Annotated in this window: 80 protein-coding genes and 3 tRNA genes; 16 read left to right on the forward strand and 67 right to left on the reverse strand. The window is 48.6% G+C overall.

The features are described 5' to 3' along the window. Positions 1-482, reverse strand: a 482-nt coding sequence (locus ACXAH4_RS18790) for a Glu/Leu/Phe/Val dehydrogenase dimerization domain-containing protein (RefSeq protein WP_474882989.1), incomplete at its 3' end; no start/stop codon positions are given. Between the two features lie 196 nt (positions 483-678). On the opposite strand from ACXAH4_RS18790, the gene ACXAH4_RS18795 reads away from it, so the two are divergent. Beyond that, complete coding sequence (locus ACXAH4_RS18795) at positions 679-1,146, forward strand: Lrp/AsnC family transcriptional regulator (RefSeq protein WP_119500633.1); 468 nt, start codon at positions 679-681, stop codon at positions 1,144-1,146. A gap of 72 nt (positions 1,147-1,218) precedes the next feature. Here the strand turns inward: ACXAH4_RS18795 and maiA are convergent, their stop codons facing one another. The 9 genes from maiA to pspA all read right to left on the reverse strand — a co-directional run bounded on the left by maiA (position 1,219) and on the right by pspA (position 9,478). Beyond that, positions 1,219-1,875, reverse strand: a complete 657-nt coding sequence (gene maiA, locus ACXAH4_RS18800) for a maleylacetoacetate isomerase (RefSeq protein ID WP_474844702.1) — start codon at positions 1,873-1,875, stop codon at positions 1,219-1,221. A 30-nt stretch (positions 1,876-1,905) separates the two neighbouring features. Continuing rightward, a complete protein-coding gene (locus ACXAH4_RS18805; RefSeq protein ID WP_474882991.1) occupies positions 1,906-2,916 on the reverse strand; it encodes a fumarylacetoacetate hydrolase family protein in 1,011 nt (336 codons plus the stop codon). After that, the gene (locus tag ACXAH4_RS18810) at positions 2,913-4,061 is read right to left on the reverse strand and encodes a homogentisate 1,2-dioxygenase (RefSeq protein ID WP_474882993.1); all 1,149 of its coding nucleotides are present in this window, start codon (positions 4,059-4,061) and stop codon (positions 2,913-2,915) included. The genes ACXAH4_RS18805 and ACXAH4_RS18810 overlap by 4 nt, the downstream gene beginning before the upstream one ends. Beyond that, on the reverse strand, positions 4,054-5,160 hold the full coding sequence (gene hppD, locus ACXAH4_RS18815; protein WP_474882995.1) for a 4-hydroxyphenylpyruvate dioxygenase: 1,107 nt from the start codon (positions 5,158-5,160) through the stop codon (positions 4,054-4,056). Before hppD ends, ACXAH4_RS18810 begins: the two co-directional genes overlap by 8 nt. Before the next feature lie 204 nt (positions 5,161-5,364). Beyond that, on the reverse strand, positions 5,365-6,921 hold the full coding sequence (gene tyrR, locus ACXAH4_RS18820) for a transcriptional regulator TyrR (protein ID WP_474844698.1): 1,557 nt from the start codon (positions 6,919-6,921) through the stop codon (positions 5,365-5,367). A gap of 77 nt (positions 6,922-6,998) precedes the next feature. Then, on the reverse strand, positions 6,999-7,799 hold the full coding sequence (phhA, locus tag ACXAH4_RS18825; protein ID WP_474844697.1) for a phenylalanine 4-monooxygenase: 801 nt from the start codon (positions 7,797-7,799) through the stop codon (positions 6,999-7,001). A 221-nt stretch (positions 7,800-8,020) separates the two neighbouring features. After that, positions 8,021-8,482, reverse strand: coding sequence for an envelope stress response membrane protein PspC (gene pspC / locus ACXAH4_RS18830; protein WP_474844696.1), 462 nt, complete (start codon positions 8,480-8,482; stop codon positions 8,021-8,023). Further along, complete coding sequence (pspB, locus tag ACXAH4_RS18835) at positions 8,479-8,718, reverse strand: envelope stress response membrane protein PspB (protein ID WP_303575340.1); 240 nt, start codon at positions 8,716-8,718, stop codon at positions 8,479-8,481. Before pspB ends, pspC begins: the two co-directional genes overlap by 4 nt. Positions 8,719-8,806: 88 nt before the next feature. After that, entirely contained in the window at positions 8,807-9,478 is a 672-nt protein-coding gene (gene pspA / locus ACXAH4_RS18840; protein ID WP_119500624.1) for a phage shock protein PspA, read from the reverse strand. Positions 9,479-9,705: 227 nt separating this feature from the next. Between pspA and pspF the strand changes: the two genes are divergently transcribed. The 6 genes from pspF to ACXAH4_RS18870 are packed head-to-tail and all read left to right on the forward strand — an operon-like array spanning position 9,706 to position 16,161. After that, complete coding sequence (gene pspF, locus ACXAH4_RS18845; RefSeq protein WP_474844694.1) at positions 9,706-10,818, forward strand: phage shock protein operon transcriptional activator; 1,113 nt, start codon at positions 9,706-9,708, stop codon at positions 10,816-10,818. A gap of 2 nt (positions 10,819-10,820) precedes the next feature. Beyond that, positions 10,821-12,455, forward strand: coding sequence for an ABC transporter substrate-binding protein (locus ACXAH4_RS18850; protein ID WP_474844693.1), 1,635 nt, complete (start codon positions 10,821-10,823; stop codon positions 12,453-12,455). Continuing rightward, positions 12,452-13,483, forward strand: coding sequence for an ABC transporter permease (locus tag ACXAH4_RS18855; RefSeq protein ID WP_119500621.1), 1,032 nt, complete (start codon positions 12,452-12,454; stop codon positions 13,481-13,483). Before ACXAH4_RS18850 ends, ACXAH4_RS18855 begins: the two co-directional genes overlap by 4 nt. After that, positions 13,470-14,363, forward strand: a complete 894-nt coding sequence (locus ACXAH4_RS18860) for an ABC transporter permease subunit (protein WP_119500620.1) — start codon at positions 13,470-13,472, stop codon at positions 14,361-14,363. Before ACXAH4_RS18855 ends, ACXAH4_RS18860 begins: the two co-directional genes overlap by 14 nt. Beyond that, positions 14,363-15,358 (forward strand): peptide ABC transporter ATP-binding protein, encoded by a 996-nt coding sequence (locus ACXAH4_RS18865; protein ID WP_119500619.1) that lies wholly within the window; start codon positions 14,363-14,365, stop codon positions 15,356-15,358. The genes ACXAH4_RS18860 and ACXAH4_RS18865 overlap by 1 nt, the downstream gene beginning before the upstream one ends. After that, positions 15,355-16,161, forward strand: a complete 807-nt coding sequence (locus ACXAH4_RS18870) for an ATP-binding cassette domain-containing protein (protein WP_474844692.1) — start codon at positions 15,355-15,357, stop codon at positions 16,159-16,161. Before ACXAH4_RS18865 ends, ACXAH4_RS18870 begins: the two co-directional genes overlap by 4 nt. A gap of 26 nt (positions 16,162-16,187) precedes the next feature. Here ACXAH4_RS18870 and ACXAH4_RS18875 read toward each other — a convergent pair whose 3' ends face one another. The 9 genes from ACXAH4_RS18875 to ACXAH4_RS18915 form a co-directional block, all read right to left on the reverse strand. Further along, a complete protein-coding gene (locus ACXAH4_RS18875; protein WP_119500617.1) occupies positions 16,188-17,318 on the reverse strand; it encodes a sodium ion-translocating decarboxylase subunit beta in 1,131 nt (376 codons plus the stop codon). Continuing rightward, positions 17,318-19,105, reverse strand: coding sequence for a sodium-extruding oxaloacetate decarboxylase subunit alpha (gene oadA, locus ACXAH4_RS18880; RefSeq protein WP_474844691.1), 1,788 nt, complete (start codon positions 19,103-19,105; stop codon positions 17,318-17,320). The genes ACXAH4_RS18875 and oadA overlap by 1 nt, the downstream gene beginning before the upstream one ends. Positions 19,106-19,123: 18 nt before the next feature. Beyond that, the gene (locus ACXAH4_RS18885) at positions 19,124-19,384 is read right to left on the reverse strand and encodes an OadG family protein (RefSeq protein WP_474851062.1); all 261 of its coding nucleotides are present in this window, start codon (positions 19,382-19,384) and stop codon (positions 19,124-19,126) included. Positions 19,385-19,637: 253 nt separating this feature from the next. Then, positions 19,638-19,714: transfer RNA gene (locus tag ACXAH4_RS18890), tRNA-Arg, on the reverse strand. Positions 19,715-19,763: 49 nt separating this feature from the next. Beyond that, positions 19,764-19,840, reverse strand: a tRNA-Arg gene (locus ACXAH4_RS18895). Between the two features lie 43 nt (positions 19,841-19,883). Further along, positions 19,884-19,974: transfer RNA gene (locus ACXAH4_RS18900), tRNA-Ser, on the reverse strand. A gap of 162 nt (positions 19,975-20,136) precedes the next feature. Further along, positions 20,137-20,334: a carbon storage regulator CsrA gene (gene csrA, locus ACXAH4_RS18905; protein WP_119500605.1), complete on the reverse strand. Its 198-nt coding sequence runs from the start codon at positions 20,332-20,334 to the stop codon at positions 20,137-20,139. Positions 20,335-20,470: 136 nt separating this feature from the next. Continuing rightward, positions 20,471-23,068 carry an alanine--tRNA ligase gene (gene alaS / locus ACXAH4_RS18910; protein ID WP_474851061.1) on the reverse strand — a complete coding sequence of 866 codons (2,598 nt, stop codon included), beginning with the start codon at positions 23,066-23,068 and terminating at the stop codon, positions 20,471-20,473. A 179-nt stretch (positions 23,069-23,247) separates the two neighbouring features. After that, positions 23,248-23,697, reverse strand: a complete 450-nt coding sequence (locus tag ACXAH4_RS18915; RefSeq protein WP_474882997.1) for a regulatory protein RecX — start codon at positions 23,695-23,697, stop codon at positions 23,248-23,250. Positions 23,698-23,826: 129 nt separating this feature from the next. Here ACXAH4_RS18915 and ACXAH4_RS18920 point away from each other — a divergent pair, with 129 nt between their 5' ends. The 4 genes from ACXAH4_RS18920 to ACXAH4_RS18935 all read left to right on the forward strand — a co-directional run bounded on the left by ACXAH4_RS18920 (position 23,827) and on the right by ACXAH4_RS18935 (position 31,648). Further along, on the forward strand, positions 23,827-25,050 hold the full coding sequence (locus tag ACXAH4_RS18920) for a GNAT family N-acetyltransferase (RefSeq protein ID WP_474844688.1): 1,224 nt from the start codon (positions 23,827-23,829) through the stop codon (positions 25,048-25,050). Beyond that, positions 25,040-27,118 (forward strand): M13 family metallopeptidase, encoded by a 2,079-nt coding sequence (locus tag ACXAH4_RS18925; RefSeq protein WP_474882998.1) that lies wholly within the window; start codon positions 25,040-25,042, stop codon positions 27,116-27,118. Before ACXAH4_RS18920 ends, ACXAH4_RS18925 begins: the two co-directional genes overlap by 11 nt. Positions 27,119-27,341: 223 nt before the next feature. Beyond that, positions 27,342-28,706, forward strand: a complete 1,365-nt coding sequence (locus ACXAH4_RS18930; RefSeq protein WP_474882999.1) for a glycoside hydrolase family 28 protein — start codon at positions 27,342-27,344, stop codon at positions 28,704-28,706. A gap of 233 nt (positions 28,707-28,939) precedes the next feature. Further along, complete coding sequence (locus ACXAH4_RS18935) at positions 28,940-31,648, forward strand: TonB-dependent receptor (protein ID WP_474883001.1); 2,709 nt, start codon at positions 28,940-28,942, stop codon at positions 31,646-31,648. A 109-nt stretch (positions 31,649-31,757) separates the two neighbouring features. On the opposite strand, the gene ACXAH4_RS18940 is transcribed toward ACXAH4_RS18935, so the two are convergent. The 4 genes from ACXAH4_RS18940 to ACXAH4_RS18955 all read right to left on the reverse strand — a co-directional run bounded on the left by ACXAH4_RS18940 (position 31,758) and on the right by ACXAH4_RS18955 (position 36,503). Beyond that, positions 31,758-33,401: a SulP family inorganic anion transporter gene (locus ACXAH4_RS18940; RefSeq protein ID WP_474883003.1), complete on the reverse strand. Its 1,644-nt coding sequence runs from the start codon at positions 33,399-33,401 to the stop codon at positions 31,758-31,760. A 3-nt stretch (positions 33,402-33,404) separates the two neighbouring features. Continuing rightward, complete coding sequence (locus ACXAH4_RS18945) at positions 33,405-34,064, reverse strand: carbonic anhydrase (protein WP_474844683.1); 660 nt, start codon at positions 34,062-34,064, stop codon at positions 33,405-33,407. 240 nt (positions 34,065-34,304) lie between these two features. After that, positions 34,305-35,846 (reverse strand): SulP family inorganic anion transporter, encoded by a 1,542-nt coding sequence (locus ACXAH4_RS18950; RefSeq protein ID WP_474844682.1) that lies wholly within the window; start codon positions 35,844-35,846, stop codon positions 34,305-34,307. Positions 35,847-35,855: 9 nt separating this feature from the next. Next, complete coding sequence (locus tag ACXAH4_RS18955) at positions 35,856-36,503, reverse strand: carbonic anhydrase (RefSeq protein WP_303574352.1); 648 nt, start codon at positions 36,501-36,503, stop codon at positions 35,856-35,858. Positions 36,504-36,652: 149 nt separating this feature from the next. Between ACXAH4_RS18955 and ACXAH4_RS18960 the strand changes: the two genes are divergently transcribed. Continuing rightward, positions 36,653-37,606, forward strand: a complete 954-nt coding sequence (locus ACXAH4_RS18960) for a hydrogen peroxide-inducible genes activator (protein ID WP_119500596.1) — start codon at positions 36,653-36,655, stop codon at positions 37,604-37,606. A gap of 110 nt (positions 37,607-37,716) precedes the next feature. Beyond that, complete coding sequence (locus ACXAH4_RS18965) at positions 37,717-38,607, forward strand: LysR family transcriptional regulator (RefSeq protein ID WP_474844681.1); 891 nt, start codon at positions 37,717-37,719, stop codon at positions 38,605-38,607. Between the two features lie 43 nt (positions 38,608-38,650). Here the strand turns inward: ACXAH4_RS18965 and ACXAH4_RS18970 are convergent, their stop codons facing one another. Beyond that, positions 38,651-39,016 (reverse strand): hypothetical protein, encoded by a 366-nt coding sequence (locus tag ACXAH4_RS18970; RefSeq protein ID WP_474844680.1) that lies wholly within the window; start codon positions 39,014-39,016, stop codon positions 38,651-38,653. A 192-nt stretch (positions 39,017-39,208) separates the two neighbouring features. Here ACXAH4_RS18970 and ACXAH4_RS18975 point away from each other — a divergent pair, with 192 nt between their 5' ends. Beyond that, positions 39,209-39,664: a hypothetical protein gene (locus ACXAH4_RS18975; protein WP_474851056.1), complete on the forward strand. Its 456-nt coding sequence runs from the start codon at positions 39,209-39,211 to the stop codon at positions 39,662-39,664. Between the two features lie 50 nt (positions 39,665-39,714). Here ACXAH4_RS18975 and ACXAH4_RS18980 read toward each other — a convergent pair whose 3' ends face one another. The 16 genes from ACXAH4_RS18980 to flhA all read right to left on the reverse strand — a co-directional run bounded on the left by ACXAH4_RS18980 (position 39,715) and on the right by flhA (position 57,494). Beyond that, on the reverse strand, positions 39,715-40,305 hold the full coding sequence (locus ACXAH4_RS18980; protein ID WP_474883005.1) for a DUF938 domain-containing protein: 591 nt from the start codon (positions 40,303-40,305) through the stop codon (positions 39,715-39,717). 24 nt (positions 40,306-40,329) lie between these two features. After that, entirely contained in the window at positions 40,330-42,954 is a 2,625-nt protein-coding gene (gene metH, locus ACXAH4_RS18985; protein WP_474865985.1) for a methionine synthase, read from the reverse strand. A gap of 9 nt (positions 42,955-42,963) precedes the next feature. Continuing rightward, positions 42,964-44,019 (reverse strand): homocysteine S-methyltransferase family protein, encoded by a 1,056-nt coding sequence (locus tag ACXAH4_RS18990; RefSeq protein WP_474851053.1) that lies wholly within the window; start codon positions 44,017-44,019, stop codon positions 42,964-42,966. A 3-nt stretch (positions 44,020-44,022) separates the two neighbouring features. Further along, positions 44,023-44,961 (reverse strand): homoserine O-succinyltransferase MetA, encoded by a 939-nt coding sequence (gene metA / locus ACXAH4_RS18995; RefSeq protein ID WP_474844676.1) that lies wholly within the window; start codon positions 44,959-44,961, stop codon positions 44,023-44,025. A 130-nt stretch (positions 44,962-45,091) separates the two neighbouring features. Beyond that, positions 45,092-45,574, reverse strand: a complete 483-nt coding sequence (locus tag ACXAH4_RS19000; protein ID WP_474844675.1) for a DUF2802 domain-containing protein — start codon at positions 45,572-45,574, stop codon at positions 45,092-45,094. 38 nt (positions 45,575-45,612) lie between these two features. After that, positions 45,613-46,101 carry a chemotaxis protein CheW gene (locus ACXAH4_RS19005; protein ID WP_474883007.1) on the reverse strand — a complete coding sequence of 163 codons (489 nt, stop codon included), beginning with the start codon at positions 46,099-46,101 and terminating at the stop codon, positions 45,613-45,615. A 17-nt stretch (positions 46,102-46,118) separates the two neighbouring features. Further along, positions 46,119-46,850, reverse strand: a complete 732-nt coding sequence (locus ACXAH4_RS19010; protein ID WP_349585124.1) for a chemotaxis protein CheW — start codon at positions 46,848-46,850, stop codon at positions 46,119-46,121. A gap of 7 nt (positions 46,851-46,857) precedes the next feature. Continuing rightward, on the reverse strand, positions 46,858-47,622 hold the full coding sequence (locus tag ACXAH4_RS19015) for a ParA family protein (RefSeq protein WP_119500586.1): 765 nt from the start codon (positions 47,620-47,622) through the stop codon (positions 46,858-46,860). 22 nt (positions 47,623-47,644) lie between these two features. After that, the gene (locus tag ACXAH4_RS19020; RefSeq protein WP_474883009.1) at positions 47,645-48,793 is read right to left on the reverse strand and encodes a protein-glutamate methylesterase/protein-glutamine glutaminase; all 1,149 of its coding nucleotides are present in this window, start codon (positions 48,791-48,793) and stop codon (positions 47,645-47,647) included. Between the two features lie 25 nt (positions 48,794-48,818). After that, entirely contained in the window at positions 48,819-51,104 is a 2,286-nt protein-coding gene (locus ACXAH4_RS19025; protein WP_474883010.1) for a chemotaxis protein CheA, read from the reverse strand. 12 nt (positions 51,105-51,116) lie between these two features. Further along, positions 51,117-51,863, reverse strand: coding sequence for a protein phosphatase CheZ (locus tag ACXAH4_RS19030; protein ID WP_474851050.1), 747 nt, complete (start codon positions 51,861-51,863; stop codon positions 51,117-51,119). 34 nt (positions 51,864-51,897) lie between these two features. Continuing rightward, a complete protein-coding gene (cheY, locus tag ACXAH4_RS19035; protein WP_119500582.1) occupies positions 51,898-52,281 on the reverse strand; it encodes a chemotaxis response regulator CheY in 384 nt (127 codons plus the stop codon). 47 nt (positions 52,282-52,328) lie between these two features. Further along, positions 52,329-53,057 (reverse strand): RNA polymerase sigma factor FliA, encoded by a 729-nt coding sequence (locus ACXAH4_RS19040; protein WP_119500581.1) that lies wholly within the window; start codon positions 53,055-53,057, stop codon positions 52,329-52,331. Beyond that, entirely contained in the window at positions 53,054-53,920 is an 867-nt protein-coding gene (locus tag ACXAH4_RS19045; RefSeq protein ID WP_119500580.1) for a MinD/ParA family protein, read from the reverse strand. Before ACXAH4_RS19045 ends, ACXAH4_RS19040 begins: the two co-directional genes overlap by 4 nt. Continuing rightward, positions 53,917-55,362 (reverse strand): flagellar biosynthesis protein FlhF, encoded by a 1,446-nt coding sequence (flhF, locus tag ACXAH4_RS19050; protein ID WP_474883011.1) that lies wholly within the window; start codon positions 55,360-55,362, stop codon positions 53,917-53,919. Before flhF ends, ACXAH4_RS19045 begins: the two co-directional genes overlap by 4 nt. A 29-nt stretch (positions 55,363-55,391) precedes the next feature. Continuing rightward, positions 55,392-57,494: a flagellar biosynthesis protein FlhA gene (gene flhA / locus ACXAH4_RS19055; protein WP_119500578.1), complete on the reverse strand. Its 2,103-nt coding sequence runs from the start codon at positions 57,492-57,494 to the stop codon at positions 55,392-55,394. Positions 57,495-57,732: 238 nt separating this feature from the next. Here flhA and ACXAH4_RS19060 point away from each other — a divergent pair, with 238 nt between their 5' ends. Further along, complete coding sequence (locus ACXAH4_RS19060; RefSeq protein ID WP_474883013.1) at positions 57,733-59,550, forward strand: sensor domain-containing diguanylate cyclase; 1,818 nt, start codon at positions 57,733-57,735, stop codon at positions 59,548-59,550. 13 nt (positions 59,551-59,563) lie between these two features. Here ACXAH4_RS19060 and flhB read toward each other — a convergent pair whose 3' ends face one another. The 22 genes from flhB to ACXAH4_RS19170 all read right to left on the reverse strand — a co-directional run bounded on the left by flhB (position 59,564) and on the right by ACXAH4_RS19170 (position 81,326). After that, the gene (gene flhB / locus ACXAH4_RS19065; RefSeq protein WP_474851047.1) at positions 59,564-60,688 is read right to left on the reverse strand and encodes a flagellar biosynthesis protein FlhB; all 1,125 of its coding nucleotides are present in this window, start codon (positions 60,686-60,688) and stop codon (positions 59,564-59,566) included. 8 nt (positions 60,689-60,696) lie between these two features. Further along, positions 60,697-61,479 carry a flagellar biosynthetic protein FliR gene (gene fliR / locus ACXAH4_RS19070; RefSeq protein ID WP_119500575.1) on the reverse strand — a complete coding sequence of 261 codons (783 nt, stop codon included), beginning with the start codon at positions 61,477-61,479 and terminating at the stop codon, positions 60,697-60,699. Between the two features lie 12 nt (positions 61,480-61,491). Continuing rightward, on the reverse strand, positions 61,492-61,761 hold the full coding sequence (gene fliQ / locus ACXAH4_RS19075; RefSeq protein ID WP_119500574.1) for a flagellar biosynthesis protein FliQ: 270 nt from the start codon (positions 61,759-61,761) through the stop codon (positions 61,492-61,494). A 10-nt stretch (positions 61,762-61,771) separates the two neighbouring features. Next, a complete protein-coding gene (fliP, locus tag ACXAH4_RS19080) occupies positions 61,772-62,539 on the reverse strand; it encodes a flagellar type III secretion system pore protein FliP (protein ID WP_303574368.1) in 768 nt (255 codons plus the stop codon). Then, the gene (fliO, locus tag ACXAH4_RS19085) at positions 62,526-62,945 is read right to left on the reverse strand and encodes a flagellar biosynthetic protein FliO (protein ID WP_474844845.1); all 420 of its coding nucleotides are present in this window, start codon (positions 62,943-62,945) and stop codon (positions 62,526-62,528) included. The genes fliP and fliO overlap by 14 nt, the downstream gene beginning before the upstream one ends. Before the next feature lie 28 nt (positions 62,946-62,973). Then, positions 62,974-63,381: a flagellar motor switch protein FliN gene (fliN, locus tag ACXAH4_RS19090; RefSeq protein WP_119500572.1), complete on the reverse strand. Its 408-nt coding sequence runs from the start codon at positions 63,379-63,381 to the stop codon at positions 62,974-62,976. A 27-nt stretch (positions 63,382-63,408) separates the two neighbouring features. Continuing rightward, positions 63,409-64,467, reverse strand: coding sequence for a flagellar motor switch protein FliM (gene fliM, locus ACXAH4_RS19095; RefSeq protein WP_474844666.1), 1,059 nt, complete (start codon positions 64,465-64,467; stop codon positions 63,409-63,411). A gap of 12 nt (positions 64,468-64,479) precedes the next feature. Beyond that, complete coding sequence (fliL, locus tag ACXAH4_RS19100; protein ID WP_474844665.1) at positions 64,480-65,037, reverse strand: flagellar basal body-associated protein FliL; 558 nt, start codon at positions 65,035-65,037, stop codon at positions 64,480-64,482. Between the two features lie 85 nt (positions 65,038-65,122). Then, complete coding sequence (locus ACXAH4_RS19105; RefSeq protein ID WP_474883015.1) at positions 65,123-67,108, reverse strand: flagellar hook-length control protein FliK; 1,986 nt, start codon at positions 67,106-67,108, stop codon at positions 65,123-65,125. Between the two features lie 182 nt (positions 67,109-67,290). Continuing rightward, the gene (gene fliJ / locus ACXAH4_RS19110; protein WP_303574370.1) at positions 67,291-67,740 is read right to left on the reverse strand and encodes a flagellar export protein FliJ; all 450 of its coding nucleotides are present in this window, start codon (positions 67,738-67,740) and stop codon (positions 67,291-67,293) included. Between the two features lie 5 nt (positions 67,741-67,745). Beyond that, entirely contained in the window at positions 67,746-69,080 is a 1,335-nt protein-coding gene (gene fliI, locus ACXAH4_RS19115) for a flagellar protein export ATPase FliI (protein ID WP_474844663.1), read from the reverse strand. Beyond that, positions 69,073-69,855: a flagellar assembly protein FliH gene (gene fliH, locus ACXAH4_RS19120; protein WP_474883016.1), complete on the reverse strand. Its 783-nt coding sequence runs from the start codon at positions 69,853-69,855 to the stop codon at positions 69,073-69,075. The genes fliI and fliH overlap by 8 nt, the downstream gene beginning before the upstream one ends. Before the next feature lie 34 nt (positions 69,856-69,889). Continuing rightward, on the reverse strand, positions 69,890-70,927 hold the full coding sequence (gene fliG, locus ACXAH4_RS19125) for a flagellar motor switch protein FliG (RefSeq protein ID WP_119500565.1): 1,038 nt from the start codon (positions 70,925-70,927) through the stop codon (positions 69,890-69,892). Between the two features lie 11 nt (positions 70,928-70,938). Then, positions 70,939-72,642 (reverse strand): flagellar basal-body MS-ring/collar protein FliF, encoded by a 1,704-nt coding sequence (fliF, locus tag ACXAH4_RS19130; RefSeq protein ID WP_474883018.1) that lies wholly within the window; start codon positions 72,640-72,642, stop codon positions 70,939-70,941. A 14-nt stretch (positions 72,643-72,656) separates the two neighbouring features. Next, on the reverse strand, positions 72,657-72,992 hold the full coding sequence (gene fliE, locus ACXAH4_RS19135) for a flagellar hook-basal body complex protein FliE (RefSeq protein WP_119500563.1): 336 nt from the start codon (positions 72,990-72,992) through the stop codon (positions 72,657-72,659). A 236-nt stretch (positions 72,993-73,228) separates the two neighbouring features. Beyond that, positions 73,229-74,575: a sigma-54-dependent transcriptional regulator gene (locus tag ACXAH4_RS19140; protein ID WP_119500562.1), complete on the reverse strand. Its 1,347-nt coding sequence runs from the start codon at positions 74,573-74,575 to the stop codon at positions 73,229-73,231. Next, positions 74,572-75,708 carry a sensor histidine kinase gene (locus ACXAH4_RS19145; protein WP_474844660.1) on the reverse strand — a complete coding sequence of 379 codons (1,137 nt, stop codon included), beginning with the start codon at positions 75,706-75,708 and terminating at the stop codon, positions 74,572-74,574. Before ACXAH4_RS19145 ends, ACXAH4_RS19140 begins: the two co-directional genes overlap by 4 nt. A 117-nt stretch (positions 75,709-75,825) precedes the next feature. After that, positions 75,826-77,310 (reverse strand): sigma-54 dependent transcriptional regulator, encoded by a 1,485-nt coding sequence (locus ACXAH4_RS19150; RefSeq protein ID WP_474844659.1) that lies wholly within the window; start codon positions 77,308-77,310, stop codon positions 75,826-75,828. Between the two features lie 154 nt (positions 77,311-77,464). Further along, the gene (locus ACXAH4_RS19155) at positions 77,465-78,268 is read right to left on the reverse strand and encodes a flagellin N-terminal helical domain-containing protein (RefSeq protein WP_119500559.1); all 804 of its coding nucleotides are present in this window, start codon (positions 78,266-78,268) and stop codon (positions 77,465-77,467) included. A 106-nt stretch (positions 78,269-78,374) separates the two neighbouring features. Beyond that, on the reverse strand, positions 78,375-79,067 hold the full coding sequence (locus tag ACXAH4_RS19160; RefSeq protein WP_474844658.1) for a class I SAM-dependent methyltransferase: 693 nt from the start codon (positions 79,065-79,067) through the stop codon (positions 78,375-78,377). Positions 79,068-79,291: 224 nt separating this feature from the next. Continuing rightward, positions 79,292-80,374: a hypothetical protein gene (locus ACXAH4_RS19165; protein ID WP_474844657.1), complete on the reverse strand. Its 1,083-nt coding sequence runs from the start codon at positions 80,372-80,374 to the stop codon at positions 79,292-79,294. Between the two features lies 1 nt (position 80,375). Beyond that, a complete protein-coding gene (locus ACXAH4_RS19170; protein WP_474844656.1) occupies positions 80,376-81,326 on the reverse strand; it encodes a phytanoyl-CoA dioxygenase family protein in 951 nt (316 codons plus the stop codon). A 307-nt stretch (positions 81,327-81,633) separates the two neighbouring features. Here ACXAH4_RS19170 and ACXAH4_RS19175 point away from each other — a divergent pair, with 307 nt between their 5' ends. Then, the gene (locus ACXAH4_RS19175; RefSeq protein WP_474844655.1) at positions 81,634-82,320 is read left to right on the forward strand and encodes a TylF/MycF/NovP-related O-methyltransferase; all 687 of its coding nucleotides are present in this window, start codon (positions 81,634-81,636) and stop codon (positions 82,318-82,320) included. Between the two features lie 50 nt (positions 82,321-82,370). On the opposite strand, the gene ACXAH4_RS19180 is transcribed toward ACXAH4_RS19175, so the two are convergent. From ACXAH4_RS19180 to ACXAH4_RS19200, 5 genes are all read right to left on the reverse strand, one after another. Then, a complete protein-coding gene (locus ACXAH4_RS19180; RefSeq protein WP_474883020.1) occupies positions 82,371-84,626 on the reverse strand; it encodes an N-acetylneuraminate synthase family protein in 2,256 nt (751 codons plus the stop codon). After that, the gene (locus tag ACXAH4_RS19185) at positions 84,616-85,320 is read right to left on the reverse strand and encodes an acylneuraminate cytidylyltransferase family protein (protein ID WP_474883022.1); all 705 of its coding nucleotides are present in this window, start codon (positions 85,318-85,320) and stop codon (positions 84,616-84,618) included. Before ACXAH4_RS19185 ends, ACXAH4_RS19180 begins: the two co-directional genes overlap by 11 nt. A gap of 15 nt (positions 85,321-85,335) precedes the next feature. Further along, a complete protein-coding gene (locus ACXAH4_RS19190; protein WP_474883024.1) occupies positions 85,336-86,394 on the reverse strand; it encodes a hypothetical protein in 1,059 nt (352 codons plus the stop codon). Positions 86,395-86,463: 69 nt separating this feature from the next. After that, positions 86,464-89,982 (reverse strand): 6-hydroxymethylpterin diphosphokinase MptE-like protein, encoded by a 3,519-nt coding sequence (locus ACXAH4_RS19195; protein WP_474844651.1) that lies wholly within the window; start codon positions 89,980-89,982, stop codon positions 86,464-86,466. A gap of 48 nt (positions 89,983-90,030) precedes the next feature. Beyond that, complete coding sequence (locus tag ACXAH4_RS19200; RefSeq protein ID WP_474844650.1) at positions 90,031-91,035, reverse strand: glycosyltransferase family 2 protein; 1,005 nt, start codon at positions 91,033-91,035, stop codon at positions 90,031-90,033. Positions 91,036-91,189 lie beyond the last annotated feature (154 nt).

Below are 91,189 nucleotides of genomic sequence, written 5' to 3' on the forward strand. Positions count from 1 at the left end.
GGGGGGGGGGGGGGGGGGGGGGGGGGGGGGGGGGGGGGGGGGGGGGGGGGGGGGGGGGGGGGGGGGGGGGGGGGGGGGGGGGGGGGGTGGGAGGAGGGGGGGGCAGGGGTGGTAGAATCAGTCACTGCAATGTCGGAATCTTCAGCAGTGAAATACTTGCCGCCCAGAGAATCTACAAATCTTCCCATAGCCAGCATCATTTCTTCAGACTTGTGCTTACGGGGATCGCCGATAATCACCGACTTCCCGCCCCCCAGCTTCAGGTTGGCCATAGCAGACTTGTAGGTCATGCCTTTTGAAAGCCTGAGAACATCTGTCAGCGCTTCATGACTGTTGATATACGGCCACATTCTGCAACCGCCTAATGCCGGACCGAGATTCGTATTATGCACTGCAATAATCGCTTTTAAGCCCGAAGCTTCATCGTGGAAAAATGCCACATGTTCGTGACTGTCAAACTCTGGATGTTCAAAAACTGACATGGATTTTCTTCTTCTGATCGTGACTGATAACCCGGCTATCTTATCCGAACATCACGAGGACAGATTTTGCATTAATTTCAAGCTATGTTTACAAGAGGAAATATGGTTATTCACAAGAACTATAGACTAGGATATATATCCTAGTATTATGTGAGTGTTATAATAATTATCATACACCTGACGAGATGCCTGATTAATGAAATTAGATAAATTTGACCGCGAAATTCTTCGCGTGCTTCAACAGGATGCCACTGTCTCCATGGCCGACTTGAGTCAAAAGGTCGGATTGTCACATACGCCGTGCTGGCGCCGTGTTAAACGCATGGAATCAGAAGGAATTATTCTTCGAAAAGTGACGCTGCTGAACAGCAAAAAACTGAATCTCGGCGTATCGGTTTTCATATTCGTGACGTTGAAAAACCACGACGGAGATTCACTCACCGATTTCGAAGCGGCGGTACAGTCAATCGATGAAATCGTAGAATGTCATACCACCAGCGGAGAGAAGGATTATCTTCTTAAAGTGGTTGTTGAAAGCATTGAAGAGTATGAATATCTTTTGAAAACCAAGCTGACCCATCTGCCACTGGTCGATCACTTAAGCTCCACTTTTGCATTGAAGCAGGTGAAGAACACCACAGAGTTACCAATAAAAAGTCAGTAAGCGGTTATCAGAAACAAAAAAGCCCGTTGCTACATGGCAGTATCAACGGGCTTTTTGTTTCTTATGTCATGGTTATTCAGGACAGTCCGGCTGATTCTCTGGTCTCGCTTTTTCAAACGCATTCAGCGCCAGACAGTTATCAACAATTTTGGAAATGAGCGGAAACGGTGTCATGTCCAGTTTAAACCGCTTAGCAATGTATACCTGTGGCACCAGGCAAACATCAGCCATGGTGACATTAAAATCAAAGCAGTACTTTCCGGCTTGTGTTTGCAAACGACGTTCAATCGCCTGAAAGCCTTTTTCTGACCACTTGCGCACCCATGCGGCAATGTCTTCATCTTCCGCATTGAAATCATCCCGCAATGCATTTAGCACCCGTAAGTTTCCTAACGGCTGCATCTCCATGGCGATATCGTGGGCCAGTCCGCGAACCCGTGCTCTTTCAAGCGCGTGCTCGGGGATCAGACGGCAAGTATCAGGGTACTTTTCATCCAGATATTCGATGATGCTGAGAGACTGATTGAGTACGAAATCTTCATCGTCATCCACCAGTGCAGGTACCAGTTGCGCCGGATTCAGACGCTTAAACACCTCATGAGTTTGTTCACCGCCTTCTTTTACCAGGTGAACCGGTACATATTCGTAATCCAACCCCTTCAGGTTCATTGCAATGCGCACCCGGTAGGTTGCCGAAGAACGCCAGTAACCATAAAGTTTCAGACTCATGTTTCGCCCTTTTTTGCTTGCCACTTCTTGTTAGCTGAGTGGTTTAATCTGTTGTTCGATCGCGCCGAAGATACTGTGTCCCTGCTCATCCAGCATCTCTATGCGGATCCTGTCGCCAAACTGCATAAAGGGAGTGGATGGCTTGCCGTCACGGATGGTTTCAATCATCCTGATTTCGGCAATACAGGAATAACCCAAACCACCTTCTTTTACAGCGCTGCCATGGTCCGTACCCTGTTTATTCGATACGGTACCTGAGCCAATAATAGCTCCTGCTCCCAGATTACGCGATTTCGCGGCATGCGCAACCAGTTGCGCGAAGTTAAATGTCATGTCGGTGCCCGCATGGGGCATGCCGAATAACTCGCCGTTATAGGTTGAGCGTAATGGCAGGCAAACCTGTGCCTGGTTCCATGCACTACCCAGTTCGTCAGGTGTTACCGCCACCGGAGAAAAACTGCTGGCAGGCTTAGACTGAAAGAATCCGAATCCCTTAGCCAGTTCACCGGGAATGAGCCCCCTGAGTGACACATCATTCACCAGCATAATCAACCTGATGCGTTCAGCCGCGACAGTTTCACAACATGCCATTGGCACATCGTCGGTGACAACCGCCACCTCCCCTTCGAAATCAATACCCCAGTCATCACTGGGTAAAATAACGTCATCCCGGGGGCCGGTGAAGTCATCAGACCCGCCCTGATACATCAGCGGATCTGTCCAGAAGCTCTCTGGCATCTCTGCACCGCGGGCTTTACGCACCAGTTCCACATGATTCACATAGGCACTGCCGTCAGCCCACTGATAAGCACGTGGCAGAGGCGACTCACAGCGCTCTTCTTTGAACGCCTCACTTTCAATTAATCCATCATTTAATTGTTCATATCGTGACTGCAATGCGCCGGCAACCTGCGCCCAGTTGTCCAGAGCGTGTTGCAATGTCAGTGCAATATCCGGTACCGCAGCAGTACGGGTCAAATCCCGTGAAACCAGCATCAGTTGCCCGTCACGGCTGCCATTCTTATAGGTCGCAAATTTCATTGTTCATTCTCCTTCACCGGTGTCTTCCAACTATTCACATACTCCGGATTTTCTGTCGCCAGTGCGGCATCCCCCATCTCAAGTGCGTCACGGGTATCCAGCATCACAGCGACTTCATCAGTAAATGTCTTTTTATGGGCACGACCGGCGGCAAAGGCTTTTGGATGGGGGCCGTGAGTGAACCCCGCCGGATGAAAAGTCACCATGCCTTTTTCAATGTTGTCACGGCTGAAAAAGTCGCCTTCGTGATAGAACAGTACTTCATCATAATCGTCGTTATTGTGATAAAACGGCACCTTTAAAGCGCCGGGGTCACTTTCTATTGGCCGTGGAACAAAAGTGCAGACAACAAAACGCGGAGCTACAAACGTGGTATGGGCTGACGGTGGTAAGTGATAACGGTGACTCATTAAAGGTCTGATATCCCGCCAGTTCAGCTTGACCACACACACTTCACCGTGCCAGCCAATGGCATCGAGAGGATTAAAGGGATAAGTGATCACCGACACCTTGTTGCCCCGTTTCACCTCTACCTGCCAGTTATTCTCGTCTTGCTGGCCGATAAACCTGTCATTGATTTGCGGTATTTCCAGCACGGCGGGGTCGAAAATCGCCTGACCTCCCAGCATGCCTTTATCCGGCAACTGATACGCTTCGTTAGTCGCTTCAATCATTAACATGGTCATGGGCTTTGCCGGCTCCAGCCGCCATAGCGTGGAGCGGGGAATAAGCACATAATCACCGGCGGTTACCGGCAGATGTCCGTAATCACAAAACAGTTCTCCTTCACCTTCATGAATGAACAATAAGTCGTCACCGTCAGCATTGCGGGCCAGGCGCGGCATGGCAGTATGGCAATGCCATAAGCGGTATTTACAGTGAGCATTGCCGAGGATCAGAGTAGCGGAAAAAGGCCCGTGCTCTGCATCACGGGGCAACTTATTCAAGTCGAAGGCGCGGGGTCGTAAATCCCCCTCCCAGTCAATCCAACCGGTCGGCGCATGTTTATGATGTAAATGACTAGCAGGGCCAAAAAAGCCACTGCGACCAATTTCACGTTCATAAATGCCCTCTTCCGGAAAATCGGCGTGGGCCTGCTTCGAGTGCGTCCCCTGCGCAGCCGGAAACCGGATCCAGTTACGCATTTTCTTTCTCGTCCTGCGCCTGGCCATCTAAAACGCCACGGCGGATCTGGTCGAGTTCTATGGACTCGAATAACGCTTTGAAATTCCCCTCACCGAAACCTTCGTTACCTTTGCGCTGGATAATTTCAAAAAATACAGGGCCAATGACTGTATCGGTAAAGATTTGCAGCAGGATGCCATCTTTCATTGGTGCACCATCGATTAAAATGCGCAATGCTTTGAGCATATTCAAATCTTCACCATGCCCCTGCACACGGGCATCCACGCCTTCATAGTAGGTATCCGGCGTGTCCATAAAGCGCATACCTCTGGCTTTCAAATCTCTGACGGTCTGATAGATATCGTCAGTGGCTAATGCGATATGCTGAATACCTTCTCCGTTATATTCACGGATAAACTCTTCAATCTGAGATTTATCGTCGGACGATTCATTAATAGGAATACGAATTTTACCGCAGGGAGACGTCATCGCTTTGCTCACCAGGCCGGTGAGTTTGCCTTCTATATCAAAGTAACGGATCTCGCGGAAGTTGCCGATGTTCTCGTAGAAATTGGCCCACAACGCCATGTTACCCCGGCGGACATTGTGAGTGAGATGATCGACAAAACTCAGGCCGGCTCCGGCTTTTTCCATGCTTGCCTGCCAGTCGTCATAAAAGCTGAAATCTACGTCGTAAATGCTGTCATCACCGTAGCGGTCAACAAAGTAAAGCGTGCTCTCGCCGATACCATAAACGGCAGGAATATTCAGTTCCATGGGTCCCAGATTGCCCACAAATTGCTTCGCGCCGTTTGCCAGTGCGTGCTTCATTGCAATTCCTGCATCTTTAACACGGAACGCCATGCCGCAAACACTGGGGCCACGCAATTTGGCAAATTCTTCTGCCTGTGATGCCGGTTCAGCATTCACAATGAAATTGATATCCCCCTGACGATACAACCACACACGCTTGGAACGGTGGCTGGCTACCTCAGCAAAACCCAGAGATGAAAAAAGGTCTTTAAGGGCCGCAATACCTTTCTCATCAGCAGCGGTATATTCAACGAATTCGAAACCGTCTGAGCCCAGCGGGTTATAAGAGTAATCGACTTGTGACATGGTGTTTCCTCACACTTGTAAAAGTTATGTGATCAATAAACACCAAATTTAACAATCAGAAAAGACAGGGCCTGCGGATAGCATTGAAGGTCTGACGGAGGAAAGCCGTAAATAAAACTGAACAACAGGCGGACACCATTAAAATGCCCGCCTGTGAAGCCCCCTGCCCCGGGATTTTTGTAAAGCGGGCAGTACAGAGCGTATCTATAACTTTACAGTACCTTTATTAATGCCATATTCACGCAACTTGTTGGCAATGGCTGTATGGCTCAGGCCTAATTTTTTCGCCAGCTGACGGGTACTCGGGTAGGATGGATACAAACGTTTCAGCAGATCCCGCTCAAATTTCTTCACCTCTTCATCCAGCGTGCCGTCAAAGTTTTCATCGATGTACGTGACACTGGGTGCACAGGAAGGCAACTGAATATCTTCTTTTGAAATTTCATTGCCATCGAGCAACGACAGCGCACGGAATAAGGCGTTCTGTAACTGCCTGACATTTCCCGGCCAGGGGTACTGCTGCAGGAAATCCACACAGGATTTGCTCAGCTTGGCCGGCCGGCGTCCCAGTTTACTGCTGTGTTGCAAAATGAACGCCTCGGCCAGTGGCAATATGTCCGGTCTGCGTTCCTTTAATGACGGCATGACCAGGCTCAGTACATTCAGGCGATAGTATAAATCTTTGCGGAACACGCCCTCTTCCACCATCTGCCCGAGATCCCGGCCGGTAGTGCAAATGAAACGTACGTTTACCGCTACGGGTTTATCATCACCAACGCGTCTGAATTCGTTGTGCTCCAGTACGCGAAGCAATTTAGCCTGCAATTGCGGAGACATATCAGCGATTTCATCCAGCAAAATTGTACCGCCTTCTGCCAGCTCTAGTAAGCCTGCTTTACCCTCCGGTTGATTATATGCACCGGCTGCATAACCGAATAACTCAGATTCTGCGACACTGTCAGGTAACGAAGCGCAATTCAGTACAAGGAACTCACCTTTGTTTCTCCGGCTTGCCTGGTGACAGGCTTTAGCAATCATTTCCTTTCCCGTACCGGTTTCGCCGAAGATCAGTACCGGCGCATCGAGATCGGCAATTTGTTTGGCATCGTTAACAACCTTTGCCATAGCCGGTGACCGGATGATGAAGTGATCGAAAGAATCCGTTTCAGTTTGATGAAAAGCCGTAAATTGCTGACCCAGGCGCATTTCTGATTTCAGGATCACCACCGCACCGGCAAAGATGGCACTGTTCTGACCATCCGGCACTATCACCGGCAAAATATCCGCCAGATAATCCTGCTGGATAAACTTCACCTTCACTGAAGTGGCCGCATTGTCCTTGCTCTCCATCCAGCGGTTAAAGTTAAACCCTTTAACCAGCTCACTGATTTCTGTGGACTCAATATCGGAAAACGGTAATTCAAGACCACTGATCACCGCTTCATTGCACATAAGTACACGACAGCGGTTGTCGATGGAAAATACCGGGTCAGGTAAAGTACGCAAAATGGCCGAAAGCTGATTCCGCTCCCGCTCGCCGGGCATATACGGCGTGGTTTTTACGTCATCAATACCATTGATCCTCCGGATTTTTGGCATGAGATGCTGAAAATCTTCGAATTCGAGATTAGGGAAATTGAGGAAAATTTTGCCCGCTTCATCGATTTCAATGCCCCGTAAATCGATTTCATGAGCCACCAGGATATCCAGGATGTCCTGAGTGATCCCAAGACGGTCCTGACAACTGATTTCTAAGCGCATAGTATTCTGTCATTTTTGTTGTAAATATATATTTACAGGATATCACAATATACTAACATTGGAACGCTTAAATTTGTTTAACTCACCCGTCTGGGCGCAGGTTCAAACAGGGGGTCATAGAGGCCAAGCCGCATGGCCTGACGCACTAAATGCATGATATCGCTTTCTGCCAGCGTAAAAAGATCATCGAAATCGGACAACTCATAATACAGCGGCTGCATAATATCGATGCGGTAAGGTGTACGCAGGGCATCCAGCGCATTCATCGGCACTTTCACAGGGGCATCGCTTTCCAGCGCATAAAGGGTTTCACCCGGCGATGACAAAATACCGCCGCCATAAATACGCTGCCCAGCGGGGGTATTGACCAGACCAAATTCAACGGTAAACCAGTACAGGCGGGCCAGATAGATACGCTCTTCTTTCGACGCATCCAGACCCAGCTTGCCGTAGGTATGGGTAAAATGCGCAAAAGAAGGATTGGTTAACAGCGGGCAATGGCCGAAGACCTCGTGAAAAATGTCCGGTTCCTGCAGATAATCGAATTCTTCCCTACTTCTGATAAATGTTGCCACCGGAAATTGCTTATTTGCCAGTAGCGAGAAAAAGGATGAGAAGTTGATGAGTGCCGGTACCGGCGCGGTTTGCCAGCCTGTTGTTGCTTGCAGGATCCGGTCAATCTCACCTAATTGTGGTATGCGGTGCGCTGGCAGGTCCAGTAGTGCCAGCCCGTGCATATACTGTTTACAGGCTCTGCCCTGTAATAACGAATCCTGACGTTGATAAAGCTCAGACCAAATCTTGTTTTCTTCTCCGGACCAGGAGATCACACCGTTTTCGTCCGGTTGCCTGGACTGATAAGCAGATGACTTCGCCATAAAAAACCTTAATTGCTGTTACTCATTTTAGTCTAAGGAATTTATGACACTGTGGAAGTCTCAGGCTGATTCAGCCTGAGACCTCCGATGTAACATTAATTTTACAAATCAATATAAGCCACTGAATTATTGAAAGTAAATAAAAAGGCCGGTGACACTGATGTGTCACCGGCCCTCATTTGAGTTCTTTAACTACCGGTCGGCTTCTGCCGTCATTTTATTCAGAGCTGGCTGATTTCACGGTTTAACTGAAACTCTCTGGAGGTTACATATTTTTCCATTTTGCGCAGACGCAATTCTGATTCTTTGAACCTCGAGGCGATATCATGCACTGCCTGCTTCGGTGGCTCACCGGCCTGCCAGACTTTCGTCTTTACCGACACCTTGCCGGATGACTCATGCTGCTGTGCGCCGGTATTGCTGTTCGTCCAGCCTTTACCCTGGTGCCCTTTAAACTGGCTTAGCGGATCATCCTGCTGAGCAGAAATATTGGCAGGTTTCGGTTCCAGAATAAACCAGCAGGCGATGTAGCCGATGAACACGAAGGTACCGGCCAGCAAGAAAAAAGCAGACACAACCAGAATTCTGACCAGCCATCTTTCCAACCCGAAATAGTCTGCTATACCACTGCATACCCCTGCAATTCTGGCATTTTCGGTGTCACGATAGAATTGACGGTTCATGCTCTGTCTCTCCACTGAGGCGCTTCACTATCAAGAATGGCTTCCAATGTTTTGATGCGGTCAGACATTTTTTCAGCCTTTTCCGCGAGTTCATTGATCGTTGCGAACTCTTCTGCGCTTAACCCCTGACTGACTTGCTTTTTACTGCGATAGTGCAGAATAAGCCAGATGGGTGCGACAAATATCAAAAACAAAAATAAGGGTACCAATAGCAATGCCAGTATTCCCTCGTCCATAACCATAACCTCCGATTTCTAGTGAGAACTGCCCACAAAGCCGATTGTCCGGCTTCCTGTGAGCAAGGAAACCGGCACCGGGCGCGCATTATTCTGCGCTCTTATTTTCTTTTATTTTAGCTTTTAACGCCGCTAATTCTTCGTCAATTTTATCGCCGGCTTCCAGCTCGGCAAATTCATCATTCAGCGTTTTCTTACCTAAGTCGTACGCTTCTACCTGAGACTCCAGGTCGTCGATTTTACGCTCATATTGCTCAAACCGGCCCATAGCAGCATCTACTTTACTGCTATCCAGTGTACGTTTCACTTCTAAACGTGAACTCGCCGTTTTCTGGCGCATGATAATCGCTTTCTGACGGGCTTTTGCATCGGCCAGCTTGTCCTGTAACTGTCCAACCTCATCCTGCAGTTTCGAAATCTGCTCTTCCACTACTGCAAGCTCTTTACCCAGAGCAACGGCAGCTTCTGCAGCTTTCTTACGTTCCTGCAACGCGGCACGTGCCAGATCTTCTCTGTCCTTACTTAAAGCCAGTTCCGCTTTGGCCTGCCAGTCCTGAGCATCGGCTTCGTACTTACTGATTTGTGCAGTAATTTCCTTTTTACTGGCGATGGTTTTCGCAGATGCTGAACGCACCTCAACCAGTGTGTCTTCCATTTCCTGAATAATCAGACGAACCATTTTTTCCGGATCTTCAGCTTTATCCAGCAATGCATTAATATTTGAGTTCACTATGTCGGTGAAACGCGAGAAGATACCCATATTCATTACCTCCAGCTCGTATGGAATCATGCAAAAGTGCATGGATTTTAATGCTCGTAGTTAATACGCATCTCTGTCTTAAGCTATTCAATATGCTTGCCAACTAGCTAAGTCTTTTTAATTCACTGAATTTATTCATTTTTTCTGAATTAAATTAATGTTCGATTCTGCGAAGTTTTTCATCTACACTAATTATTGGTCTAAATGACTAACAATTGAGGGACTAAATGAGTAGATTTCGCCAACAGGATAACTTGCTGGGTCAGGCCAACAGCTTTCTGGAAACACTGGAACAAATTTCCCAAATCGCACCACTTAACAAGCCGGTGCTGGTTATCGGAGAACGGGGGACGGGTAAAGAGCTTATTGCCGCCCGTCTGCACTTTCTGTCTCAGCGCTGGGATCAAAATTACATCAAGCTGAATTGTGCCGCGCTGAATGAAAATCTGCTCGAAAGTGAACTCTTCGGTTATGAAGCGGGAGCATTTACCGGTGCAGCCAAACGCCGTGAGGGCCGCTTTGAAGTCGCCAACAACGGCACCCTGTTTCTGGATGAGTTAGCGAACACCTCAGGTCTGATTCAGGAAAAATTACTCCGGGTCATTGAGTACGGTGAATTTGAACGTGTGGGCGGTACTAAAACACTCAAAACAGATGTTCGCCTGATAGCAGCAACTAACGAAGATTTACCCGCGCTGGCGGAAAGCGGCGAATTCCGCGCCGATTTACTCGACAGACTGGCATTTGACGTTATTACCATTCCACCGTTGAGAGAACGGAAAGATGATATTCTGTTACTGGCTGAAAACTTTGCCATTAATATGGCGAGGGAACTGGATATGGAATTATTCAGTGGCTTTACAGAGAAGGCCCGCCGCACCTTACTCGATTATCACTGGCCGGGTAACATCCGTGAGCTCAAAAACGTGGTGGAAAGAGCCGTGTACCGCTGCAATAACCCTCACCTGCCTGTCCACGAAATCATTCTTGACCCGTTTGAATCCCCCTTCAGACCAAAAGGTCGCATTAAGACTCAGGACAGAATTACCGCTCCCCAGCCGGCATCTGAAATCAACGGCATTCAGCCTGATTTACCCCCGCCTCCCAACGACGCTGTATTTACGCCGGTGCCCGAGGCTCCGCAAGCTCCGGTTTATCCGTTGGATCTGAAGGAGCGCTCCCAGCAATTTGAAATTGATATGATCAGGCAAGCACTTGAAGACAGTCAGTTTAATCAGAAAAAGACTGCAGAAAAGTTGAGTCTGACTTATCATCAGCTCAGAGGCTATTTAAAGAAATACAATTTACTGGATTCTTCAGCGGAATCTGTGGAGGCATAACGGTGCGACGGGGTTTTCGGTGGGCAACTATACTGGTCGCACTAACAGGGCTTCAGGCCTGCGATAAATCAGAGCAGGTTGCTTTTTACCAGTCAGGTATCATCTACTGTTCTGAAAGTAATCCGGTGAATTTCAACCCGCAAACCGATACTTCAAGCACCACCGCCGATGCCACCGCCCACCAGGTTTACGACCGGCTGATGGATTTCGATCCTGAAACCGGTCAGATTGTGCCAAACCTGGCCAGCAGCTGGCTGGTATCTGATGACGGACTTACCTATACATTTCAGTTAAATAAAGATGTGGAATTTCACACCACGCCTTACTTTACCCCGACCCGGAGCTTTAACGCCGACGACGTCATTTTCAGCATTAACCGCTGGCGGCTGGAGGCTAATCCTTATCACAGCGTGTCCGGTGGACGCTACCCTTATTTCGAAAGTCTCGGCATCGCTGCCAATATTGAAGATGTGAAGCGCATCAATGGCTACCGGATTGAGATCACCTTAAAACAGCGTGACAGCTCTTTCCTGGCGAACCTGGCGACAGACTTTTCCGTTATTTTATCAGCCGAATATGCTGATTTTCTGTTGAGCCGTGGCACGCCGGAGAGAATTGACTATTACCCTGTTGGTACAGGCCCGTTTAAATTTGAAAGCTACCGCAAAGACCACTATATCCGTTTTCTGCGCAACGAACATTACTGGGGTGAACAGTCGCTGCCGGAGGGCCAGACAAACACGGAACACCTGATTTACGACATCACGCCGAAGAGCTCAATCAGGCTTGCCAAACTGATCACCGGAGAGTGTGATGCTATCGCCTTCCCTGCCCAGACAGAATTGGAGGTAATCCGTAACCGTGAAGAGCTTGAGTTATCTGAAAAACCCGGTCTGAACATCGGTTTCTGGGCGTTCAATACCAACCGGCCTCCATTCGACAATCCGGACGTGCGTAAAGCGCTGGCACTGGCTATCGACAAAAATACCCTCCTTGAAGCTGTGTACTTTGACAGTGCCACACGGGCAAAAACCCTGCTTCCTACAGCCAGCTGGGCTTTCCAGAGTGATGCCGAAGACACCGCTTACAATCCGGTACTGGCGAAAAAATTACTCACTGAAGCCGGTATTGAACCGGGCTTTACCATGACAATTTGGGCAATGCCGGTGGAGCGCGCTTACAACCCGAATGCCACCAAAATGGCTGAGCTGATCCAGCGATATTTGTCAGCGGTGGATATTCAGGTGAATATTGTCACTTATGACTGGACCACGTTTCGCCGCCATCTGCGGGAAGGCTTACACGATAGCGTGCTGATTGGCTGGTCCGCAGACAACGGTGATCCGGACAACTTTTACCGGCCTTTGCTCAGTTGCGGCGCGATCCCGTCCGGCACCAATCGCGCAATGTGGTGTAACGAACGATACGATTCACTGATTAATGAAGCCCTGCAAACGCAAAATATGGAGCGGCGCAAAGCAATCTATGAAGAAGTGAACCGCTTGCTGTATGATGAATTACCCATCGTGCCTATTGCTCATGCATACCGGTATCAGGCTTACCGTAAAAATCTGAAGGGCATGAGTATTAATCCGTACGGTGGTGTACGTTTTGCCGGAGTGACGAAATCCCTGTGATACAAATTCTGATCCGCTATGCGACCCTGTTTATAACCACTATGCTCGTGCTGGCGGCATTGTCCTTCGCCCTTGCTTATTTGTTTCCCGGCGACGTACTGGTGAATCTGACAGGAATCACGCCGCAAAATGAGGCGCAGCGTGCTGCACTCATCCGCCAGTTTCAGCTCGATAAACCCTATCTGTTTCAATTTATCTATTATGTTCAGCAACTGCTTCAGGGGAACTGGGGGTACAGTTTTATATCCGGTCTGCCGTTAAGGCAGGAAATCGGTATCGCCATGCCCGCCACAATAGAGCTCAGTGCCTATGCGCTTTTTATCGCCATTTTTGTAGGTGTGCCTCTTGGCTGTTACGCGGGGTTACGCAGTTACACCAAACGGGATTACCTGATTAACTCAGCCAGTATGGTCAGTTACTCATTTCCGGTATTCTGGATAGCACTGGTTTTCATCTTGTTTTTCAGTCTGAATCTTGGTGTGGTACCGTTATCAGGGCGTGTGAGCCTGCTATTTGATGTGCCTCCGCAGACCGGCTTTATCCTCATCGACATCATCATTGCTGACAGTGTGGACAGCGGCCTGGCACTCAGCGATGCACTCATCCACCTACTCCTGCCCACGGTATCTATCGCGCTGGTTTCCACCGCCTCCATGGTCCGGCTGACAAGGCGTTCAGTGATCGACGTGCTGAAAAGCCCGTACATTGCAGCGGCAGAATCCCGCGGACTTTCCAAGCGGCAAATCTTTTTCCGCCATATACTGAGAAACGCTTTACTCCCCATTCTGCCACTGATGGCGATCCAGATTACGACGCTCATCACCAATGCCATGATTGTTGAAACCTTGTTTTCCTGGCCGGGTATTGGCAACTGGCTGATCCAAGCCATTTACCAGCGCGATTATCCGGCACTGCGTGTTGGTATGCTGGCAGTAGCTACAGTGGTGATCAGTTTTACAATTATGATTGATTTGTTTAACCGCTTTATCGATCCAAGCAGGGAAAAGTACGAACGTGGCACGGTTTAGTTTATATCAGGAAGAATCGCAGCCCTCTCCCTGGCAGCGCACCTGGGAAGAGTTCCGCAGCAGTCATGTGGCCTTTGCCGGCTTCATCGTGCTCGGACTGTTTTTTTTCGTGTCTCTGTTTGCGCCGCTGGTAGCGCCTTACGACCCGTTACAACAAAACATCGATGCCCTGCTGGTGCCGCCGAGCTGGGAACCGAACGGTACCATCTCTCACCTGTTCGGTACTGATGCACTGGGCAGAGATGTATTTTCACGCATTATGTACGGCTGCCGTGTTACCTTCGGTTCCAGCCTGATGCTGGTGCTTATCGCTATGCTGGCAGGTGTAACAATCGGCACCATCGCCGGCATGACCAGCGGTGTTCGCTCCAGTGTGATAAATCATACTCTGGATGCACTGATGGCCATCCCTACTCTGCTGATAGCCATTATTATCGTGGCCATTCTGGGTACTGGTCTCGTTAACAGTATGTGGGCAATTACGCTGGCACTTATCCCTCAGTTTATCCATCACACCCGCTCTTATGTGCGCAGTGAAATGAAAAAAGAATACATTCTGGCGTCCAGGCTGGATGGCGCCCGGCCTTTGCAGTTATTTTTTCACTCGGTGCTGCCGAATATGATTGAAATGCTGGTGGTACAGGGTTCACTCGCCTTATCCATTGCTGTCATCGACATTTCCGCACTGGGTTTTCTGAATCTCGGTGCACAGCCGCCCCTTCCCGAGCTGGGCGTAATTCTGGCAGACGGACTGGATGTGGCTTATATCGCGCCCTGGAATGTGGGCCTTCCCGGCCTGACGATATTTTTGATGGTACTGGCGGTGAACATTGTCGGTGACGGACTGCGCTCTGCACTTCGACGGAGGCTGACACACTAATGCCCATGCTCGATATAAAGAATATGACGCTTGAGATAGACAACGGGAATACCCGTGTTAAAGCGTTAGATAAAGTGAACCTGACCGTTAACAGCGGAGAAATCCGCGCGCTGGTTGGCGAATCCGGTTCAGGCAAGAGTTTGATGGTTCAGGCAATTTCCGGTTCACTTCCCCAGCAGTGGCGTATCACCGCTGACAGAATGAGCTGGAACGGCAAAAATATGCTGTCCATGTCAGCAAAAGAGCGGCGTGAACTGATGCGCCGGGATATCGGCGTGGTATTTCAGGATCCGGTATCAGCCATGGATCCCTCCACCACATTAGGTGAGCAGTTAGAGGAAGCCATCCCGGATGAACTGGTAAACGGTAAATGGTTCTGGCAACGTAAGCAGGACCGCCGGAAAACTGCTATCAGTACTGTGCACAAAGTCGGGATTAAAAATCATAAGCACTATCTGAATGCGTATCCCCACCAGGTGCCTACCGACATTGGTCAGAAGTTCATGATTGCTATGGCGCTGATTTCACAGCCCAGACTGCTAATTGCTGACGATCCCACCCGTGGCATGGAAACGACCACGAAGACCAAAGTACTGAAGTTACTGACACGTCTGAATCAAACAAAGTCTTTATCCATATTGTTTGTCAGCCACGATTTGCTTGCCATCGCCAGTATGTCTCACACCATGACAGTGCTGTACTGCGGACAAACTGTTGAATCCGGCAAGATGAAACATATCCGTAAACGGCCGCTTCACCCGTACACCAAAGCTCTGCTGGACAGTGCGCCGAGTTTCAGGAATGACTTACCGCCTAAGTCAGTGCTGCCGGCACTGGACGGCACCATTCCTTCATTGCAGCACGTTCCCATTGGCTGCCGGCTGGGCCCGCGCTGCCCCCGCGCCCAGCGCGCTTGTGTCAGTACGCCCGGCGTGCGTCGTATCCATGACCACACTTACAGTTGTCACTTCCCGCTGCACATGGAGAAGTTATGAGTGAGATCATGCATGTCAGCGGCCTGACATTCCGCCACAGTGATAAGAAACGCTGGCTGAAAAAGCCGGAAGTGTTTGCCTTAGGGCCTATAGAACTGAGTGTGAAGCGCGGCGAGACCATTGCCATTATCGGTGAAAACCGCGCCGGAAAATCCCTGCTGGCCAAGCTGCTGGTGGGTGCAGTGCCTGCCGATGAAGGCGAGATATTCCTCAGCAACGTAATGTATAACGCAGCCAAAAAGAAATCGACTAAGAGTTATAACGCCAGCAACGATATCCGCATGATTTTCCAGCACAGCAACGAAGCCATGAACCCCGGTATTCCTGTAGGCCGTATTCTTGATGAGCCATTATCGCTGAACACTGAACTGGATGAAACAGAACGCAAGAAAGTCATCGAAGATATTCTGGTTAAAGTGGGACTGCTGCGTGATCACTACTACTTTTACCGCCACATGTTGTCTGATGGTCAGCAGCAGCGTGTAGCCATCGCCAGAGCCATGGTATTACAGCCAAAGATTCTGGTCGCAGACGAACCCTTTGCCGCACTGGACCCTTCAGTACGCTCGCAGACGGTAAACCTGATCCTGAACCTGCAAAAAGAGCTGGGGTTGTCGTTTATTTTTATCTCACACAACTTAGGCATTGTGAGACACATTGCTGACCGGATCATCGTGATGGAAAACGGACAGATTGTTGAAACCGGCAAAACGGAAACAATCTTCCGCTGGCCGCAACATGATATGACTAAAAAGCTGATCCTTGCATATCAGTCACTGGTGCCCCAGCAAACGTTGACCTGAGTGGTCAACGTTGCCTGGGAAGACAATTAACCCACCAGCGCCAGCAGAATACCCGCTGCGACGGCAGACCCCAGTACACCGGCCACATTCGGCCCCATGGCATGCATTAACAGGAAATTATGCGGGTTACTCTGCAGACCCACTTTATTGACCACTCTCGCCGCCATGGGTACAGCGCTCACCCCGGCAGCGCCGATTAGCGGATTAATCCCGCCACCGCTCATTTTATTCATGAGTTTTGCCATCAATACGCCGGCGGCAGTGCCGATAGCGAAAGCAATCGCACCTAAACCGAGGATCCCTAACGTTTCCACCGTTAAAAATTTATCGGCAGATAATTTAGAACCCACAGCCAGGCCGAGGAAAATGGTCACAATATTGATAAGTTCATTCTGCGCCGTTTTTGACAGCCGGTCTACCACACCGCATTCCCGCATGAGATTACCAAAACAAAACATACCCACCAGTGGTGTTGCAGAAGGCAGGAATAGTATAGTCAGAATGAGTACCGCCAGAGGAAATATGATTTTCTCTTTTTGCGACACGTGGCGTAACTGCGCCATTTCGATTTTCCGCTCATCTTCACTGGTCAGGGCCTTCATAATAGGAGGCTGGATAATAGGAACCAGTGCCATGTAAGAATAAGCGGCGACAGCAATTGCCCCCAGCAAATCAGGAGCAAGACGGGAAGCCAGAAAGATTGCCGTGGGTCCGTCAGCACCACCGATGATGGCAATAGCACTGGCATCTTTTAACGTGAAGTCAAAACCGGGAATGAAATTAAGGGCAATAGCACCGAACAATGTGGCAAAAATACCAAATTGAGCCGCCGCGCCCAGCAACAACATCCTGGGGTTTGCGATCAATGCGCCAAAATCCGTCATTGCTCCCACGCCCATGAAAATTAATAACGGAAACACGCCGGAATGAATACCCACTTCATAGATGTAATATAACAGTCCACCCGGTTCACTGAAGCCAGCCAGCGGAATATTGGTTAACAGCGCGCCGAAACCGATGGGTAACAGCAATAACGGCTCGAATTTTTTCACGATGGCCAGATATAAAAGCAGTAACCCCACTGCCATCATCACCAGTTGCCCGCCCTGAAAATGCGCCAGCGCAGTGCTGTCCCATAAAATTGATAATTTTTCCATCAGTTTAACTCTATCAGCGCCTGACCACTGGCAACACTGTCACCCTCTTTCACCAGAATACGGCCAGCTGTTCCGTCAAAAGCGGAACGAATTTCGGTTTCCATTTTCATCGCTTCAAGAATAATAACCACATCCCCGTTGGACACAGCATCACCTTCAGATACTAAAACTTTGAACACATTGCCGGATAACGGAGCATTGATTGCCTGTCCGCCAGCCGGTGCGGCTGTGCTGCTTTGAGCCGGTGCGCGCGCTGTTTCGGCCGGTGTAACACTGGTCAGCGTGCCGGATTCAGCCACTTCCACGTGATACACTTTGCCGTCTACTTTCACATCGTAACTTGAGGGCTGTCCCGCGGCGTTTGGAGCAGCAACAGGTGCTGTAGCCACTTCCGGCTCCTTGCCCGGCGCAGGTTCAAAGGCATCCGGGTTGCCGCGGTTTTGCAGGAACTTCAGACCGATTTGCGGGAACAATGCGTAAGTGAGTACGTCGTCAACTTGCTCTTCCGCCAACAGGAAGCCTTTTTCTTTGGCCAATGATGCGAGGTCGTCAGTCAGGCTTTCCATTTCCGGCTTGATCAAATCAGCCGGACGGCAGGTAACCGGCTCACCACCATCAAGCACACGGGCCTGCAATTCAGCATTCACCGGCGCAGCAGTTGCGCCATATTCGCCTTTCAGTACACCCGCCGTTTCTTTGGAAATACTTTTATAGCGCTCACCGGTAAGCACATTCAGCACCGCCTGTGTGCCCACAATCTGCGAGGTGGGTGTGACCAGAGGAATGAACCCCAAATCTTCACGCACACGGGGAATTTCTTTCAATACTTCGTCAAACTTATCTTCTGCGCCCTGCTCTTTCAGTTGGCTTTCCATATTCGTCAACATGCCGCCGGGTACTTGCGCCAGCAATATACGGGCATCCACACCTTTGAGGCTGCCTTCAAAACTGGCGTATTTCTTTCTCACGTCGCGGAAGTAAGCGGCAATGTCTTCTAACCCCTCAAGCGACAAGCCAGTGTCTCTTTCTGTGCCTTCCAGAGCCGACACGATAGTCTCTGTGGCGCTGTGACCGTATGTCATACTCATTGAAGATATAGCGGTATCCAGCATATCAATGCCGGCATCGATGGCCTTCTGATAGGTTGCAGTACTCAGGCCGGTTGTGGCGTGACACTGCATGGCGATAGGTACCTGCACGGTTTCTTTCAGGCGGGTAACCAGCGTTTCACACTCGTAAGGTTTAAGTAAACCGGCCATGTCTTTGATACAAATGGAGTGCACACCCATGTCTTCTAATTTTTTAGCCATATCCAGCCAGCCGTCGATGGTGTGCATAGGGCTAATGGTATAGGACATGGTACCCTGAGCATGCGCGCCACAATCAATAGCAGCCTTAACTGCCGTTTGCAGATTACGAACATCGTTCATCGCATCAAATATGCGAAAAACATCTACACCGTTTTCATGGGCACGTTCAACAAACCGGGTAACCACATCATCAGCATAGTGGCGGTATCCTAATAAGTTCTGCCCACGCAGCAACATTTGTTGCCGCGTTTTCGGCATGGCTTTTTTCAGCGCCCGGATACGCTCCCACGGATCCTCCCCCAGATAACGGATACAGGCATCAAACGTTGCCCCTCCCCAGGATTCAACAGACCAGAAACCTGCATTATCGAGCTCGCCTGTAATGGGTAACATGTCTTCCAGGCGCATGCGGGTAGCCAGTAAAGACTGGTGTGCATCACGCAATACAAGTTCTGTCAGTGCCAGTGGCTTAGACATAAAAAATCCTCTTTAATGCTATTTTTGATTGTTTCTGTGCTGATGAATGGCTGCTGTGATGGCAGCTATGGTTTGCCCGCCTACGGCTGACTGAGCAGGTGCTGATGGCGTTCTTACCGGTGCAGCGACGTCTTCATTGCCTGGATAACGCCGGCAGTACCAGGCAATGGCTTTAACACCTGCGATGAGCAGTGCCAGAAAAGCGAACACAAATACCATGCCGGTTAACATTAATGTGGCAGCTTCACCAAGCAAACTAACTAACGAATCCGATGCCATGTCAGAACCTGTTTATATTGTGATGTGAGTATTAAGAATAAGTAACATGTTAAACATGCAGAAACAATGCGACTTCGGCCTTATATTCACCAACAAAAGCAACATTTTGCGATGAAAATCAGACAGAACACCGGACAAACCTGCACATGTGCTATGCATTCAGTGTGGGCGATATTTAAGCAATCGCAAGGTAGAAAAGTCAAAGAGGAAGGTTAAAACGAAAAAAGCCCACCTGATGGTGGGCTTTCCGGTATGGCGCGTGTGGAAGGATTCGAACCTCCGACCGCCTGGTTCGTAGCCAGGTACTCTATCCAGCTGAGCTACACACGCTTTAACTGTACTTTTACGTTTTACCGTAAAAGGTGGTGCTTTTATAAGATGGCGCGTGTGGAAGGATTCGAACCTCCGACCGCCTGGTTCGTAGCCAGGTACTCTATCCAGCTGAGCTACACACGCGCATTAAAACTTATTGTTGGCCACCACGTCCAACCTTGAACAATGGCGGAGAGGGAGGGATTCGAACCCTCGATACCAGTAATAGGTATGGTTCCTTAGCAGGGAACTGGTTTCAGCCACTCACCCACCTCTCCGTAACAGTGGTGCGCATTTTACTGATACTCGTGAGGGAGTCAAACCCTTTTTTCAATAAAATGAATCGTATGCTGCCATTTTAAACAAATCGGATAAAAAGCCCGCTCTGTCATACCTCAGAGTCAAAAAAGGCCGGTTCAACCGGCCTTTTTCTATCGGGATTATTCGGTAACACTGTTACCCGGTTGCCCGCCTTTCTCAGCCTGTATACGCATGTAAATCTCTTCACGATGCACTGATACTTCTTTCGGCGCATTCACACCAATTCGTACCTGATTTCCTTTAACGCCTAATACGGTAACCGTTACATCATCACCGACCATCAGGGTTTCACCTACACGACGAGTCAAAATAAGCATTCGCTTGCTCCTGATCCTTTACAAATGAAAATATCCTTTAACCTTATGTCACTCGCCGGCACGACCCGACGGTAACGACAGTGATTCCGTGTTTTTGTGTCACTCCAAAAACTCACTGATTACCTTACAATCTGGATTATAGCTTATCTGACAAATATGCGTTAACCGAAGCCAATGCACTTGCCAAATTTTCTGGCTGACTACCACCGGCTTGCGCCATGTCTGGTCTGCCACCACCTTTTCCGCCAACCTGTGAGGCAATAAAGTTTACTAATTCGCCTGCTTTCACTTTGCCGGTAAGCTGTTTGGTCACACCAACTATCAAACTGACTTTCGCACCATCAGCCATACCTAGTACTACGATCCCTTCGCCGATTCGGTTTTTAAGATCGTCCATCATTCCACGCAACGCTTTCGACTCAACGCCTTCCAGTTCAGAAATTAACACTTTCACACCGTTAATTTCGATAGCCTGACCCAGCATGTCAGCGCCTTGTTGAGAAGCCAGTTTTTGCTTCGCCGCTGATAATGCTTTCTCAAGCTCTTTCGTTTGCGTTTGCAGTACACCGATACGGTCAACCAGTCCTGATACGTCAGTTTTCAGCAATCCGGCTGCGGTCTGTAATTGAATTTGTTGTTGTTGAACAAACTCAACTGCAGTTGCGCCGGTTATCGCCTCTATGCGACGAACGCCTGATGCGATACCACTTTCTGACACAATCTTAAATAAACCTATATCACCTGTACGTTTGACGTGAGTACCACCGCAAAGTTCAACAGAGAACGGACCCATTGTGACAACGCGTACTTTCTCATCGTACTTCTCACCGAACAATGCCATCGCACCAGAGGCTTTGGCTTCATCCAGTTCCATTAATTCAGTTTGCAGCGCATGGTTAGCGCGAATTTCTTCATTTACCCGGTTTTCAATTGTCAGTAACTGCTCTGCCGTCACGCCTTCAAAATGGGAGAAGTCAAAACGCAGGCGCTGTGCTTCTACCAGAGAGCCTTTCTGAGTGACATGATCACCTAAGATTTCTCTCAGCGCAGCATGCAGCAAGTGCGTCGCACTGTGATTTTGCTTCACGGCTTCACGATTGCTGTTGTCGATAGCCGCAGCCGCTTTTTCGCCTTTACGTATTTCACCGACAACCTTACCTTTATGCGCGAATGCATTACCCATTTTCTGGGTATCAGTAACAATAAATTCACCGTTAGCCACTTTAAGCACACCACGGTCGCCGGCCTGACCTCCGGATTCGGCATAAAAGGGCGTCTGGTCTAATACCACAACACCTTCCTGCCCGTCGGTGAGAGATTCACAAAATTGATTGTCATAAATAAGTTCGACAACGTTTGCCTCGCCTTCCACATCGGTATAACCGGTGAATGCTGTTTCATGTTCAACTTTCAGCAGGTCGTTATAATTGGCACCGAAGTTACTGGCTTTCTGAGCACGGGCACGCTGAGCTTCCATAGCTTTTTCAAAACCGGCTTCGTCAATTTTCACATCGTGTTCGCGGGCAACATCGTTGGTTAGATCAACCGGGAATCCGTAAGTGTCATACAGTTTGAACACCACTTCACCGGGAATTGTATCGCCTTCCAGTGAAGATAACGTGTCATTGAGCATGTTCATGCCCCGTTCAAGAGTCTTACTGAATTGCTCTTCTTCAACCCGCAATACTTTCTCAATGACAGGTTGCTGGTCAGCCAGTTCAGGGTAAAACTCGCCCATTTCCTTCACCAGGGCCGCTACCAGTTTGTAGAAGAAAATGTCTTTCGCACCAAGTTGATAGCCGTGACGTACAGCACGACGGATGATACGGCGCAGTACATAGCCGCGACCTTCGTTGCCCGGCATTACGCCGTCACATACCAGGAAGCCGCATGAACGGATGTGGTCAGCCACAACACGTAAAGACTTGTCTTCCAGGTCTTTAGCCCCGGTAATGTCAGCAGTCGCTTTAATCAGGTTCTGGAACAGGTCAATTTCATAGTTGCTGTGCACATTCTGAAGAATGGCAGAAATACGCTCAAGACCCATACCGGTATCGATAGAAGGCTTAGGCAGTGGTTCCATGGTACCGTCTGCCTGCTTATTGAACTGCATGAAAACCAGGTTCCAAATTTCAATAAACCGGTCACCGTCTTCTTCAGGCGTTCCCGGAGGGCCACCCCAGATGTGTTCACCGTGATCATAGAAAATTTCAGAACAGGGACCGCAGGGACCGGTATCACCCATCGACCAGAAGTTATCTGACGTGTTAATCCGGATGATTTTTTCTGCCGGTACGCCAATGTGGTTCTCCCACAAATCAAAGGCTTCATCGTCTTCTGAATAAACGGTTACCAGCAGTTTCTCTTTTGGTAATCCAAGCTCAACAGTCAGGAAATTCCAGGCAAAGGAAATGGCGTCTTTTTTGAAGTAATCGCCAAAACTGAAGTTACCCAGCATTTCGAAAAAGGTGTGATGACGGGCAGTATAGCCAACGTTCTCCAGGTCATTGTGCTTACCACCGGCACGCACACAACGTTGTGAAGACACTGCACGGGAGTAGCTGCGCTTTTCTGCTCCAAGGAAAACGTCTTTGAACTGGTTCATCCCCGCGTTGGTGAACAGGAGCGTAGGATCATCTGCAGGTACCAATGAGGAACTCGCCACTGCCTGGTGGCCGTGACTTTTAAAGTAATCGATAAACTTTTGGCGTATGTCAGCAGTTGATAATGTCATTGAAATCCTAACTTCCTACTCTTGTTAACGGTGAACATCGGGAGCACAAATTTACTCTGATAAAATGGCTCGTCAGATGCTGGGAATTGTGGTGCACAAGTCACTAAATCGGGCATACGGCCCGCAGGGCGCAAACATATCATGGAACACGCGCAGTTGTTAAGGCATTCGCGGTTAATTTAGTCACCATTTACGGCGTATTGGATGTGTTCCTGAGTAAAGCCCCGGTAATTGAGAAACTGCATTTGCTTTTGTCTGGCTTTGAAGTCCCGCTCCTGCCCTTCGCCAAATTTCTTCTCTTTTACCTTCAGGGCTAATTCAAACCAGTCAATATCGGCTTCGCTCATCGCAGATGCGATGGTAGCGTCATCGAGTTTATGCTGCGCCAGCTCACGCTTTATTCTGGCCGGCCCCTGACCTTTCGATGCGCAGGCGCGGACGCGCATTTCGGCGTATCTGGCATTACTTTGAATATCAGCGTCGGTGAATTCCTGCAAAATAGCCGACGACAAACCGGCGCCGAAACCTTTCTGTGTCAGTTTTGTCAGTACCTCCACATGGCTGTGCTCTCGTCGTGCCAGCATGCGCGTAATCGCGTCGATAATGATTTTGCGGTCAGGGTCTGTCATGTTGAAGAATGTTTAATTTAGCTCTAATGTAAACGTACCGGCATTCATGGAAGAGTTCGTCGCAGTACAATGCAGTGACTAACCACGATACAGCAGTGAATTAAAAACGTGTTTACTGCGAAAGTAAAAATGAAATATACCACATCCTTTATCTCATCGATTAAAGACATTGATTCATCACAGTGGCAGGCACTTGCACGGGATGCAGGTCCTTTTCTGCAATATCCGTTTCTTGCTGCCATGGAAGCATGTCACTGCGTGGGTCCTGAAACAGGCTGGCAACCTCATCATTTGAGAGTCTGCGACGGTGATAAACTCGTTGCGGTGATGCCGGGGTATCTGAAAGAAGACAGTTACGGGGAATATGTTTTTGACCACGGCTGGGCACATGCTTACGATCAGCACGGGCTGAGTTATTATCCTAAGTGGATAAGTGCAGTGCCTTTTACACCGGTCACCGGCATTAGACTTCTGATATCCCCTGAGTATGAAGAAAGGGACATTCTCCAAGTAGCGGTGCCTGCTCTGAAGGCATTATCAGAACAAGGATGCTCTTCTTCCCATATTCTTTTTTCTCCATACCACAACAGCAAAAGCTGGTATGAACAAGGCTTTGCCCGCCGTTATTCCGTGCAGTTCCAGTGGTACAACTATGGCTATCAGACGTTCAGTGACTTTACCGCCGCACTGACATCGAGAAAGCGTAAAGCCCTGCGTAAGTCACGGGAGAAACTTGAACAGACCGGTGTTTCGCTGACAAGAATTACCGGTGATGCCCTCACCTCTGAACACATTGAATTTTTCATCCGCTGCTATCAGCAAACTTATTTAAAACGCTCCGGCCACACGGGATATCTGACTCCGGCTTTTTTTCGCCAGATCTTCAGCTCTATGGCATCGAATGTTTTGCTGGTCGTCGCCGCACAAGAACAGGAACCTGTAGCCAGTGCACTGTTTTTCTATGACGATAACGGGCTTTACGGGCGCTACTGGGGTGCGATGAAAGAGGTCGACGGCCTGCATTTCGAAACTTGTTACAATCAGGGCATTGCTTTTGCAGTCGAGCGTGGCATACCTTTATTCAACCCCGGCACACAGGGCGAACACAAGATTTTACGGGGCTTTGAGCCCACCTGGTGTGTATCTCTTCACAAATTGTATGATGCAGATTTCCACCATGCTGTAGAACAATTTTTACAGCAGGAAACGCCACAGATTGCCTGTTACTTTCAACAGGCAGCCACTGTGTTACCTTTCAATGAAGCGATGCAAACAACACTAAAAACAACAAGTACAGCAGTGGTCACTCCGGACGCTGCAACAACAAAAAAGAGAAACGACAATGAAGTATAAATTACTCGCTACCACCATTGCAGCGGCCTTAAGTTTAACCGGTTGTAGCAAGCCGGAACAAAACACCACAGCCTCATCATCAGAGTCACAGTCTGCCGTACAGAAAGGCAGTGCGGAACTGGGCAGCTTCGGCATCGACCTGACAGCCATGGACAAAGCCGTAAAACCCGGCGACGACTTTTTTTCCTACGCCAGTGGCACCTGGTATAAAAATTATGAACTTCCGGCAGATAAAACCCGCTTTGGTGCATTTAATGCCCTGCGGGATCGCAGCGAAGAACAGGTTAAAGCCATCATCGACGACCTGATGACCAGGCAAGATCTGAATGCTGAAGAACAGATGGTAAAAGATTTCTACACCGCTTATATGGATGTGGAAGGCATAAATGCGAAAGGTATTGAGCCTGTTTCGGATGTATTGTCGAAAATTCAGGCCATCGATAACCGTCAGGCACTGACAGAGGTGTTCGGGAATGCCTGGTTGTACGGCACAGCAACGCCTCTGCTGGGCAGCATGTGGTACAACCGTCTTGATCCCAACGAGTATCAGGTCAGTGTCAGTGTTGGCGGCCTGGGTCTGCCTGACCGGGACTATTACTTAAGTGATCAGGAACGCTTTGTTGATATTCGTGAAGCATACCTGTCTCATATCGAAAAAATGCTATCGTTTGCCGGTGTTCAGGACGCTGCACAGCAGGCACAACAAATTATGGACCTGGAAACCCGTATTGCTCATGCTCAATGGCCGCGGGAAAAACGCCGGGACCGTGATCTGACATTAAACCAGATTGAAAGAGCGTCTCTTTCCGATGCGTATCCGGGTTTTAACTGGGATACCTTTTTCGCACAAAGTGGCTTAAAAGTACCTGAACTGAACATCACTACCCCGCAACCCGTTAAAGATGTCATTACCATCATCAACGAAACGGATCTTGCTGTGTGGAAGGCGTATCTGACATTCCATACTCTGAGTGAAAATGCCTCTCTGCTGCCGGAAGAGATTTATCAGACATCTTTTGAGTTCTATAACAAAAAGCTGAATGGTCAGGAAGAACCGGAAGCCCGCTGGAAACGCGCTGTTGCACAAATGTCCGGTACGCAGTCTCTGGGTTTCGCGCTGGGCAAGATTTATGTCGACCGTTACTTCCCCCAGTCTTCGAAAGAGCAAATGTCTGAGCTGGTTGAAAACCTTCGCGCAGCGCTGGGCAAGCGCATTGACAACCTGGACTGGATGGGTGAAGAAACGAAAAAAGAAGCGAAAGAAAAACTGGCAGCTTTCCATCCTAAAATCGGCTATCCGGACGAATGGGTAGATTTAAGTGGTCTGGAGATATCTTCAGATAAGCTGGTGCAAAACATTCGTAACCTCCGCAAATTCTTTAACGCTAAAGATGTGGAAGCAGAACTTAAGCCGACTGACCGCGAACGCTGGGGCATGACACCGCAAACGGTCAACGCATATTACAATCCGTCATTTAATGAGATTGTATTCCCTGCTGCCATTCTTCAACCTCCTTTCTTCGATCCGAATGCAGACCCTGCTGTGAACTATGGTGCTATCGGCGCTGTTATCGGACACGAAATGGGACACGGTTTCGACGATCAGGGTGCCAAGTCAGACGCCAAAGGTATTCAGCGCAACTGGTGGACTGAAGAAGATCTGGCTTCTTTTACTGCCAAAGTTGACCAGTTGGGTGCTCAGTATGATCAGTATGAACCAATCCCCGGCAACCATGTAAATGGTCGTCTGACCATGGGTGAGAACATTGGTGATGTGGGTGGTTTGTCAATGGCCTATGAAGCCTACAAGCTGAGCCTGAATGGCAAAGAAGCCCCTGTCATCGACGGCTTCACCGGCGATCAACGCTTCTTCCTCGCCTGGGCACAGGTATGGCGTGAGAAACGCACTGAGCAAAGCCTGATTAACCAGCTCCGCTCTGATCCGCACTCTCCGGCCCGATACCGTACACAGGCGCCACGTAATCTGGATATCTGGTATAAAGCTTTCGACGTCCAGCCCGGCGATGCCTTGTATCTTGCACCGGAAGACCGCGTTCAGATCTGGTAACACGCTGACAAACATGCTCCTCCGCACGGGGGAGCAAAATAATCTCCTAATGCCCTCCAACAAACTATTTTCCTTACTACTTCCTCACACCTGAGAAACCAATATTTATTAAATACTTTGACACCAAATGCCACCGGTAGCATTATTAACTCATTGTAAATATTGTAAATCAATTAATTTCCCGCAGTTGTAACACGACTCTTTCGGGAATACCGGAGCTTTCATGATATTCCGCCTTACCCTGATCCTGTGTTTTCTGATCCCGCTATCAACCCGTGCTTCTACTGAGCAAGACTGGCGAATTGCGACCGGAATTTTGCAGCAAATACGCTTGCCGGACATTCCGGATAAACAGTTTGTTGTCGAAGACTCACCTTCAATCAGAAAGGCTGCCAGACAAACCATTCAGCAAACTATCAACAAAGCTGCGGCTGCCGGTGGTGGTATTGTTCATATTCCGGAAGGTATCTGGCATGTTAACGGGCCTTTACACCTGAAAAGTAAAATCAATCTGCATCTCGGGAAAGACGCCACACTTCTCTTTTCAGCTACGCCCTCTGAATTTCTCCCTGTTGTGAAAACACGCTGGGAAGGAACGGAAGTATTTACTTACTCACCAATGATTTACGCTGCTAATGTGGAAGATGTGGCTATCACAGGTGAAGGCACCATAGATGGTAATGCAAACTCTGCTTTTATCAACTGGTACGAAAAGCAAAATACTGACATGCATGCGCTGAGAAGAATGGGTTTTGACAGTGTGCCTGTGCAACAAAGGCAATTCGGTGAAGGGCATTTTCTTCGCCCCCCGCTTATCCAGTTTTTCCATGCCAAACGTGTTCTGCTGGAAGACTACACGGCCAAAAACTCCCCCTTCTGGGTTAATCATCTGGTATACACCTCTCATGCAACGGTTCGCAGGGTGAAAGTAGACAGCCACCTGTACAATAACGACGGACTGGACATTGAATCCAGCCAGTTTGTACTGGCAGAAAACAATCATTTCCGCACCGGTGATGACGGCATTGTAATCAAGTCCGGCCGCGATGCGGATGGCCGTAATATAGGTATACCCAGTACTGATATTGTTGTAAGAAATAATGATCTTGGTGGCGAAGACGGCATTGGCCTGGGGTCGGAAATGTCCGGTGGTATCAAACGGGTATTCTTCGAGAGTAATACCCTCCACGAAGGAGATTCTGCTTACCGTTTTAAAAGCAACTTAGATCGTGGTGGACGTGTTGAAATGATACGGATCCGCGGGAGTAAAGTCGCCTCGTTTAAACATCTTTTCTGGTTCCAGCTTAATTACCCGAGCAATCTCCACGGTAATTTTCCGGCAACTTACACTGACATCATCATTGAAGACATGACCGTAGAGAATGTGGGCACCGTACTTGAAATCCATGCTCCGGATGCAGCCCCTGTTCACGACGTGACCTTCCGGAATATCCGTATCAAAAAGGCTGACATCCCGCTGATTCTGGAAAACGCAGAAAATATTCACTTTGAGAACTTGCAGATTGGCAACCAGTTCTGGAACGGTAAATTCTCTGCGTTGAAGGATGCGGAAGCGGTGAAAGATTAGTTAACTATTTTGTAATCGCGATCACATTTTTATTGACAATATCATTAACAAGTCTGTAACGTTACGCTTAATTTGCCACCGGTGGCAAATTTAACACTGCCCAATTCACACATACATTTTCATTTATAAATATGTGTGAACATGGCTGTCATACCCTACGACACCCATTGTTGATTTCGTGCCGCTGTTAAGCACCCTACAACAATGCAGGACGAACTGAGCAGAGGAACACCATGAATAAAAACCGTTTCCGTAAAAACCCTGTATTCAGCGCGATGATTGTTGCGCTGAGCTGTTCTACTCCTTCCCTGGCATTTGCACAGGAAGTACAAACTGAAGATACCACAGCAGAAGATTATGAAATCATTGAAGTCAGCGGCTTTCGTGGCGCGCTGAACCGTGCATTGTTTGAAAAACGCAGTGCTGTGACTTCAAAAGAAACCATACTCAGTGAAGACATTGGTAAATTTCCGGACCTGAATATTGCAGAGTCATTGCAACGGGTACCGGGTGTGGCAATTTCCCGCGAAGGGGGTGAAGGTCGCCAGATTACGCTGCGCGGCTTAGGTCCTGACTTCACCCGCACCACGTTAAATGGAATGGAAGTCCCGTCCAGTACCGACGGAACCGATTCCGGTGGTGGTGTAAACGGTGGACGTGCTTTTGACTTCAACGTCTTTGCTTCGGAGTTATTTAACCGGGTAGACATTCAGAAAACCTCGTCAGCATCTACGGAAGAAGGCGGTATTGCAGGTACTGTCGACCTGTATTCCGCGAAACCTTTCTCTAATCCGGGCTTTCACGTAGCTGCGTCAGGTCAGGCCGGATATAACGATGTTACGGAAGAAGTCGATCCGCGTATGGTCTTTATGATCAGCAACACCTTTGCTGACGACACCATCGGCGCGCTGTTTTCCGTTGCCAAATCACAGCGTACCGTCCGCCAGGAAGGGTTCGGCACCGTCCGTTGGACCACGCCGGTAAGGGACGGTGGTGGTATTTATACCGACACCGGGAATACAACCATCAACGGCACAATCAATACCGGTCCCTGTGAAGCTGACGGCGAAGCTGTCGACCCGGTAAACTGTTTATGGACACCCCGCCTGCCCCGCTATGATTTCTTCGGTAACAATCAGGACCGTCTGGGCATAACCGGTTCATTGCAATTTGCAGTCGGAGACGCAGGTACAATCACTTTCGATACCCTGCATTCCACGCTGGAGAACCAGCGTACCATGTACAACAACTTTGAAATGTTCCGCAGCACATTCAGCGATATCACACCGGTGTCACTGATAGTGGATGAAAGCGGTAAGCAGGTTGTTGCCGGTACCTTTGACAATATGACATCCCGGGTAGAGAGTCGTCAGCAGTTATCAGAAACCGACTTCAGCCAGTATGTGCTGAGTGGTGAATTCTATTTATCTGATGAACTGAAAATGAATGCTATGGCCGGCACCGCTAAATCAGACGCCCGTTCTGAACAGTACCGCTATAACATGACCAATCTGACACCCCATACGTTCAGTTTTGATTTCAGCGGCAATGCCAATGTACCGGTAATGGATTACGGTTACGATATCACCGACGCCAGCCTGTACGATTTATCTGATGGCCGGTTACGGGCCACTGACGTTGAACGCAAGAACGACACCGCGAAAGTCGACTTTATCTATACCAATGACAGTGTAGAAATCAAAATGGGTATGGCCTGGAACGACCGTACCGTCGCCTACAGTGAAGAGCAAATTAACGGCTTCCCTGATCAGGACTCGGCGGTAGGATTTGCAGAACTCATCCCTTACGACGACTTTGGTAACGGATTTGACGGAGAACTGAATCGCTTTATTGTGGCTGACTTTGGTGCCATCGAGTCTCAGCTGCTGGATAAAACCTGGACTCCCCGCACAGAGCAAAGCTGGGAAGTTGGCGAAGAAACGCTGGGTGGTTACCTTGAGTTTAATTCTGAGTACGATATCGCTGACATGAGCTTACGCACTAACTTCGGTATGCGTTATGTGAAAACCACGTCCACGGCCTCGGGCTACATTCAGTTGGATGAAGTCACGGTTGAGAACGACTATGACAATTTCCTGCCATCGATGAACCTGTCTTTGTCGGTGACTGAAGATGTCATTGCCCGTCTGGGTTTATCACGCACTATGACCCGTCCGAGCCTCAGTTCACTGAACCCGGGTAATCCTTCATTTTCTTACGTAAACGGTACTGTCAGTTCCGGTAACCCGTATCTGGACCCGTTCACGTCTAACAACGTCGATTTGGGACTTGAATGGTACTTTGCGGAAGAGTCTTTGCTGGCAGCTAACTACTTCTATAAAGATATAGAAACGTTTATTACCTCAGCAACGGAAGAGCGTCTGGTTGATGCGGTATATCTGCCGTTTATTGATTCTGATCCGCAGTACGATCCTGCACTGGCCCTCGACCCGCGTACTGTGCCGTATACACATACCTCACCAGTAAACGGTGAAGGCACCACGGTAAATGGTTTTGAGATTATTTATCAGCAGCCTTTCCGTTTTCTGCCGGCTCCGTTTGACGGTTTAGGCACGGTGATGAACTATACACGGGTGTCAGCAGGTGAAATTACCGGACTGTCAAAGAATACCTATAATGCAACCCTTTACTATGAACGCGAAGATTACGGTATCCGCCTGTCGCTGAACAAACGTGATGACTACATTACGGACTACAGCGGCAGTAACGGTAATGCGGAAGAAGCCACTACCGGCCCGACATACGTTGATTTGTCTGCCTATTACAATTACAACGAGAACCTCACGTTTACCATCGAAGGCATTAACCTTACTGATGAATATGAGCGTTTGTTTACCACCGGTGACGGCTCACAAAACCTTATCCGTGAATACAACCATACAGGCACTCAGATTTTCCTGGGCGCCAGATACACCATGTAATTACAGCCGTGCCGGATAAATATCCGGCACAGTCTGACTGAAACACAAACTAAAAAGGCTTCCCCCGCGGGAAGCCTTTTTCAGTCTTACTGAACGTTATTTAATTCAGTTACACGCTGGCAAGATGTTGGGTAGCTGAACCGCTACCCTCAGCCTTTCCCGGCTGATTCACCATTTCAACAGCTTTCGCCAGTGCCTCTTTACGTGTTGCACATACTGTCACACCACTTTGATGCGCATTAATATTATTCAGTACCGTGTTAACCGCTTCAACAGCACCGCACATCAGTACCTGACGGCCAGCTGCCTTTGCATCAGAAGTAATGGTCTCAACGGCCATGGCAGCGGAAACATCCATGGCAGGTACACGACTGAAATCGAGGATCAGAGCACTCGAACCGCCTTTAACTTTTTCGCGGACATGATGCCCTAAGTCTGCGGCAGCGCCAAAGCTCAGAGGACCGCCGAAACTGAAAATCTGCACCTTGCCTTTCGTCTTCTTGAGCAGCGCATCCTCTTCGGGATCCTGAAGTGTGTCAGGGATTTTCTTCACTTCATCTAACTGCAGTTGTGCAACCTGCTTAACATAGGCCAGTGCAGCCAGAACAACACCCACACCTACTGCCGTAATCAAATCGACAAATACAGTCAGGCCCAGTACCAGCAGCATCAACGCGAAGTCCCAGCGAGGCCCGGTGTGGGCACGCTTCAGATAACTCCAGTCGATAATATCAAGACCTACCTTCACCAGAATACCAGCCAGAACAGCATGAGGGATCTTAGCCGCAAGAGGGCTCAGACCCAGCACAATAGCCAGTAACACAAGTGCGTGAACCATGCCTGATAAACGGTCTTTACCACCGCTGCGGATATTCACCACAGTACGCATGGTTGCACCGGCACCGGCAATACCACCAATCAAACCGGCAATCGTATTACCCACACCCTGCCCGATCAGTTCTTTATTACTGTCGTGACGGGTACGGGTCATGTTATCAGCAACCAGCGAAGTCAATAATGAGTCGATAGCACCGAGAATGGCCAGAATGAAGGCAGCTTCAAACACCAGCAACGCCTTCGACTGATCGAATAACGGCATGTGCAACTCAGGCAATCCTGTAGGAATGTCACCTAATACCGGGGTTTCCAGAGACAAACTCACCAGTGTGCCGATGATAAGGGCAGCCAGCGCGCCGGGTACAATTTTGCCAAGTTTGGCAGGCCACTTATAGGCAATAATAAGCGTGCCCAATCCCAGACCCAGGGTCACAAAATCGATATCAGCAAGAGCCGTAGGCAGATAGATTAATGCGCCCATTGTACCGCCCGGAGGCTCATGGCCCATTAACCGGCCCAGTTGCAGGATGATGATGATCGCACCGATGCCTGACATAAAACCGGAAATGACCGGGTAAGGCACAAGCCGGATATACTGACCAACCCCGGTGAAGCCCATTATGATTTGCAACAAACCGGCAAGCATAACAGCGGTAAATATGAGGCCTAAGTCTCCCGACAGAGATGCAAACAGACCAGCCAGAACCACAACCATCGGACCTGTCGGACCGGAAATTTGCGAAGGTGTACCACCCAGCAAAGCTGCAAAGAAGCCAACGGCAATCGCGCCGTATAAACCCGCCATCGGGCCTACGCCCGACGCAACACCTAACGCCAGCGCGAGAGGTAGAGCAACAATACCGGCCGTTAACCCGCCGGTAAGATCACCACGTACATTATTAAATAAGCCTTTCATGGGTTATTCCCCCTTGCTGTCTTTTTTACCGAAAGGCTTACCGCCGTAAACCTCTTGTAACAGTCTGAATTCTTCAGCTTTTTCGTCGTAGCAAAGTACATTGCCTGACTCTATGTCGTACACCCAGCCATGCAACTGCACCTGCTTTGTAGCAATTTTAGCTGCAACGGCAGGATGGGTTCTGATGTGCTGTATTTGCTGTAACACGTTTTCTTTAGTAACTTCATCAAGGTGATCAGCTGTCAGCTTTCCGTGTTTTTCTTTCACCACTTCTGTGGCACAACGACAGTGACTCAACCAGTCTTTTACATGCGGCAGGGCGTCTAACTTTTCAGGTGCCAGTGCGCCTTTCATTGCACCGCAGTCTGAGTGTCCGCAAATGATGATATGGCTTACGCCCAGAGCCGCTACGGCAAACTCAATTGACGCTGTCATACCACCGGTATGATTTGAATGCGGCGGTACAATGTTGCCCGCGTTACGGCAAATGAAGAGGTCACCCGGGCCGGTTTGAGTCACGAGGTTGGGGTCGATTCTCGAATCAGCGCAGGTGATGAACAGGACTTCAGGATTTTGGCCGTTTGCCAGTTTCTGAAAAACTTCTTTGTTTTTCGGAAAGACTTCTTTTTGAAACTTGGCAACGCCGGAAATGACATGATCCATGATAATTACCTCATATTAACATATTGTTATCATTATTTTCTAAAGAAAGTTTTAACTGATAGCTTCATAGAAAAACACCGTATCTCGCGATAGATAAAAACTATCAACATGAGATAAGTATCAAAAATGCAGTCAGATGAACGATATCGCAGTTAGCGGAGGTAAAGCAAAGGGGCCAAATTGCCGCCCCTTTTTAAAGGCCGGTACGAAAGTACCGGCAGGTTGGGAAAGGTAAGTTACCTATTGCTGAAACTGAATCGTTTCAACTTTGATATTTTTACTGTCAGCCTGATTAAGGTAGTCTTTCACCAGCTCTTTCACATCAAAGGCTACAGATTTACTCTTGGAGAAATCCAGTACAACTTTTGAATTGCCGGGAATAGAGTTAAGCTTTTTCAGAATGCTTGGTTTGTTGAAGAAAGACACTTCTTCGGCCATAACAATGTGGTGCGTTTTGCTGCCACCTTCGTCTTCGTTCACTGTTTCAGTGAACTGGTACGAGTTGCGGTAGCTGTGTTTAAGCGTAAAGAAAACACTCACACCCAGACCAACAACAACACCGGTCAGCAAGTCTGTGAACAACATTACGCCAATAGTAATGATAAACGGCAGGAACTGCTCCCAACCCGTTTTGTACATTACTTTGAACATAGCAGGCTTAGCCAGCTTATAACCTACAGTAATCAGAATAGCTGCCAGAGAAGCCAGCGGGATCTGATTCAGCATAGACGCAGCGGCAAATACAGCAATCAACAGAAACACACCGTGCAGAATGGCTGAAACTTTCGTTTTACCACCAAACGCAATGTTCGCAGAACTGCGTACAATTACCTGAGTGATTGGCAGACCACCAACCAGACCAGACACGATGTTACCGATACCCTGCGCTTTCAGTTCGCGGTTTGTGGGTGTGGTATTTTTCTTCGGGTCCAGTTTGTCAGTCGCTTCAACACAAAGCAGTGTCTCGATGCTGGCAACCGCCGCCATAACCAGCGCAATGGTGAAAACATCAATGTTCAGCATCTCTGAAAAGGCCGGAAACGCCATTTCTGCCTTGAACGCCTCGAAGCTGTCGATAACCGGTAAACTTACCAGTTGATCAGCCTGCAAAGGCATACCAGCCTGAGCCAGCATGACTGAAGCTACGATACCCAGTAACACAACGACAATCGGTCCCTGAATCAGCTGGAAGACTTTATGTGCCTTTGTAAGGTACTTATCCCAAATCACCAGCAGCGCAAGAGACACTGCCGAAATGGCAATAGCAGCCGGAGACATCATAGAAACCGCGTGCTCAATAGCAGAGAACGTATTCTCACCGTTAACCTGATTAAAAGCTTCTTCGCCCAGAAAATCAGAGTGCCAGCCGAACAGGTATGGCAATTGTTTAAGCACGATAAGCAAACCGATACCGGCAAGCATACCTGTGATAACTGACGTCGGGAAAAAGTACGCGACAAATCCGGCACGCATGAAGCCCAGAATTAACTGGAACACACCCGCCAGAACCACAGCACAAAGGAATAACTCCCAGCTTCCCAGGGTACCGATGGCATCAAAAACGATAACAGCAAGACCCGCCGCCGGACCACTCACACCAAGGCGAGAACCACTGGCCAGACCTACGATAATACCACCGATGATTCCGGCGATTACGCCGGAAAATAACGGTGCGCCGGATGCCAGGGCGATACCCAGGCACAACGGCAGAGCTACAAAGAAAACGACAATACTGGCAGGTAAGTCGCTTTTAATTTCTTTGAACGATAAATCAAGTTTCATAGGCTATCCTTATGCGCCTGCTACCAGAGTGCGCTCAGCATAGGCCTGTTCCATTTCCTTAAACGTTTCCGTTTTCGGGTCATAACAATGGATCATGCCGGTTTCAATGTCGTAAACCCAACCGTGAAGCTGAACGGCTTTCGTAGCCAGCTTCGCAGCAACAGCAGGGTGAGTACGTAAGTGTTGTAACTGCTGTAACACGTTTTCTTTGGTTACTTCGCCAAGCTGATCGGCAGTCAGTTCGCCGTGCTTTTCTTTCACAACTTCAGTGGCACAACGGCAGTGACCCAGCCATTCTTTAACATGTGGCAGGCTGTCCAGTTTCTCAGGCGCCAGTGCACCTTTCATTGCGCCACAGTCTGTGTGACCGCATACAACAATGTGCGTTACGCCCAGGGCAGCAACAGCAAATTCGATAGAAGCAGTCATGCCACCGGTTTGATTGCTGTGTGGAGGTACAATGTTGCCGGCATTACGGCAGATAAACAGTTCACCCGGGTCTGTTTGGGTAACCAGGTTAGGATCGATACGGGAATCGGCACAAGTGATGAACAACACTTCCGGATTCTGACCGTTAGCTAATTTTTGGAAAGTTTCCTTTTTCTCAGGATAAACATCACGCTGGAATTTAGCTACGCCAGAGATTACGTGGTCCATTTAATACTCCTAAATTAAATTGAATAAAATACTGCTACATTCAGATACTATTAAGATTGACTGATAGCTTTATAGAATTATAGAGTAAATGGAGATAGACATGAGCTATCAGAGACAGCGGATTTTAATCGAGTTAGCAGGACTACACCATGTTATTCAACGGCAAAACCCCATCGTTGAACCAGATCAGGTACTTCGTCACCGTCGCAAAACACCTCAATTTTCGCAGGGCGGCAAATATTTTAGGGATCAGTCAGCCCACTTTAACCAGCCAGATCAGTGCGCTGGAAAACACATTGGGTCTGATTTTATTCGAACGTTCCCGATCAGGCACGCTGTTATCAGCACAGGGGAAGTCGTTACTTGAATACGCAGAAGCTGTGCTTCAGTCGACGATGCAGTTCGGTGAGATGGCACGATCACTTGCCCAGGGCGAATCCACAACCTACCGGTTGGGGATCCCGCCGACGCTGGGCCCTTACCTGCTGCCCCATATTTTGCCGGACATTCATCGTCTGCGTCCCGGGCTGAAATTCTATGTCCGCGAAGCAGCACCCAAACAGTTGCTGCAAGGCCTGCTGACCGGAGAATTTGACATCACTTTGTCTCCCATGTCGAACCGTGACTCGCAAATTCAGGTTCAGCCTTTGTTTATAGAACCGCTGAAATTTGTATTGCCTGCGGACCACCCGATGTCCGGCAGGCAATTTATTGAACCGGAAGAAATTAGGGGCCAGAAAATTATGGCACTGGAAGACCGGCATCACTTTCACTATCAGGTACAGGAAATTTGTACTCAACTGGGCGCGAATGTGGACCGCGACTATGAGGGGACGAGCCTTGATACCTTGCGGCAGATGGTGGTTATGGGCATGGGAATGGCTTTTATGCCCGGACTCTATGTTCATTCTGAGTTGCATAACCCGGAAGCCCTTCATGTGTGTGAACTCGCTGATATGCCGGTAGTACGTCAGCACATGCTGGCATGGCGGAACACCTCCCCTGCCCGCGCTACGTTCAGAGAACTGGCGAGTCTGATGCGAAGTGTGATCAGCGACCGGCTGGCCACAGCGGTGTCTGTCACTGATATTTCCCCGTCCTGAGCAAGGTAAACCATTAGCCGGATATTGTGGCAGCTTCACCGCTGCCTTTCACAATCTATGAATTAAAGTGATACATTTAGCAAAACCAGTGAAATTTGCTCATTCCCGCTATGTTAGATCGTCAACACCTCAAAATTATTGCTGCCATTCATGACTACGGTACGCTCACAGAAGCCGCCGGACATCTGCATCTGACCCAGTCTGCACTGAGTCATAGTATGAAAAAGCTGGAACAGCACAGCGGTGCGCCGCTATGGGAAAAAGATGGCAGACGACTGCGACTGACAGATGCGGGCAATGCAGTACTTAATCTTGCCCACCGGCTGTTACCCCAGTTTGAGCACACAGAAGAGCAGCTGCGTCAGATCGCCTCGGGTAAACAAGGCGTGCTGCGCATCGGAATGGAATGCCATCCCTGCTATCAATGGCTCCTGAAGGTCGTCAAACCGTTTCTGGCGGATTATCCGGGGGTAGATGTAGACGTACGTCAAAAGTTTACGTTCGGCGGCCTGCAGGCGCTGCACGGCTATGATATTGATCTGCTTTTAACACCTGACCCTCTTCACCTGCCCTCTCTGCAATACGAGCCGGTATTCGGCTATGAGCAGGTGCTGGTAATGAGCCGCGACCACAGACTGGCAGCCAGTGAATGGGTACCGCCACAAGCGCTGGCAGAAGAAACCTTACTGACCTATCCGGTAGAGCCTTCCAGACTGGACATCTTTTCACACTTTCTGACGCCTGCGGGCTGTACAGTGAAAAAGCACAAAACCATTGAAACCACTGAAATCATGTTGCAAATGATCAGTGCCGGCCGGGGCATCGGTGCACTGCCTAAATGGCTGATTGAAGAGCAGGACGGCAGCTTAAACCTTACAACTGTCAGGCCGGGAAAAAACGGTATCGCCAAGTCACTGCACATGGGGTTCAGAAAGAGTGATGCTGATGCACCGTTTATCAGAGCCTTTATCGGACTCGCCAGAGCGTTAGGTACGCCCTGAGCAGGGGCAGCATGCCAATTAAAAAGAAACTGACAGATACGCTTTAAACGGCTGGCAGTTGCGGCGTTTCACCCGGGCGGCACAGCAATACCTGACAATGATGTTGGGTCAACGCCGTTCCCATATCTGAAAGCCAACTGTGATAATCATCTTCGCAGGCACAAAACACGGCTTTTATATCGTGTTTTTTCACCAGAGAAAGCAGCTCACTGGCGTAACGCAGTTCAACACCCAGTATAAAGGTGCGGTGATGCCAGGGCTCTTCATTCATAAAATAAGCCAGATGAAACGCAGGATTTTGCTGAATTCTGGTCGCCAGCTGGTATGACGGATAGTCAGTTCCTGCCACCACCACCGCCGCTACGGGTTGCGCTCTGAAACGGCTGAATATACGTCGGATGTTAATCATTCATCGATAAAGCTTAACCGGTAGCACTTTACCCTCCGGCTTTGCTGGTTTAAGGTTATACAGTAGAAATATAATAAATTAATTCTTTTGCAGAACCAAAGCAGTTTGCCACTGACAACGGGTTCATGCTTTGCATTTTCAGGCTCAGGACCGGCGCACATACGCCTTTATTACTTAATCAGAGCCCTCACTATGAACAAAAAAATTTACTGTCTGACAGCCATTCTCAGCTTAATGGCGGCCGATGCGATAAGCTGTCAGTTCCATGAGCCGACGGAAAATAATATTCCTCAGTTTCCGCCGCTGAAGCCTGCGTTGCATCCGGTCATGTTGCAGCATTTCAGTCCGCCGGTACAGGCCCCTATCCAGGTTTCGCTGTCAGTCTCTAATGATGCCTTTAACCGCGCCAACCTGTTACTGAGCTATGAAGTCCACCCTGATTATCATAATGTAAAAGCTGACATTATTGCCGGCAAAGGCGTAAGAATAATGGGAAGAGACAGTCTTTATCTCACCCGCCTGAAAGAAGACAAGCAAATTCAGTATCGCAATGGCAGCGGCGACGATAAACGGGTAAGAGTGCGCATTTCTGCAGTGCGTAACGGTGTGCCTGTTATTGTAGAAAAAAGAATTGATTTGACGACATAAAAAACGGTGCCGGAGCACCGTTTTTCAATAATTTTAAGCAGTACCGGCGTTCAGTTTTTTACCCACTGCAATAACAAATTATTGGCCGGCATTTCATGGATGTTCTCCAGCGTGAGTGCCGGCGCCCATGCCTGCAATTCCTGTATATCCCGGTAACCGCCATAGCCACTGGCTATCAGATGCTGATGAAACTCTCTGTTACTCTCGCTGCTGAATGCACCGTTGTCGGTAAATGGGCCATACTGGCAAAATACTGCACCTTGCGGCAGTGATTCAGACAGGCTCTGCATCATCATTTTAATTTCGGCTTTCTGCATAATATGAGCAGTATTCGCTGAATAAACACCGTCATATTCAGAAAAAGGCAACCTGTCTTTGCCCACGGTCAGGTTAAGCGGAGGTAACAGATTTTCAGACGGGTACGCAGCTATCCATTTCAGTACCCCTTCGTGATACCGGGGCTGATCGCTGATCTGCCATATCAGGTGAGGTAACAAGGGTGCAAAGTGCACCGCATGCTGTCCAGTGCCACTACCCACCTCAAGCACACGCTTACATTGACTCAGGGCCACTTCCAAAATGGCAGAAATGGGCCCTTTGTTATTTTCGCATGCCTGTGAGAAAGGCAGTTCATCAGTCATAAGGGACTCCGGCTGTCAGGCGGGTTAATCATCCAGATTCGGCGCTAACCATTTTTCAGCTTCTTCTGTGCTCCAGCCTTTGCGCTGTGCGTAATCTTCAAGCTGATCACGCTGGATTTTTGCCACAGCGAAATATTTGGATTCAGGGTGCGAGAAATACCAGCCTGATACTGCTGCTCCCGGCCACATAGCGTAACTTTCTGTCAGCTTCATGGTGGTATGCGCTTCGGCATCGAGCAAATCCCAAATTAGCTGCTTCTCAGTGTGTTCAGGACAGGCTGCATAACCGGGCGCAGGACGGATCCCCTGATACTTCTCGCGGATGAGCGCATCGTTGTCGAAATGCTCATCAGGCGCAAAGCCCCAGTAGTCTTTTCTCACCTGCTCGTGCAGATATTCGGCAAACGCTTCTGCCAAACGGTCAGCCACAGCTTTCACCATGATAGCGTTGTAATCGTCTCCGGCTTTATTGTAGGACTCAGCGAGTTCATCTTCACCGATCCCGCCGGTAACAGCGAACGCACCGATGTAGTCAGCAATACCACTTTGCTTCTCAGCAACGAAGTCTGCCAGACAATAATTCGCAAACTTGTCTTTTAACGTTTGCTGACGCAAGTGACGGGACACGCCCAGCACGGCATCGCGGTTATCATCCCGATAAATTTCAATGTCGTCGCCAACCCGGTTAGCAGGGAATAAACCAATTACTCCTTTTGCCTGCAGACTGCCATCAGCAATGACTTTATCCAGCATTTTATTGGCATCGGCATACAGTTCTTTCGCCTGCTCTCCCACCACTTCATCATCAAGAATGCGGGGGAATTTACCGGCCAGTGACCAGGTCAAAAAGAACGGTGTCCAGTCGATATAATCTCTTAATGTCGCCAAATCGACGGACACAGGTGTTACGCCCGGCGTTTTGGGCTTTACAGGCAGAACAGAAAAATCCGGCTTATACGCATTTGCCCGTGCTTCTGCCAGCGTAACCGGCTTACTGCGGGGTTGTTTCCGGGCATGCTGGGCCCGTACTTTTCCATATTCGTCTGACAGCTCTTTTTCAAAGACTTTGCGGGACTCAGGGTTAATCAGCTTCTGGCACACACCCACGGCGCGGCTTGCATTAGGTACATAAGCGACCGGATGGCTGTAGTTTTGCTCAATTTTCACCGCAGTATGGGCTTTGGATGTCGTCGCACCGCCTATAAGCAGTGGTAAATCTAACCCCAGGCGCTCCATTTCTTTAGCCACGTGTACCATTTCGTCCAGCGACGGGGTTATAAGACCGGATAACCCGATCATATCCACGTTTTCGTCTTTGGCCACCTGCAAAATCGTAGCGCAGGGCACCATGACGCCCAAATCTACTACTTCGAAATTGTTACATTGCAGTACTACGCCGACGATGTTCTTTCCGATATCGTGCACGTCGCCTTTAACGGTGGCCATCAGGATTTTACCGTTACTCGATGACTTGCCGTCCTTTTCTGCTTCGATAAACGGTTGCAGGTGAGCAACCGCTTTTTTCATCACCCGGGCAGACTTCACCACCTGAGGAAGGAACATTTTACCTTCACCGAACAGGTCGCCGACCACGTTCATGCCGTCCATTAACGGCCCTTCAATCACATGAAGGGGACGTTCAGCCGCCAGCCGGGCTTCTTCAGTATCTTCAATGATGTAATCGGTGATACCTTTGACCAGCGCATGTTCAAGCCGCTTGTTCACCGGCTGCTCACGCCAGGTGAGATCTTCTGCCGCCGCGGCTTTGCCATCCCCCTGATATTTGGGTGCGATGTCCAGCAGACGCTCCGTGCCGTCTTCCCGACGGTTCAGGATCACATCTTCCACTGCTTCACGGAGTTCTTCTGGGATCTGATCATACACTTCCAGCTGACCGGCATTCACAATGCCCATATCCATACCCGCGCGGATAGCGTGATACAAAAACACCGAGTGCATGGCTTCACGTACCGGGTTATTGCCCCGGAACGAGAATGAAATATTTGATAGTCCACCGCTGATATGTGCGTAAGGACAAGTCTGACGGATTACACGGGTGGCCTCGATAAAGTCCACCGCATAATTGTTATGTTCTTCAATGCCCGTCGCGACAGCAAAAATATTCGGGTCGAAAATGATATCTTCCGGCGGGAATCCGACTTCTTCGGTGAGCACCTTATAGCTGCGCTGACAAATCTCAATTTTGCGCGCTTTGGTATCGGCCTGGCCGGTTTCATCAAACGCCATGACCACCGTTGCGGCACCGTAGCGCTTGATCAGTTTAGCCTGATGAACAAACTGCTCTTTTCCCTCTTTCAGGCTGATTGAGTTCACAATCGCCTTTCCCTGAACGCACTTGAGTCCGGTTTCAATGACTTCCCACTTTGAAGAGTCAATCATAATTGGAACACGGCAAATATCAGGCTCTGAAGCAATGAGGTTCAAAAACGTACGCATGGCCTCAACAGAATCTAACATGGCTTCGTCCATGTTGATGTCTATTACCTGCGCACCGTTTTCCACCTGCTGGCGGGCTACATCGAGGGCCTTCTCGTACTCAGCATTTAAAATTAAGCGTTTGAATACGGCCGATCCGGTAACGTTTGTCCGTTCACCGACATTAATAAAGGTTGAAAACTCTGCTGTCACAATAACACCTTAGTGAACAAAAGGTTCTAGCCCGGAAAGGCGCATTTTAGGTTCAAAAACCGGCACGGTACGTGGTGTCACGTCTTTTACCGCTTCTGCCATGGCACGGATATGTTCAGGTGTACTGCCGCAACAACCACCTACCACATTCACCAGACCGGACTCTGCCCATTCTTTAATGTGTGCTGCCATTTCTTCTGCGCCCAAATCATATTCACCAAACTCATTGGGTAAACCGGCATTGGGGTGAGCCGAGACCAGGCATTCAGAAATATTACTGATTTCTTCAACGTACTGACGAAGTAAATCCGGACCCAGTGCACAGTTGAGGCCCATGGAAACCGGCGATACATGACGCATGGAATAGTAAAAGGCTTCAGCAGTTTGTCCTGACAAGGTTCTGCCCGATGCATCGGTAATGGTACCTGATACCATCACCGGTGCGCGCTCACCACGTTTCTCAAATACGGTTTCTACCGCGAATACTGCCGCTTTGGCATTCAGGGTATCAAAGATAGTTTCTATTAAGATGATATCTGAACCACCATCTAACAGCGCTTCTGTGGACTCGATGTAGGCTTCTACCAGCTCATCAAAGGTTACATTCCGCTTGCCGGGGTCGTTAACATCTGGTGATATCGATGCTGTGCGATTTGTGGGACCGAGGACCCCTGCCACATACCGGGGCTTATCCGGTGTTTTTGCAGTAAACTCATCACAGGCTTTACGGGCCAGCTTAGCAGCAGCAAGGTTAATGTCTTTCGACTGCGCTTCCATGTCGTAGTCAGCCATGGCGATGGTGGTAGCATTGAACGTATTGGTTTCAATGATATCTGCACCGGCTTCAAGATAAGCACAATGGATATTATAAATAATGTCCGGCTGAGTAATCGCCAGCAAATCGTTATTGCCTTTTACATCGCAATGCCAGTTAGCAAATGCCTCACCACGATAATCGGCTTCTTCCAGTTTGTGCTCCTGAATCATAGTACCCATGGCACCGTCCAGAATCAAAACGCGCTTTGCCGCTGCATCCAGAAGTTGTTGTTTTGTACCTGATGTCACTTATTACCTCTTTGGCCGGGGTTTCTCAGCCAGCTGACTCAAATCATAAGGTGTTGTCTGATAAACATAGTAGTTCAGCCAGTTATTGAACAGCAGACTACCATGGGAGCGCCAGCGAACCAAAGGCGCTTTTGCGGGGTCATCGTCTGTAAAGTAGTTAGCCGGCACTGCCGGATGGGTATCCGCCTGTAAATCACGGAAATACTCGTCATGCAGAGTTTCCGGATCGTATTCAGGATGCCCGGTAACAAACACCATACGCTTATCTTCAGATGCGATGGTGTATGCACCCGCCTCATCAGATTCCGTAATGACCTTCAAACCTTCAACACTGTTATATTCACCGGAGTCAATATACCCGAAACGGGAATGAGGCGCATAAAAAACCGGATCGAAACCTCTCAGCAACTCGTTATAAGGGTCGAGCACTTTATGCTCAAACACACCAGAAAGTTTGGTTTCCCTGAGTTTTCTCTGCACGCCGTAAAAATGATACATAGCTGCATGAGCCGCCCAGCACAGATAGAGTGTGGACTGCACATTACGTTGCGCCCACTCCAAAATTTCTGTCATCTGATCCCAGTATTTTACTTCCTCATAAGGCAAGTGAGCCAGCGGTGCACCTGTCACGATTAAACCGTCGTATTTCTTATCAGCAATTTCAGAAAAGTCGTGATAGAAGGCGTCCATGTGAGATTGTGGCGTGTGCTTTGGCGCTAATTTGTCTACGCGGATCAGGTTCACGTTCACCTGCAGAGGTGTGTTAGACAGCAAACGTAAGATTTGCACTTCCGTTTCAATTTTATTGGGCATGAGATTCAGGATCCCCACTTCCATGGGGCGGATATCCTGTGTCGCTGCGCGGGTGCTGTCCATTGTGAAGATATTCTCACCTGACAACACATCCTGCGCGGGAAGTTGTTCGGGAATACAAATAGGCATGGCAGCTCCAACAATTAACGGATAATAACGTTATTGTGGCTGAATCCCGATAGATGTCAACATCTTTACGGCTGGACGTCTAAACGGCTCAATGCATTAATCTAACCCTGGTAGAAGAGAGAACTTACCTTTAGTTGCGCTGACGATGCATGCTGATAAGCAGCTCAGCTTCAGCCCGGGGCAGGTCGCAGGCTTGCATTACCTCTTCGACGTCAGCACCGGCTTTGACCAGCTCAGCGGCGCGGGTGTATAAGCGCATGGACGGGTCCTGACTTTTTACTTCACGTAGCTGGTTTTCGAGTTGTGTGCATTGATCTGCCAGCTCCCGCATGTGTTTGCCCTGTACCATCGAACGGGTTTGCATTTCACCGTTCTGGTTTTCCAGGTCATTAATTTCCAGTTGCAGGGTATCGATGTGTTCTTTTTGATAGCGGACAGTATCGTCGAGTTGTTTAAACTGACGGTTGAAGAAAAAATACATCCATATAACAGCAATGACGGCGAGTAACCCTGTAGCAACAGCGAGTAAAGATAGTGCCGGCACGTCCATATTGATGTGTTTTCTCCCTTTGATAATAGCGCGCGCTGAACAGCGCAGCGAAGATACAGGCATTGACAAGCGCCCGCCGGATTAGCAGGCGCTGCATGACATTACAGACTGCTCAGTTCATCCCACTCGTCATCACTGAGAAGCTTATTAAGATCTACAAGAATCAGCAATTCACCATCACGGTTGCTCACGCCCTGAATGAACTTGGCGCTCTCTTCAGTACCCACGTTAGGCGCACTGTCAATTTCAGATGATTTCAGATAAACCACTTCGGCAACGCTGTCTACCAGGATGCCGACAACCTGCTCATCGGATTCAATAATTACAATCCGTGTGTTGTCGGTCATATCGGTTGGCATAAGGCCAAAGCGGGCGCGGGTATCAATAACCGTCACAACATTACCACGCAGATTGATAATGCCTAACACATATTCCGGTGCACCGGGAACAGGCGCAATTTCGGTATAGCGTAAGACTTCCTGAACCTGCATTACGTTAATACCGTAAGTTTCGTCACCTAAACGATAGGTAACCCACTGAAGCACCTGATCGTTATCCGGCGCGTTATTCGTTGTGCTCTTGTCATTCATGAACCTGGCTCCCCGGGCTATGGCGTCTGGTCGTTACTGCCTAAGCCGCTATTTAGCATTGCGATTAACTGATATACGTCTATTAACGCACACATTTTTTCTTTTACCATGCCCGCTAACCATGGACGCTTGCCTCCTGACTCACGCCATTTTACCTCGTCCCTGGTCAATGTAACGGTGTTGACCAGTTTGTCGCTGGCTAAGCCCCACAAACTGTCCCCTAACATAATAAGATACTGATAGTTTAGCGTTTCTGCGAGATTTTGGTCGTATTTTTCTGGCATAACCCACATTGCAGTATCGACAACGTTTATTTTTTGATCACGATGAAGCATTACGCCCTTGAACCATTTGGGTTTTCCTATCAGCCCACCCACTTTTTCAATCCGGTGAATGCCACCTAAAGTGATAAGCGGTACAGCCAGCGTTAACCCCGCCACTTCAAAAAACAATGCCTGAAAACGATTTTCCAGCATGTCTTTCACAGGCGTGGTTTTGACCGGCGGAGGTACTGCCCCGCTCAGTTGTTCAACGGCCGTCTCCGTAACATCATCAGTGACTGGCGGCGCTATGACCGGCTCAGCCACAGGAGCAACCACAGGTTCTTTGGCGATAATGTCCGCCGTGGCCTGTTCCAGCAAACGGGCAGTGTTAGCCGTTACTTCAGCCGGATCTTCCGGACTTTGTAACAAGCTGTCGAGATACGCCTGCATCACATCTTCGCGGGCGAAGGGCGTACTTTTACTCATAGGTGACTCACTGCTCCAGTTCATCTAACAATTTGGTGTAGGCGTAAACGCCCCGTGCTTTCGGATAGACAACAGACGCAGGCGACTGCGCCTGGCTGGCATCACGGAAGCGGGTATCCACAGGAATCATCCCGTGCCAAACCTTATCACCGTAATCTTCGTTCAGTTTTTGTAGTGCCTGAATAGCCGCATTAGTCCGGCGGTCAAACATAGTCGGCACTATCAATGTATCAAATTCTTTTCTTAACGAACGACCCATAATCTCAAGTGTATGGATCATCCGGTCAAGGCCCTTTAATGCCAGAAATTCGGTCTGCACGGGCACAATGACTTTATGGCATGCAGCCAGCGCATTAACCATCAACACGCCCAGAACCGGCGGACAATCCAGCAATACGTAGTCAAATTCGTTGCGTACAGTATCCAGTGCTTTTTTGAGAATAAGCCCCATACCGTTTTGCATACCCATTTGCCTGTCCAGCGTGGCAAGTGCCATTGAGGCAGGCAAAATATACAGACTGTCTAATTTTGTCGGACATAAACAGTCAAGCACTCTATCGGCAGTAATCTGTTCATGATTAATAAAAATATCGTAAACAGAAGCATTTAGCTCCTCGGCATCCATACCAAAATAATAACTCAGCGATGCATGAGGGTCGGTATCAATAAGCAGAACGCGCTTTCCCTGTTGCGCCAGAATGCCGCCCAGCGTCACGGTGGTAGTGGTCTTCCCTACCCCGCCTTTCTGGTTAGCAATCGTCCATATTTTCAACCTTCAACTCCTGCTGACTGAACTATTTCTGCATCATTTCCGTGAGTATGCACGAAGCGATATTATCAATGGCTATGCTCTTTTCTGCGATGTTCGCTTTCGCTACCGCTTGTGGCATACCGTATACCACACAGGTGTCCTGATCCTGCGCCCACACTTTGGCGCCTTTACGGTGAAGTGCTTCACAGCCTTCACGTCCGTCAGACCCCATGCCCGTCAGAATAATACTCAGTACATCGCCGCCGTAAATATCCACCAGACTGTTAAGTGTAATATCCACACTGGGTTTGTAGGTATCTTTCTCATGTTCATGGGCATCACGGATAACAATATTTGGCAGTGACATAGACTCCACCACCATTTGCTTGCCCCCGGGCGCAAGATAGGCACAACCGGGTTTAAGTATATCCCCGTGTTCAGCTTCTTTTACCGAAATCTCGCAGTTATTGTTCAGCCGCTGGGCAAACGCATTTGTAAACGTGCCGGGCATATGTTGAACCAATAAAATCGGATAAGGAAAGTTAGCCGGCAGCCCTGACAGCACTTTCTGCAGTGCCACCGGACCACCTGTAGAAGCCCCGATGGCAAGACATTTATACCGTTTTCCTGATGCCTTAACTTTAGAAACAGTAGGCTGGGATGCGGTCTCAGTACGTCCGGTGAGAATAGACGAGCTTTTAAAAAACGTCGACTTGGGGGCATTGGCAGGCATAGGAGGAGCGGGCTTTGCCACATGCTCTTTTCTGGAGATAACAGGGCGGCGTATGCCAACTCCCCGTCGCGCCAGTAAACGTACTTTGGTCCGTAGTAAGCCAACAGCTTCTTTACGCTCTTTAGAAATTTCCTCAAATTTTTTCGGCAGAAAATCCAGCGCACCGGCCTCAAGCGCATCCAGAGTTGCCTGCGCGCCGGCATGTGTCAGAGACGAAAACATGAGAATAGGTACAGGGCGTTTCTGCATGATCGCTTTTACAGCGGAAATGCCATCCATCACCGGCATTTCCACATCCATTGTCACTACGTCGGGTGACAACTTAATCAGCATATCCAGTGCTTCTTCACCGTTTTTGGCTTCGCCAACAACCTCGAGTTCTCTGTCCTCATCCAGAATTTCGCGTACACGACGACGATAAAACGTCGAATCGTCCACAACAAGGACTTTAAAAGCCATAGTAATGATGTTCCTTTAATTGCGACTATGACCTGCGCGCATATCGCTTAAGAAGACTCGGGATATCAAGAATTAACGCGATTCCGCCATCCGATGTAATGGTTGCACCAGCCATACCTGGTGTACCTTGTAATAAGGCATCCAGAGGCTTGATCACCACTTCTTCCTGACCAATCAATGCATCCACCACGAAGCCCACCTGCTGCGTACCAATTTGTACTACAACAACATGACCTTTTTCTTTCTCGATATTTTTCGGGCCGCGGATAAGCCATTCACCAAGGAAGAATAACGGGATAGCCTTAGAGCGGACGATCATCGTCAACTGACCATCTACCGTATTGGTTTTCTTGATGTCCATATTGATAATTTCGTTAACAGCACCCAATGGCAATGCAAAGGTTTGCTGACCGACAACAATCATCAGAGTTGGCAGGATTGCCAGCGTTAACGGTACTTTGATTTCTAACCGGGTACCTTTGCCCAGATGAGAATCAATATTTACAGTACCATTCAACTGGTTGATTTTGGTTTTAACCACGTCCATGCCCACACCACGACCGGAGATATCACTGATCTCTGTCTTGGTTGAAAAGCCCGGCGCGAATATCAGATTAAACGCTTCCACGTCAGACATACGGGCGGCCGCATCAGCATCAAGCACACCACGACTGATAGCGATTTCTTTCAGCTTTTCCGGATCCATCCCTTTACCATCATCGGTGATAGTAAGCAGGATATGATCGCCTTCCTGTGATGCAGCCAGTTTCACTGTACCCATGCGCGGTTTACCCGCATTAGCACGGTCATCCGGCATTTCGATACCATGGTCGACGGAGTTACGTACCAAGTGAACCAGGGGATCGGCCAGCGCCTCAACCAGGTTCTTATCCAGATCCGTTTCTTCCCCTTCAAGCTCAAGGGTAATTTCTTTTTTCAAGCTACGGGCAAGGTCGCGGACAACCCTGGGGAAACGACCGAAGACTTTCTTAATGGGCTGCATGCGGGTTTTCATTACCGCGCCCTGAAGATCACCGGTCACCACATCCAGGTTCGCGATAGCCTTCGACATATCTTCGTCATTGGTATTAATACCAAGGCTTAACAAGCGGTTACGAACCAGCACCAACTCACCGACCATATTCATAATCTGGTCAAGGCGTTTGGTGTCTACCCGAACAGTAGTTTCTGCCTGCGGGGCCTTTTCTTCTTTTTTAGGTGCAGCTTTGGCAGCAGGCGCTGCGGGCTTTGAAGGTGCAGCGGGTGCGGCTGGCGCAGCCGGAGCCGATTTTGCGGCCGGAGCAGGTGCCGCAGCTTTAGCAGGTTGAGCCGGCTTGGCAGGCTCTGCAGGTTTAGACTGTTCCGCTTTGGCAGCCTGAACGGCTTTGGTTGCCTGAGTGTCTACTTCAACACCACCGGCAATGCCGGGTCCCTGACCTTTACCGTGTAACTGGTCAAGCAAAGCTTCAAATTCGTCATCGGTGATTTCGTCACCGTCAGAACCGGATGCAGCCTGTTCCGCTGCCGGAGCTGCGGCCGCTGGTGTAGCGGCAGGTGCGGCATCGCCACCAAACTGTCCTTTACCGTGAAGCTCGTCTAACAGAGCCTCAAATTCATCATCGGTGATATCTTCACCATCTCCGCCTGCCGCTGCTGCCGGAGCGGGCGCAGGTGCAGCTGGCTTAGAAGGTGCATCTACTGACGGTCTGCCGGGCGCACCGGAACCATGCAGCTGGTCCAGTAATGCTTCAAATTCATCTTCGCTGATATCTTCAATGCTGTTATCACCGGCAGGCTCTGCAACAGCGGCGGCTTCCGGTGCAACCGGTACCTCTTCAACTATCAGCTCAGGTTCTTCTGCTACCGGCACTTCTTCTGCCGGTGCTGCCGTTTCCCCGCCAAAAATATTTTCGCCGGGGGCTTCTGGCTTGCTCAACTTATGCAGAACATCAACAAGATTTGAATCAGCGGCTTCGAGTGGTTCACGGGCTTTTACCCGCTCAAACATTTCCACTACGACGTCTGTCGCTTGCAGAATGACATCCATTAATTCCGGCGTCAGTGTACGCTGGCCATTACGCATTACGTCAAAGACGTTTTCTGCGCCGTGACAAATCTCAACCAGTTCAGTCAGAGATAAGAAACCTGCGCCACCTTTTACCGTGTGATATCCACGGAAAATCGCGTTGAGGAGGTCAGCGTCTTCCGGATTATTCTCCAGGTCAACTAACTGTTCCTGTAATTGTTCCAGGATTTCTCCGGCTTCGACCAGAAAGTCCTGTAATATATCCTCATCAACATCAAACGACATTCATTCGCTCCCCTAAAAACCAAGGCTCGACAGGAGATCATCCACGTCATCCTGGCCTTGTACTACGTCATCCCGCTTCTCAGCGTTCATGATTGGCCCTTCCGCTTCAACAGCGTCCGGCTTGTTCGTGGTGCTCTGTGCTTTAACAGGTGCATCCCGTTCACCGAACACGGTCAGCATGTTCACAAGGCTGTCTTCGACTTCTTTCACCAGGTCAATCACTCTGCGAATAACCTGGCCTGTCAAATCCTGATAACCCTGTGCCATTAATACTTCGGTCAAAAGGCTGTTAAGTTTAGAAGAATCTTTCGACATGTCCTTAAACAGGGCGTCGATATCCATACATAAACTCTTGAATTCACCGAGCTCAATCTGACGGGTCATAAGCTTTTGCCATTCAGGCTCAAGCGTTGTGATCCGGTCTGATAAAGATTCAGCAATGGGCATACAGGACTCTACAGCGTCCATTGTAGTATTAGCCGCTTTTTCAGTTTCTTCAATAACGTAGGTGAGACGCGTTTGCGCATCAGGAATATCATCATTAGCCAGACCAGCAATTCGCTCGTCTAACTGGAAGGTGTTGAGGGCGTCATGAAGTTGACGGGTTAGTTTGCCAACTTCAGCAAAAAGTTCGACAGACTCTTTGGCAGATACAGCTTCAAGCAGGGCGTTGGCGGAATCGTCATCGCCCTGCTCAAGATATGCTACCAGCTGTTTTGCTTCTTCGAGCGAAATAGGGACTTTTTTAGTAGGAGACATCCAGTAATCCTCTTCTCTGGCGGGAGCGGCTGGATCAACCTAAACGCTCAAAAATCTTGTCGAGTTTTTCCTTAAGTGTAGCGGCTGTGAAAGGCTTCACAACATATCCGTTTACACCTGCCTGTGCTGCAGCAACGATTTGCTCTTTTTTCGCTTCAGCTGTCACCATCAATACTGGCAAGTGCTTGAGTTTGTCGTCTGCACGAATAGCGCGTAACAGGTCGATACCCTGCATACCTGGCATGTTCCAGTCGGTCACGACAAATTCAAAGTCGCCTTGCTGGAGCATGGGGAGGGCCGTACTTCCATCGTCAGCTTCCTGAATATTGGAAAATCCAAGATCTTTAAGCAGGTTCTTTATGATTCGTCTCATAGTAGAGAAGTCGTCTACTACAAGAATTTTCATACTCTTGTCCAAAATAGCCTCCGGTGAGGATTATCAATCGTTATTAATATTAGTATGTTTTATTCTTCTGCCTGCCATGATTGCATTCGGGCTTTTAGTTTTAACATGGCCTGGCTATGAATCTGGCTGACCCTTGACTCACTGACTTCAAGAACTTCACCGATTTCACGTAAATTCAGTTCTTCATCATAGTACAGGGACAGTACAATTGCTTCCCGTTCAGGTAATGTTGTGATGGCATGCGCCAACGCCTTTTGAAACGCCCCCTGCATTAAATCTTCGAGGGGTGAATCATTACCTTTATTCTGTTCTGTGCTGATTACATCTTCTGACACACCCAGGTCTTCAATACCGACAAGTTTACCGGCATTCACCTCGTTAAGCATTTGATGATAATCATTAATACTGACATTTAGCTTAGCAGCAATTTCTGTATCACGCGCGTCTCTGCCAGTTTCTCTTTCAACTTGTGTTATGGCTTCCGTAATAGCACGGCTATTTTTATGCACTGAACGGGGTGTCCAGTCGCCCTTACGGATTTCATCCAGCATAGCACCACGAATACGGATGCCTGCGAAGGTTTCGAAACTGGCCCCTTTCGAGCCGTCGAAATTTCTGGCTGCTTCAAGCAATCCGATCATCCCTGCCTGAATCAGGTCATCCACCAGCACACTGGCAGGCAAACGCGCCATCAGGTGATGGGCAATACGTTTTACAAGGGATGCATGGCGCTCGACCAGCTGCGACTTGTCGGTCTGCTGCTGGTAAGCTGCCGCTTTACTATTCAACGTTGGCTTCCTACTGCTTGCTTCGTCACCAGTTGTTCAATGAAAAATTCCAGGTGACCACCCGGCTGAGCCGGTACCGGCCAGTTAAGCGCTTTGGTGGCTAACTGACTAATCGCGACGGCCGCAGGAGAACCGGGAAATGCATCCACAATAGCGGTTTGCTTTCTGACTGCCCGACGAATATTTTCGTCGAAAGGTACAGTTGCCACCAATTCTAGTGCCACGTCCAGGAATCTGCCTGTCACTTTTGATAACTTGCTGAATAATTCCTGCCCTTCACGGATGTCCCTAACCATGTTTGCCACAATTTTAAAACGGAACACGCCGTGCTCACGGTTTAAAATTTTAATCAATGCGTAGGCATCGGTCAGAGAAGTCGGTTCGTCACAAACCACGACCATGATGTCCTGCGAGGCACGGGAGAAACTCAATACCATATCGGAAATACCGGCAGCGGTATCTACAATCAGCACGTCAATCTGCGACCGCAACTCACTGAAAGCACGGATTAATCCGGCATGTTCTGTGGGCGATAACTCAGTCATTGCCTGAGTACCTGAAGTCGCCGGAGCGATTTTAATACCGTGAGGTCCGGTTACCAGAACATCATCAAGTGTGCATTCACCGGATAATACGTGAGAAAGGTTCTTCTCAACACGCAGACCCAGCATGACGTCAACGTTCGCTAATCCTAAATCGGCATCGAGTACCATGACCCGCTTACCTTGCTTAGCCATAGCAATCGCCGTGTTTAATGTAATGTTGGTTTTACCAACACCACCTTTGCCGCCGGTAACGGCAATAACCTTTATGAGGCGTGATTGATTCATCTTTCGTAAGCTACTCGCTTGATCTTCGATCATACTGCCTGAACTGAATTAACTTCATGATTACGCTTAGTATGATTCAAACCGTACTTTTTATAAAGCTTTGCAGCGGCAGATACGAGAGATTTTGCATCAGCAACTTTAATATCTTCAGGTACCTGCTGCCCGTCGGTCACATAACTAACTGGCAATTGCTGTTCAACAGCAACACTTAAAACCTCACCCAAACTGTAGCATTCATCAACTTTCGTGAAGATACATCCGTCAAGCTTAACGGAATTATACGCTTCAATGATGCGTTGCAATGCAGGATATTGGGTATTTGCCTGCGCAACCAGGTATTTACGGACAGGTTGCATTTGTCCGTGATTAAATTGACCAAGTTGCTTAATTAAACGACTGTCGCGCTGACTGAAACCAGCCGTGTCTATTAATATTAGACGCTTATGGCGTAACTGGAAGAGAAGTTCGGCTAATTCTTCACTGCTTTGAGCCTTCCTTGTGGTACAGCCAATAATTTTGCCATACGTTGCCAGCTGTTCATAAGCGGCAATACGGTAGGTATCGATAGTGATCATAGCCACCTGATCAGCACCGTATTTTTGCGCATAGCGTGCTGCTAATTTAGCAACAGTCGTGGTTTTGCCTGTTCCCGTTGGACCAACAAGAGCAACCACACCGGTTTGGGTCAGGATATCATTACCGGAAACATTAAGGCGATTAGCCAAAAGGTTGAGAAGATAAATCCACGCTTCCCGCTCGGTGTATTGAGAAGGGGTGTAATGCACCAGTTGCTCAGCCAGTGAAGCACTCAGCCCCATACCGGTTAAACACTGGGACAGATAGCTGTGCACGGGACGCTGACGCTGCTTTTTAGCATCCATCAAGTCTGCGACCTGATATTGTAAAACGCTGCGAAGAGAAGCCAGTTCCTCTTTTATCGCATCCAGCTCACTGGCCGGGGCACCGGAAGACTGCTGACTTTCCGCCGCTTTAAAGTCGGGATTCATTTGAGATACCGGTGCAGGCTTGTGTTCTTTTGCAGAAAATACATCCGCAAATGAAAACGCCTCTTCGTCGTGAGATACAGCGGGTTGCGGATTGACTCTACGGGTATCTCCGGCGAAGGCAGACGATGTTTGTGGTGCAGGAGAAACTGCGGGGTTCTGACGGTCACTTCCGGCAGCCGCAGCTTTTTCTGCAACCTGCTTTTCAAGTAACGCCCGTAAGGTATCCGGACCGTCGTCACCGATAATTTCGCTGAGGCTTGGCGTCGCCTTCTGTGCAGCCGGTTTACCGGCTTCATGGCGGGTGTTGAGTTTTATTTTCGCTTCCGGCTCTTTATCGTAAGCGGCGACCAGCTCTATACCGTCTGCCACTTTGCGATTCGACATGATTACGGCATCACTGCCCAATTCTGCTTTTACCTGGCTTAATGCTTCCCGCATATCTTTGCCAAAAAACCGTCTGATTTTCATCTCAACCTCTTCACTCACCCGGCGTCAGATTATTGACCCACAGAGCTGACAATTTTGATTTGTTTGTCATCAGGGATTTCCTGATAAGACAACACATGCAGGCCAGCTACCGAATACTTCAGGAAGCGTGACAGCACAGGTCTTAACATGCCTGACGTCAACAGTACCGCAGGCTCGCCATTCAGTTCTTGTTGTTGTGCGGCCTGTTGCAGGGATTGCTGGAGCCGGTCTGCCAGTCCCGGTTCGATGCCGGCGCCGTCTTCTCCTCCTGCCTGAAGTGACTGGTGCAACATCTGTTCCAACTCTGGTGCCAGAGTTATGACAGGCACTTCTTTCGCTCCCTGACTGATTTCCTGCACAATCAAACGCTTCAGCGCAATACGCACTGCCGATACCAGCACATCCGGATCCTGACTGCGGGGGCCGTATTCCGATAAGGTTTGAACGATAGTACGCATATCGCGGATGGGAACGCCTTCGAACAACAAGGTTTGCAGTACTTTTACTACGGTGCTCAGCTGCAGAATATCGGGTACCAGCCCTTCCACCAGCTTAGGACTGGATTTCGCCAGCATATCGAGAAGTTGTTGAACTTCTTCATGACCGAGTAACTGGTAGGCATTGTTGCTGAGTAACTGACTAAGATGTGTCGCTACCACGGTGGCCGCATCCACTACTGTATAACCAAGGGTTTGCGCATGCTCCCGCTGATTCGGCCGTATCCACACGGCATCCAGTCCGAAAGCGGGGTCTTTAGTCGCCCGTCCTTCCAGCTTACCGAACACTTGCCCGGGGTTAATCGCCAGCTCTTCATCATGACTGATTTGCGCATCGCCGATGGTCACACCCAGCATGGAGATCGTGTAAGCATTCGGGTCGAGATCCAGATTATCGCGGATGTGCACCGGCGGAACCAGAAAGCCCAGTTCCTGAGACAGTTTCTTCCGCACACCTTTTATACGTGTAAGCAATTCGCCGCCCTGTGATTTATCCACCAGCGGAATGAGCCGGTAACCTACTTCAAGGCCGATAGTGTCAACTTGCTGTACGTCATCCCAACCCAGCTCTTTAATTTCCGGAGCAGGCTGGTCAGCACCGCCTTCCATTTTGGCCGGCACAGCCGGTTTTTCTGCCGCTTTCTTCGCCTGCACACCCTGCCAGTATGCATAACCGGCAGCAATAGCAGAGAATCCCAGAAAGGCCACGTGGGGCATGCCGGGCACAATACCCATGACAAACAGCACCGCTGCGGCAATATACAGAGCCTGCTGATTACCCAGCTGTGTCCGGATTTCCTTACCCATTTCCTGAGTTTCGTTTTCGCGGGTGACGATAATTGCCGTTGCCACCGACAACAACAGGGATGGGATCTGGGCAACCAGACCGTCACCGATGGTCAGAATAGTGTAAACTTCCAGTGCATTTCCGAAGGACAAGTCATGCTGAATCATGCCGATAAATAAACCACCGACGATGTTAATCATCATGATGAACAAACCGGCTACCGCGTCACCTTTAACGAATTTTGACGCACCGTCCATCGAACCATAGAAGTCTGCTTCTGCAGTGATTTCTTCACGGCGCTTGCGGGCTTCATCCTGATCGATATAGCCGGCATTCAAATCGGCATCAATGGCCATTTGCTTACCGGGCATGGCATCAAGTGTAAATCTGGCGCTAACTTCAGATATACGGCCGGCACCGGCTGTCACTACTTTGAAGTTGATAATGAGCAGGATGGCGAATACCACCACACCCACCGCATAGTTACCACCAATAACCACGGCTCCGAAGGCTTCGATTACCTTCCCCGCAGCATCGCCGCCTTCATGACCATACAGCAAAACGACCCGCGTCGAGGCAACATTCAATGCCAGCCGCAACACCGTAGCAATCAGCAAAACCAGGGGGAATATACCGAAATCCACCGGCTTTTGGGTGAATACAGCCACAAGAATAATGACCAGACTGAGGGCGATGTTAAAACTGAAAAGAACATCGAGCAGAAAGGGCGGCATTGGCAAAATAACCATGCCCATGATCGCCAGCAAAACGACAGGCGCCCCCAGACCACTGGTGATATTTTGAATCTGATTTTTGTCGAACCGCTGCAGATAGCCGGATAGCTGCATAAAATTTGCTCTCGCTAACAGAAAATTGACGCTTACTTCGTGTCTGTCAGTCTCAGTTCAACTAATGTGCCAGTTTGAAAATGTTTGCCAACGTGCGCCCACCGGTGTTTTTTGAACTATAGTTAAACCGGATGAGACATGCTCAGGGCAACATGTGCCGGAATACCCGTTAAAACAGCGATGTATTGCATTTAAGAATTATTTTTTTCCTGTTGTCGCCGCGACAGGCCTGATATTTATGTCTGATTGCACCTTTGCGGCACCGGCACAGGTATCTGCGCCCGACGATGCGGTTATCCGCGTCATTAAGTCTTTTCATCAGCACCCGCAGGAAACCGTGCTCGGTCTGGAAGAGATGCTTGATGATGTCCTACCCGAATATACGCCTGCCACTATTCAATATCTGCTGTCGTACTTTTACATGAAACTGGGTGATTTCAGCCGCTCAGAGTCTCTTCTGGAACAGGGGCTTGAAAACGTAGATCAAATAGGCGAACCGTTGCTCTATCACCGTTTACTGCTGCAAAAATCGCAACTTTACGAAAAAACAGAGCGCCAGGTACTGGCGCTGCATTATGTTGCTGTCGTCAGAGAGTGGGCACAGCAGCAGACTGTCACCCAGCTGTACATAGGTGCATTGATGACAGAAGGATTAATTCAGCAATCATTACAAAATCGTGAGGCCGCGCTGACAAAGCTGATCATTGCCCACAGAATTGCATCGGAGAACGCTACTCAAATCCCGCCTGCTCACATAGCCGGTCTTATTGCATCGGTATTTCAGCAGGCTGAACAGTACGACAATGCCCTTCCCTATTTGCAGGAGGCACTGGAATTTGCCATCGCCAGGCACAACCGGGTTAATCAGCAAAACCTGTTACACAAGCTTGCTCTTTCTTACTTCTCAACGGGCGACGAAATTGCAGGGCAGCGTTACTTTGACGAAGCGATGACCATTGCCCGTGAACTGGCAGACAAAAACGCACAGGTTGAATTACAACTTCTTGACGCTGACAGGCTGATGAAAAAGAAAGCCTTTGCAGAGGCACTGGCTATTTACCAGCACTTAACAGCGATTCAGGAAGTACTGCCGTCGGAACAGTATTACGGGGACATTTTACGGGGCTTATCAAATGCCCATTATCATACCGGCAACTTCGGCACCGCACTGGATACTCTGGCCCGCGCAGAAACGATCTCCGCATCCGCTACGCCCAAAGAAATGATTGAGTCACGGTTACTGGAATCAAGAATTCAGGCGGCGTTAGGCAACTACAGCGAGGCTTATCAAACTCTTGAAGACGCACGCAATAAACAAGTAAAACGCCTGAATGAAATCAGTGCTGAGAAGCTTTTCAAACTGCAGACTCTTTTCGACGTTGATAAGAAAAGTCAGGAAAATGCCGCCCTCAAAGCGATGACAAAAGCTCAGGAATTGCGGATTAAAACAGAGCGTCAGCGGGGCTTCTTTATGATATCGGCGCTCGTTTTGCTTTTCAGTCTGTGCGTGGCACTGGTTATTTTGCAGAAAAAGCGCGCCAGGTATCAGCATAAACTGGAACAGATTGCGATGACTGACAGCCTGACATCTCTGCTAAACCGCCAGCATACCTTTAAATTACTGGAAGAACAGGCTGACATCGCCGGGGCCTGCGGCAAAAAGCTTGCTGTCGCCCTTCTCGATATCGATTTATTCAAACAGGTAAATGATAATTTTGGTCATGCTGCCGGTGATGAAGTATTACGTACCTTTGGTGCTCTGGTCAGAGACAATTTCAGAAAAACCGATATTACAGGCAGAATAGGCGGTGAAGAATTTTTACTCATATTTCCTGATGCGGATATTACAGAGGCAAAAGCTGCTACAGACAAATTCAGAGCAGCCCTGAAAGCGGCAGGTAATGCGCTTCCCTATGCATTGGGCCCGCTCACGGTATCCGGCGGGATAGGATACGTTACCGGACCGGATACGATGGCCGCAGAACTGGAAGCCATCGACAAAGCATTATATCAGGCCAAAGAAAAAGGCCGCGACGCCATCATTACTGTAGATTAAAGTACTGACGGGTTTACCGTCTGAGTTCAGGTGGGATCGGCAAGTCTTTCTTAAGTGGTTTAGGCCGTTTGCCTTTACCCGCCTTAAATGCCCGCAACTGATACACATACGCCAGTACCTGTGCCACCGCCATGAACAATTTGTGGGGAATTTCGTGCTCAACTTCAGTGGAATAATAAATAGCCCTTGCCAGCATGGGTGACGGCACAACAGGCACTTCATGGGCACCGGCAATTTTACGGATGTGCATGGCAAGTTCATCAATCCCTTTTGCTACCACCACAGGCGCTCTGCCGCCATTATCATCGTATTTAAGCGCCACGGAATAGTGCGTCGGGTTAGTCACAACCACATCCGCTTTCGGTACTTCCTGCATCATCCGGCGGGCTGCTGCCTGATATTGCAGGCGACGTATACGTCCTTTCACCTGAGGATCACCCTCGGCATTTTTACGTTCGTCTTTCACCTCCTGCTTTGACATTTTCATTTCTTTGTTGTGCTTGTACAGCTGGTACGGCACATCAAAAATAGCGATGGGGATCATGCCCAGTGTCAGCAGGAAAAACGCCCATTCGAGCATATTCAGTGCGTGGAACAAATTATTCGGGTACAGCTCAAGGTCAAGATGCAGTGCTTCATCCTGAAAGTACGTTAATGACACCAGCGCCATGGCACCGATTACAAAGAACTTAGCAATGGACTTAAGCAGTTCCACCAGGCCATTAATACCGAACATGCGCTTAAAGCCGTTTAGCGGATTCAGCTTATTCATTTTCGGCGACGCCGATTCCCAGGTGAAATTGTATCCGCCCAGCGCAATAGAGCCGTAAATACCGGCGGCCATCGCCACGACCATGTACAGTAAAACAGGCGCTGCCACCGCAGAAAAACCGTAAACCCAGGCTCCAAACATGTGAGTTGCGTCATAGGTTTGGTCGCGGGAAAGCTGGAACATGTTTTTCATCATGCCGAAAATAGCCTGTGCGATGGTGCCTCCCATGACAAGAAACATGACGCCACTGACCACCAGAACCAGTGTCGTAGATAACTCTCTGGACCGTGCCAGCTGGCCTTTTTTTCGTGCGTCGTCGAGTTTTTTCCCCGTGGGGTCTTCTGTTTTTTCCTGTTCGTCAGCCATCGTCTACCTCACACGGGACAGATCATCAGCAACTCGCACATGAATTGCTGAGCACGTTGCCACTGGGTGGCAAAGTGGGACGTAAAGTTATCGAGGGTAATCCAGATAATGATTAACCCCATGATTTGCGCAATGGAAAAACCAATGCTGAAAATATTTAACTGTGGCGATGCTTTAGTCATCACCCCGAACGCAAGATTCACGATCAGTAGTGAAACGATGGGCGCCAGCGATAACGTAATCGCAGACACAAACATCCAGCCGCCCCATTCTGCGATATCGCGGAACTGATCTGCTGTCCACCAGGCTTCGCCGATGGGAAATGCATCAAAGCTGATAACAATCATCTGGATCATGGCAAGATGGCCGTCAACGGTCCAGAACAGTAACGTCGCCAGGATCAGGTAAAACTGACCGACTGCCGGCACGTTAATTCCGTTTACCGGGTCGACAATGGAGGCGAACCCCAGACCGGTTTGCATGGCGATGATCTGACCTGCCAGAACAAAGGTGTTCAGGACCATCATAGAAATAAACCCGATGGCGATTCCAATCAGCAACTGCTGAATAACCATCAGAAAAGATCCTACGCCGACCAAATCGTCCACGGGTACCGGTTTAACGACCGGCATAATCACCAGGGTCAGAAAGATAGCCAGCAGGGCTCTCACCGACTGGGGGATAGATTTGGCACTTAATCCAATCATGGCTGCAAACATGCCGCTGATGCGCATAAACGGCAGCAACATATCAGCCAGAAACTGATTAATGGTAGATAAATCCACGTTCACGGAACGTAACCTTTACCCGACGACCTGAGGGATTTGATTGACCATATGAAAGGTAAAGTCCATCAGTTGCTCCACCAGCCAGTTACCTCCCCACGCCAGAGCCAGCAAGGTCACGATAAGTCTGGGCAGGAAACTCATTGTCTGTTCGTTAATTGATGTGGCCGCCTGAAATACTGCCACAATCAGACCCACAATCATGCTGGGCACAATCACCGCAGACACCAGCAGGATAACCATAAACATGGATTCACGGAGAATCTGAACAAAGACTTCAGGTGTCATGTGTTGTCTCCTAAACGCCCATGCCGAAACTGGTTGCCAGGGTGCCGAATATCAGATTCCAGCCATCCACCAGTACAAACAGCATTAATTTGAAGGGCAGTGAAACAATCATCGGCGACAGCATCATCATACCCATCGCCATAAGAATGGATGCCACGACCAGGTCGATAATGAGGAAAGGAATAAACAACATGAAGCCGATTTGAAATGCGGTTTTCAGCTCGCTGGTCACGAATGACGGGATAAGAATGGTCAGCGGCACATCTGCAGGTTCATCATACTTGTCTTCATCGCCGGCAATACGGACAAAGGTTTCCAGATCTTTCACCCGGGTTTGTGACAACATAAACGCCCGCATGGGTTCTGCTGCTTCTTCCAGCGCCTGGCGGGAGGTCATTTCCTCGTTCAGATAAGGTTGCAGGGCGCGCTCGTTTACCTCTTCAAACACCGGCGTCATGATAAACATAGACAGAAACAGGCTCACGCCGATAAGAATTTGATTGGAAGGAGACTGTTGCAGGCCGATGGCCTGACGGAGAATGGATAATACTACGATAATGCGGGTAAAAGACGTCATCATCATAATAAACGCAGGAATAAGGCTCAGCGCAGACATGATGAACAATGCCTGCAACGTCATTGAATAATCCTGCGTGCCGTCCGCATTGGTGGTCACAGTGACAGCAGAAATCCCCTGCTGGGCACTGGCAGGCAGAGCCAGAAGAAATAACACCGGACAGAGTGTCAGAAAACGGCATAACCATTTATTGTTTATCATTGCCCTCTCCTTTCACTGCCGGATTCATGGCGCCAGCCATAGCTTTAACCAGCTTCTGACGAAAATCGGCACCGTTATTCTCCTGTCCGTTTCCGGCAGGTGCTAATGGCGTTTCCAGTTTACTGAGATGATTGATGTTGTGAGCAGTAACGCCGATGAGATGCTGCTCGTCACCCACCTGAATAACCATAATGCGCTCTTTGGCACCGGCCATCATGCTGGCAACCACTTTCATCTGCCCATTCGCAGCATGAGTGACATTAAACCGGCGCATAAGCCAGGCGAGGGAAAATATAATGCCGACAACCACCAGCAATGACAGGAAAATTGACAGTACAGACGTGGGATTAGTTATTGACTGGGTGCTTTGAGCACAGGCCTGATGGCTAAATAACAGGGGCAGCAGAATGCAACCCCCTGTTTTAGAAAGCGTTTTAGCGAAGCTTTTTGATTCTCTCGATTTGACTGATAACATCCGTTAACCGAATACCAAACTTATCGTTGACCACTACTACCTCTCCATGAGCAATCAACGTGCCATTTACCAGAACATCCAGTGGTTCACCGGCCACCCTGTCCAGCTCGACCACGGAACCCTGGTTCAATTGTAGCAGGTTACGGATGCTTATCTGGCTGCGTCCCACTTCCATAGAAATGGTCACAGGAATATCTAAAATGGTATCGAGTTTCTTTTTCTCTTCCTGAGTAATCGGCGCATCATCGGTCAGCTCATCTAATTCAGCAACCTGAACGTCATCGCCACCTTCACCTTCGCCCGCTTCAGCATCAGCCTGCTCGGCCATGGCTGCGGCCCAGTCGTCCATTCCGTCATTATCACTCATGACTTTGCCCTCTTACTAAGATCGTCACTACAGATCTTCTTCAAGTACTTGCAGCTCAGCGTCGTTATCAATAACGCGCCCGCCGCGGGTTAATAATTGCAGTTCCGATTTCACCGACGTCGGACGCGGGATCTTATCGGAAATCTTCAGTGCCAGCGCATCTCTGGAGCGTCCGAGCTTAGCCCGGAACGTGGGGAGATCTTCGATCAGCACAGTAATGTGCTCCGGCATTTCCACCGGAATGATATCCCCGGCTTTAAATTCCATAATTTGACGCAGAGGCACGTCCACATCCAGCATATGCGTAGTTAATGCCACTTTTACGTCAAGGATTTCGTCACGCAGTGCCTTACTCCAGCGTAAATCGGTGTCTTCTTTATCAGATTGCACACCGGCATCGAGTAATTCACGAATAGGTTCCAGCATGGAATAGGGCAACGACACGTGGAAGTCACCACCGCCGCCGTCCAGTTCTATGTGGAAAGAACTGATAACCACCACTTCCGTGGGGCTGACAATGTTAGCCATGGCCGGGTTAACTTCAGAATCCAGATACTCAAAAGAGACATCCATGACCGGCGCCCAGGCTTCTTTGTAGTCTTCGAAAATAATTTTCAGCAACATCTGAATAATACGCCGTTCAGTAGGCGTAAATTCGCGACCTTCGATTTTCGCATGATAGCGGCCATCACCACCGAAGAAGTTATCCACCAGAATAAACACCAGCCGGGCTTCCATGGTGATGAGCCCCGTTCCTTTCAACGGACGGAAGCGCACCATGTTCAGACTCGTGGGTACAAACAGCGTGTGAATGTATTCGCCGAATTTGATCATCTGGATGCCGTTAATAGAGACTTCGGCAGACCGTCGCATCATGTTAAACAAGCTCACCCGCAAATGCCGGGCAAAACGCTCGTTAACAATTTCCAGCGTTGGCATACGGCCACGTACAATCCGGTCCTGCGAGGAGAAATCATATTCCAGCGCAGATCTGTCGGAGGGTGCGTCCGATACATCTTCTTCTTCGACATCATCGACACCGTGTAAGAGCGCGTCAATTTCGTCTTGTGATAATAAATCGCTCACTGTGATAACCCGTTATTGCATCACGAAACCTGTGAACAATACCTGTTCAACCACTTCTGACCCTGTATATTCCTTCATGGCCGACTGTACTTCTTCAAGGGCTTTTTCCCGCAATTCGATTTTACCTGCTTCTGTGACCAGATCATCGGCATTACTGCTACTGAATACCTGCAATAAACGCCCCTGGATAAGCGGAATATTCACTTTCGCAGTTTCTTCATTATCAGTGCCCCTGACCAGCAACTGAATTTTAATCTGTACCGTACGCTCACGGCCACTGCCCGGAATATGGAACAGTAAGGGTTGCGGTAAAGCAACATACAAGGCTGTTCCCACTTCCGCTGAACCTGATGCCGGAGCAGCTTCCGGTGCTTCGCCTTCACCTTCGGCGGCTGCGCCCTCTTCATCTTCAGCTAATGCTTCTGCTGCAGGCTCATCACCACCGGCAAACAGAAAGAAATAAGCGCCGGCACCGCCACCAATCAATACCACAGCAATAATGATGATCAACATCATCTTACTTTTCTTGCCGCCACCTTCTTCTTCGATTTGTAACTCTTCATCAGCCATTGCGCTTTCCCCGTTAACCATTTTGGCGAGTATTATGGTGAATTACAGACAATTGGCAATAACCATTGCGTATGTCTGCTCATGGTTAAGCATAGTCATCAATTCCGCCCTGTGCCTGGCGGGTAAGCGATTGTTCTGTTACTTGTGTGTCTTCGCCGGCTTCCTGTGCAAGCTGGCCATTTCCGCCCCCCTGCTGACTGCCTTCACCACCTTCACCGTTGCCGCCTTGTTGTTGCTGACTGACAAAAGATTCACCCAGATTAATTCCCTGCTCTGCCAGCATTTCACGCAGCCGTGGCTCGGCCTGAGCCAGAGCATCTCTGGCCTGCGCTGACTGTACGACAAAGTTTACCGTCGCTGCGTCACCGGATACATTCACCCGCACCTGCATGCTGCCCAATTCCGGCGGATCGAGGCGGATTTCCGCCATGGAATTTCTGGCATTGACCATCCAGCGTACTTTCTCAGCCAGTTGCTGCTGACCTTCCGGTTGATGAATATTCACCGGCTTGTCTGCATCAGCGACCTGTTGAGCGGCTGACCGTTCAGTCCGGGCCTGCTGAATATCAGCTACGGTAGTATCTGAGCCCGAATGAAGTGATGCCAGAGCTGTCACTGTGGTGCCCTGCGCCAGTTGCGAAGCGGTCCCCGTAATGGCAGTGAGTTGTCTCATTTCAGTTTGCAGCATGACCTCAAGGTTCTCCACCGGCGCCACCCCGGCTTCTTCTATGGCACCGGCAATCATCGCTTCCAGCGCTGATTGTTGTTCACTGCCGCTTTGCAACTGAGCCTGAAACTGCTTAACAGCGTCGATGACGCCTTGTTTTACCTCTGCTTTCTGACCTTCACTGGCGTTATCGGGTAACATAGCCACCACCTTATCAGCCAGGTTGTCTGTCACCAGTGTCTGTGATTCTTCTGATGATGACGCCAGCATTTTGGCAAACTCGCCGGCTGCACTTTGTGCGACAATACCCGCTTCAGCATTCGCAGATGCACTGTTGTTCAGTGTTTGCTGTTCTTTCCCGCTTTGTTGATTATCCGCACCGGATTCGCCGCTCATTTCTGCTTTCATCAGAGAAACCAGCAAGGCAGCTTCTGCTTCCAGTTCACTTTCAGTCAGTCCGGCATTTTCAGCATTCTCTGAGGCCGCTTTGTTCACACCTTTGCCTGACGCCTTATTCATAGCAGCAATCATGGCGGCAGCCAGCTTCATTGCCTCTTCATCTGAGATTTCTGCATCCCCGGCGGCAGCGCTTTCCTCTTCCTGTGCGGCAATCAGCGCATTGGCGGCTTCGGTGAGGGCATCAGCAAGGGCCTGTAATGACTCACTGCCGTCAACTTCATTGCTTTCACCCGTTCCGGATTGCGTTTTTTGCGCCTCTTTCAAGCTGGCGATCAACGCTTCAAGCTCATCACTGCCGTTACCGGCAAACAGTTCTTCGCCGCTGATCAATGCGTCAAGGTGCAGTTCCTCCGGCAACGCTTCAACACTGGTAGCCAGAGTGACATCACCTTCTACCTGTGCACCGGTGTTAAGTTCACCTTCGTTCAGACGCCGCACGGCATCAACAAAAGACAGCCAGTCTGTGGCATCACCGGATTCGTCAGTGGCACTCTGCGTATCTGCAGAGGCGGTGCTTTCCACGTTTGTTTCTGACTCAGCCTCTGCTGCTACAGCGGCATTTGCGTCACCGTTTTCAGATGCATTACTTTTCTCAACGTCTGCCTTTTCTTTAGCAGATTGTTTTGCGGCAGTTTGCGCAGATTCAGTCACTTTGTGTTCGTCTGCCACATGGTTTTTATTCCGTTCCATGGGCTCACGGCTTGTTTGTGAATCACGGGAGGAGACACTGCGTTTACTGTCCGCGGATTTGGCGTCTGTAGTATTGTCAGGACGCAGGCTGGCAGAAGAGGATTTTCTTGCTTGCTCTGCCGGTGTGGCAGCGCGGTTAAACACATCAGCAAAGGCCTGTTGCTGTCCGTCAGACGTCGATACACCGGCGGATGTATCGATATCTATCGGCAAAGCGGCAATTTCTGAACGCTGAGTGGCAACTTGTTGCATCATAATCTTAATCCTCTTCCCGGAAACCCCGTATTTCTGTCAAAAAACAGTGGTATTTGCGGGTTAGTTACTTTCACGTTAACAACTACGCAAAACCTGTTCCAGATCGCCGGTTTCAGACTTTAAAGAAGAAATTAATTACAGCACCGCCGGATTTGTTCATACCGCAACAGGGGCACAGGCAGTTAGAATGGTGATTTAGTTAATTGATTTCTGTAGAATTTCTGAGAGGCATATTCATCAAGCATTTGCTGTTCGCGGCGGGCTTCAATACGCTGTGCTTCCTGTGCTTTTTTGTCGATGAGCATATCCACCGCTTTACGGCGCTTTTGCTGCTCCAGCCAGGCCCGTTTTCGCTGCTCAGCGACCAGTGATGCCTGAGAAATCACATTCATTTGCTGCTGACAGGCTTTGTCCAGCTTACCGACAAACGACAAATGCTGATGGTAAGCTTTCGCCGCCACGCCACCTTTGCCCGTTGCCTGTATTTGACGGACATAATCAAGACGGTACTGTTGCAAATTGCTGAGTTTTTGACGCTGTTGAGTAACGTGCTGTTGAGCAAGCTGAAACTGCTGCGCAGCTTTCTGCTCTTTTTCCAGTTCGAATTTTGCAACCAGTGCCAGCTGACTCATTGACGTTATCCTTTACCTAACCCGCCGGCCAGTGCCGACATGCCCTGCAGACACTCATCATAGGGCAAAACGTTTTTCATGCCTTGCTGCAGGAATGCATTAATAGCCGGTTCCGCACGGATAGCGAGATCAATACGGGGATCAGAGCCTTTCGCATAGGCACCGATAGAAATAAGGTCGCGATTTTGCTTATACGTGGAATACACCTGACGGATACGCCGCGCCTGCTGTAAATGCTCCTCACTGGTCACCATAGGCATCACCCGGCTGATAGACGCTTCAATATCAATTGCCGGATAATGGCCACTGTCTGCCAGCGTACGTGACAACACCACGTGACCGTCAAGAATAGCCCTTGCCGCATCGGCAATGGGGTCCTGTAAATCGTCGCCTTCGGTTAAAACTGTATAGAAAGCAGTGATCGAGCCCTGACCGGCACTGCCATTACCGGCACGCTCAACCAGTGCCGGTAAGCGTGCAAACACAGAGGGCGGATAGCCTTTAGTTGCCGGGGGTTCGCCTACTGCGAGCGCGATTTCCCGTTGCGCCATGGCATAACGGGTCAGAGAATCAATCAGCAGCAATACGTTCATGCCCTGGTCGCGAAAATACTCAGCAATCGTCACGGCTGTTTCACAGCCTTTCAGGCGCATTAACGGTGAGGTGTCTGCCGGTGCAGCCACAACCACGGCGCGCTGACGTTCCTCTTCAGTAAGGATATCGTGGATAAACTCTTTAACCTCACGGCCCCGTTCTCCCACAAGACCCACGACCACCACATCAGCTTCACAACCACGGGTCATCATGCCCAGCAACACCGATTTACCCACACCGGATCCGGCAAACAGCCCCATCCGCTGGCCTACGCCTACTGTGTTCAATGCGTTAATTGCGCGTACGCCCACATCCATAGGTTCAGAGATGGGCCGGCGTGTCAGCGGGTTGATAGGCGGCTTGGTAGTAGGTACGCGGGTGTCAGTTATTACCGGTCCTAATCCGTCAAGAGGCTGACCATTACCGTCGACCACACGACCAAGCAGACCCATACCCACAGCCAGACCACTTTCACGGTTTAGCGGCAACACCCTCGAACCGGGTACAATCCCGCGCACCGCTTCAGTGGGCATCAGATAGGTAATATCGTCGCCGAAACCGACGACTTCAGCTTCGATTTCCCCTTCGATGGTCTGCACCATACACTGACTGCCAACAGGCAGCTGACAGCCGACGGCTTCAAGAGTGAGACCGATACCACGAACCAGTTTTCCGGCGGCAACCACGGGTGGCTGGGGGATCTGGTCGACTAGATCTTCAAAATAACTGCCCCAGGGACTAGTCATCTGAAAGCCCCCGGTCGAGGAGGAATTTGTTAAGTATGTCTTTGCAGCGGCGTTCTACAGACACATCAACAGCATTCTGTTGGGTGGTAATATCGCAGCCGCCACGGGACATTGCCGGTGATTCAATAAACTGCCAGCCTTTCTGCTCTACCGTGTCTTTTCCGTAATGCTCTGTGACCATCTGTATGTCGTCGGGGTGCATGGTGATGTGATAACGGGTTTCGTTCACCGGCAGGGCTTTTAATCCTTCTGCCAGCGCCTGCAAAATAGCGTCTTCACCGGTTTTCACTTCGGTGCGGATCACTGCCCTTGCCAGTGATACAGCCAGCCTGACCAGTTGTTTACGGGTATCATCATTCACCTGAGATAACGGCGCAGTGAGATTATCTGCCAGTGATGTCCAGTTTGCTGCCAGTGCATCTATTTCAGCCTGAGCAGCCTCGAGACCTTCGGCTTTGCCGGCCTCCAGACCTTCACCATGGCCCTGCTCTTTGCCTTCGGTATACCCCTGCGCTTTGCCTTCCTCAAAGCCGGTTTGCTTGCCTTCGTTGTAGCCCTCATCATGGGCTGACTGACGGATGGCTTCAATTTCTTCGGCAGTAGGAGGCAGGATCTCTTCTTCTTCCGGCTCCGGAGGTTCATATTTCCAGTCACTGCGACGATTCAGCGCATTGGTGCGTTGTAAATCCTGTGTTGTTTTTTCGTCAGACAAAAACGGCAAATCCCAGGATTTAGCCTCGTTAAATTCGTCGTCTGGTGTTGAATTATCACTCATACAATCTGGCACCCGTTAACTGCACAAGCACTTATCACAGGAATTCTTCACCGCCGCCGCCGCCCAGCATAATTTCACCGGAGTCAGCCAGACGTCTGGCAACAGACAGAATTTCTTTTTGCGCAGTTTCCACTTCAGACAAGCGAACCGGCCCCAGTGCTTCGAGATCATCCAGCAGCATTTCAGCAGCACGTTTGGACATGTTACCGGTGATTTTGTTTTTAAGCTCTTCGTCAGCACCTTTAATCGCTTTGAGCAGTGAATCCTGATTAACCTCGCGAAGGATGGCCTGAATACCTCTCTCATCCACATCAATCAGGTTATCGAAGACGAACATAAGATCCTGGATCTGCTGGCTCATTTCCTCATCCTGTTCACGGATTGCATCCATCAACTGACCTTCAATGGAGGTATCGAGGTAGTTCATGATATCGGCAGCAGACTTCAGGCCGCCCATTTTCGCTGCCTGAGTACCAGCCTGACCGGCAAACTGTTTCTCCATGATCTCGTTCAGCTCCTGCAGTGCCGCCGGCTGCACTTCTTCCAGATTGGCGATACGCATTAACAAATCGAGACGCACTTTTTCCGGGAACTGAGACAAAATCTCGGCACTTTGCTCCGGCTCAAGGTAAGACAATACAATGGTCTGGATCTGGGGGTGCTCGTTCCGGATGATGCTGGCAACCTGTTTGGAGTCCATCCATTTGAGAGAATCCAGTCCTTTAGCACCACTGCCCATGAGGATTTGGTCAATCAGGTTTGCCGCTTTATCTTCACCTAATGCCGCAGTCAGCGCCCGTTTAACGAAGTCCTGGCTCTGGAATCCGATGGTACTGTAATTCTGAATTTCTTCGATGAAATGCTTATGCACCGCCGTAATTTTCGGCTGTGTCATGTCTTCAATTTTTGCCATCTCACCACCGAGCTTCTGCACTTGCTTCGGCTCCAGGTGTTTTAAAATTTGCGCGGCATCTTCTTCCGATAAGCTCAGTAACAGGATGGCAGCTTTCTCCACCCCTTCTAATTTACTGATATCGTAACTTTGTTCGCTTTGAGCCATTTCATCAGGCATTACGTTGAACCTTAATCATCCAGTGTCAACCAGCCCTTAACAACCTGTGCAGACAGCTCCGGCTCATTGGCCACCAGCGCGCGCACGGCTTTAAGAACATCTTCATCTTTATGCAGATCCGGCAGCATCAGTGAGCCGTCCGGCGCGAAGCCAACCTGTGCTTCGTCGAAATCCTGACTCAGCATGCTGATAGTGTCATCACCCAGGTCGAGACTTTCATCTGCATCAAACTCGTCGGTGTCTTTCGATTCATCAGGATTGATAAGACGACGTAACATGGGTCTTATCACGAAGATAATCAATACAATGATGATCAACCCACCCACAACCAGTTTAAGTATAGGTAAGATTTCCGGTCGTTCCCAGAAAGGCACTTCTTCAACACCTTCTGCATCCATCCGCGTGAACGGTACACTGACGACTTCCAGAGAATCCCCGCGGGCGACGTCGAATCCTATACCACCCTGCAGCAGACGGCGGATATTCAACAGTTGCTCCTGACTTTTCGGTGCGGTAGTGACACTGCCGTCTTCAGCAACGGTACGATCGTGATCCACCGCCACAGACACGCTGAGACGTCTGATCACACCGGTTTGCTTTTTGGTATGGCTGATGGTGGTATCCAGCTCATAGTTTTTCGTGGACTCGCGGTTGCTGCGTCCGGGAACCGGCGCTGACTGACCATCCTGTCCGACGGCGTTTTCAGGAATATTGGACTCCAGCGGCGGCTGGTTACTCAGCGCGCCCGGGATACCGCCGGCGATAGAGCCAACGGAATTTGATTCTACGGTCATTTCACTGCGAACAGCTGGAAGATCCGGATTGTATGTACGCTGGGTTTGTTCCATGGCCGTAAAGTCCATGGAGATATCAGCCTGAGCTGTATAATTACCAATTCCGAGAACAGGGATCAGAATGGCGTCAATTTTCTCCAGATATTCCTGTTCACGCTGGCGCTCGATTTCATATTCTTTCCGCGCTCTTGCGCTCATGGAACCCTGCGAACCGGAATTCAGCAGACGCCCATTGCTGTCTGTAACGGTAACCCGTGACGGCTCCATGCCCTGTACAGCGGAAGCGACGATATCCACCACCGCATCCACTTCTTCACCGGCAATCACTTTGCCACGTTTTGCCGTGAGCACAACAGTAGCACTGGCTTTCTTTTCCCGGCGGGCAAACACGTTTTCTTTTGGCATAGCCAGTAAAACACGGGCTTTCTGAATGCTTGCCATGTCTTCGATTGTAGCTGCAATCTGTTGTTCACGGGCGTGTTTAAGACGCTCCATCTCAACCCGTTGTGATACACCGAACCCCATGTCCTGCATGATGATATCGGTGCCGGCATCTCCTGCACGGGTAAGTCCCTGACGGGTCATTCCCAGGCGCACATCCTGAAACTCGTCGCTGCGCACATATATAGTATTACCTTCCAGCTTGTATTCGATTTGACTGGCATCCAGGTAATCCAGTGTTTCGATAAGCTCTTCGGTTTCCATTTTCGCCAGCGGCCGGAAATCCGGCTCCTGTGCCCACAATAAAATGAAAATGGCGATGGCCACACAAATCACCAGTACAACGACCAGTGCCATCTGGCGCACCATGTCGGCACTGCCCAGCGTGTCCATGAATCCGGATTTATTCTCCGCGTCTGAACCGCCGGTTTCGCCGGTTGAGTCGCTGACTGTCAGGTTAGTACCTGTTGCTTCGGCCATGACGTACTACTCCACTACACCGGCATGTTCATGATGGTTTTATAAGCTTCCAGCACCTTGTTGCGTACCTGTACGGTCGCTTCAAAGGCAATGCCTGCCTTTTCTTTGGTCAGCATGACTTCGGCAAGACTTAATGACGGGTCGCCCATCTCAAAGCGTTGTTGCATTGATTTTGATTCCATCTGCATGTTGTTCACACCTTCAACGGCCTGTTTCAACATGGCTGAAAAATCGCTGGCAGAGGCATTTTTTACTTCGAGTGCCTGTTCGGGCATCTCTGTAGCCTGCAGACGAGTCTGGCCGATCATTGATTGCATCTCCTGATACAAACTGTTGGCTTTAACGTCCATACCCCACTCCTCATTATATTGCTTATCGTCAGAAAGCTGTCTGACACTGGTTCTTAAACAGACAACAGCAAAAGCAATACCAACTTTTATTTTTCAATTTAATCAGCAAGTTAGAAAGAATGCCAAATTAATGACACAGGCAAGAGAGAAAAACGAAAAAAGCCACGGCGGCTGCCGTGGCAAGAGGCTTTAGTGTGAAACACACACTTGCAATGAATACATTGATGTAATATTAATCAGGCAGGAACGTCGATACCTTCTTCCCGCATTCTGGCCAGTTTATAGCGCAGGGTACGGGGACTGATACCAAGCTTTTCAGCCACTTCTTTACGTTTCCCTTTACACAACTGCAGGGTATCAAGGATTATCTGATGTTCCTGATGACGAAGCTCAGAACCGAGCTTACTGTCGTCGGTTACCACTTCATCAGCCTGAATACTGTGGCTTGCCAGTGTAGCGGCCATATCAATCATCAGATCAGAGGATTCGATAACTTCACCGTCACACAGGATTAAAGCGCGCTGGATAACATTTTCCAGTTCCCGCACATTGCCCGGCCAGTCATATTGAACCAGCTTGTTTCTGGCGGCACCGGACAAACGCAGCGTACTTTCACGCTGACCGCCGGTATGACGCTGGATCAGGTGTTCGGCCAGCGGAACAATATCACCCGGCCTTTTCGCCAGCGGCAACCAGACTACCGGAAAGACATTCAGGCGATAATATAAATCTTCGCGGAACTCCCCCGCCTCTACAGCCTGACGCAAATCACGGTTACTGGTGGCAATGACCCGAACATCCAGTGCAATAGTTTTGCGTCCGCCCAGGCGCTCGACCTCTTTTTCCTGTAATACACGCAGTAATTTCGCCTGCAGAGCCAGGTCCATTTCGGTAATTTCATCCAGCAGAATAGTGCCGTTCTGCGCCTGCTCAAATTTGCCGGGACATGCCTGAACCGCACCGGTAAAGGCACCTTTTTCATAACCAAACAATGTGGCTTCCAGCATATTTTCAGGAATGGCTGCGCAGTTGATTGCCACGAACGCTTCTGCAGCGCGGGATGACTGATCGTGGATATAACGAGACAGTACTTCTTTACCGGAACCGCTTGGCCCCAGTACCATTACCGTGGCATCAGAACCGGCAACCTTGCGGGACAACTCCAGCAATCTGAGACTGCCGGGATCTGCCGCAATGGGCGTACGGGACTCAATTTTATGTGCCGGCGCATAGCGGCTGACCAGATTCAGCAGTACCTCAGGAGCAAACGGCTTGGACAGATAATCTGTCGCTCCGTCACGCATGGCCTGAACCGCATCATCAATGGTGGCATACGCCGTCATCAGCAATACCGGTAACTGGGGATAACGGGCTTTAATATTCTTCAGCAGGGTCAGACCGTTCATGTCACCCATCTGAATGTCACTGACCACCAGATCGACTTTCTCCGCAGCCAGCTGAATCAGTGCATTTTCTGCAGAAGCCGCAGCAATAACCCGGTAATCAGCCAATTTCAGCGTGTCATTTAATGCTTCACGCAACCCCGCGTCGTCTTCAACAATCAAAATAGTAGAGTGGCTCATACAAGGTCTCCTGTATTCTCAGGGGATAAAGTGGTTCGGGTAACAGGCAGCGTCACGGTGAAGCATGCTCCCTGTCCTTCTAAATTAGTCACACCAAGCCGGCCTTTGTGTGCATTCACAACAGATTTCACTACAGCGAGTCCCAGGCCCGTGCCGTGTGTTTTGGTAGTGAAAAACGGTTCAAAAATTTTCTGGCGCACAGCTGCCGGAACCCCCGGCCCCTCATCAATAACGGACACAGCAATGTGTTCCCCGCTGCAAACAGCATTAACGTAGACCGTCCCGCCTGCTTCACTGACCTGACAGGCATTATGTATAAGATTAAGTAACGCTCCCTGCAGGGCTATAAGATTGCCGGTAAGTGTGGCGTCAGTGCTGAAACCGCTGACAGATAAATTCACGCCGGCCTGACGGGTCATGGTTTCTGCAACAGGAACAATGGCATCTTCAAGTTGTGCAGGTGTCAGTACAGACACGACCTGATCTTCCCCGGATTTGGCAAACAACAGCATATCGTTTACCTGGCTCTCCAGTTCTTTCAGACGATCGGTAAGTTTACCGGCAAAATCGGCTGTGGCCGCTTCGCCGAGGCCTTTGCGTTTCATATTAGCGGCGTACAACATCGCAGCAGAAAGCGGCGTGCGGATTTGATGCGCCAGTGACGCCACCATTTTGCCCAGCGCTGATAAGCGCTGCATGTGGCTGACTCTGGCCTGCAATTGCCGGGTTTCGGTAAGATCGGTCAGAACAATAAGCTGGCCCGGCTCGTTATCAAGAGGGGTAATGGATAGCTTTACCCGGCGGCCGTCAATTAATGACACTTCATGGCCGTCGTCCGCACGGGGTTTAAATGAACGGGCAATGATGGTTCGCCAGAGCTGGCCCTCGAGGGGTTCACCTAACAGTGACTTAGCCTGACCGTTCGCCTGACGCACAATCCCCTGCCCGTCAATAACGATAACGCCGGCAGGCATGACCTGCAATAAATGAGATAAACGACTGGCCTGCTTTTTAAGCACATCAATATCATCACTACTGCTTTCCGCCTGTGCAGAATGCGCGTAATGATAGTCAGATAAATGTACGGATGCTTCGCCGGCAGCGGCTGCGTAGCTATGCCCATCGTATGTCATGATAACCCTCGTCAAAAAGCAGACATTACGTCCTGACTGGGTTAATGCATTTGATGTGCCAGTATTATTTTACATTTAAAACAGTAGGTTAAAGAGGTTTTGTAAAGAAGGTTAAAGTCAATTATCTGACGATACCGACTCCTCGCGCTGAATTTCATACTTGCGCATCTTTTCAACCAGAGTGGTTCTGCGCATACCCAGTTTATCAGCAGCGCGGGCAACAACCCAGTCCTGCTGATCCAGAGCCTGTATGATCAGATTAATTTCCAGCTCCGACAGATACTCTTTAAGATTTACGCCCTCTTCCGGTAGCTGGGAAGACTCCGCGCCTTCTTCACGGGGGACAGCATAAGCCGAATCTTCAACCGGTGAACGTAAATCTTCTGAAGCAGCTGACTCGGCGAACAATTCATTGAATGCATCGCGTTCCAGCAACTCTTCCGGATAGTCCGGCTCGTAAGCCTGAATTTCGCCGTACTGATACTTAGGCGGCAAGTCCTGAATATCAACGATTTGATTAGGGAACAGTATACTCAGCCGCTCTACCAGATTAGACAGCTCACGGACATTACCCGCCCAGTCATGTTCCATTAAAGAGGAAATAGCCATTTCGGTGAATTTAACCACCGATACGCCGTCACCCTGAATACGGCTGATCAATTCCTGCAGCAATAACGGGATGTCTTCGCGGCGTTCACGAAGTGCAGGACTGTCGATGGGAAACACGTTCAGGCGATAATAGAGATCCTCACGGAACTTATCGTCTTTAATCATGTTTTCCAGGTTACGGTGGGTGGCAGCAACAATACGAACATTGGCTTTTATCGGTGTATGACCACCAACACGCTCAAATGTCCGTTCCTGCAATACCCGCAGTAATTTAACCTGCATTTGCAGCGGCATGTCACCTATTTCGTCAAGAAACAGTGTCCCGCCTTCTGCCAGTTCAAAGCGTCCTTTCCGTGCACTGATTGCACCGGTAAATGCGCCTTTCTCGTGGCCGAATAATTCACTTTCTAACAGTTCACCGGGTATGGCACCACAGTTAACCGGAATAAACGGGCCTTCTTTACGCTCAGACATAAAGTGAACGTTACGGGCGATAACCTCTTTACCGGTACCGGACTCACCCAGAATCAGCACGGTGGCATCGGTCGGGGCAACCTGCTCTACCAGTTTACGTACAGTCTGAATTTGCTGGCTGCGACCAACAAGGCTACGGAAAAGACGGGTTTTCAGGCCAGCGGTTTTTACCGGGCCCGGACGGTGACGGGTATATTCCTGGCAACGATGAATTGCCTGAGTCAGTACCGGGTAAGTAATAGGAAGTGTAGCGGTGCTGACCAGATTGCAATTCGGTGCAATAAGGCCATCCTGCGCCTGAATAGCGACAAACGGGATGTGGGGAAACTGCGCCACCAGGTTTTGAACCTGGTCAGCTCTGGCGTAATCAATCATGACCGCTTCAACGGTATGGGTATTCAGATAGCCGTAGCTATCCGCAAAAGATTGCCCGTAGCAAGCTTCCCCCATGAACGTGATAACGGTTTCTAATTTTTGAATGAGTTCGCCGTCATCACTAACGAGCAGAATTTCCTTCATCTATTCCCCGAGAACGCATTTTTATTATTTACAGTTTAGCGCATCTGCATGATTGTAGCGGTAAAAGATCAGTTCGCAAACACTGATTCTTGTTCCTGAAGCAAAAAAAGCAGGTTTAACCTGCCTTTTTGATTAAAACGTAATCACACCCGTTCTAGTTTAACAATGCCAGAACCTGTCCTTGCTGTTGGTTCGCCTGTGCCTGCACAGAAGTAGCAGCCTGACCCAGTACGCTGTTAGAAATATTTTCTGATACCGCCTGCGCATAGTCCAGATCCTGAATACGGCTGCGGGCTGCAGACACATTCACATCAGCTTCACTGAGGTTTCTTGCCGTACTGGCCAGTGCGTTCTGTGTCGCACCGAGATCTGCGCGGAATCCGCCCACTGACTCAACGGCTTCATCAGCCGCCTGCAACGCAGCATCCAAATCGCCGGAAGTGATATCAATATTCAAAATACCGGACAGATTGCCGGCAACATCAGAAGTGCGTACGCCCACGGACTGATCAGGATTTGCCCCGACCTGAAAATTAATTTCCCCTTCAGCACTCAGCAGAGGCTTACCGCCAAAGGTCGTCTGATCGATTGTTTGCGAGATATTATCCTGCAACTGGGTAATTTCAGACTGTATCGCCTGACGATCGGCATCATTCAGTACACCGCTGCCGGCCTGCAAGGTGAGTTCGCGGATACGGTTAACATCGTCATTAATGCCGGACAAGCCACTTTCCGCAACCTGCGCCAGCGAAATACCGTCATAGGCATTATTGATTGCCTGCCGGTTGCCTTCTACCTGAGAAGTAAGACGGTCGATGATTTGCTGCGCAGCCGCACCGTCGGCAGCACTGTTAATGCGTTTGCCCGACGCCAGTTTCTCCATCAGGCTGGTTTGTTTTTCCTGCACCTGCTGAAGTAATGATGTTGTCGATGACGAATTGCTGTTGAAATTGATCATACACGCCTCCTCTCTGCATTAGAGCATAGCACAAAAAGTAATTCTCCGCTCAGAGTGACATCTTAGGTATATAGAACAATAATCAGTGAGTATTTCTCATACCATTTCAGGCAGGACTAAATACTGCACGGATACCATACCCACGTTTATTCTCTGCAAAATCTTCTGGTTGAATTTCAATGCCAGCTTGTCTTTGCATTATAGAAATTCCGTATGATTCTACCGCCCGGCACTTCAGGCGGCTGTTCTCAGACAGTTTAACCAGCGATTCAGGTGTAAAAAAGTGAATATGCGGAATGTCACGTTCCGGTACATCCCAATAATCATATTGAGTATTAGGTACATCGATGACCAACAGACCGTCAGGCTTAAGCTTTTCACGGATGGCAGTTAATACAGCCGGAACATCAAGGACATGCTCCAGCCAGTGACTGGCGATAATTAAGTCGAACTTCTCATCGCCGGAAAAAGGAAAATAACCGGCGATCTTCTCAAGGCCCAGAGACTCATAATGGGAATCCCACTGAGCGCCTGCTTCACATATACACGTCCTGATGTCTTCGTTTATCGTCTTGAGACATTGACTGGCAAATGCTTCACCTGCACCAATTTCTAAAGTCTGAAACACATTGTTCGCGGACTTAAATCGCATTGCCATCTCAATCTGATGTTCCGAGCGTAGCTGATGATTTCTCGATACAACACCTTCACGGGCCTGATCAACTCTGACTTCACGCTGTTTCCAGAACAGCGCTTTATAATAGCTTTCCAACTCTTCTCCGGACGGAGGTGATAACATTTTTCCGTATCCGCAACTGCTACAGACGGCAATACATCCTTTAAACAGGTAACCCGGAAAGTCATGATATTTCTTAACATTTGCAGCCATATTTCCGGTATTTACTGAAACATCATGGTGATCGTAGAGTTTTAGAAATCTCTCTTTTGCCGAACAGGCATCGCATCGAAATTCTTCACCTGTCTCAATGTAATAGTTTTCTGCCATAACTAATCTGCAACCTGTTAAATAATGTTCCGTAAAAAATTCAGTTCTCTTGCTGCTGCGCTTTTTAATTTTTCATGGTCTGTCGTATTGATTCTTTTCCGGTTAGAGGCATTTAATCCTCGTGGCAATTGTTCAACGGGCACATGCTCTGCTTGTAACCACTTCAACAAACCGTCATCTTCGCCTTTCAATTCGCCGCAAAACGACAGCTTACCGATAGCAATTTTCGCATTAACCTCATCCAAATCCGGCGAAAATGTACTTATCTGACCATCACGTAGTGAATCTGGAATTTTATCCAGCCAACCGGCCAATTCTGATGTATCCCAGTACCGCCAGTACTCATTATATTTAGGCAAAATTCTGAGATTGTATCCTGTAACTGCACTATCCAAAGATTGAAAGAACATCGAATGTAATCGTTCAACAGGATTACGAAACAAGGTAAAGCCGGAATATCTTTCCCGATCGACAGGAAATACATCAACCCCCATATGCTTTGTACTCAGGTAAGGAAAGTAGTTACTTAGTTCCCTGATGCAGAGCCCTGCCAGTCCGGCGTGGATATAACCGGGAGTTATCACGTTATGTTGCGGGCCATAGAAATAGGTTCCCAGCATTTGATTAACCGATGTTCCGGCGCATTTGGGAATGTGGTAAAACACCAGAGTTTTATCACGTTGATGCCTGACTGAAGGTAAAACATAGGGCTTCACATATTCATCATAGACTTCGTTATCAGCAGACTTACCCATTTGCAACGCCAGAGTTAGCCGGGCTTTTACCTGGTCCGCCGACACCGGCATCTTTTTAACTTTTTGGTGCATCTCTTCAACAAGATTACCTAAAAAGCCCTTGCTGACTAAAAACAGCAAATTAGTAAGCGCAAGACTCCGGGTTTCCTCAACATCGAGCAAATCCATTAATGTACGTCCACCAGCTTCAATATCATCATTCAGCACTTCCAGAATGCCTCGGCTCAACGAAGGTAAAGGACAGGGGTAATCAGATGAGTCTAAGGAATATGGTTCAGAGCGCTGACCACTATTGAAAAGCGTTTTGGCAATGGCAAATCCATCATCATTTGAAGGTACTGACATCCTAGTATCGCCGCCCCATCTTGATGTGGTCACTGTAGTTCGCAACTATTACCCGCCTCGAAGCGCCATCGACCTGAGGGTAACCTCTGTGAATTCCGGTTTGATTACTGATGATTATCGTACCGCGGGGTGCAATGAAACGAATATAAGGTAAGTATTCACTGCTAAGCATATCGCGGGGACGAATGCCGCTTTTTTCGGTTTGCCGGAGCTCCAGACGATGTAAGTAAGGTAAACGATGACTGCCGGGTATATAGCAATACGGCCCCTCGTCTTTTGAGGTTACATCAGTCAAATAGACGAAAACCTTATAAGTCCCGAAAATATTATCAATATGGAATCCACGCGTATCTGTGACAGATTCATTCTCATACATTTGCACATTCGAAAAAGTGAATGACGAAATGGATCTAATCACCTGATAAGCCAGTCCACTTGTAAACAGTTCATATAGCTGTCTGAAACCATCGTCGGCTTTAAGTGGAGTAATACTTTGGATGTTAAACATATCCATCATGCCGGTATCACTACCTGCATTGCCGCGGATATTTACAATTGGCTTGCTGTAATCAAGGAGTTCATTGAAAGTCCGGGCAAGGCTAAGGTTTCTTTGCCATGCGAGTTCACCCAAGTCTCCTGAATCCTTGTCTCCGGCTCCTTTGACCGACGCATATATGTCAGAGAACAATTTGTCGACTTTATGATTGAGGACGTCGAAGCTTGCACTGTCTACCGCATTGTTCAGACAGACAACACCAAATTTCTGAAGACAGGAAGCAATATCTTCAGCCTTTGTGGTTTGCACATCAAAAGTCAGCGCTGATTGACTAACATTTGCAATTCCATGTTTTAATGTGACATCTGCAACTTTTTTTAAAAAGTCGTCTCGGGTGTTCAGTGAACGGGCAAAACGTTTAACGCTGGGGTGACTACCGGCAAAAAATGAGTCCATTTTACCTCCGTTACTCAATCAAACTTGATCACCGGGACATTTAACAACGTGAGTTAAATGCAACCTGCATCTGAACGATACATGCCCGGAAAACTTAACTGGAGTAAGTATACGCCAGAAAAACTAAAATTACCTGCAAGGAAGCCTTTGTTGTGCCTGAAAAAAGTTGCTTTCAGGAAGTCGGAAAATGCGTGCTGAGTGAACCTGTTTTGCGAATTCAAAAAGCAGGCTATATTATACAAAGATACCTTCCGCCTTCTCCGGATCCTTACGTCTGTTGAAGCAAAACAATGAATGTTGAAGCTGAATGAATAAAGAAAGCTTAAAAGGCAGTATCCGGGGCTTGAACCGGCAGAATGTTTGGGATTATGAAAACGGGTTTTATTGGTTTTCACAAAAGTCGCGTCTCAATAAAATGCTCGCTCATTATGAGTTGTACAAACAAATCACCGGCCTTCCCGGACATATTATTGAACTGGGTGTCTATAAAGCCGCTTCATTAGTGCGCTTCGCCACCTTTCGTGACGCTCTGGAAAATGACTTTTCCAGAAAGATAATAGGGTTCGATGCTTTTGGAGCGTTTCCTACAAACAAGCTTGAAGTCGGAGCAGATCTGGATTTTATAGAACGGTTTGAGGAAGAAGGGGGGCATGGTCTCAGCGAAGATGAAGTTTCCGGAATTTTATCTTCAAAAGGATTCGGGAACTGTCATCTGGTTAAAGGAAACGTTTTTGATACGCTGCCTGACTATTTAGATAAGCATCCGGAGACACGTATTGCCTTGTTACACCTTGATATGGACGTCAAAGAGCCTACCGAATTTGCCCTCGGGATCTTATATGAGCGGGTGGTTCCCGGAGGTCTTATTGTACTGGATGACTATAATGCCGTCGCCGGAGAAACAATAGCCGTTGATGCTTTCATAAAAGAACATAACCTTAGAATTGAAAAGCTTCCATTTTATAACGTACCTGCCTTTATCCGAAAACCCTGATAACGGACAGAAGACACAGGTTGTATAAGCCGTTCATGCTTATACAACCTTCACACCCGGTTCAACCTGTTTTCCAGCTTTGCAAAAGCGGTCCAGAAACCCTCACCTTTATTTTTGTGTCCCTGCCAAATTTCAGGGAGCCACGTTGCGTCAGGGCAATACTGACTATACAGAGAGAAGATACGCTGTACCGGAAGCTCACCTTCGCCAATCTGTAGCCCTTCATCGTCAACACCTTTGGCGTCTGCAATATGTAAATGTTTAATCGTTGAGCCGGACAACGAAAAGAAATCATCAATTTCTAAATCGAAATAATTGCAGGCTAACCAGCTGTGAGAAACATCGAGGCATACATTGACATTAAACTGCTTGCAAAAGGTAGCAATCTCATCGGGCTTCACAAACAGGTTGTGGAACCTTTGCCCTCCAAAATGCCACGGAAAAGGAGGCATAGACTGTATAAGTAAATCAACGCCATCGAGTTGTAGTCCGGATAGTGACAGTCCGACTCTTTTGTACATTTCAGCTTTTGTTTCATCGTCAACAAAACTATTTTGTGAAAAACCACCGGCATTGACGACAACGGGAATATCACCGGTGGCAGGATAAAATTGCTTAATCTCCCTTGCGGTGTCTAATACCTTGTTTAGCCATTTCACCGATGTCCGGCGATAGTCTTCATCGGCACTCGCTAAATCAAGTGTATGGTCTGCCTCAAACAGCTCTGGCGCATGCACTACTGCCACTTTATCCTTCAGTACATTCAGATAGCTTTGTGGTGACAGGGAAAGATCCTTAAAGCTGAGATGGAATTCAAGCATGCCAAACTCTGCCTCATTAACGAGGGAGACATCGTGGTAACGAACCGGAATACCAAACGTTCCCGGTAATGCAAAGCGGGATTTTCGCTCAAACACTTCCGAAATCAAATCGGATGAATAAAAGGCATCACCGGCACACATATCACGGTTAGCCGTCTTGCCAACCAGAAGTGCGAGTTTATCTGGTGACAACCCTTTGCCGGGGCTTTTTACCGTTACCATAGACTCAGAGATGACGGTTCCCTTCGAAATAGCCGTACATACATAGAGACTTTTGCCAAGCACTTCCCGGTTCATCATCTCTCCCTGACTAAGGCTGCGCTTATCTGAAGAACCCAGCGCTGCTTCAACCTGCCGTATGCCCTTTACCATACATTCAAACTCAGATGGTAACAGGCTGACTTTATGGTCATTTCCTTCGAGGCTGCGGTCCAGAGTAAAGTGTTTTTCTATAACTTTAGCACCCAATGCGACAGCAGCTATGGCAACATGGATGTCGCGCTCATGGCCTGAATAGCCAACTAATCCCTGATTCAGGTCACTCAATTTTTCAAGATACCTGAGATTAATATCTTTAAATGGCGCAGGGTAAGTTGAGTTACAGTGTAAAAGTACATAACTTGCTCCCTGCTCGTTTAGCAAGGAAACAGCAGCAGCAATTTCATCATCTGTTGCCATTCCTGTTGATACGATGAGAGGTTTTCTCATCGCACTCAGGTGAACAAGAAGGGGGTGGTTAGTTAAATCGGCTGAAGCTACCTTAAAAGCGGGTACGCTAAGCGCCTGGAGTTTATCAGCACTAACGATATCAAAAGGAGTACAGAGGACTGTTATCCCAACTTTTTCACAGTAAGCAAAAAGTGTTTCAAATTCAGTGTCTTTTAGTTGATATTTTCTCAACAACTCCAGCACGTATTGCGCACCGAGATCTTCGCTCTCATCATCAGCATTACCTTTGTTAATATAAAGCGAATCCATATCACGCATCTGAAACTTTACGCAGTCCGCACCGGCAGCGACAGCCGCATCCACCAGCTGACAGGCGCGCTCCAGGCTACCATTATGGTTATTACCAATTTCGGCGATAATAAACGTTTTGCCTGCGCGGGAAATGGTGAAATCATTGATAGCAACAACAGGCGACTGGCGGCGTGCAATACCACAAACCCTGGCCTGACTATCCAGAACCGGTACATATCTGATGCGCTCATTTAAGCAAGATTCCAGGACTTCTGGTCCCTGCTCTTCAAAAAATGAAACACACCCGGCATTCATCGCGTGGGTAACGGCCTGATGTATATCTATATTTGTCTGGCGAAGCACCCAGCGACGGAAGTCTCCGTCTGTAAAGCACCCTAAAAGATGATGATTATTGTCTGTAATAAAAACGATCTGATGTTTATTTGCATTCAGCGCTTCCAGGGCATTCGCGACAGAGCTGTCTGATGACAAAATAAACTTGTCAATTTCACGATCAATGATCATTTACTTCTCCGTCTTCACTTAATTTAGATAGCATCGCCTGCGCTAGCAAAAGATCGTTCTCAGTATCAATGTCTATGTTGCTACTTTCACCCATTTCATAAAGTGCAATTTTTCCTCCTAACCTGTTGTTGTACTCTTTCAGCACCTCAGGAGTAAAAATATAGATAGAACCATTTTCCTGGTATTGGGGCGCCATATCTTGCCGCCTTGGTCTTTCCCTGTAATCGTAATTGACAGAAACGGCATTCCCGTTAACTTCTTTCCAGAAAAACCGGTGGCTGTTGACAACAGACAAAAGTGAGTCGGCCTGTGATTGCTGCAGAACGCGTATTGCGTTATCGATGTCAACCGGAGACCGTACCGGAGAGGTGCATTGTAAAAAAACGATAAGAGACACATTCTCCCCTGTATCTTCAATTACATGCAAAGCATGAAGAAGAGCAGATTCAGAACTTGCTGTATCACCGCTGATTTCCGCAGGTCTGTGAATTATATTTGCATTGTAGTTTTTAGCGACCTGAAGGATTTGGGGGTCATCACTGGTAACATAAACATCATCGACAAGTGATGCAGCTTCCGCCTGTGAAATACTGTGCGCTACCAACGGAATACCATTCAACTCACGAATATTTTTACCGGGCACTCCCTTTGAGCCGCCCCGCGCCGGGATTAGACAAATTACTTTTCCGCTCATTGTTGAAATCTCTGTTTACACAACCTGGCGGACAGTTGCCGGCAGGCAGGTGTAATTAATTCTTACAGCCTCACTATTAGTGAAGCAGTCGCTACCATACACACCAAGTTCATCAGCTCTCTTCAGCATATTTTCAGTGGGTGCGTAACAATACAATTTGATCTGTTGAAAAGCAGACGACGCGACATAAAAAGCGGTAGACACAAAACCATGTAAACTTGCAGGTGGCCGGTCCTGCTCACGTAACCATAGCTCTAAAGGTAAATCGATGTACTCAATTTTCAGTGCCGGAAATGCAGCAAGCAGCTCTTCATTAAATGACTGCGTCTGTCCTCTGTGGGGGATATAAATGACGTTTTCCGGACATCTTTTGAGAATTGAATCGATAAACTGCTGGTACTCCTGCACATCACAAAAATCCCGTTCAACGACTTTAGAGCCAATAATGACAGCGGTACTTTCATCTACCTCTTTAAATTCCTTTCTTAACGCGCGCAAGTGATTTGTCATAAATTGTGTGTTTTCCGGAACATGAGTGCCAAAAATGGTAAAAAGACTGATATTACCCGGCACCTCCGGACCAAGACCATACGATACTTTTATCTTGGCTGCTTCCTCACGGCGCACGGCAGAGCCGTATACAGGCAGACTAAACTGTTTACCTGCAGGTAAATGAAAATACAGAAAAGATAATGTGGCAGTGCCGTCATCCAACATCCAGGTGTCTGTTCCGGACATTGCAGACGCGATATCCTTTTGCCACTGAGAGCGGAAGTCGGAGAGAATCAGACGCCCGTAAGCCCTGTCGCGAAATTTTTTGAAGGGTAATGCATAAACACCAATGCGGGCGTTTAAGTCCGGACCGGTTGCTTCATCAGTATTTCCGTAGTGCCAGGTAACCATTGAACTGATTAATTTCGGGAAATAGGACTTAACCGTCTGTAACTGCGTAAAATTTCTGCTTTGATGACTTGTAACCACGAACACATCTAATTCTGTGATCGCCATCTCACTGATGGCTTCATTCAGACATATAAGGTGGAAGGGTGATTCAACCAGAGCTAAAGCACGCATATTTGATCTGATCCGCTGTCGTATTCAAACCGTGTATCGGCCAACTTTCCGAAAACTTTATTCGTCATATCAGGCTTCGTTTAACCATGGTTTTGATGAAATTTGTTTTGCTCTGTATTCCAGCAACCTTTCAGATGTGTATGTCCCCGTGCTTAATAATGACCAGTTTAACGGAGCAGTTACTTTTATCGCCCGGTGACCATCAGGCATAATTAAAGAATCGTTTGTTCTTTCACTGCGGCTAAAAACTACAGCCAGACAGGCATCGTAACAATGAAAAGGTTGCAACTTATTGATACGTAAAGGGTAAGGTTCCTCCACATTTTCAGGCACTAGTACTTTAGGTAACACCACGTCATAGTCTTTACGCAACATAAAATAATTCACTAACATAGATGCCCTGACATAATCATTGGCCTGGAGAGGCGCATCATATTCTTTCATACTGTTACCGGCTAAGCGGATCAACATCATGTCTTCACCAGTTAATAAATCAACCTCCGTATCGCCGGCTGAATCACTGACAAGAATGACATCATTTGCGAATGAAGAAATACGTTTCCTTAGTTCATCACGCTGACAGTCCCGGAAGTAAATCACAACGGGCAGATCTTTAAACTCTTCACGAAAATCCACACCGGACACCCCTTCGTCCAGATAGTCAATTTCAAGCCCGATATTATTGTCCTGCACAAAGGCATCCAGTGATGTTTTAAAGCTCCGGATATTTGTTAGTACCGCCAGCCTTTTCCCTTTCACACTTGCGGCCAGACAGGTATAAACACGTCGTTGCGATATGGCCACTGAAACATCATATGCCAGTTCAGGAGACGCTAATTGTTGTTTCATAAGATCAAAATAATGACTCCAGTCTTCTCTGACTTTGTCACATAAATTCACAGTATCTGCATCAGTGAGTCCCGCCCCGAGTATTTTGCTCAGTACGGCATGATAGTAATTCATTGAGCCATAGAAAAAATAAAACAGAAGACTCTGACCCTGGCTGTAGGAATCAAACAGCTTTATTTTTTGGCTTTCGACTTGCTTTTCGATTTGACAGGGTTCTTCAAACTTCGCGTTGATACTATCCTGCAAGTCATTCAGTTCGCTACGTAATACGGATTCTGAGTATTGCCCGAAATAGCGCTGCGAAAATACTTCTGCCGGCACATTTGCATATGCGTTTCCACGCAGTTTTTTAAGCGCCTGTCGCTTTCGTTCAATCTCTTCAGATACCAGCACCATCTCGGGCCTGAGCGGAACAGCACCGCTAATTCTGGCGCCATCAGCAGTGTTATAGCACTCTGGCTTATAAGCTGATAAAGCCTGTTCCAGGGAAGTTGCAGCGACTTTGAACTCATACTTTGTATTTACCACCGGAGAGAAATTGCCTGGCACCCGGATTGAAACGTTGTTTTTTTCGCTGTAGTCATACACTTCCTGGCCATCTTCAGTGTAATAGCCGGAAGATTTGGAATGATGATTTTTGGCATCCTTAAACCCTAAATCAACACCAAACAGATATAGTTGCCGCATGCCCCATGCAAGTACTACGTTAGCAACAAAATTGGATACTGTTGGAAAAGCAAATTTAAGACGCTGGTACTTTTTGTCATTCAACACCGCAAGGGTAGATACCGTGGACGACTCTCCTTCTTTAAAGGCAAGGTAACATTGCCTGAACAGGTTTGCCGTGTCCGGATGGAAGCCGTTGCACGAAATTAAGTCTATTTCTTTCAGATACGCATCATCGTAAACAGATTTTGCCCAATCAAACGTTGACCTGTTTTGTTCTATTTCTGCGTGAAAATCTGGTTTTATTCCATGACGATGCAATACCTTGATGGCGGTTCCGCAACTGATAATGATTGCACTGTCGCGATTATCTTTTATCACATCAATCGCATCATCGACTGAAGGGCCATTCCCCACAATGAAAACAGGCGTATCACACAGTGCACTACCAAGAATTGCCGGTGCATCCGTTAATAGAAAGCGATGTTGTCTGACCATAGATTCACGGGTATGGCTAATGCCGAAATATGCGTGATCAAAATACTCTCCCATGGCGATAACAACTTGTAGTTGTTCCCTTAATTTTGCAACAGCGTCATTCAGCTTTTCATCATAGTAGCTTTGATAAAAGTAAGTCTGTGCAAGGACGTAAGGACCAATAGAGTGAAACTGATTCAGCAGGTCAGTAAAAAGGTGTGTGCCATCATCCCCTACGTTTAAGTAAATCCGGCTTCCCTGTTCATCAATTTTTTCGAGGATGCCAGCCCAGTCAATGGCAAAGAGAGACGCATAGAAGAAATCTCTGTTTGGTTCGCAAATAAATAGCTTCTCAATTACGCGCTGGCCTGACAGTTCTGCCAGGTCGTAGCCACTACCCAGACCGAAAACAATCAGTGATTTTACTCTTTCCGGTAAAGACTGTTGTTTTTCATGGACTTCATTCAAAAGCTCTTCGCTACGTGCAACGAACTGATAGTGCAAATAGTGCTTTAACTTATCGCCTTTGTATCCCAGGACTATTCCATCCTTTCTGGGATGTTTACAAAAACCTTCAAACTGAACCTGACTTGTTTTTTCAGGTGAGGCTGCATACCACGGTACAAGCAATTTTTTGTTTACAATATTAATACTGCCATTGTCATCAACCGCACACCATTCAAGCGGCTCATAGTCCTTAAATTGCTGATAGACATCAGGAACATATTTCTCAAAAGCAGCCAGGTTTTTATTGAACTTCTCCCCCCGTGATACTGGCTTCCAGCCAGCAGGATCTGCTACACCAGTCCACGCAGGAATATATTGTTCTGGCAATGCAGCAGCTTTTCCCTTACCTGATTGCCGTTTCAGATGAAGGCCGTTTACAGCCAGATCATAGACCACATGACTAAACACGGGAGTGTTGTAGTGCCGGTATACATAAATATGATTAAAGTCTACAGCTGCAGATAACTCGCTAATATCACTGAAGAAGCTATTACCGTCATTTCCGGCCTGAAGATAAATAGCGGTATTCTTCCTGTGTGCAGTCCGGAGCATTTCTTCCCAGGGAGCAACCAGTACCGAGTTTTTGAACATTTGCAGGTCGGGTTCATATACGATCATGTGATCGATTGAGTGATGTTTTAACAGTTCTCTTATGTGAAATCCCATACCTGCGCCCAGAACAACAAGGACAGGAATATGTTCCGGTAAGCCTTCGCGATAATAAGAGTAAAGAGGGGCGCTTCCGAATGGCGTCGACTCACCTCCCTCCTCAACAGTATCAACATCAAAACGCAGCGGATGCGCTTTAAATGATTGATATTGCTCCACCATTCCGGCTTCAGGATGTAAGCCATAAAAGACTCTGCCCTGCCCATAATCCACAATGTTGGGTTCGCCGGATTTATTGCAGAATACAGATAGATTAGTTGAAGGTATTGAGTTAATCAGCTCAGCAACCGGCGGAATGTGATGACTAAAAGCAGTAAGATTGCGTCTGAAATTTCTATGCAGCATTTCAGATAATTGCTTTTCTGAAGCGAGTTGAGCTTCTTCATCATCATGTAAGTGGATTTGAATAGATTCAATCATTTTTCATTCGCCGGGGTGGCGTCCGGTTAAAACATTTATGTTTGTTTATTAGTATTTTTTCCGCAGACAATCCATAAAAAGCGACAGTCCGAAATGCCGGCCCTGCAGGAAAGTTGTAAGGCCGGCGACACTGATATAATGAAACAAGCCTGCGATTCCACTTCTGACAGCGTGGCGCCTGAGCAAGTGAAGAGTCAGTTCTTTCGCATAATCGCCGTACTGCCTTTGAGGGAGTAATCGTAATAACTGGCGACCGGCATGACAGCTTTTCTTCATTGAACCGGTAGAATACGGTAATTTCAGAATGTCAGCCGGATAAATTAAGAACTGCGCCATATCGTCTGTCGTCATGCCCGTAATACCAAGTTCTTCTAACTGTCTTAATACTATTTGCTGACACCCGCGCAATTGTCTGCCAATCTGCGCTGTTGATTCTTGTGCCTCATGCCTGCGATATCGCATCAATGGCTCGTGAATCATTCCTATCTTACCCACTTTACTTACGTCAACCCAAAACTGGTAGTCACTGGCACCGGCAAGTGACTCATCAAAGGTTATTCCATGCTGATGAATGACATCACTTCGCACCATGCTGCCCGGATTCAGTACATAGTTGTAGAACAGCAGAGCATCAGCAGAAACATCCCGTGCCTGCCTCGCGCGATATACCTCAGAGACATCGTCAAACTCTATGTATTCACAGGAAACGGCAACAGCCTTTTGATCTGAATTAAGATAAGCATGTTGTTTTTCAAGGCGGTCAGCCCGTGCGATATCGTCTGCATCCAGCCAGGCAAGAAATTCACCTTTAGCTTCAGAAAGCAAGGTATTCCTCGCCGCAATGATCCCTTTGTTTTGCTCATGGGTGAGAACTCTGATGCGCGGATCCACAGCTTGCCATTGCTGTAACTGAACAGATGTATTGTCAGTCGAGCCATCATCAAGAAGGAGTACTTCGAAACGCTTTTCTGTCTGTTCAAGCAGAGAGGCCATTGTTTCATCAAGGTATTCCGATACGTTAAAACACGGGATCAGCACTGAAATTAAAGGCACTACACGCCCACCATTCTGATATCGTCATGGTGTCTTTCCTTTGCTGCGGAGGCAATACGGCCCGCTATCTCATCCCTGAATGCATGAGACGAAATGACAAAATTTTTCGCCCCGTCATCTAACGCCTGCTCCAATGTAATCACAGTATAACCCG

It is taken from the genome of Alteromonas sp. ABV2_168 (assembly GCF_056161165.1).

Excerpts from the sequence above, each read along its gene's own strand:
- ACXAH4_RS18795 (WP_119500633.1), top strand. The coding sequence starts at position 679 with ATGAAATTAGATAAATTTGACCGCGAAATTCTTCGCGTGCTTCAACAG.
- maiA (WP_474844702.1), bottom strand. The coding sequence starts at position 1,875 with ATGAGTCTGAAACTTTATGGTTACTGGCGTTCTTCGGCAACCTACCGG.
- ACXAH4_RS18805 (WP_474882991.1), bottom strand. The coding sequence starts at position 2,916 with ATGAAATTTGCGACCTATAAGAATGGCAGCCGTGACGGGCAACTGATG.
- ACXAH4_RS18810 (WP_474882993.1), bottom strand. The coding sequence starts at position 4,061 with ATGCGTAACTGGATCCGGTTTCCGGCTGCGCAGGGGACGCACTCGAAG.
- hppD (WP_474882995.1), bottom strand. The coding sequence starts at position 5,160 with ATGTCACAAGTCGATTACTCTTATAACCCGCTGGGCTCAGACGGTTTC.
- tyrR (WP_474844698.1), bottom strand. The coding sequence starts at position 6,921 with ATGCGCTTAGAAATCAGTTGTCAGGACCGTCTTGGGATCACTCAGGAC.
- phhA (WP_474844697.1), bottom strand. The coding sequence starts at position 7,799 with ATGGCGAAGTCATCTGCTTATCAGTCCAGGCAACCGGACGAAAACGGT.
- pspC (WP_474844696.1), bottom strand. The coding sequence starts at position 8,482 with ATGAACCGTCAATTCTATCGTGACACCGAAAATGCCAGAATTGCAGGG.
- pspB (WP_303575340.1), bottom strand. The coding sequence starts at position 8,718 with ATGGACGAGGGAATACTGGCATTGCTATTGGTACCCTTATTTTTGTTT.
- pspA (WP_119500624.1), bottom strand. The coding sequence starts at position 9,478 with ATGGGTATCTTCTCGCGTTTCACCGACATAGTGAACTCAAATATTAAT.
- pspF (WP_474844694.1), top strand. The coding sequence starts at position 9,706 with ATGAGTAGATTTCGCCAACAGGATAACTTGCTGGGTCAGGCCAACAGC.
- ACXAH4_RS18865 (WP_119500619.1), top strand. The coding sequence starts at position 14,363 with ATGCCCATGCTCGATATAAAGAATATGACGCTTGAGATAGACAACGGG.
- ACXAH4_RS18870 (WP_474844692.1), top strand. The coding sequence starts at position 15,355 with ATGAGTGAGATCATGCATGTCAGCGGCCTGACATTCCGCCACAGTGAT.
- ACXAH4_RS18875 (WP_119500617.1), bottom strand. The coding sequence starts at position 17,318 with ATGGAAAAATTATCAATTTTATGGGACAGCACTGCGCTGGCGCATTTT.
- oadA (WP_474844691.1), bottom strand. The coding sequence starts at position 19,105 with ATGTCTAAGCCACTGGCACTGACAGAACTTGTATTGCGTGATGCACAC.
- ACXAH4_RS18885 (WP_474851062.1), bottom strand. The coding sequence starts at position 19,384 with ATGGCATCGGATTCGTTAGTTAGTTTGCTTGGTGAAGCTGCCACATTA.
- csrA (WP_119500605.1), bottom strand. The coding sequence starts at position 20,334 with ATGCTTATTTTGACTCGTCGTGTAGGTGAAACCCTGATGGTCGGTGAT.
- alaS (WP_474851061.1), bottom strand. The coding sequence starts at position 23,068 with ATGACATTATCAACTGCTGACATACGCCAAAAGTTTATCGATTACTTT.
- ACXAH4_RS18915 (WP_474882997.1), bottom strand. The coding sequence starts at position 23,697 with ATGACAGACCCTGACCGCAAAATCATTATCGACGCGATTACGCGCATG.
- ACXAH4_RS18920 (WP_474844688.1), top strand. The coding sequence starts at position 23,827 with ATGAAATATACCACATCCTTTATCTCATCGATTAAAGACATTGATTCA.
- ACXAH4_RS18925 (WP_474882998.1), top strand. The coding sequence starts at position 25,040 with ATGAAGTATAAATTACTCGCTACCACCATTGCAGCGGCCTTAAGTTTA.
- ACXAH4_RS18930 (WP_474882999.1), top strand. The coding sequence starts at position 27,342 with ATGATATTCCGCCTTACCCTGATCCTGTGTTTTCTGATCCCGCTATCA.
- ACXAH4_RS18935 (WP_474883001.1), top strand. The coding sequence starts at position 28,940 with ATGAATAAAAACCGTTTCCGTAAAAACCCTGTATTCAGCGCGATGATT.
- ACXAH4_RS18940 (WP_474883003.1), bottom strand. The coding sequence starts at position 33,401 with ATGAAAGGCTTATTTAATAATGTACGTGGTGATCTTACCGGCGGGTTA.
- ACXAH4_RS18945 (WP_474844683.1), bottom strand. The coding sequence starts at position 34,064 with ATGGATCATGTCATTTCCGGCGTTGCCAAGTTTCAAAAAGAAGTCTTT.
- ACXAH4_RS18950 (WP_474844682.1), bottom strand. The coding sequence starts at position 35,846 with ATGAAACTTGATTTATCGTTCAAAGAAATTAAAAGCGACTTACCTGCC.
- ACXAH4_RS18955 (WP_303574352.1), bottom strand. The coding sequence starts at position 36,503 with ATGGACCACGTAATCTCTGGCGTAGCTAAATTCCAGCGTGATGTTTAT.
- ACXAH4_RS18960 (WP_119500596.1), top strand. The coding sequence starts at position 36,653 with ATGTTATTCAACGGCAAAACCCCATCGTTGAACCAGATCAGGTACTTC.
- ACXAH4_RS18965 (WP_474844681.1), top strand. The coding sequence starts at position 37,717 with ATGTTAGATCGTCAACACCTCAAAATTATTGCTGCCATTCATGACTAC.
- ACXAH4_RS18970 (WP_474844680.1), bottom strand. The coding sequence starts at position 39,016 with ATGATTAACATCCGACGTATATTCAGCCGTTTCAGAGCGCAACCCGTA.
- ACXAH4_RS18975 (WP_474851056.1), top strand. The coding sequence starts at position 39,209 with ATGAACAAAAAAATTTACTGTCTGACAGCCATTCTCAGCTTAATGGCG.
- ACXAH4_RS18980 (WP_474883005.1), bottom strand. The coding sequence starts at position 40,305 with ATGACTGATGAACTGCCTTTCTCACAGGCATGCGAAAATAACAAAGGG.
- metA (WP_474844676.1), bottom strand. The coding sequence starts at position 44,961 with ATGCCTATTTGTATTCCCGAACAACTTCCCGCGCAGGATGTGTTGTCA.
- ACXAH4_RS19000 (WP_474844675.1), bottom strand. The coding sequence starts at position 45,574 with ATGCCTGTATCTTCGCTGCGCTGTTCAGCGCGCGCTATTATCAAAGGG.
- ACXAH4_RS19005 (WP_474883007.1), bottom strand. The coding sequence starts at position 46,101 with ATGAATGACAAGAGCACAACGAATAACGCGCCGGATAACGATCAGGTG.
- ACXAH4_RS19010 (WP_349585124.1), bottom strand. The coding sequence starts at position 46,850 with ATGAGTAAAAGTACGCCCTTCGCCCGCGAAGATGTGATGCAGGCGTAT.
- ACXAH4_RS19020 (WP_474883009.1), bottom strand. The coding sequence starts at position 48,793 with ATGGCTTTTAAAGTCCTTGTTGTGGACGATTCGACGTTTTATCGTCGT.
- ACXAH4_RS19025 (WP_474883010.1), bottom strand. The coding sequence starts at position 51,104 with ATGTCGTTTGATGTTGATGAGGATATATTACAGGACTTTCTGGTCGAA.
- ACXAH4_RS19030 (WP_474851050.1), bottom strand. The coding sequence starts at position 51,863 with ATGTCTCCTACTAAAAAAGTCCCTATTTCGCTCGAAGAAGCAAAACAG.
- ACXAH4_RS19045 (WP_119500580.1), bottom strand. The coding sequence starts at position 53,920 with ATGATCGAAGATCAAGCGAGTAGCTTACGAAAGATGAATCAATCACGC.
- flhF (WP_474883011.1), bottom strand. The coding sequence starts at position 55,362 with ATGAAAATCAGACGGTTTTTTGGCAAAGATATGCGGGAAGCATTAAGC.
- flhA (WP_119500578.1), bottom strand. The coding sequence starts at position 57,494 with ATGCAGCTATCCGGCTATCTGCAGCGGTTCGACAAAAATCAGATTCAA.
- ACXAH4_RS19060 (WP_474883013.1), top strand. The coding sequence starts at position 57,733 with ATGTCTGATTGCACCTTTGCGGCACCGGCACAGGTATCTGCGCCCGAC.
- flhB (WP_474851047.1), bottom strand. The coding sequence starts at position 60,688 with ATGGCTGACGAACAGGAAAAAACAGAAGACCCCACGGGGAAAAAACTC.
- fliQ (WP_119500574.1), bottom strand. The coding sequence starts at position 61,761 with ATGACACCTGAAGTCTTTGTTCAGATTCTCCGTGAATCCATGTTTATG.
- fliP (WP_303574368.1), bottom strand. The coding sequence starts at position 62,539 with ATGATAAACAATAAATGGTTATGCCGTTTTCTGACACTCTGTCCGGTG.
- fliN (WP_119500572.1), bottom strand. The coding sequence starts at position 63,381 with ATGAGTGATAATGACGGAATGGACGACTGGGCCGCAGCCATGGCCGAG.
- fliL (WP_474844665.1), bottom strand. The coding sequence starts at position 65,037 with ATGGCTGATGAAGAGTTACAAATCGAAGAAGAAGGTGGCGGCAAGAAA.
- ACXAH4_RS19105 (WP_474883015.1), bottom strand. The coding sequence starts at position 67,108 with ATGATGCAACAAGTTGCCACTCAGCGTTCAGAAATTGCCGCTTTGCCG.
- fliJ (WP_303574370.1), bottom strand. The coding sequence starts at position 67,740 with ATGAGTCAGCTGGCACTGGTTGCAAAATTCGAACTGGAAAAAGAGCAG.
- fliI (WP_474844663.1), bottom strand. The coding sequence starts at position 69,080 with ATGACTAGTCCCTGGGGCAGTTATTTTGAAGATCTAGTCGACCAGATC.
- fliH (WP_474883016.1), bottom strand. The coding sequence starts at position 69,855 with ATGAGTGATAATTCAACACCAGACGACGAATTTAACGAGGCTAAATCC.
- fliG (WP_119500565.1), bottom strand. The coding sequence starts at position 70,927 with ATGCCTGATGAAATGGCTCAAAGCGAACAAAGTTACGATATCAGTAAA.
- fliF (WP_474883018.1), bottom strand. The coding sequence starts at position 72,642 with ATGGCCGAAGCAACAGGTACTAACCTGACAGTCAGCGACTCAACCGGC.
- fliE (WP_119500563.1), bottom strand. The coding sequence starts at position 72,992 with ATGGACGTTAAAGCCAACAGTTTGTATCAGGAGATGCAATCAATGATC.
- ACXAH4_RS19140 (WP_119500562.1), bottom strand. The coding sequence starts at position 74,575 with ATGAGCCACTCTACTATTTTGATTGTTGAAGACGACGCGGGGTTGCGT.
- ACXAH4_RS19145 (WP_474844660.1), bottom strand. The coding sequence starts at position 75,708 with ATGACATACGATGGGCATAGCTACGCAGCCGCTGCCGGCGAAGCATCC.
- ACXAH4_RS19150 (WP_474844659.1), bottom strand. The coding sequence starts at position 77,310 with ATGAAGGAAATTCTGCTCGTTAGTGATGACGGCGAACTCATTCAAAAA.
- ACXAH4_RS19155 (WP_119500559.1), bottom strand. The coding sequence starts at position 78,268 with ATGATCAATTTCAACAGCAATTCGTCATCGACAACATCATTACTTCAG.
- ACXAH4_RS19160 (WP_474844658.1), bottom strand. The coding sequence starts at position 79,067 with ATGTTATCACCTCCGTCCGGAGAAGAGTTGGAAAGCTATTATAAAGCG.
- ACXAH4_RS19165 (WP_474844657.1), bottom strand. The coding sequence starts at position 80,374 with ATGTCAGTACCTTCAAATGATGATGGATTTGCCATTGCCAAAACGCTT.
- ACXAH4_RS19170 (WP_474844656.1), bottom strand. The coding sequence starts at position 81,326 with ATGGACTCATTTTTTGCCGGTAGTCACCCCAGCGTTAAACGTTTTGCC.
- ACXAH4_RS19175 (WP_474844655.1), top strand. The coding sequence starts at position 81,634 with ATGAATAAAGAAAGCTTAAAAGGCAGTATCCGGGGCTTGAACCGGCAG.
- ACXAH4_RS19180 (WP_474883020.1), bottom strand. The coding sequence starts at position 84,626 with ATGATCATTGATCGTGAAATTGACAAGTTTATTTTGTCATCAGACAGC.
- ACXAH4_RS19185 (WP_474883022.1), bottom strand. The coding sequence starts at position 85,320 with ATGAGCGGAAAAGTAATTTGTCTAATCCCGGCGCGGGGCGGCTCAAAG.
- ACXAH4_RS19190 (WP_474883024.1), bottom strand. The coding sequence starts at position 86,394 with ATGCGTGCTTTAGCTCTGGTTGAATCACCCTTCCACCTTATATGTCTG.
- ACXAH4_RS19195 (WP_474844651.1), bottom strand. The coding sequence starts at position 89,982 with ATGATTGAATCTATTCAAATCCACTTACATGATGATGAAGAAGCTCAA.